This window comes from Kineococcus haloalkalitolerans (assembly GCF_050871905.1).
Classification (GTDB): domain Bacteria; phylum Actinomycetota; class Actinomycetes; order Actinomycetales; family Kineococcaceae; genus Kineococcus.
Genome location: NZ_JBJLSH010000002.1, coordinates 57,672 through 173,014, shown reverse-complemented (window position 1 = coordinate 173,014; position 115,343 = coordinate 57,672). Strand labels below are relative to the sequence as shown.

The 115,343-nt window shown below is 76.6% G+C and carries 108 protein-coding genes (1 of these 108 only partly in view); 54 read left to right on the top strand and 54 right to left on the bottom strand.

What is annotated here, in order from left to right; genetic code table 11:
- A protein-coding gene (locus ACRYMY_RS01770) for a DUF5605 domain-containing protein (protein WP_432545546.1) crosses the window boundary here: on the top strand, window positions 1-1,143 show its 3' portion. It extends 621 nt beyond the left edge of the window; 1,143 of the gene's 1,764 nt are visible here — the last part of the coding sequence; its start codon lies beyond the left edge, outside the window; its stop codon occupies window positions 1,141-1,143.
- Between the two features lie 40 nt (window positions 1,144-1,183).
- On the opposite strand, the gene ACRYMY_RS01765 is transcribed toward ACRYMY_RS01770, so the two are convergent.
- The 6 genes from ACRYMY_RS01765 to ACRYMY_RS01740 form a co-directional block, all read right to left on the bottom strand.
- Window positions 1,184-3,040: a putative bifunctional diguanylate cyclase/phosphodiesterase gene (locus ACRYMY_RS01765; RefSeq protein ID WP_432545545.1), complete on the bottom strand. Its 1,857-nt coding sequence runs from the start codon at window positions 3,038-3,040 to the stop codon at window positions 1,184-1,186.
- A 112-nt stretch (window positions 3,041-3,152) separates the two neighbouring features.
- Entirely contained in the window at window positions 3,153-3,398 is a 246-nt protein-coding gene (locus ACRYMY_RS01760) for a hypothetical protein (RefSeq protein ID WP_432545544.1), read from the bottom strand.
- 71 nt (window positions 3,399-3,469) lie between these two features.
- Window positions 3,470-4,681 (bottom strand): galactokinase, encoded by a 1,212-nt coding sequence (locus tag ACRYMY_RS01755; RefSeq protein ID WP_432545585.1) that lies wholly within the window; start codon window positions 4,679-4,681, stop codon window positions 3,470-3,472.
- Between the two features lie 2 nt (window positions 4,682-4,683).
- A complete protein-coding gene (gene galT, locus ACRYMY_RS01750) occupies window positions 4,684-5,781 on the bottom strand; it encodes a galactose-1-phosphate uridylyltransferase (RefSeq protein WP_432545584.1) in 1,098 nt (365 codons plus the stop codon).
- 77 nt (window positions 5,782-5,858) lie between these two features.
- Window positions 5,859-6,650: a DeoR/GlpR family DNA-binding transcription regulator gene (locus ACRYMY_RS01745; RefSeq protein WP_432545583.1), complete on the bottom strand. Its 792-nt coding sequence runs from the start codon at window positions 6,648-6,650 to the stop codon at window positions 5,859-5,861.
- 5 nt (window positions 6,651-6,655) lie between these two features.
- Window positions 6,656-8,719, bottom strand: coding sequence for a beta-galactosidase (locus ACRYMY_RS01740; protein ID WP_432545543.1), 2,064 nt, complete (start codon window positions 8,717-8,719; stop codon window positions 6,656-6,658).
- Between the two features lie 187 nt (window positions 8,720-8,906).
- On the opposite strand from ACRYMY_RS01740, the gene ACRYMY_RS01735 reads away from it, so the two are divergent.
- The 7 genes from ACRYMY_RS01735 to fdhA all read left to right on the top strand — a co-directional run bounded on the left by ACRYMY_RS01735 (window position 8,907) and on the right by fdhA (window position 17,080).
- Entirely contained in the window at window positions 8,907-11,780 is a 2,874-nt protein-coding gene (locus tag ACRYMY_RS01735; RefSeq protein ID WP_432545582.1) for a glycoside hydrolase family 2 TIM barrel-domain containing protein, read from the top strand.
- A 63-nt stretch (window positions 11,781-11,843) separates the two neighbouring features.
- Complete coding sequence (trpS, locus tag ACRYMY_RS01730) at window positions 11,844-12,878, top strand: tryptophan--tRNA ligase (RefSeq protein WP_432545542.1); 1,035 nt, start codon at window positions 11,844-11,846, stop codon at window positions 12,876-12,878.
- 65 nt (window positions 12,879-12,943) lie between these two features.
- Window positions 12,944-13,447 carry a 2'-5' RNA ligase family protein gene (locus tag ACRYMY_RS01725; protein ID WP_432545581.1) on the top strand — a complete coding sequence of 168 codons (504 nt, stop codon included), beginning with the start codon at window positions 12,944-12,946 and terminating at the stop codon, window positions 13,445-13,447.
- Window positions 13,448-13,506: 59 nt separating this feature from the next.
- Window positions 13,507-14,646 carry a YihY/virulence factor BrkB family protein gene (locus ACRYMY_RS01720; protein ID WP_432545541.1) on the top strand — a complete coding sequence of 380 codons (1,140 nt, stop codon included), beginning with the start codon at window positions 13,507-13,509 and terminating at the stop codon, window positions 14,644-14,646.
- Window positions 14,647-14,650: 4 nt separating this feature from the next.
- Entirely contained in the window at window positions 14,651-14,884 is a 234-nt protein-coding gene (locus ACRYMY_RS01715) for an SCO4848 family membrane protein (protein WP_369051915.1), read from the top strand.
- Window positions 14,885-14,908: 24 nt separating this feature from the next.
- Entirely contained in the window at window positions 14,909-15,658 is a 750-nt protein-coding gene (locus tag ACRYMY_RS01710; RefSeq protein WP_432545540.1) for a DNA-formamidopyrimidine glycosylase family protein, read from the top strand.
- 156 nt (window positions 15,659-15,814) lie between these two features.
- A complete protein-coding gene (fdhA, locus tag ACRYMY_RS01705) occupies window positions 15,815-17,080 on the top strand; it encodes a formaldehyde dehydrogenase, glutathione-independent (RefSeq protein ID WP_432545539.1) in 1,266 nt (421 codons plus the stop codon).
- Between the two features lie 89 nt (window positions 17,081-17,169).
- Here the strand turns inward: fdhA and ACRYMY_RS01700 are convergent, their stop codons facing one another.
- The 9 genes from ACRYMY_RS01700 to sdhC form a co-directional block, all read right to left on the bottom strand.
- Window positions 17,170-18,762 (bottom strand): LGFP repeat-containing protein, encoded by a 1,593-nt coding sequence (locus ACRYMY_RS01700; protein WP_432545538.1) that lies wholly within the window; start codon window positions 18,760-18,762, stop codon window positions 17,170-17,172.
- The gene (locus tag ACRYMY_RS01695) at window positions 18,759-19,313 is read right to left on the bottom strand and encodes a hypothetical protein (protein WP_432545537.1); all 555 of its coding nucleotides are present in this window, start codon (window positions 19,311-19,313) and stop codon (window positions 18,759-18,761) included. The genes ACRYMY_RS01700 and ACRYMY_RS01695 overlap by 4 nt, the downstream gene beginning before the upstream one ends.
- 59 nt (window positions 19,314-19,372) lie before the next feature.
- The gene (locus ACRYMY_RS01690) at window positions 19,373-19,978 is read right to left on the bottom strand and encodes a hypothetical protein (protein ID WP_432545536.1); all 606 of its coding nucleotides are present in this window, start codon (window positions 19,976-19,978) and stop codon (window positions 19,373-19,375) included.
- A gap of 86 nt (window positions 19,979-20,064) precedes the next feature.
- Window positions 20,065-20,892 (bottom strand): hypothetical protein, encoded by an 828-nt coding sequence (locus ACRYMY_RS01685; protein WP_432545535.1) that lies wholly within the window; start codon window positions 20,890-20,892, stop codon window positions 20,065-20,067.
- Window positions 20,889-21,494, bottom strand: coding sequence for a MauE/DoxX family redox-associated membrane protein (locus ACRYMY_RS01680; RefSeq protein ID WP_432545534.1), 606 nt, complete (start codon window positions 21,492-21,494; stop codon window positions 20,889-20,891). The genes ACRYMY_RS01685 and ACRYMY_RS01680 overlap by 4 nt, the downstream gene beginning before the upstream one ends.
- A gap of 200 nt (window positions 21,495-21,694) precedes the next feature.
- Window positions 21,695-22,540: a succinate dehydrogenase iron-sulfur subunit gene (locus ACRYMY_RS01675; RefSeq protein WP_432545533.1), complete on the bottom strand. Its 846-nt coding sequence runs from the start codon at window positions 22,538-22,540 to the stop codon at window positions 21,695-21,697.
- Window positions 22,540-24,375 (bottom strand): FAD-binding protein, encoded by a 1,836-nt coding sequence (locus ACRYMY_RS01670; RefSeq protein ID WP_369051928.1) that lies wholly within the window; start codon window positions 24,373-24,375, stop codon window positions 22,540-22,542. Before ACRYMY_RS01670 ends, ACRYMY_RS01675 begins: the two co-directional genes overlap by 1 nt.
- A 17-nt stretch (window positions 24,376-24,392) precedes the next feature.
- Window positions 24,393-24,893: a succinate dehydrogenase hydrophobic membrane anchor subunit gene (locus ACRYMY_RS01665; RefSeq protein ID WP_432545532.1), complete on the bottom strand. Its 501-nt coding sequence runs from the start codon at window positions 24,891-24,893 to the stop codon at window positions 24,393-24,395.
- 7 nt (window positions 24,894-24,900) lie between these two features.
- Window positions 24,901-25,323, bottom strand: a complete 423-nt coding sequence (gene sdhC / locus ACRYMY_RS01660) for a succinate dehydrogenase, cytochrome b556 subunit (RefSeq protein ID WP_432545531.1) — start codon at window positions 25,321-25,323, stop codon at window positions 24,901-24,903.
- A 313-nt stretch (window positions 25,324-25,636) separates the two neighbouring features.
- Here sdhC and ACRYMY_RS01655 point away from each other — a divergent pair, with 313 nt between their 5' ends.
- From ACRYMY_RS01655 to ACRYMY_RS01620, 8 genes are read left to right on the top strand one after another with little or no spacing between them, the layout of a single operon-like run.
- Window positions 25,637-26,863 (top strand): mannose-1-phosphate guanylyltransferase, encoded by a 1,227-nt coding sequence (locus tag ACRYMY_RS01655; protein WP_432545530.1) that lies wholly within the window; start codon window positions 25,637-25,639, stop codon window positions 26,861-26,863.
- Window positions 26,853-28,112 (top strand): amidohydrolase, encoded by a 1,260-nt coding sequence (locus ACRYMY_RS01650; protein ID WP_432545529.1) that lies wholly within the window; start codon window positions 26,853-26,855, stop codon window positions 28,110-28,112. The genes ACRYMY_RS01655 and ACRYMY_RS01650 overlap by 11 nt, the downstream gene beginning before the upstream one ends.
- A gap of 37 nt (window positions 28,113-28,149) precedes the next feature.
- The gene (locus ACRYMY_RS01645) at window positions 28,150-29,238 is read left to right on the top strand and encodes a BMP family lipoprotein (RefSeq protein ID WP_432545528.1); all 1,089 of its coding nucleotides are present in this window, start codon (window positions 28,150-28,152) and stop codon (window positions 29,236-29,238) included.
- 58 nt (window positions 29,239-29,296) lie between these two features.
- Entirely contained in the window at window positions 29,297-30,874 is a 1,578-nt protein-coding gene (locus ACRYMY_RS01640; protein WP_432545527.1) for an ABC transporter ATP-binding protein, read from the top strand.
- Entirely contained in the window at window positions 30,871-32,088 is a 1,218-nt protein-coding gene (locus ACRYMY_RS01635; RefSeq protein ID WP_432545526.1) for an ABC transporter permease, read from the top strand. Before ACRYMY_RS01640 ends, ACRYMY_RS01635 begins: the two co-directional genes overlap by 4 nt.
- On the top strand, window positions 32,085-33,392 hold the full coding sequence (locus tag ACRYMY_RS01630) for an ABC transporter permease (protein WP_432545525.1): 1,308 nt from the start codon (window positions 32,085-32,087) through the stop codon (window positions 33,390-33,392). Before ACRYMY_RS01635 ends, ACRYMY_RS01630 begins: the two co-directional genes overlap by 4 nt.
- On the top strand, window positions 33,389-33,817 hold the full coding sequence (locus ACRYMY_RS01625; protein ID WP_432545524.1) for a cytidine deaminase: 429 nt from the start codon (window positions 33,389-33,391) through the stop codon (window positions 33,815-33,817). The genes ACRYMY_RS01630 and ACRYMY_RS01625 overlap by 4 nt, the downstream gene beginning before the upstream one ends.
- 6 nt (window positions 33,818-33,823) lie before the next feature.
- Entirely contained in the window at window positions 33,824-35,125 is a 1,302-nt protein-coding gene (locus tag ACRYMY_RS01620) for a thymidine phosphorylase (RefSeq protein ID WP_432545523.1), read from the top strand.
- A gap of 66 nt (window positions 35,126-35,191) precedes the next feature.
- Here ACRYMY_RS01620 and ACRYMY_RS01615 read toward each other — a convergent pair whose 3' ends face one another.
- A complete protein-coding gene (locus tag ACRYMY_RS01615) occupies window positions 35,192-35,767 on the bottom strand; it encodes a hypothetical protein (RefSeq protein WP_432545522.1) in 576 nt (191 codons plus the stop codon).
- Between the two features lie 102 nt (window positions 35,768-35,869).
- Between ACRYMY_RS01615 and ACRYMY_RS01610 the strand changes: the two genes are divergently transcribed.
- The gene (locus ACRYMY_RS01610) at window positions 35,870-36,940 is read left to right on the top strand and encodes an adenosine deaminase (RefSeq protein WP_432545580.1); all 1,071 of its coding nucleotides are present in this window, start codon (window positions 35,870-35,872) and stop codon (window positions 36,938-36,940) included.
- Window positions 36,941-36,973: 33 nt separating this feature from the next.
- Here the strand turns inward: ACRYMY_RS01610 and rsgA are convergent, their stop codons facing one another.
- The 3 genes from rsgA to ACRYMY_RS01595 all read right to left on the bottom strand — a co-directional run bounded on the left by rsgA (window position 36,974) and on the right by ACRYMY_RS01595 (window position 40,318).
- A complete protein-coding gene (gene rsgA, locus ACRYMY_RS01605; protein ID WP_432545521.1) occupies window positions 36,974-37,975 on the bottom strand; it encodes a ribosome small subunit-dependent GTPase A in 1,002 nt (333 codons plus the stop codon).
- A gap of 181 nt (window positions 37,976-38,156) precedes the next feature.
- Window positions 38,157-38,954, bottom strand: a complete 798-nt coding sequence (locus ACRYMY_RS01600) for an aldehyde dehydrogenase family protein (protein ID WP_432545520.1) — start codon at window positions 38,952-38,954, stop codon at window positions 38,157-38,159.
- Window positions 38,951-40,318, bottom strand: a complete 1,368-nt coding sequence (locus ACRYMY_RS01595; RefSeq protein ID WP_432545519.1) for an aldehyde dehydrogenase family protein — start codon at window positions 40,316-40,318, stop codon at window positions 38,951-38,953. Before ACRYMY_RS01595 ends, ACRYMY_RS01600 begins: the two co-directional genes overlap by 4 nt.
- A gap of 75 nt (window positions 40,319-40,393) precedes the next feature.
- On the opposite strand from ACRYMY_RS01595, the gene ACRYMY_RS01590 reads away from it, so the two are divergent.
- The 3 genes from ACRYMY_RS01590 (at window position 40,394) to ACRYMY_RS01580 (ending at window position 44,046) form a co-directional block, all read left to right on the top strand.
- Window positions 40,394-41,962, top strand: a complete 1,569-nt coding sequence (locus ACRYMY_RS01590; RefSeq protein ID WP_432545518.1) for a PHP domain-containing protein — start codon at window positions 40,394-40,396, stop codon at window positions 41,960-41,962.
- Between the two features lie 35 nt (window positions 41,963-41,997).
- Window positions 41,998-42,459, top strand: coding sequence for an anthrone oxygenase family protein (locus ACRYMY_RS01585; RefSeq protein WP_432545517.1), 462 nt, complete (start codon window positions 41,998-42,000; stop codon window positions 42,457-42,459).
- A gap of 105 nt (window positions 42,460-42,564) precedes the next feature.
- A complete protein-coding gene (locus tag ACRYMY_RS01580; RefSeq protein WP_432545516.1) occupies window positions 42,565-44,046 on the top strand; it encodes a hypothetical protein in 1,482 nt (493 codons plus the stop codon).
- A gap of 131 nt (window positions 44,047-44,177) precedes the next feature.
- Here the strand turns inward: ACRYMY_RS01580 and ACRYMY_RS01575 are convergent, their stop codons facing one another.
- Window positions 44,178-45,896, bottom strand: a complete 1,719-nt coding sequence (locus ACRYMY_RS01575) for a phospho-sugar mutase (RefSeq protein WP_432545515.1) — start codon at window positions 45,894-45,896, stop codon at window positions 44,178-44,180.
- A 58-nt stretch (window positions 45,897-45,954) separates the two neighbouring features.
- On the opposite strand from ACRYMY_RS01575, the gene ACRYMY_RS01570 reads away from it, so the two are divergent.
- The 4 genes from ACRYMY_RS01570 (at window position 45,955) to ACRYMY_RS01555 (ending at window position 50,023) form a co-directional block, all read left to right on the top strand.
- Window positions 45,955-46,998, top strand: a complete 1,044-nt coding sequence (locus tag ACRYMY_RS01570) for a CobW family GTP-binding protein (RefSeq protein ID WP_432545514.1) — start codon at window positions 45,955-45,957, stop codon at window positions 46,996-46,998.
- A 152-nt stretch (window positions 46,999-47,150) separates the two neighbouring features.
- Complete coding sequence (locus tag ACRYMY_RS01565; protein ID WP_432545513.1) at window positions 47,151-48,173, top strand: ATP-binding cassette domain-containing protein; 1,023 nt, start codon at window positions 47,151-47,153, stop codon at window positions 48,171-48,173.
- The gene (locus tag ACRYMY_RS01560; protein WP_432545512.1) at window positions 48,170-48,982 is read left to right on the top strand and encodes an ABC transporter permease; all 813 of its coding nucleotides are present in this window, start codon (window positions 48,170-48,172) and stop codon (window positions 48,980-48,982) included. Before ACRYMY_RS01565 ends, ACRYMY_RS01560 begins: the two co-directional genes overlap by 4 nt.
- Window positions 48,983-49,123: 141 nt before the next feature.
- The gene (locus ACRYMY_RS01555; RefSeq protein ID WP_432545511.1) at window positions 49,124-50,023 is read left to right on the top strand and encodes an alpha/beta fold hydrolase; all 900 of its coding nucleotides are present in this window, start codon (window positions 49,124-49,126) and stop codon (window positions 50,021-50,023) included.
- Window positions 50,024-50,069: 46 nt separating this feature from the next.
- Here the strand turns inward: ACRYMY_RS01555 and ACRYMY_RS01550 are convergent, their stop codons facing one another.
- The 4 genes from ACRYMY_RS01550 to ACRYMY_RS01535 all read right to left on the bottom strand — a co-directional run bounded on the left by ACRYMY_RS01550 (window position 50,070) and on the right by ACRYMY_RS01535 (window position 53,510).
- Window positions 50,070-51,536 carry an amidase gene (locus ACRYMY_RS01550; protein ID WP_432545510.1) on the bottom strand — a complete coding sequence of 489 codons (1,467 nt, stop codon included), beginning with the start codon at window positions 51,534-51,536 and terminating at the stop codon, window positions 50,070-50,072.
- The gene (locus ACRYMY_RS01545; RefSeq protein ID WP_432545509.1) at window positions 51,533-51,703 is read right to left on the bottom strand and encodes a hypothetical protein; all 171 of its coding nucleotides are present in this window, start codon (window positions 51,701-51,703) and stop codon (window positions 51,533-51,535) included. Before ACRYMY_RS01545 ends, ACRYMY_RS01550 begins: the two co-directional genes overlap by 4 nt.
- 203 nt (window positions 51,704-51,906) lie before the next feature.
- Window positions 51,907-53,319: an amidase gene (locus tag ACRYMY_RS01540; RefSeq protein ID WP_432545508.1), complete on the bottom strand. Its 1,413-nt coding sequence runs from the start codon at window positions 53,317-53,319 to the stop codon at window positions 51,907-51,909.
- A 2-nt stretch (window positions 53,320-53,321) separates the two neighbouring features.
- Complete coding sequence (locus tag ACRYMY_RS01535) at window positions 53,322-53,510, bottom strand: hypothetical protein (RefSeq protein ID WP_432545507.1); 189 nt, start codon at window positions 53,508-53,510, stop codon at window positions 53,322-53,324.
- A 211-nt stretch (window positions 53,511-53,721) separates the two neighbouring features.
- Here ACRYMY_RS01535 and ACRYMY_RS01530 point away from each other — a divergent pair, with 211 nt between their 5' ends.
- Genes ACRYMY_RS01530 through ACRYMY_RS01480 form a run of 11 tightly spaced genes read left to right on the top strand, consistent with a single transcriptional unit; the run spans window position 53,722 to window position 64,084 of the window.
- Entirely contained in the window at window positions 53,722-55,368 is a 1,647-nt protein-coding gene (locus ACRYMY_RS01530) for an ABC transporter substrate-binding protein (protein ID WP_432545506.1), read from the top strand.
- Complete coding sequence (locus ACRYMY_RS01525; RefSeq protein ID WP_432545505.1) at window positions 55,365-56,321, top strand: ABC transporter permease; 957 nt, start codon at window positions 55,365-55,367, stop codon at window positions 56,319-56,321. The genes ACRYMY_RS01530 and ACRYMY_RS01525 overlap by 4 nt, the downstream gene beginning before the upstream one ends.
- Window positions 56,318-57,277, top strand: coding sequence for an ABC transporter permease (locus ACRYMY_RS01520; RefSeq protein ID WP_432545504.1), 960 nt, complete (start codon window positions 56,318-56,320; stop codon window positions 57,275-57,277). Before ACRYMY_RS01525 ends, ACRYMY_RS01520 begins: the two co-directional genes overlap by 4 nt.
- 10 nt (window positions 57,278-57,287) lie before the next feature.
- Window positions 57,288-58,199 carry an ABC transporter ATP-binding protein gene (locus ACRYMY_RS01515; protein WP_432545503.1) on the top strand — a complete coding sequence of 304 codons (912 nt, stop codon included), beginning with the start codon at window positions 57,288-57,290 and terminating at the stop codon, window positions 58,197-58,199.
- Window positions 58,196-58,999 (top strand): ATP-binding cassette domain-containing protein, encoded by an 804-nt coding sequence (locus ACRYMY_RS01510; protein ID WP_432545502.1) that lies wholly within the window; start codon window positions 58,196-58,198, stop codon window positions 58,997-58,999. The genes ACRYMY_RS01515 and ACRYMY_RS01510 overlap by 4 nt, the downstream gene beginning before the upstream one ends.
- Window positions 58,996-59,472, top strand: coding sequence for an urease accessory protein UreE (locus ACRYMY_RS01505; RefSeq protein ID WP_432545501.1), 477 nt, complete (start codon window positions 58,996-58,998; stop codon window positions 59,470-59,472). The genes ACRYMY_RS01510 and ACRYMY_RS01505 overlap by 4 nt, the downstream gene beginning before the upstream one ends.
- Window positions 59,469-60,149 (top strand): urease accessory protein UreF, encoded by a 681-nt coding sequence (locus ACRYMY_RS01500; protein ID WP_432545500.1) that lies wholly within the window; start codon window positions 59,469-59,471, stop codon window positions 60,147-60,149. Before ACRYMY_RS01505 ends, ACRYMY_RS01500 begins: the two co-directional genes overlap by 4 nt.
- A gap of 23 nt (window positions 60,150-60,172) precedes the next feature.
- Window positions 60,173-60,865: an urease subunit beta gene (gene ureB, locus ACRYMY_RS01495; RefSeq protein ID WP_432545499.1), complete on the top strand. Its 693-nt coding sequence runs from the start codon at window positions 60,173-60,175 to the stop codon at window positions 60,863-60,865.
- A complete protein-coding gene (gene ureC, locus ACRYMY_RS01490) occupies window positions 60,862-62,568 on the top strand; it encodes an urease subunit alpha (protein ID WP_432545498.1) in 1,707 nt (568 codons plus the stop codon). Before ureB ends, ureC begins: the two co-directional genes overlap by 4 nt.
- Window positions 62,565-63,227 carry an urease accessory protein UreG gene (gene ureG, locus ACRYMY_RS01485; protein ID WP_432545497.1) on the top strand — a complete coding sequence of 221 codons (663 nt, stop codon included), beginning with the start codon at window positions 62,565-62,567 and terminating at the stop codon, window positions 63,225-63,227. Before ureC ends, ureG begins: the two co-directional genes overlap by 4 nt.
- The gene (locus ACRYMY_RS01480; protein ID WP_432545496.1) at window positions 63,224-64,084 is read left to right on the top strand and encodes an urease accessory protein UreD; all 861 of its coding nucleotides are present in this window, start codon (window positions 63,224-63,226) and stop codon (window positions 64,082-64,084) included. Before ureG ends, ACRYMY_RS01480 begins: the two co-directional genes overlap by 4 nt.
- On the opposite strand, the gene ACRYMY_RS01475 is transcribed toward ACRYMY_RS01480, so the two are convergent.
- The 9 genes from ACRYMY_RS01475 to ACRYMY_RS01435 form a co-directional block, all read right to left on the bottom strand.
- Complete coding sequence (locus ACRYMY_RS01475) at window positions 64,008-64,991, bottom strand: response regulator transcription factor (protein WP_432545495.1); 984 nt, start codon at window positions 64,989-64,991, stop codon at window positions 64,008-64,010. The two genes, ACRYMY_RS01480 and ACRYMY_RS01475, sit on opposite strands and share 77 nt — an antisense overlap.
- 118 nt (window positions 64,992-65,109) lie before the next feature.
- Complete coding sequence (locus tag ACRYMY_RS01470) at window positions 65,110-65,934, bottom strand: purine-nucleoside phosphorylase (protein ID WP_432545494.1); 825 nt, start codon at window positions 65,932-65,934, stop codon at window positions 65,110-65,112.
- Window positions 65,931-66,341, bottom strand: a complete 411-nt coding sequence (gene mnhG / locus ACRYMY_RS01465; RefSeq protein WP_432545493.1) for a monovalent cation/H(+) antiporter subunit G — start codon at window positions 66,339-66,341, stop codon at window positions 65,931-65,933. The genes ACRYMY_RS01470 and mnhG overlap by 4 nt, the downstream gene beginning before the upstream one ends.
- Entirely contained in the window at window positions 66,338-66,601 is a 264-nt protein-coding gene (locus ACRYMY_RS01460; RefSeq protein ID WP_432545492.1) for a monovalent cation/H+ antiporter complex subunit F, read from the bottom strand. Before ACRYMY_RS01460 ends, mnhG begins: the two co-directional genes overlap by 4 nt.
- Window positions 66,598-67,128: a Na+/H+ antiporter subunit E gene (locus ACRYMY_RS01455; RefSeq protein ID WP_432545491.1), complete on the bottom strand. Its 531-nt coding sequence runs from the start codon at window positions 67,126-67,128 to the stop codon at window positions 66,598-66,600. Before ACRYMY_RS01455 ends, ACRYMY_RS01460 begins: the two co-directional genes overlap by 4 nt.
- Window positions 67,125-68,723, bottom strand: coding sequence for a Na+/H+ antiporter subunit D (locus ACRYMY_RS01450; protein WP_432545490.1), 1,599 nt, complete (start codon window positions 68,721-68,723; stop codon window positions 67,125-67,127). Before ACRYMY_RS01450 ends, ACRYMY_RS01455 begins: the two co-directional genes overlap by 4 nt.
- The gene (locus ACRYMY_RS01445; RefSeq protein ID WP_432545489.1) at window positions 68,720-69,163 is read right to left on the bottom strand and encodes a sodium:proton antiporter; all 444 of its coding nucleotides are present in this window, start codon (window positions 69,161-69,163) and stop codon (window positions 68,720-68,722) included. Before ACRYMY_RS01445 ends, ACRYMY_RS01450 begins: the two co-directional genes overlap by 4 nt.
- Window positions 69,160-72,150 carry a Na+/H+ antiporter subunit A gene (locus ACRYMY_RS01440; RefSeq protein ID WP_432545488.1) on the bottom strand — a complete coding sequence of 997 codons (2,991 nt, stop codon included), beginning with the start codon at window positions 72,148-72,150 and terminating at the stop codon, window positions 69,160-69,162. The genes ACRYMY_RS01445 and ACRYMY_RS01440 overlap by 4 nt, the downstream gene beginning before the upstream one ends.
- A 91-nt stretch (window positions 72,151-72,241) precedes the next feature.
- A complete protein-coding gene (locus tag ACRYMY_RS01435) occupies window positions 72,242-72,706 on the bottom strand; it encodes a gamma-glutamylcyclotransferase (RefSeq protein WP_369051967.1) in 465 nt (154 codons plus the stop codon).
- Between the two features lie 86 nt (window positions 72,707-72,792).
- Between ACRYMY_RS01435 and ACRYMY_RS01430 the strand changes: the two genes are divergently transcribed.
- Together ACRYMY_RS01430 and ACRYMY_RS01425 are read left to right on the top strand one after the other, a co-directional pair.
- Window positions 72,793-74,232, top strand: a complete 1,440-nt coding sequence (locus ACRYMY_RS01430) for an NAD(P)H-quinone dehydrogenase (protein WP_432545487.1) — start codon at window positions 72,793-72,795, stop codon at window positions 74,230-74,232.
- 26 nt (window positions 74,233-74,258) lie between these two features.
- Window positions 74,259-74,717: a YbaK/EbsC family protein gene (locus ACRYMY_RS01425; RefSeq protein ID WP_432545486.1), complete on the top strand. Its 459-nt coding sequence runs from the start codon at window positions 74,259-74,261 to the stop codon at window positions 74,715-74,717.
- Between the two features lie 40 nt (window positions 74,718-74,757).
- Here the strand turns inward: ACRYMY_RS01425 and ACRYMY_RS01420 are convergent, their stop codons facing one another.
- Genes ACRYMY_RS01420 through ACRYMY_RS01405 form a run of 4 tightly spaced genes read right to left on the bottom strand, consistent with a single transcriptional unit; the run spans window position 74,758 to window position 78,965 of the window.
- Entirely contained in the window at window positions 74,758-75,642 is an 885-nt protein-coding gene (locus ACRYMY_RS01420) for an endo alpha-1,4 polygalactosaminidase (protein ID WP_432545485.1), read from the bottom strand.
- Window positions 75,639-76,976: a hypothetical protein gene (locus tag ACRYMY_RS01415; protein ID WP_432545484.1), complete on the bottom strand. Its 1,338-nt coding sequence runs from the start codon at window positions 76,974-76,976 to the stop codon at window positions 75,639-75,641. Before ACRYMY_RS01415 ends, ACRYMY_RS01420 begins: the two co-directional genes overlap by 4 nt.
- Window positions 76,973-78,502 (bottom strand): DUF3492 domain-containing protein, encoded by a 1,530-nt coding sequence (locus tag ACRYMY_RS01410; protein WP_432545483.1) that lies wholly within the window; start codon window positions 78,500-78,502, stop codon window positions 76,973-76,975. Before ACRYMY_RS01410 ends, ACRYMY_RS01415 begins: the two co-directional genes overlap by 4 nt.
- Before the next feature lie 7 nt (window positions 78,503-78,509).
- Window positions 78,510-78,965 carry a hypothetical protein gene (locus ACRYMY_RS01405; protein WP_432545482.1) on the bottom strand — a complete coding sequence of 152 codons (456 nt, stop codon included), beginning with the start codon at window positions 78,963-78,965 and terminating at the stop codon, window positions 78,510-78,512.
- 416 nt (window positions 78,966-79,381) lie between these two features.
- Here ACRYMY_RS01405 and ACRYMY_RS01400 point away from each other — a divergent pair, with 416 nt between their 5' ends.
- Window positions 79,382-82,339 (top strand): fibronectin type III domain-containing protein, encoded by a 2,958-nt coding sequence (locus ACRYMY_RS01400; RefSeq protein ID WP_432545481.1) that lies wholly within the window; start codon window positions 79,382-79,384, stop codon window positions 82,337-82,339.
- Window positions 82,336-82,959 carry a hypothetical protein gene (locus ACRYMY_RS01395; protein WP_432545480.1) on the top strand — a complete coding sequence of 208 codons (624 nt, stop codon included), beginning with the start codon at window positions 82,336-82,338 and terminating at the stop codon, window positions 82,957-82,959. The genes ACRYMY_RS01400 and ACRYMY_RS01395 overlap by 4 nt, the downstream gene beginning before the upstream one ends.
- A gap of 268 nt (window positions 82,960-83,227) precedes the next feature.
- Here the strand turns inward: ACRYMY_RS01395 and ACRYMY_RS01390 are convergent, their stop codons facing one another.
- From ACRYMY_RS01390 to ACRYMY_RS01380, 3 genes are all read right to left on the bottom strand, one after another.
- Window positions 83,228-83,890 carry an HAD family hydrolase gene (locus ACRYMY_RS01390; protein WP_432545479.1) on the bottom strand — a complete coding sequence of 221 codons (663 nt, stop codon included), beginning with the start codon at window positions 83,888-83,890 and terminating at the stop codon, window positions 83,228-83,230.
- Window positions 83,891-83,917: 27 nt separating this feature from the next.
- Window positions 83,918-84,823, bottom strand: coding sequence for an MSMEG_6728 family protein (locus tag ACRYMY_RS01385; protein ID WP_432545478.1), 906 nt, complete (start codon window positions 84,821-84,823; stop codon window positions 83,918-83,920).
- 110 nt (window positions 84,824-84,933) lie between these two features.
- Window positions 84,934-85,851, bottom strand: coding sequence for a D-isomer specific 2-hydroxyacid dehydrogenase family protein (locus tag ACRYMY_RS01380; protein WP_432545477.1), 918 nt, complete (start codon window positions 85,849-85,851; stop codon window positions 84,934-84,936).
- Between the two features lie 169 nt (window positions 85,852-86,020).
- Between ACRYMY_RS01380 and ACRYMY_RS01375 the strand changes: the two genes are divergently transcribed.
- Complete coding sequence (locus ACRYMY_RS01375) at window positions 86,021-88,051, top strand: putative bifunctional diguanylate cyclase/phosphodiesterase (protein ID WP_432545476.1); 2,031 nt, start codon at window positions 86,021-86,023, stop codon at window positions 88,049-88,051.
- A gap of 518 nt (window positions 88,052-88,569) precedes the next feature.
- Here ACRYMY_RS01375 and ACRYMY_RS01370 read toward each other — a convergent pair.
- The gene (locus ACRYMY_RS01370; protein ID WP_432545475.1) at window positions 88,570-88,962 is read right to left on the bottom strand and encodes a hypothetical protein; all 393 of its coding nucleotides are present in this window, start codon (window positions 88,960-88,962) and stop codon (window positions 88,570-88,572) included.
- Window positions 88,963-89,127: 165 nt separating this feature from the next.
- Between ACRYMY_RS01370 and ACRYMY_RS01365 the strand changes: the two genes are divergently transcribed.
- Both ACRYMY_RS01365 and ACRYMY_RS01360 read left to right on the top strand, forming a co-directional pair.
- Window positions 89,128-89,763 carry a TOPRIM nucleotidyl transferase/hydrolase domain-containing protein gene (locus tag ACRYMY_RS01365; protein ID WP_432545474.1) on the top strand — a complete coding sequence of 212 codons (636 nt, stop codon included), beginning with the start codon at window positions 89,128-89,130 and terminating at the stop codon, window positions 89,761-89,763.
- Between the two features lie 66 nt (window positions 89,764-89,829).
- Entirely contained in the window at window positions 89,830-90,645 is an 816-nt protein-coding gene (locus tag ACRYMY_RS01360; RefSeq protein WP_432545473.1) for a hypothetical protein, read from the top strand.
- A gap of 10 nt (window positions 90,646-90,655) precedes the next feature.
- Here ACRYMY_RS01360 and ACRYMY_RS01355 read toward each other — a convergent pair whose 3' ends face one another.
- The gene (locus tag ACRYMY_RS01355; RefSeq protein WP_432545472.1) at window positions 90,656-91,237 is read right to left on the bottom strand and encodes a TetR/AcrR family transcriptional regulator; all 582 of its coding nucleotides are present in this window, start codon (window positions 91,235-91,237) and stop codon (window positions 90,656-90,658) included.
- 104 nt (window positions 91,238-91,341) lie between these two features.
- On the opposite strand from ACRYMY_RS01355, the gene ACRYMY_RS01350 reads away from it, so the two are divergent.
- Window positions 91,342-92,130: an SDR family NAD(P)-dependent oxidoreductase gene (locus tag ACRYMY_RS01350; RefSeq protein WP_432545471.1), complete on the top strand. Its 789-nt coding sequence runs from the start codon at window positions 91,342-91,344 to the stop codon at window positions 92,128-92,130.
- Here the strand turns inward: ACRYMY_RS01350 and ACRYMY_RS01345 are convergent.
- The gene (locus tag ACRYMY_RS01345; RefSeq protein ID WP_432545470.1) at window positions 92,062-92,967 is read right to left on the bottom strand and encodes a cytochrome c oxidase assembly protein; all 906 of its coding nucleotides are present in this window, start codon (window positions 92,965-92,967) and stop codon (window positions 92,062-92,064) included. The genes ACRYMY_RS01350 and ACRYMY_RS01345 overlap by 69 nt on opposite strands.
- Window positions 92,968-92,999: 32 nt before the next feature.
- Window positions 93,000-93,491 (bottom strand): DUF2243 domain-containing protein, encoded by a 492-nt coding sequence (locus ACRYMY_RS01340; RefSeq protein WP_432545469.1) that lies wholly within the window; start codon window positions 93,489-93,491, stop codon window positions 93,000-93,002.
- 189 nt (window positions 93,492-93,680) lie between these two features.
- On the opposite strand from ACRYMY_RS01340, the gene ACRYMY_RS01335 reads away from it, so the two are divergent.
- On the top strand, window positions 93,681-94,367 hold the full coding sequence (locus ACRYMY_RS01335) for a haloacid dehalogenase type II (RefSeq protein WP_432545468.1): 687 nt from the start codon (window positions 93,681-93,683) through the stop codon (window positions 94,365-94,367).
- 6 nt (window positions 94,368-94,373) lie between these two features.
- Here the strand turns inward: ACRYMY_RS01335 and ACRYMY_RS01330 are convergent, their stop codons facing one another.
- On the bottom strand, window positions 94,374-94,835 hold the full coding sequence (locus ACRYMY_RS01330; protein ID WP_432545467.1) for an ATP-binding protein: 462 nt from the start codon (window positions 94,833-94,835) through the stop codon (window positions 94,374-94,376).
- 152 nt (window positions 94,836-94,987) lie between these two features.
- Between ACRYMY_RS01330 and ACRYMY_RS01325 the strand changes: the two genes are divergently transcribed.
- On the top strand, window positions 94,988-96,217 hold the full coding sequence (locus ACRYMY_RS01325; RefSeq protein ID WP_432545466.1) for a saccharopine dehydrogenase family protein: 1,230 nt from the start codon (window positions 94,988-94,990) through the stop codon (window positions 96,215-96,217).
- An 82-nt stretch (window positions 96,218-96,299) separates the two neighbouring features.
- Window positions 96,300-97,619, top strand: coding sequence for a cytochrome P450 (locus ACRYMY_RS01320; RefSeq protein WP_432545465.1), 1,320 nt, complete (start codon window positions 96,300-96,302; stop codon window positions 97,617-97,619).
- A 217-nt stretch (window positions 97,620-97,836) separates the two neighbouring features.
- On the opposite strand, the gene ACRYMY_RS01315 is transcribed toward ACRYMY_RS01320, so the two are convergent.
- From ACRYMY_RS01315 to ACRYMY_RS01295, 5 genes are all read right to left on the bottom strand, one after another.
- Complete coding sequence (locus ACRYMY_RS01315) at window positions 97,837-98,382, bottom strand: GGDEF domain-containing protein (RefSeq protein ID WP_432545464.1); 546 nt, start codon at window positions 98,380-98,382, stop codon at window positions 97,837-97,839.
- A gap of 44 nt (window positions 98,383-98,426) precedes the next feature.
- Window positions 98,427-99,794 carry a diguanylate cyclase domain-containing protein gene (locus ACRYMY_RS01310; RefSeq protein ID WP_432545463.1) on the bottom strand — a complete coding sequence of 456 codons (1,368 nt, stop codon included), beginning with the start codon at window positions 99,792-99,794 and terminating at the stop codon, window positions 98,427-98,429.
- Window positions 99,795-99,960: 166 nt separating this feature from the next.
- Complete coding sequence (locus tag ACRYMY_RS01305; RefSeq protein ID WP_432545462.1) at window positions 99,961-101,238, bottom strand: MFS transporter; 1,278 nt, start codon at window positions 101,236-101,238, stop codon at window positions 99,961-99,963.
- A gap of 278 nt (window positions 101,239-101,516) precedes the next feature.
- Window positions 101,517-102,056: a phospholipase A2 gene (locus ACRYMY_RS01300; RefSeq protein WP_432545461.1), complete on the bottom strand. Its 540-nt coding sequence runs from the start codon at window positions 102,054-102,056 to the stop codon at window positions 101,517-101,519.
- Window positions 102,057-102,141: 85 nt separating this feature from the next.
- Complete coding sequence (locus tag ACRYMY_RS01295; RefSeq protein ID WP_432545460.1) at window positions 102,142-102,549, bottom strand: VOC family protein; 408 nt, start codon at window positions 102,547-102,549, stop codon at window positions 102,142-102,144.
- 104 nt (window positions 102,550-102,653) lie between these two features.
- Between ACRYMY_RS01295 and ACRYMY_RS01290 the strand changes: the two genes are divergently transcribed.
- Both ACRYMY_RS01290 and ACRYMY_RS01285 read left to right on the top strand, forming a co-directional pair.
- A complete protein-coding gene (locus tag ACRYMY_RS01290; RefSeq protein ID WP_432545459.1) occupies window positions 102,654-103,631 on the top strand; it encodes a helix-turn-helix transcriptional regulator in 978 nt (325 codons plus the stop codon).
- A gap of 40 nt (window positions 103,632-103,671) precedes the next feature.
- Window positions 103,672-104,349, top strand: coding sequence for a ThuA domain-containing protein (locus tag ACRYMY_RS01285; RefSeq protein WP_432545458.1), 678 nt, complete (start codon window positions 103,672-103,674; stop codon window positions 104,347-104,349).
- An 18-nt stretch (window positions 104,350-104,367) separates the two neighbouring features.
- Here the strand turns inward: ACRYMY_RS01285 and ACRYMY_RS01280 are convergent, their stop codons facing one another.
- Entirely contained in the window at window positions 104,368-105,975 is a 1,608-nt protein-coding gene (locus ACRYMY_RS01280; RefSeq protein WP_432545457.1) for a methyl-accepting chemotaxis protein, read from the bottom strand.
- A gap of 214 nt (window positions 105,976-106,189) precedes the next feature.
- Here ACRYMY_RS01280 and ACRYMY_RS01275 point away from each other — a divergent pair, with 214 nt between their 5' ends.
- Window positions 106,190-106,612 (top strand): ester cyclase, encoded by a 423-nt coding sequence (locus tag ACRYMY_RS01275; RefSeq protein ID WP_432545456.1) that lies wholly within the window; start codon window positions 106,190-106,192, stop codon window positions 106,610-106,612.
- 24 nt (window positions 106,613-106,636) lie between these two features.
- On the opposite strand, the gene ACRYMY_RS01270 is transcribed toward ACRYMY_RS01275, so the two are convergent.
- The 3 genes from ACRYMY_RS01270 to ACRYMY_RS01260 all read right to left on the bottom strand — a co-directional run bounded on the left by ACRYMY_RS01270 (window position 106,637) and on the right by ACRYMY_RS01260 (window position 109,800).
- Window positions 106,637-106,876 carry a hypothetical protein gene (locus tag ACRYMY_RS01270; protein WP_432545455.1) on the bottom strand — a complete coding sequence of 80 codons (240 nt, stop codon included), beginning with the start codon at window positions 106,874-106,876 and terminating at the stop codon, window positions 106,637-106,639.
- Window positions 106,877-106,964: 88 nt separating this feature from the next.
- Window positions 106,965-107,750, bottom strand: coding sequence for an MIP/aquaporin family protein (locus tag ACRYMY_RS01265; protein WP_432545454.1), 786 nt, complete (start codon window positions 107,748-107,750; stop codon window positions 106,965-106,967).
- Between the two features lie 97 nt (window positions 107,751-107,847).
- Window positions 107,848-109,800: a S8 family serine peptidase gene (locus ACRYMY_RS01260; RefSeq protein ID WP_432545453.1), complete on the bottom strand. Its 1,953-nt coding sequence runs from the start codon at window positions 109,798-109,800 to the stop codon at window positions 107,848-107,850.
- 160 nt (window positions 109,801-109,960) lie between these two features.
- Between ACRYMY_RS01260 and ACRYMY_RS01255 the strand changes: the two genes are divergently transcribed.
- From ACRYMY_RS01255 to ACRYMY_RS01235, 5 genes are read left to right on the top strand one after another with little or no spacing between them, the layout of a single operon-like run.
- Window positions 109,961-110,692: a GntR family transcriptional regulator gene (locus ACRYMY_RS01255; protein WP_432545452.1), complete on the top strand. Its 732-nt coding sequence runs from the start codon at window positions 109,961-109,963 to the stop codon at window positions 110,690-110,692.
- Entirely contained in the window at window positions 110,689-112,431 is a 1,743-nt protein-coding gene (gene atzF, locus ACRYMY_RS01250; protein WP_432545451.1) for an allophanate hydrolase, read from the top strand. The genes ACRYMY_RS01255 and atzF overlap by 4 nt, the downstream gene beginning before the upstream one ends.
- Before the next feature lie 41 nt (window positions 112,432-112,472).
- Window positions 112,473-113,441: an ABC transporter substrate-binding protein gene (locus tag ACRYMY_RS01245; RefSeq protein ID WP_432545450.1), complete on the top strand. Its 969-nt coding sequence runs from the start codon at window positions 112,473-112,475 to the stop codon at window positions 113,439-113,441.
- A gap of 35 nt (window positions 113,442-113,476) precedes the next feature.
- Complete coding sequence (locus ACRYMY_RS01240; RefSeq protein WP_432545449.1) at window positions 113,477-114,373, top strand: ABC transporter permease; 897 nt, start codon at window positions 113,477-113,479, stop codon at window positions 114,371-114,373.
- A gap of 17 nt (window positions 114,374-114,390) precedes the next feature.
- Window positions 114,391-115,233: an ABC transporter ATP-binding protein gene (locus ACRYMY_RS01235; protein WP_432545448.1), complete on the top strand. Its 843-nt coding sequence runs from the start codon at window positions 114,391-114,393 to the stop codon at window positions 115,231-115,233.
- Window positions 115,234-115,343: the final 110 nt, after the last annotated feature.

The window sequence follows — 115,343 nt, the reverse complement described above, 5'->3', positions numbered from 1 at the left end:
CACTTCCGCTACGCCGACGGCAGCCGGTACCTGCCGATCGGCACGACGTGCTACGCGTGGACCCACCAGGACGAGGAGCTGCAGGACCTCACCCTGCAGACCCTGGCGGCCTCGCCGTTCAACAAGATCCGCATGTGCGTGTTCCCCAAGTCCTACACGTTCAACACGAACGAGCCCTCGCGCTACCCGTTCGCCCGCGAGCAGGACGGCGGCTGGGACCCCACCCGGTTCGACCCCGCCTACTGGGCGCACCTGGAGCGGCGGATCGACCAGCTGGACGAGCTGGGGATCGAGGCGGACCTCATCCTGTTCCACGCCTACGACCGCTGGGGCTTCTCCACCATGGACGCGGCCACCGACGACCGCTACGTGCGCTACGCCGTGGCCCGGTTGTCGTCCTTCCGCAACGTGTGGTGGTCCCTGGCGAACGAGTTCGACCTGCTGCACACCAAGACCGAGGACGACTGGGAGCGGTGGGCGGGCATCATCGGCCGCTGGGACGCCAGCGACCACCTGCGCTCCATCCACAACTGCCGCGACGTCTACGACCAGTCCAGGCCCTGGATCACGCACGTGAGCATGCAGCGCACCGACGTCTACCGGACGGCGGAGAACACCACCGGGTGGCGCGCCGCCTGGGGCAAGCCGGTCGTCGTCGACGAGTGCGCCTACGAGGGCGACATCGACCAGGGGTGGGGCAACATCACCGGTGAGGAGATGGTCCGCCGGTTCTGGGAGGGGGCCCTGCGCGGCGGCTACGTCGGGCACGGCGAGACCTACCTGCACCCGGACGAGGTGCTGTGGTGGGCCAAGGGCGGCGAGCTGCACGGCACCAGCCCCGACCGGATCGCCTTCCTGACCTCGATCGTCGAGCAGGTGCCCGGCGGGGTGCTCGAGCCGTTGCCGGGGAGCTGGGACGCCGTCAGCGCCGGCGTGCCGGGGGAGCACCAGCTCGTGTACTTCGGCAACCACCGCCCGCGGTTCCGGCGGTTCTTCCTCGACCCCGACACCACCTGGGACGTCGACGTCATCGACACCTGGAGCATGACCGTGGACACCGTGCCCGGTCCCCGCTCCGGCAGGTTCGTCGTCGACCTGCCCGGTCGCCCGTACACCGCGGTGCGCCTGCGCGCCCGGCGGTAGGCCGCCGCGCCCGGGCGGGGCCGGGCCGGTCCCGCCCGGGTCAGCCCCGCCCGGGCGCCGACCCGCTCCACCGCGTCAGCTGCTCGGCCGTCAGCGGCCGCGCCAGGTGGAACCCCTGCGCGTAGCGGCAGCCCAGGGCGGTGAGCCGCTCCAGCGTGGCGGCGTCCTCGACGCCCTCGACGACGACGTCGCAGCCGAGCTCGTCGCCCAGGCGCAGCACGGAGGCCACGACGGTGGCGGCCTCGCGGTGGGCGACGACGTGCTCGGTGAACGCCCGGTCCACCTTGAGCACGGACACGGGCAGGTGCACGAGGCGGCTGAGGGAGGACCAGCCGGCCCCGAAGTCGTCGATGGCGACGGCGCACCCGCGCCGGCGCAACCGGGTCAGGACGGCGGCGCCGTGCGGGTCGTGCAGGAACGCCGACTCGGTGATCTCCAGGACGAGGCGCTCGGGGGCCAGGCCGGAGGCGTCCAGGGTGCTCGCGACGGCGTGCTCCAGCAGCGGGTCGCCCAGCTCCAGCACGGAGACGTTGACGAACAGGCGGCGGGGCGAGCGCGCGCCCAGCTCCTCGTCCCAGGCGGCCAGCTGCCGGCAGGCGGTGCGCAGCACCCACGCGCCGAGCGCGCGCACGAGGCCGGAGTGCTCGGCGGCGGGCACGAACTCGTCGGCGGCCAGGGTGCCGCGCTCGGGGTGCTCCCAGCGCAGCAGGGCCTCCACGGCGACCGCGCCACCGGTGCGCAGGTCGACGACGGGCTGGTAGCGCAGGTGCAGCTGGCCGTCGGCCAGGGCGCGGCGCAGGGCGGGCACGAGGTCCGCGCGGGAGGTGGCGTCGGCGTAGGCGGCGGGGTCGAACAGCGCCCACCGGCCGCGGCCGCGCTGCTTGGCCAGGTACATGGCGGCGTCGGCGTGGGAGACGAGGGTGTCGGCGGGGACGCGGTCGTCGGGGCCGAGGACGGCGACGCCGATGCTGGCGGAGGGCTGCACGGTGAGGTCGTCGGCGTCGGCGGGCACCGCGAACTCCTCGACGACGCGCTGGGCGACGGCGGTGGCGCGCGCGGGCGAGGCGAGCCCCTGCAGGAGGACGACGAACTCGTCGCCGCCGATGCGGGCGACGAGGTCGTCGGGGCGCAGGGCGCGGCGCAGCCGCTGGGCGCTGACGCGGATGAGCTGGTCGCCGGCGAGGTGGCCGTAGGTGTCGTTGGCGTACTTCAGCCCGTCGAGGTCGACGAAGAGGACGGCGACGCTGCCGGGCCGCGGGCTGGTGGCGACGACCTCGTCGAGGCGCTGCAGGAACGCCCAGCGCACGGGCAGGCCGGTCAGCGGGTCGTGGGCGGCGCGGTGGGCGAGCTCCTGGCGGGCGCGGCGGGCCTCGTCGCGGTCGCGGACGACGGACAGGTAGGAGGCGGCCAGGTCGGCGAGCAGGCCGGCGGTGGCCAGCTCGTGGGGGGTGAAGGGGCGCACCTGCGCGCGGTACACGCTCAGGGCGCCGATCGGGCCCTCGCGCCCGCGCAGCGGCAGGGCGGCGACGGTGCGCACGCCCAGGCCGACGGCTTCGGCCTGGAACTGCGGCCAGTCCCCCTCGACGGCGAGGTCGCCGACGGCGACGACCCGGTCGTGGCGCACGCAGTCGTGGCACGGGCCCTCCTGCAGGAGCTCCTGCAGGTCCTCCAGGCGCCGGGCGCCCTCGTGCAGGGAGTGGGCGAGGACGAGCCGGCCGTCGGGGGCGGGGACGACGACCCCCGCGCCGTCGGCGTGCAGGATGCGCACGGCGGCCTCGGCGAGGCGGCGCAGGAGGTCCTCGGCGGAGAAGTCGCCGGTGACGGTGCGGGTGAAGGTGCGCACGACGTCGACGACCTCGCCGAGCTGGCGGTCGGCGGGGGACGGCTCGACGGGCACGCGCACCCCCTGACCTCGTCGTCCCCCCGCGGCTGGAGGGTGCCGGGCACGCTAGCGCCGCGCCCCCGGTGCGGCGAGCGGTCGCGCACCGCACCGAGGGGCGGTCGGGCGGTCAGCCCCGCAGGGCGTGCTCGTCGGCGCGGCCGTCGTCGTCGAGGGCGTCGAGGGCGACCAGCCGCCACCAGGCGGGGGTGCGCGGGTGGGGGCCGGGGTCGACACCGGCGGCGCGCAGCCAGGCGCGGTCGCGGGCGACGCGGCGGCGCCAGCGGCGGCGGTGCAGCCACCACAGCAGGGCGGCGTGGGCGGCGAGGAGCAGCAGGACGCAGCTCCAGTACGCGCCGGGGGTCAGCAGCGGCACCCGCGCGACGCTACGAGCGGTGGACGACCGATCACCCCCCGCGCAGGAGGCCGGGGGGTGAACGGCAGGTGTCAGGCGTCGCGCCCGGCGCCGGCCGAGGGCAGCGCGGACAGGAACTGCGGAGCCCGCAGCCGCGCGTCCGCGAACGCGCGGGCCACCTCCTGCGCGACGTCGCCGGCCGCGCCGGCCCCGACGAGGGCGATGGCGGAGCCGCCGAACCCGCCGCCGGTCATCCGGGCGGCCAGCGCGCCGGCGGAGCGGGCGGTGTCCACGGCCAGGTCGAGCTCCCGGCAGGAGACCTCGTAGTCGTGGCGCAGCGACTCGTGCGAGGCGTCCAGCAGCGGCGCGACCTCCCGTTCGCGGCCGGCTCGCAGCAGGTCCGCGGTGCGGCGCACCCGGTCGATCTCGGTGACGGCGTGCCGCACCCGCCGGCGCAGGACGGCGACGTCGTCGCCGGGCCCGGCCGCGGCGGCCAGCCGGTCCAGCGCCCCGTCCAGGTCGGCGGGGTCGACCTCGCGCAGCGTCGGCACCCCCAGCAGGCGCGCGGCGCGCTCGACGTCGGCGCGGCGGGCGCCGTACTCCCCGCCGGAGTGCGAGTGCGCGGCGCGGGTGTCGACCACGAGCAGCGCCAGGCCGGCGGCGGCCAGGTCCAGCGGCAGGTGCTCGACGGTGTCGTCGCGGGTGTCCAGCAGGATCCCGCCGCCGGGCCGGGAGCGCAGCGAGGCCGCCTGGTCCATCCCGCCGGTCGCGGCGCCCGCGACGACGTTCTCCGCCTGCACGCACGCCGCGGCCAGCTCGGCGCGGCCGGCGTCGTCGGTGGGCAGGTCGTCCAGGTCGGCCAGGGCGATCGCGACGGCGCACTCCAGCGCGGCCGAGGACGACAGCCCCGAGCCGAGCGGGACGTGCCCGTCGACGACGGCGTCGAAGCCGTGCGCCGTGCCCATCGCCCACGCCACCCCGGCCACGTAGGCGGCCCACCCGTCGGGGGTACCGGGGCCGACCTCGGACAGGGAACCCTCCCAGTCGGCGCCGGCCTCCTGCGCGGAGCGCACGCGCACGACGTCGTCGTGGCGCGGGCTGAGCGCGACGAACGTGCGGTGCGGCAGCGCCAGCGGCAGGCACAGCCCACCGGTGTAGTCGACGTGCTCACCGACGAGGTTCACCCGCCCCGGCGCCGACCACACCCCCTCCGGCGTCTCGCCGAACACGTCGAGGAACGTCGCGGCGACGGCCTCGGCCGCCTCCGCGCGCCCCGGTGCCTCGAAGAACCGCACGTCCGCCACGCTCACGCCACCTCCCGCAGCCGCTGCGCGACCGCCTCGGGCGTGGTGTCGTTGATCCACGCCGCCATCGCCGACTCCGAGCCGGCCAGGTACTTCACCTTCCCCGGCCCGCGCAGCACGCTGAACACCTGCAGGTGCAGCCGGAACTCCTCCCGCCCGGTGCGCACGGGCGCCTGGTGCCACCCGGCGATGTAGGGCAGCGGGTGCTCGTCGGGGTAGTAGCGGTCCAGCCGGCCCAGCAGGTCCAGGTAGGCGGTGACCAGGTCGGCGCGCTCGGCGTCGTCGAGGGCCGGCAGGTCCGGCACGTCGCGGTGCGGGGCGAGGTGGACCTCGACGGGCCAGCGGGCCGCGGCCGGCACGTACGCCGTCCAGTGCTCGGTCTCCAGCACGACGCGGGTGCCGGCGCGGCGCTCGGCGTCCAGCACGTCGCGGAACAGGTTGCGGCCCGTGGCCGCGCGGTGCTCGGCGGCGCGGCGCAGGGTCGTCGCGGTGCGCGGCGTCACGAACGGGTAGCCGTAGATCTGCCCGTGCGGGTGCGGCAGCGTCACGCCGATCTCCTGCCCGCGGTTCTCGAAGCAGAACACCTGCTCGACGCCGGGCACCCGCGCCAGCCCCTCGGTGCGGTCCACCCACGCCTCCACGACGGTGCGCGCGCGGTGCGGCGCCAGGGTGCCGAACGAGCCGGTGGCCTCGCTGGTGAAGCAGATGACCTCGGTGCGCCCGGTGCCCGGCCGCACCGGCCACAGCTCCTCGCCGTCGACGAGACCGGGGTCGCCGCCCACGCGCGTGGAGAAGGAGGGGAACCGGTTCTCGAACACGACGACGTCGTAGGAGTCGTCGGGGATCTCGGTGGGGAACCCGCCGGGGACGGTGGGGGCCAGCGGGTCCTGGTCCGGCGGCGGCATGAGGGTGCGGTCGTTGCGGTGCGAGGCCATCGCGATCCAGTCGCCCGTCAGCGGGTCGTACCGCACCTGCGTGCGGCCGCGCACGACGTCGTCGGCGGGCGGCAGCGGGCGGGTGTCGACGGCGTCGCGCACCCGGGTGCCGGACAGCCACGGCTCGGTGTCGTCGAAGTAGATGAGCTCGCGGCCGTCGGCCATCCGGGTCGACGTGCGCCGGAACGCGTGGGCGCCCTCGCCGGAGGAGGTCCGGTGGGCGTCGGGTTCCTGGGGGCGGTTCACGGGGTCTCCTCCTCGGGAGCGGTGACGAGGTCCCCGACGAGGTCGCGCACGGCGTCGCGCGCGTCGTCGGGGAACTCGGTGTCGGTGACGAGGACGTCGACGGCGTCGAGCCCGGCGATGGTCGCCAGGCCGACGACGCCCCACTTGGTGGCGTCGGCGACGACGACGAGGGAGCGCGCGCACTCCACGAGCGCGCGGTCGGTCTCGGCCTCGGCGAGGTTCGGGGTGGTCAGCCCGGCGCGCACGTCCAGGCCGTGGACGCCGAGGAACAGCTGGTCGACGTGCAGGCCGGCCACGCTGCGCACGGCGACCGGGCCGGTGAGCGCGTCGGAGGGGGTGCGCACGCCGCCGGTGAGCACGACGGTGCGCCCGGCCTCCTCGGCGCCCGGCTCGTGCAGGACGTCGGCCACCCGCGGGGAGTTCGTCACGACGGTCAGGTCCGGCACGCCGCGCAGCGCGCGCGCCAGCTCCACCGTCGTCGTGCCCGCCGACAGCGCCACCGACGCTCCGGGGCGCACGAGAGCGGCTGCGGCGCGGGCGATCGCGCGCTTCTGCGCGGTCTGCAGCTCCGCCTTGGCGGCGAACCCGGGTTCCGCGCTGCTGCGCTCGTCCAGGGAGGCGGCCCCGCCGTGCACGCGGGCGACGAGCCCGCGCCGGTGCAGCTCGCCGATGTCGCGGCGCACCGTCATGTCGGACACGCCGAGGCGCTCGACGAGGTCGGCGACCCGCACCCCGCCGCGCTCGCGGACGGCCTCGAGGATGAGCGCCTGGCGCTGGTGGGCCAGCACGGCGCTCACCGCGCCTCGCGCACCACGGCGCTCGCACCGGGCGCCAGGTGCAGCTCGCCGGCGACGTCGCGGCCGGCGACCTCGTCGAACCCGGTGACGGCGACGGTGGCGGGTTCCGTCCCCGTGGCGAAGGCGAACAGCCAGCTGCGCCCGTCGGCGTGCCGGCGGCGCACGACGTCGACCTCACCGGTGGCGGCGGCGACCGGTTCGACCCCCGCTGCCGCGAGGACGCGCTCCAGCAGCGCGCCCAGGCCCGCGTCGTCCAGCGACGTGCCGCAGTACCAGGCGGTGTCGCGCCGGGTGGTCGCCGGGCTGCCCGCGACGGGACCGGTGTACCGGGCCAGGACCTCGGTGCCCTCCGCGGCGGCGCCGCGCTCGGTCCACGTCGTGACGGCCGAGCCGTCGTCCAGGGCGGCGGTGCGCCCGGGCAGCAGCGGGTGGAACTCCTCCACGCGCACGCCCAGCAGGTCGCGGAACGCGCCGGGGTAGCCGCCCAGGCGCACGCGGGCGCGCTCGTCCACCAAGCCGGAGGCGTACGTGACGAGCACGTGCACCCCGGCCGCGGCGGCGTCGGCGACGGCGCGCGCGGTGGCGTCGTCGGTCAGGTACAGGGTCGGGACGACGACGGCGCGGTAGCCGCGCAGGACGGCGGCCAGGTCCTCGACCTCCTCGCCCGGGTGCGCGGGGCGGAACGAGCCGACGCCCAGGACGTCGACGCCGACCTGCCGGCGGCGCAGCGCGGAGTGCACCCGGTGCGCCTCGCGCAGGTGGTGAAGCTCGCTGCTGGGCAGCGTCTCGCCCTCCAGCGCCCAGGCGTTCTGCCAGTCCACCAGCAGCGCGACGTCGGCCTGCACGTCGCTGCCGGCGACGTCGCCGAGGCGGCCCAGCAGGTCCCCGAGCTCGGCGACCTCGCGGAAGCGGTCGCTGTCCGGCCCGGCGTGCGGGACGAGGGCGGAGTGCCACTGCTCGGCGCCGCCGGCGGAGGCGCGCCACTGGAAGAAGCAGACGCCGTCGGCGCCGCGGGCCACGTGCTGCAGGGAGTCGCGCAGCATGTCGCCGGGGGCCTTGGCGACGTTGACGGGCTGCCAGTTCACCGCGCTGGTGGAGTGCTCCATGAGCAGCCAGGGACCGCGCGCGATCCCGCGGGTGAGGTCCGCGGAGAACGCCAGCTCCGGCCGCGGGTCCAGCGGGTCGCCGGGGGAGCCGGGGCCGACGCCGGGCACGAGGTAGTGGTCGTTGGAGACGACGTCCTGCTCGCGGGCCCAGCGCGCGTAGTCCACCGCCGTCTGCCCCGCGGTGACCATGAAGTTCGTCGTCACGGGCACGTCGGGGGTGCGCCGGCGCAGCACCTCCTTCTCCGCCAGGTGCTGGCCGAGCAGCTCGTCGGAGGAGAACCGCGCGAAGTCCAGCGCGTGGGCGGGGTTGGCGAAGCTGGAGGACAGCGCCGGCACCTGCACCTGCTCCAGGTCGGTGTAGTGCTGGCTCCAGAACGCCGTCGCCCAGGCCTCGTTCAGCTCCTCGACACCGGAGTACCGCGCGGCGAGCCAGCGGCGGAACGACGCCGCGGACACGTCGCAGTAGCAGCGCGCGTTGTGGCAGCCCAGCTCGTTGCTGACGTGCCACAGCCGCAGCGCGGGGTGGTCGCCGTAGCGCGTGGCGAGCGTGTCGACCAGCAGGAGGGAGCGCTCGCGGTAGACGGGGGAGCTGGGGCACCAGCTCTGCCGGCTGCCGAAGGTGGCGCGGCGGCCCTCGTGGTCCACGGGCAGCACCTCGGGCCAGCGCTGCGACATCCAGGCGGGCGGGGAGGCCGTCGCGGTGGCGAGGCTGACGCCGATCCCGCCGGCGTGCAGGTCGTCCAGGACGGCGTCGAACCATCCCAGGTCGAAGCGGTCCGGCTCCGGTTCGAGCAGCCCCCAGGCGAAGATGCCGACGGACACCAGGCTCACGCCGGCGCGCTGCATGAGGCCGACGTCCTCACGGCGCACCTCCGGCGGCCACTGCTCGGGGTTGTAGTCCGCCCCGAAGGCGATCCGGGTCTGCCCGCCGGGTCCCTGGCTCCACTGCCGCACCCCGCCAGCATGGAGCACGCCGCCCCGCGGGTCAAACACGAGCGAACACGAACGGACAGAGGTTGACACGTCCCGGGGCGGCGGCGAGGCTGCCGCGGTGCCCGCCGACGACGCCGCAGCCACCGCCACGACCTCCGCCGCCACCGCCCCGCAGGACCTCCCCACCGCGCCGGAGCAGGGGAGCCCGGTGCGCGCCGCCTGGTTCGAGGACCGGTTCCCGGTGGTCGGGGCGCTGCCCGCGCGCTCGCACCTGCGCTCCGACGCCCCGGCGGTGAGCCTGGACGGGCAGTGGCGCTTCCGGCTGTCCCCGCACGCGCACGCCCCCCGCGAGCAGCTGGCCGCCGACCACGACGACTCCGCGTGGGAGCGGACCGCCGTCCCCGGCCACTGGCAGCTGCAGCACCCGGTCGAGTCCTCCCGCCCGGCGTACACGAACGTCACCTACCCCTTCCCGCTGGACCCGCCGCGCGTGCCGGAGGAGAACCCCACGGGCGACCACCGCCGCCGCTTCACCCTCCCGCCCGGCGAGGGCCGCGTCGTCCTGCGGTTCGAGGGCGTGGACTCCGCGTTCGAGGCGCACGTGGACGGCACGCCCGTCGGGCGCTCGGTGGGCAGCCGCCTGCCGGTGGAGCTCGACGTCACCGACGCCCTCGACCCGCAGCGCGAGGAGCACGTCCTCGCCGTCCGCGTCCACCAGTGGTCCTCGGCCAGCTACCTGGAGGACCAGGACATGTGGTGGCTGTCGGGGATCTTCCGGTCCGTCACCGTCCTGCGCCGGCCCCCGCGCGGGATCGACGACGTGCACGTCCACACCGGCTGGGCGGACGGGACCGGGACGCTGCGCGTGGACGTGGACACCCGCGACGGCGCCGCCGCGCGCGTCCTCGTGCCCGAGCTGGGCCTGGACCTCGCCGCGGGCGAGGAGGTCTCCGTCGCCGCCGAACCCTGGTCGGCGGAGTCGCCGCGCCTGTACGACGCCGAGGTCGTCACCCCCGGCGAGCGGGTCCGGCTGCGGGTGGGGTTCCGCACCGTCGCGATCGTCGACGGCGTGTTCACCGTCAACGGCCGCCCCGTGACCCTGCACGGCGTCAACCGCCACGAGTTCCACCCCGACCGCGGCCGGGCCGTCACCCGCCAGGACATGCTCGACGACGTCCTGCTGATGAAGCGCCACCACGTCGACGCCGTCCGCACCAGCCACTACCCGCCGCACCCGGAGTTCCTGGAGCTGTGCGACGAGCACGGCCTGTACGTCGTCGACGAGTGCGACCTGGAGACGCACGGGTTCGTGGAGGTGGACTGGCGGCAGAACCCCTCCGACGACCCCCGCTGGGAGCGCGCGTACGTGGACCGCGTGACGCGCACGGTGGAGCGGGACAAGAACCACGCGTGCGTCGTCCTGTGGTCGCTGGGCAACGAGAGCGGCACGGGCGTGAACCTCGCGGCGATGGCCCGCTGGGCGGAGGACCGCGACCCCTCGCGCCCGCTGCACTACGAGCACGACTGGGGCTACCCCGACACGGACGTCCACTCCACGATGTACGCCTCCCACGAGCAGGTCGCGGCGATCCTCGCCGGGGACGGCGCGCACGAGGGCAAGCCGTACCTGCAGTGCGAGTACGCGCACGCGATGGGCAACGGGCCGGGCGGGCTGGCCGAGTACCAGGAGCTGTTCGACTCCTCCGACCGCTGCATGGGCGGTTTCGTGTGGGAGTGGATCGACCACGGCCTGCGGCTGCCCGGCGGGGGCTTCGGCTACGGCGGCGACTTCGGCGAGCGCCTGCACGACGGGAACTTCGTCGCCGACGGTCTCGTGCTGCCCGACCGCACCCCCTCGCCCGGCCTGCTCGACTACGCGCACGTCGTCAGCCCGGCCCGCTTCTCCGTCGAGGCCACGCCGTCCGGGGACCTGCTGCGGCTGACGAACCGGTACGCGTTCACGCCCCTGCTCGACGGCGCGTCGCTGCTGCGCCTGGAGGTCGCCGACGACGGTGAGGTCGTGCTGTCCACGACGGCGGAGGCCGGCCCGCTGGCGCCGGGGGAGTCCGTGCTCGTCGAACTGCCCGACGACCTGCCGCCCGGGCGCCCCGACGCCGAGCGCGTCCTGACCGCCACCGTCGTCACGACGGCCGCCTCCCCGCACGCCCCGGCCGGGCACGCGCTCGGCAGCGGTCAGGTCGTGCTCGCCCCGGCCCCCGAGCGCGCCGTGCCCTCGGGCGCGCCGCTGCGGCACCGCGGCGGCGACCTGCTGCTGGGCCCCGCCGCGTTCGACGCCCGCACGGGCGACCTGCTGCGCGTCGGCGACCTGCCGGTCTCCGGGTTCGCCCTGGACCTGTGGCGCGCGCCCACCGACAACGACCGCGGGGTGCACGGCGACCGCGTCGAGCCGGCCTGGCGGGCGCTGCGCCTGGACGACCTGCGCACCCGCACCGCGCTCGTGGAGGAGGGCGAGGACTCCCTGCGCGTCGCCGTGCGCGTGGCCCCGCCCGGCGGCGACACCGGGTTCGCCGCGACCTTCACCTGGACCGCGCAGGAGGACGAGGACGGCGGTGCGCTCGGGCTGCGCGTCGAGGTGGCGCCCGAGCGCGAGCTGGGCGCACCGCTGCCGCGCCTCGGGGTCCGGCTGCGCCTGCCCCGCCACCTCGCGGACGTCGCCTGGTACGGGCGCGGCCCCGGCGAGGCGTACGCCGACACGGGCCTGGCGACCCGCTTGGGCCGCTGGAGCGGCACCGTCGACGGCTGGCAGACGCCGTACGTGCGCCCGCAGGAGAACGGCCGCCGCGCCGGTGTCCGCGTCCTCGACCTCACCGGCGCCGGCCCCGGCCTGCGCGTGGAGGGCGTGCCCGAGATCGGCGTCAGCGCCCGCCGCTGGAGCACCGCGGACCTGGAGCGCACCGCCCACGCCCACGAGCTGCGGGACTCCGGCCACCTCCACCTGCACCTGGACGTCGCCCAGCACGGCATCGGCACCGGCTCCTGCGGGCCGGGCGCCCTGCCGCAGCACCGCCTGGACGCCGCGCCGGCGGCCTTCGCGCTCGTGCTGCGCCCGCTGGCGGGCTGAGGGGCGGTCCTCGCGCCGGTGGGCGCGGCGGGCGGCCCGGGCGGCGGTGGCAGGATGAGGAGCATGGCCGACGCACCACCCCCCGCACCGGGCGCGCGCCCCCGGTTGCTGTCCGGGATGCAGCCCACCTCGGACTCCCTGCACCTCGGCAACTACCTGGGCGCCCTGACCCAGTGGGTGGCCCTGCAGGAGACCCACGAGGCGCTGTACTGCGTCGTCGACCTGCACGCCCTCACCGTCGGTCCCGACCCGGCGGCGCTGCGCGAGCGCACCCGCCGCACCGCCGCCCAGTACCTGGCCGCGGGCGTGGACCCGGAGCGCTCGGCGCTCTTCGTGCAGTCCCACGTGCCCGCCCACGCCCAGCTGGCCTGGGTGCTGTCCTGCCTCACCGGCTTCGGCGAGGCCGGGCGCATGACGCAGTTCAAGGACAAGGCCGCCAAGCAGGGCACCGAGGGCGCCAGCGTGGGCCTGTTCACCTACCCGGTCCTCATGGCCGCCGACATCCTGCTCTACCAGGCCGCGGAGGTGCCGGTCGGCGAGGACCAGCGCCAGCACCTGGAGCTGACCCGCGACCTGGCCCAGCGCTTCAACAGCCGCTACGGCGAGACCTTCGTCGTCCCCGAGCCGTACATCCTCAAGGAGACGGCGAAGATCTACGACCTGCAGGAGCCGGGGGCGAAGATGAGCAAGACCTCCTCCTCGCCCAGCGGCATCGTCGACGTCATGGACGAGCCGCGGGTCACCGCCAAGAAGATCCGCTCCGCCGTCACCGACACCGGCCGCGAGGTGCGCTACGACCCCGTCGAGAAGGCCGGCGTCTCCAACCTGCTGACGATCCACTCGGCCCTGTCCGGCCGCTCGATCGCCGACCTGGAGGCCGACTTCGCCGGCCGCGGCTACGGCGACCTGAAGAAGGAGCTCGCCGAGGTCGTCACCGAGGCCCTCGGGCCCGTGCGCGAGCGCACGCTGGAGCTGCTGGCCGACACCGCCACCCTCGACGACGTCCTGGCCGAGGGCGCCCGGCGGGCGAACGCCGTCGCGGAGGACACCCTGGCGCGGGTGTACGACGCGGTGGGGCTCGTGGGCCGCCGGAGGTGACGACCGCCCCGCGCGGCGGTCCGTCCGGTCCGCCCGGCCCGCCGGCCCCCGGGGACGTCCCCGTCATCGGGGTGTCGATCCCGGTGCCGGAGCCGCACGCCGGTGAGCTGACGGCGTGGCGGCACGCGTTCGGCGACCCGCTCGCCGACCGCGTGCCCCCGCACATCACCCTGCTGCCGCCGCACCCGCTGCCGCCGCGCGAGGCCGACCGGGCGCGCCGCCACCTGGCGGAGACGGCCGGTCGCACCGCGCCCTTCGAGGTGCACCTGCGCGGCACGGCCACCTTCCGGCCCGTCTCGCCGGTGGTGTTCGTGCAGGTCACGCACGGCATCTCCGAGTGCGAGCTGCTGCAGGCCGCCGTGCGCACCGGGCCGCTGGTGCGCGAGCTCGCCTTCCCGTACCACCCGCACGTCACCGTCGCCCACGACGTGCCCGAGGACGACCTCGACCGCGCCGAGACGACCCTGCGCGACTGGGAGGCCGCCTTCCCCGTCACCGGGTTCAGCCTCTACGAGCACGGCACCGACGGCGTGTGGCGCCCGCGGGAGCACTTCGTCTTCGGCGGCTGAGACCCGTGCGGGCGCCCGCCGCCCGTGCGGGCCCGCGGGGCCTCCGCGATGATCGGCGCGTGAGCGGTCTCCAGCAGCAGGCGGCCGGCGCGGTGACCGCGGTCAGGGGCAGCCACCCGCTGCGGGCCTGGCAGCGCTACAGCGAAGCGCGCGGCAACACCCTCGCCGGCGGCATCGCCTACTTCGCCTTCTTCTCGATCTTCCCCGCGCTCGCGGTGGGGCTGACCGTCGTCGGCTTCGTCATGCGCGCCCAGAGCGACGTGCTGGACTCCGTCATCGGCGGGCTGGAGCCTTACCTGCCAGGGCTCATCCACCGCGGCGCCGAGCCCGCCGACCCCGCGGCCCGCGAGCCCGGCATCTACATCGACGCGGTCCTGCAGAGCAGCGCGCTGAACCTGGCGCTGTTCGGCTCCCTGGCCGTGCTGCTGTTCACCGGGCTGGGCTGGATCGACGCCATGCGCCAGGGCATCCGCGCCGTCTTCGGCGAAGAGGCCGGGGGCGCGGCCTTCCCGATCGCCAAGGCGCGCGACCTCGTCGTCCTCCTCGTCATCGGCAGCGGCGTGGTCTTGTCCATCCTGTCCGTCACGGTCACCGCCACCGCGGGGGACTGGCTGCTGCGCCAGGCGGGCGTGGAGGACACCACGGTGGGGGCCTGGCTGCTGCGCCTGGCCGGCCTGCTCGTGGCCCTCGTCGTGGACAGCGCCACCTTCCTGGCCGTCTTCCGCGTCCTGCCCATGGTGAGCGTGCCGCTGCGCCAGCTCGTGCCGGGCGCCCTCATCGGCGGGGTCGGGCTGGGCGTCCTCAAGCAGTTCGGCACCGAGATCGCCTCCCGGTCGGCGTCGAACAACGCCTTCCTCGGCGCCGCCGCCAGCATCGTCGTGCTGCTGGTGCTGATGAACCTGGTGGGCCGGTTGATCCTGCTCGCCGCCGCGTGGGCGGCCACCCAGGCCGAGGACGCCGGCTCGCTGCCCGCGCGCTGGGTCGAGGACCGCTACGTGGTGCCGCTGGGGCCCGTCGAGCCGCCGCAGCTGCGCCGCGGCACCGGTGGGGCGCGGGGCGGTCGGGCCGCCGCCTTCGGGGCGGGGCTGGCCGGCGGGGCGCTCGCCGGCGCCGGGGCGACGCTCGTGCTCGCGGTCCGCGTCCTGGGTGGGCGGCCGCCGTGGTCGCGGCGAGCGCGCCGGAGCCGCTTGAGAGGATGAGGACGTGGTCCTCTCCCAGCGCGCCAGCCTGTTCCTGCTCGCCGTCGGCGTGTGGACGTGGGCGATCTGGCCGAACTTCCTGCGCAACATCTGGGGCGACGAGCGCTCCTGGGACGGCGGGCCGCAGCCGTTCTTCCTCGTCCACCTCGTCCTCGTCGTCGTCAGCCTGGTGATCGGCACGGCGGTGGGGGTCCTGGGGGTCCGGGGGCTGCGCGCGGCCCGCCGCCGCGCGCGCTGACCCGGGCGCGGTGATGATCGGCACGTGCCCGAGGGTCACCTGCTGCACCACTACGCCCGCCGCCTGCACGCCGACCTGGCCGGCCGCGCCGTGGCCGCCTCCAGCCCGCAGGGGCGCTTCGACGCCCGCCCCTTCGACGGCCGCCGCGTCGAGCGCGTCCACGCCCGCGGCAAGCACCTGTTCTGCGAGGTCCAGGACGCCCCCGTCCTGCACGTGCACCTGGGGCACGACGGGCTGCTCCTGCGCACCGACGACCCGTCGCTGCCGCCGCTGCGCGGCACCCGGCTGCGGCTGGCGACCGAGGGGGCCGCGTGGTCGCTCATCGCCCCCAGCCGCTGCGAGCCGCTGACGCCCGCGGCGCGCGACGACGTGCTGGCGTCCCTGGGCCCCGACCCGGTCGTCGACACCGGACCCGCCGCGCGGGAGGAGGCCGTGCGCCGGCTGACCGCCAAGCGCTCACCCGTCGGCACCGCGCTGCTGGACCAGTCCGTGTGGGCGGGCCTGGGCAACGTCTGGCGCGCCGAGCTGCCGCACCTGCTGCGCATCGACCCCGCCCGCCGCGTCGACGCCGAGGAGGCGGGCCGGCTGTGGGACCTGTCGGTGCGGATGCTCGGCGACTGCGTCGAGCCGGGGAAGATCATCACCGTGCCCGACGGCGAGCCGGGGGAGCGGTGGGTCTACAAGAGGGACCGCTGCCGCGGCTGCGGCGCCCCGGTGCGCGTCCAGCAGCTCGGCGGGCGCACCTGCTACACCTGCCCCGCCGAGCAGACCTGACCCCCTCACCCCGCCGTGATCACGGATGTGTGAGAGCTCACGCACCCGAGATCACCGCGGGGAGCACGAGGGGGTTGCCGGGCGCGGGGGCGTGCGGTGGGATGGGCTCCCAGGGCGCGACACGGGAGTCGCGCCCCGTCGGAGGAGGCCCTCACCGTGAGCACGACCGACACCGCCAGCTCCACCACCGCGAACGGCTCGCGACCCGACGGCAACCGCGCCGTCGCCTACCTCGGCCCCGGCCGGGTCGAGGTGCAGACGATCGACTACCCGACCTTCGAGCTGAAGGACGGTCCCGGGGTCAACCCCGCCAACGTCGGCCGCAAGGTCGAGCACGGCGTCATCCTCAAGCTCGTCGCCACCAACATCTGCGGTTCCGACCAGCACATGGTCCGCGGCCGCACCACCGCCCCGCCGAACCTCGTCCTGGGCCACGAGATCACCGGCGAGATCGTCGAGAAGGGTCGCGACGTCGAGTTCCTCGAGGTCGGCGACCTCGTCTCGGTGCCGTTCAACATCGCCTGCGGCCGCTGCCGCAACTGCAAGGAGCGCAAGACCGGCATCTGCCTCAACGTCAACCCCGACCGCCCCGGCTCGGCGTACGGGTACGTCGACATGGGTGGCTGGGTCGGCGGGCAGGCCGAGTACGTCCTCGTCCCGTACGCGGACTTCAACTGCCTGAAGTTCCCGGACAAGGACCAGGCGATGGAGAAGATCCTCGACCTGACGATGCTCTCCGACATCTTCCCGACCGGTTTCCACGGCTGCGTGTCGGCCGGTGTCGGCGTCGGGTCCACGGTCTACATCGCCGGCGCCGGGCCCGTCGGCCTGGCCGCCGCCGCCGGCGCGCAGCTGCTGGGCGCGGCCGTCGTCATCGTCGGCGACCTCAACGCCGAGCGCCTGGAGCGGGCCCGCAGCTTCGGCTGCGAGACCGTCGACGTGTCCAAGGGCGACCCGCGCGACCAGATCGAGCAGATCCTCGGCGTGCCCGAGGTCGACTGCGGTGTCGACGCCGTCGGTTTCGAGGCGCGCGGGCACGGCGAGGGCGCCAAGGGCGAGGCGCCGGCGACGGTGCTGAACTCCCTCATGGAGATCACCACGGCCGGCGGCGCGATGGGCATCCCGGGCCTGTACGTGACCGGCGACCCGGGCGGTGTCGACGAGGCCGCCAAGCGCGGCGCGCTGTCGCTGGACCTGGGCACGGGGTGGGCGAAGTCGCTGTCGTTCACCACCGGTCAGTGCCCGGTGATGAAGTACCACCGCGGCCTGATGATGGCGATCCTGCACGACAAGGTGCAGATCGCGAAGGCCGTCGGCGCGACGCCCATCTCGCTGGACGAGGCCCCCGACGCGTACCAGAAGTTCGACGCCGGAGCGCCGCAGAAGTTCGTCATCGACCCGCACGGGATGATCAAGCGCTGACGCCCCACCTCGCCGTGATCATGGATGCGTCGACCGTGACGCGTCCATGATCACCGCGGGGGTCGGGGAGGGGTAGGACGCGGTCGGGGTCAGGCGGGGCGCAGGACGACCTCGCCGCCGGCGCGGACGACCGCGGTGCCGCGCTGGAACCTCTGCGTCCGCTCACCGGCGCCGGAGTCCTCCAGCTCGCCGGTCGGGAACCCCAGCGGGCCGGCCGCGCCACCGCCGTCCAGCCACGCCCGGCGCACCGGGTCGACGACGAACTGCGCGCCCGTGGCCGGCGACCAGTACACCGACCCGCCCTCGAAGTTCGAGGAGCGCCCGTCGGTGCCGGGCACCGTCGCCTCGTCCGTCACGGGGTACCCCAGCGGGCCCGCCTCCCAGCCGCTGCGGCGCCAGCGGTCCCGCACCGCGCCGAGCACCGCGTGCGCCGACGTGCGCGGGCTCCAGTACACCGACCCGCGCTCGAAGTGGCTGAACCGCCCGCGCCGGTCCGGCGTCTCCTGCTCGCTCGTCACCGGGTACCCCAGCGGCCCCGCCTCCCAGCCCAGCGCCGCCCACGTGTCGCGGATCGCTCCCCGCACCACCTGCGCGCCCGTCGCGGCCGTCCAGTAGATCGACGCCGACCCGGCGAAGTGGTTGTAGCGCCCGCGCCGGTCCGGCGTCTCGCGCTCGCTGGTGACGGGGAACCCCAGCGGCCCGGCCTCCCAGCCGCGCTGCGCCCACGCGTCGCGGACCGCCCCCTGCACCGCGTGCGCGCCGGTCTCCGGCGACCAGTACACCGACCCGCGCTGGAAGTGCTGGAACCGGCCGCGGTCGCCCGGCACCGGCAGCTCGTCGGTCGTGGGGAACCCCAGGCGGGCCTCCCAGCCCAGCCGCGCCCACGTCTCGCGCACGGCGCCCGCGACGGCGTGCGCGCCGGTGGCGCCCGACCAGTAGATCGAGCCGCCGTCGAAGTGCTGGTAGACGCCGGTGTCGCCGGGGGTGCGCTGCTCCGGCGTGCGCTGCTCGCCGAGGAACCCGCCGGGTCCGCCGAGGGCCGTGTACCGGCTGCCGATCGCGGTGCAGTCCTGCAGCGCCGGCGCACTGTGCGCCCCGGTGCGCTGGTCGGTCGCCGACGTGGTCGTGCACCCCCACGCGGGGATCCGCCAGGGCGGGGTGCAGGTGACGACCCGGCACCACACCGGCCCGGTGCACGAGACGTCCTGGCGGCACTGCCCGTAGCGGAACTCGTTGCAGCACACCCGGCGCTGGTCGCACTGCCCGGTCGGCCCGCACCCGCAGGAGCAGTTGCGGCAGCCCTCCCCGCAGAACTTGCGGCCGCCGCCGCACCCGCAGGAGCAGTAGCTGTGGCAGTCGATGTAGTAGCGCGCCGACCCGCAGCAGTACCCGGAACCGTCCGACTTCCACCAGCCGCCGACCAGGCTGCCCGGCGGGCACCGGTTCACCCCGCCGTTGACGGTGGCGCAGAACACCGTGTACCCGGAGCGGCAGGTGGAGTCCGTCCCGCACACCGCCGCGTACGCCGTGCCCGGGCGGGTCAGGAACGACACCGGCCCCACGCTGAGCGCGGAGCCGACGACGGCCGTGCGCGCGAGGAACCCGCGCCGGTCGGTGCGCCGGGCCAGCGCCGTCGTCGCGGCCGACGTCAGGGAGTCGATCCAGCGGTCCAGCACGGTCACCGCGCACCTCCGGCCGTGTCGAGCGGTTCGTCGAGCGGTTCGTCGAGCGGTTCGTCGAGCGGTTCGTCGAGCGTCTCCGCGACGGGGACGTCGAGCGAGGCGTCCAGGGCGAGGGTCGCCAGCAGCGGGCGCACCCGCTCCACGAGCGCGGCCCGGCGGGCGTGGCTGCCCAGCACCACGTACAGGCAGAACGCCCGGCCGCCGACCTGGAAGAACCACTGCGACCCGCTCTGCCCCGGGATCGAGCGCTGCAACCGGTTCGGGGCGAAGTCCGCCGCCGTCGGCCGCGGCAGGCCCCGGTCGGCGAACAGCGGTGTCGCGCACGCCGCCGGGTCGTGCTCGAACAGCGACACGAACACGTCCTCGGTGCCCAGCAGCGCGGTGACGCCGCCGCCGAAGTCGCCGCGCACCGCCGGCAGCGCGACCGTGCTGGCGTGCAGGACGGGCCGCACCCGCGCGCCCGGCGCGTGCTCCTCGTCGCCGCGCAGCGCGATGCGCACCTCCCAGCCGCGCGGGGCGTCCAGCCCGATGCCGTGCGCCTGCAACCTCACCGTCGGCCTCCTCCGTCGTCGCCCACCGCTGGCCCCCTCACCCGCGCCTCACCCGCGCCTCACCCCGTCGGACCCGCCGCCAGCAGCAGCGCCCCGGCCGCGGCCGTCGCCGCGCACGCCAGCGCCGTCACCGCGCGCCCGGTGGGCGCCAGGCGCTCCAGCGCCCGGTGCACCCCCACCAGCCGCGCCGGGGTGGTGACCCCCCGCGCGGCCAGGACGGGCAGCGCCCGCGCCAGCCCGAACAGCAGCCCCAGCGCGGCGCCGCGCGCCGGGTCCCCGGTCAGCGCGACGAGCGCGAACGCCACGTACAGGACGGGGGAGGTCACGATCGTCACCACGCCCAGCCCCAGCTGGACGCCGTACCCGGCGCCGTACACCCAGCCGCGGTAGCGGTGCAGCCAGTCCTCGTCGACCTGCCGGTGCCACGTCGGCGGCGCCGGCAGGCGGCCCGTCTCCACCGCCAGCGCCCACAGCGCCAGCGCGACGACGACGGCCACGGCGACCTGCGCGGCCGCGCTCCCGCCCGGCAGCAGCAGCCCGAGCACGCCCAGGGCGAGGCCGGCGGCGGTGCCCCCGGCGGCGGAGCCGAGCAGGTGGGCCGTGACCGTGACCGGCCAGCGGCTGGCGCGTCCCCGCTCACCGAGCGGGGTGATGCTGGACAGCATCGACTCGCCTCAAGGCGACCACAGCGCGCGCAGCGCCGCGACGACGGTCAGGGGCGCGCCCACGAGCAGCGCCCACAGCGGCAGGGTCACCGGACGCCGGGCGCGGCCCGGTCCCCGGTCTCCTCGGCGGTCAGGTCCGCCGCGGTCAGCTGCAGGCTCGGGTGGCCCGGCAGGATGCCGGCGGCGCGCAGCTCCCGGTCGGCGCGCGCCTCGCGGTGGGCGCCGTCGCCGCGGTCCTCGCCCGCCCCGTGCCCGTGCCCGTGGGCGTGCCCGGCGCGGTCCGCCCGGTCGCCGGTGGCCTGGACGACGAGCCGCTGCACCTGCTCCCAGCTGGTCGCGCTGCCCTCGCCGGCCACGCGGCCCGTGCTCCCGTCGACGAGGACGAAGTACGGGGAGCCGGGCACCTCGTACCCCTCCCAGGCGGCCGTGGACATCACGACGTCCACCCCGTCGGGCGCCAGCTGCCGCAGCGCGGTGACGCTCTCGCGCTCCGGGCCCTGGGTGACGACGACGAGCCGGGTGCCGGCGGGCAGCCCGAGGCCGGGACGGGCGAAGCGCTGCCAGAACCCGTGGCAGGTCAGGCACCCGCTGGACAGGAACGCCACGAGGGTGTCGCGCCCGCCCGCGGTGACGTCGACCTGGACGGCGTCGCCGGTGGGCGTGGTGCCGGCCACGGGCAGTGCGCCGCCGCCGGTCAGCCCGGCCGGGCCGACGACGCCGTCGCCGACGGTGAACGGCACGTCGTCCGGCGTGCGGGGCGCGCCCGCGCCCGGCGCGGTGTCCTCCCGGCCGGCGCCCAGTTCGTGCAGGGAGCGCAGGACCTCGGCGTGGCTGCGCAGCAGGCCGGCGACGAGCAGGCCGAGCAGCGCGACGGCCACCGTGAGCCCGGCGACGAGGACGATCAGGACGGTCACGGAGCGCTCCGGAGGGGGAGGAGGGTGCGGTCGCCGCTGGCGGGCGCGCCGGGGGCGGTGGTGGGGGTGGAGGTCGCGGCGCTCCGCCGCGACGGTGCGGCGGCGCGCAGGCGGGGCAGGGCGGTGAGGACCAGCAGCGACAGCCCGGTGCCGACCGCCGCGGAGACCGCCACGGCGAGGGCGGGCCCGGGGCCCGCCGCCAGGACGGCGCCCAGCCCGGCGCCGCCGGTGAGCGCGACCGCCGCGCCGACGGCGGCCAGGGCGCCGGTGACGGCGACGTGCGCGGCGGTGGGCGGCACGTCGGCCGCGCCGAAGCAGCCGCAGCTGCTCAGCGGCCGCCGGCGCACGAGGGCGAGGACGACGAAGGCGGTGAAGCCCGCGTAGGCGGCGGCCAGCGCCCACGCCCCGGCGGGGGAGCCGCTGAGGGCGAGCGCCACCACGAGCAGCTCGGCCGCGCCGAGCAGGCGCACGAGGGCGGTGCCCGAGGGCAGCGACTGGGTGCGCAAGGCCTGCGCCGTCGAGCGCGGCCGCCGCACCTTCGCGACGCCCGCGACCACCAGCAGCGCGGCCCCCACGAGGAGGGGAACCGTGAGGGGGTTCACATCTTCACCGTGGGTCACGTCCGGTACCCCGGTCAAGCAGTTCGTCCGATCCCACCTCCCCCTCCCTCCGTGATCTTGCAGGGTTTCCCAGCAAGATCACGGAGGGAGGGGAAGGGGGAGGAGGTGGGGGAGGGGCGGGACCTGCGGGGGACGACGAGGGGCCCGGTGGACGGTGTCCACCGGGCCCCTCGTGCGGAGCGTCAGAACTTGCGGGAGATCAGCGCCTGCTTGACCTCGGCGATGGCCTTGGTGACCTGGATGCCGCGCGGGCAGGCCTCCGAGCAGTTGAAGGTCGTGCGGCAGCGCCACACGCCCTCCTTGTCGTTGAGGACCTCCAGGCGCAGGTCCGAGCCCACGTCACGGCTGTCGAAGATGAACCGGTGCGCGTTGACGATCGCGGCCGGGCCGAAGTACTGCCCGTCGTTCCAGAACACCGGGCAGCTCGACGTGCACGCCGCGCACAGGATGCACTTGGTCGTGTCGTCGAAGCGCTCGCGGTCGGCCTGCGACTGCAGGCGCTCGCGCGTCGGCTCGGCACCGGCGGCGATGAGGAACGGCATGACCTCGCGGTAGGAGGCGAAGAACGGCTCCATGTCCACGACGAGGTCCTTCTCCACCGGCAGGCCCTTGATGGGCTCGACGGTGATCGGCTTGGAGATGTCGAGGTCCTTCAGCAGGACCTTGCACGCCAGCCGGTTGCGGCCGTTGATCCGCATGGCGTCCGACCCGCACACGCCGTGGGCGCAGGAGCGGCGGAACGTCAGCGAGCCGTCCTCCTCCCACTTCACCTTGTGCAGCGCGTCCAGCACCCGGTCGGTGCCGTACATGGTGACGCGGTAGTCCTCCCAGTGCGGCTCGCTGTCGCGCTCCGGGTCGTAGCGGCGCACGCGCAGCGTCACGTCGAACGAGGGGATCTCCCCCGTGGGGGACTCGTTGCCGCCCTCGCGGGGCTTCGCGCCGCCCTCGCCGGCGCGGGCGCGGTCGGCGGACTTGGCGGGACCGGCCTCCGCGTTGGTCTCGCTGGGGCCCTGCTCGGTGGTCGACATCAGTACTTGCGCTCCATCGGCTGGTAGCGCGTCTGGACCACGGGCTTGTAGTCCAGGCGCATCGTGTGCTGCCCGTCGGCGCCGGCCTCGCGGTACACCATCGTGTGCCGCATGAAGTTGACGTCGTCGCGGTTGGGGTAGTCCTCGCGGAAGTGCCCGCCCCGGGACTCCTTGCGCTCCAGCGCCCCCAGGACCATGACCTCGGCCAGGTCGAGGAGGAACCCGAGCTCCAGGCCCTCGAGCAGGTCCACGTTGTACCGGCGGCCCTTGTCCTGCACGGCCACCCGGGCGTAGCGCTCCTTGAGCCGCTCGATGTCGGTGAGGGCCTGCTTCAGCGTCGCCTCGGTGCGGAAGACCTGGGCGTTGGCGTCCATCGTCTCCTGCAGCTCCGCCCGGATCGCCGCGACGCGGTCGGTCGTGGCGGGGCGGTCGCGCAGCTCGGTCAGCTGGGCGACGAGGTCGGCCTCGGGGGCCTCCGGCAGCGCCACCCACTGCGCCTTCGTGGCGTACTCCGCGGCGGCGATGCCGGCGCGGCGGCCGAAGACGTTGATGTCGAGCAGGGAGTTGGTGCCCAGGCGGTTGGACCCGTGCACGGACACGCACGCCACCTCGCCCGCGGCGTACAGGCCGGGGACGACGCGGGTGTTGTCCTGCAGGACCTCGGCCTCGACGTTGGTCGGCACGCCGCCCATCGCGTAGTGCGCGGTCGGGTAGACCGGCACCGGCTCGGTGTACGGCTCCACGCCCAGGTAGGTGCGGGCGAACTCGGTGATGTCCGGCAGCTTCGCGTCGATGTGCGCGGGCTCCAGGTGGGTCAGGTCGAGCAGGACGTAGTCCTTGTTCGGCCCGGCGCCGCGGCCCTCGCGCACCTCGTTGGCCATCGAGCGGGCGACGATGTCGCGCGGCGCGAGGTCCTTGATGGTGGGGGCGTAGCGCTCCATGAAGCGCTCGCCGTCGGCGTTGCGCAGGATGCCGCCCTCGCCGCGGGCGGCCTCGGACAGCAGGATGCCCAGGCCCGCCAGGCCCGTCGGGTGGAACTGGAAGAACTCCATGTCCTCCAGCGGGATCCCGCGGCGGTAGGCGATGCCCATGCCGTCACCGGTGAGGGTGTGCGCGTTGGAGGTCGTCTTGAAGACCTTGCCGGCGCCGCCGGTGGCGAGCACGACGGACTTGGCCTGGAAGACGTGCACCTCGCCGGTGGCCAGCTCGTAGGCCACGACGCCCGCGACGCGCTTGTCGCCGGGCACGCCCACCGTCGGCGGGACGGCCATGCCGGGCTGGTCGGCCGCACCCTCGATCTCGTCGCCGGTGCGCGCGTCCGCGGCGTCCACGACGAGCAGGTCCAGGACGTAGAACTCGTTGAAGAACTCCACCTCGTGCTTGACGCACTGCTGGTAGAGGGTCTGCAGGATCATGTGGCCGGTGCGGTCCGCGGCGAAGCACGAGCGGCGCACGGGCGCCTTGCCGTGGTCGCGGGTGTGGCCGCCGAACCGGCGCTGGTCGATCTTGCCGTCGGGCGTGCGGTTGAACGGCAGGCCCATCTTCTCCAGGTCGAGGACCGCGTCGATGGCCTCCTTGCACATCACCTCGGCGGCGTCCTGGTCGACGAGGTAGTCACCGCCCTTGACGGTGTCGAAGGTGTGCCACTCCCAGTTGTCCTCCTCGACGTTGGCCAGGGCGGCGCACATGCCGCCCTGGGCCGCACCGGTGTGCGAGCGCGTCGGGTAGAGCTTGGTGAGCACGGCCGTCCGGGCGCGCTTGCCGGCCTCGAGGGCGGCGCGCATGCCGGCCCCGCCGGCACCGACGATGACGACGTCGAACTGGTGGGTCTGCACAGCTGCCTCCCGCTCGGTCAGTTGGTCACGCTGGGCACGTTCTCGCTCCCCGCGAGGCAGACCTCGAGGGTGGAGTTCGGGTCCGCGCAGGGGTCGAAGGTGAAGATCACGAGGGTGCCGACGACGAGGACGACCACCGTCGCGGTGTAGAGCGCCATCTTCAGCCAGAAGCGCGTGGCGTCGCGCTCGGCGTAGTCGTTGATGATCGTCCGCACGCCGTTGGTGCCGTGCAGCTGCGCCAGCCACAGCATCATCAGGTCCCAGACCTGCCAGAACGGGCTGGCCCACTTGCCGGCCACGAACGCCCAGGTGATCTGGGAGATGCCCTCGCCCATCATCAGGTTGACGAACAGGTGCCCGAAGACGAGCACGACGAGGAGGAGCCCGGACATGCGCTGGAAGAGCCAGCCGTAGAGCTCCCAGTTGGTGCGGGTGGCCCGGCTGCGCCTGTACGGGGCGCGGGGCGCCTCCAGGGCCGGGGCGTACGCCCCGCCGGGGGTCTGCTCGGGTGCGCTCATCGGGTCCTCACTCGCCGAAGACGTGCATCAGGTGGCGGACGGCGAAGGGGACCATCAGGGCGAACCACAGGCCCACGACGCCCCAGAACATCTTCCGGTGGTGGACGGTGCCCTTGCTCCAGAAGTCGACGAGCATGATCCGGATCCCGTTGAGCGCGTGGAACACCACGGCGCCCACGAGCCCGAGCTCGCCGATGCCCATGACCGGGTTCTTGTACTGGGCGATCACCGCGTCGTACACCTCGGGCGAGATCCGCACCGTCGCGGTGTCCAGCACGTGCACGAACAGGAAGAAGAAGATCAGCACCCCGGAGATGCGGTGCATGACCCACGACCACATGCCCTCGCGGCCGCGGTACAGGGTGCCTGCCGGCTTGAGGCCGCCGCTGGGGGCGGCTCCCTGGCCGGGCGGGGTGAGGCTCGTGGCCACCGGCGTCCTCCTCAGGTCCACGGACGTCGGTCCGTGCGCCCAGGAGGCGGCGCGCAGGCTTCGGCGTCCTGCCCTCCATCGTAGGCGCGCGGTGACGGGACGCCCCGTCCCGGGAGGCGTGCGCGGAGGTTTTGTGACGAAGGACTCACGGGCAGGTGAAGGCCTCAGGGAAGCCTACCCTCAGCAGCTCCCGAGCGGTGGTGGCCCGCCCCGTCCGGCGGCGCCCGGACGGGTGGTCGCCGGCCCGTCCGGGCGCCCCCGGTGACGCGGGTGGACGGTGCCGGCGGGCCCCCGGCCGGTAGGTTCGCGCCCCATGGGGGAGACCACCACCGGGACGGGCGGGGCCGCGGGCGCGAGCGCGGGCGGGACGGGCGCGGGGCAGGCCCCCGGGACGCCGTGGACCTGGACGGGCGACGAGGCCGAGGAGGGGCTCGTCGACCTCAGCGACTTCCACGCCGTCGTGCCCGCCGGCGGCGCCGGCACCCGGCTGTGGCCGCTCTCGCGCAGCGACCGCCCCAAGTTCCTGCTCGACCTCACCGGGCGCGGGCGCACCCTGCTGCAGTCCACCTGGGACCGGCTGCTGCCGCTGACCGACGCCTCGCGCACCTGGGTGGTCACCGGCCGCGCCCACGCCGACGCCGTGGCCGCCCAGCTGCCCGACCTGCCGGTCGACCACGTCCTGCGCGAGCCGGCCCAGCGCGACTCCGCCGCCGCGATCGGCCTGGCGGCCGCCGTCCTCGTGCGGCGCGACCCCGACGCCGTCCTCGGCTCCTTCGCCGCCGACCAGATCATCTCCGGCCGCGACGACTTCGAGGGCGCCGTCGAGGAGGCCGTCGTGACGGCCCGGCGCGGCTTCGTCGTCACCATCGGCATCGCCCCCTCCCACCCGGCCACCGGCTTCGGCTACATCCGGCTGGGCAAGCGGCTGCGGCTGCAGGGCGCCCCCAACGCCCGCCGCGTGCTGCAGTTCAAGGAGAAGCCCGACGCCCGCACCGCGGCGGCCTACCTGTCCACCGGCGACTACCGCTGGAACGGCGGCATGTTCGTCGCCCGCGCCGACGTCCTGCTGGAGGTGCTGGCCGAGCAGGTGCCGGCCCTGCACGCCGGCCTGGTGCGCATCGCGGAGGCCTGGGACGGGCCCGAGCGCGACGCCGTGCTGGAGGAGGAGTGGGCGCGGCTGCCCGCCATCGCCATCGACCACGCCGTGGCCGAGCCGGCCGCCGAGGCCGGCCGGGTGGCCGTCGTGCCGGCCACCTTCGGCTGGGACGACGTCGGCGACTTCTCCTCGCTGGCCGAGCTGCTGCCCGCCGACGTCGACCGTCCCCGCGTCCTCGGCGACCCCGACCTGGTCATCACCGAGGGCGTCGCCGGCGGGGTCGTCGTCCCCGGCGGCGACCGCGTCGTGGCCCTGCTGGGCGTGGACGACATCGTCGTGGTCGACACCCCCGACGCGCTGCTGGTCACCACGCGGGCGCGCGCGCAGGAGGTCAAGAAGCTGGTCGCCCGCGCCAAGGAGGCCGGCCGCGCCGATGTCCTCTGACGCCCCACCCGAGCGCGGGGCCGCCCGGCCGCCGCTGGCGGCGCTGGTGGAGCGGCACCTGCCGGCCGTGCGCGCCCTGCGCCGCGACGTGCACGCCCACCCCGAGCTCAGCCGCGCCGAGCACCGCACCACCGACGCGGTCGCGCGGCTGCTGGAGGGCGCCGGGCTGGCGGTGCGCCGGCTGCCCGGCACCGGCCTGGTCGCCGACGTCCTGCCGGGCCCGGGCGGGGTCGACGATCGGGTGGTGGCGCTGCGCGGGGACTGCGACGCCCTGCCGCTGCGGGAGACGACGGGCCTGCCGCACGCCTCCACGGTCGACGGCGTCGCCCACGCGTGCGGGCACGACGTGCACACCGCCGTGCTGGCCGGCTGCGGGCTCGTCCTGGCCGACGTCGCGCGCGCCGGGGCGCTGCGGCACACCGTGCGCCTGGTCCTGCAGCCGGCGGAGGAGGTCATGCCCGGCGGGGCGCTGGACGTCGTCGGCGCGGGCGTGGTCGACGACGTGTCGGCCATCTACGGCCTGCACTGCGACCCCAGCCTCGACGTCGGCACGGTGGGCCTGAAGGCGGGCCCCATCACCTCCGCCTCCGACCACGTCACCGTCCGGCTGTTCGGACCCGGCGGGCACACCTCGCGCCCGCACCTGGCCGGCGACCTCGTGTTCGCCCTCGGGCAGGTCGTCACGCAGCTGCCCGCGGTGCTGGCCCGGCGGGTGGACCCGCGCGCGGGCGTGAACCTCACCTGGGGGTCGGTGCACGCCGGCGGCGCGCCCAACGCCGTGCCCAGCGAGGGACTGGCCGCGGGCACGCTGCGCTGCATGGAGACCGAGGCGTGGCAGCACGCCGGCGAGCTCGTCGAGGACGTCGTCGCCGACCTGGTGCGCCCCTACGCCGTGCGCGCCGAGGTGACCCTGGTGCGCGGGGTGCCGCCGGTGGACAACGACGTGCGCGCCACGGCCGCGCTGGAGCAGGCCGCGCGCGCCGAGCTGGGCGACGACGCGGTGCTGCCCACCCGCCAGTCGCTGGGCGGGGAGGACTTCGCCTGGTACCTGCACCACGTGCCCGGGGCGATGGTCCGGCTGGGCACCCGCACCCCCGGCGGGCCGACGTACGACCTGCACCGCGGCGACTACGCCCCGGACGAGGACTGCCTCGGGCCGGGTGTCCTCGTGATGGCCGCCACTGCCTGCTCGGAGCGGGCTGTGCTGGGCGATGTGACCACTACGATGGCGCAGCGATCGTCGAACTGACGACCGGACGACCAGGACGACCTGGAGGATCCCCCTCATGCGCAAGTTCTCCCGCCTCGCCCCGGCCGCGGCCGTCGGTGTCGCGGCGCTGCTGCTGGCCTCCTGCGGCGAGCGCCCCGACGACACGCAGGGCGCCGGTGAGGCCACCGGCGGCGGCGAGTCGTTCAAGGCCTGCATGGTGCTCGACACCGGCGGCGTCGACGACCGCTCGTTCAACCAGTCGTCCTGGGCCGGGTTCACCGAGGCCCAGCAGCAGAACCCCGACATCGAGATCGACTACACGCCGTCGGCCGACGACACGCAGTACACGCCGAACCTGCAGGCGTACGTCACCGAGGGCTGCGACACGATCGTCGGCGTCGGCGGCCTGATGGCCGACGACATGGCCGAGGTCGCCGCGGCGAACCCCGAGCAGAGCTTCGCCGAGATCGACTCCTCCTCGGGCGCCGACAACGTCTACGGCATCCAGTACAACACCGTCGAGGCCGCCTTCCTGGGCGGCTACCTGGCGGCCGGGATGACGCAGTCCGGTGTCGTCGGCACCTGGGGCGGCCTGCCGATCCCGCCCGTGACGATCTTCATGGACGGTTTCGCCAAGGGCGTGCAGTACCACAACGAGCAGAAGGGCACCGACGTCCGCGTGCTGGGCTGGGACCCGGCCAACGCGAGCGGCGGCACCTTCGCCAACAGCTTCACCGACCAGGCCGCGGGCCGCTCCATCACCGAGACGTTCGCCGCGCAGGGCGCCGACATCGTCATGCCGGTGGCCGGGCAGGCCGGCCTCGGCGCCGGTGCCGCCGCGCAGGCCGCGGGCGGGTCGCTGAACCTCATCTGGGTGGACACCGACGGCTGCGAGAGCGCCGCCGACTACTGCCAGTACTTCATCTCCTCGGTGACGAAGAACCTCACCGGCTCGGTGCGCGACTACGTCCTCGCGGCCGCCGAGGGCGAGCCGCCGACCGGCACGTACGTCGGCACGCTGGAGAACGACGGCGTCGGGCTGGCCCCGTTCAACCAGTTCGACGCCCAGGTGCCCGACGAGCTGAAGACCGAGCTGGACGAGGTCCGCCAGGGCATCGTCGACGGCAGCGTCACCATCGACTCGGAGTTCGCCGTCACCGGCTGAGACCGGCCGGCAGCAGCACCGCACAGCACGAGCACACGACGAGGGGACCGGAGCGCACGTGGAGCTGGAACTCCGGGGGATCACCAAGCGCTTCGGTGCCCTCGTCGCCAACGACGGCATCGACCTCACGGTCCGGGAGGGCGAGATCCACGCCCTCCTGGGCGAGAACGGCGCCGGCAAGAGCACGCTGATGAACGTCCTGTACGGCCTGCACCAGCCCGACGAGGGCGAGGTGCTCGTCGACGGGGTGCCGCAGCGGTTCTCCTCCCCGGGCGACGCGATGGCCGCCGGGATCGGCATGGTGCACCAGCACTTCATGCTCGTGCCCACGTTCACGGCCACCGAGAACATCGTCCTGGGCGCCGAGCTGACCAGCGGCGGCGGTCTCCTGGACCGCCGCCGCGCCCGCCGGCGGGTCGTGGAGACCTCCGAGCGGTTCGGCCTGGCCGTCCCGCCCGACGCGCTGGTGGCCGACCTCGCGGTCGGCGTGCAGCAGCGCGTGGAGATCGTCAAGGCGCTGCTGCGGGACGCGAAGGTCCTCGTCCTCGACGAGCCCACGGCCGTCCTGACGCCCGCCGAGACCGACGACCTCATGCGCGTCATGCGCGAGCTCGCCGACGCGGGGACCTCCATCGTGTTCATCACGCACAAGCTGCGCGAGGTGCGCGCGGTCGCCGACCGCATCACCGTCATCCGCCGCGGCAGGGTGGTCGGCGAGGCGCTGCCCAGCGCCTCCGCCGAGGAGCTGGCCGCCCTCATGGTCGGCCGCGACGTGCGCCTGACCGTCGCCAAGGAACCCGCCCGCCCGGGCGCGCCGGTCCTGGAGGTCAGCGACCTGCGCGTCACCGACGCCGCCGGCACCGTCCTCGTCGACGACGTGTCGCTGCAGGTGCGCGCCGGGGAGGTGCTGGCCGTGGCGGGCGTCGACGGCAACGGCCAGACCGAGCTGACCCGCGCGATCGTCGGCCTGCAGCGGCCCGGGAGCGGCTCGGTGCGCATCGGCGGTCGCGAGACGGCCGGGATGTCGGTGCGCCAGGTCCTCGACCTCGGCGTCGGGTACGTGCCGGAGGACCGCACCCACGACGGGCTCGTCGGCTCCTTCTCCATCGCCGAGAACCTCGTGCTCGACCTCGTCGACTCGCCCGGCTTCTCCTCCGGGCCGTCGGTGGACCGCGCCGCGGTGCGCCGCAACGCCGAGGAGCGCGTGCGCGAGTTCGACATCCGCACCCCGTCGGCCGAGGCGCCCGTCTCGACGCTGTCGGGCGGCAACCAGCAGAAGGTCGTCCTGGCGCGCGAGATGTCCCGCCCGCTGGACCTGCTCGTCGTCGCCCAGCCCACCCGTGGCGTGGACGTCGGCAGCCAGGAGTTCGTCCACCAGCGCATCGTCGCCGAGCGCGACCGCGGCGCCGCCGTCGTCCTGGTCTCCACCGAGCTGGACGAGGTGCGCGCCCTCGCCGACCGCATCGTCGTCCTCTACCGGGGCCGGATCGCCGGCGAGGTCGCCCCCGACGCCAGCCAGGAGGAGATCGGCCTGCTGATGGCCGGCGCCCGCCGCGCCGACGCCACCGACGACACCGCCGGTCCCGCCGGCGTCCCCGGCACCACCGACGCGCCCAGCCAGGGAGGCACCGCGTGAGCACCACCGCACCGGCCGCGCAGCCGGCGCAGGCCCCGCCCGAGCGGCGGCGCCGGCGCACCGGCGGCGGCTGGCTGGTGACGGCCTGCGCCGTCCTGGCCGCCCTCGTCGTCGGCGCCCTGCTCATCGCCGTGGGCGACGAGCGCACCCGCGCCGCCGCCGGGTACTTCTTCTCCTACCCGTGGGACACGTTCACCGAGGCTTGGTACGCCGTCCGCGACGCCTACCTCGCCCTGTTCCAGGGCGCCGTCTACAGCCCGAACCTGTCCGGGCGCGGGGCGCTCGGGCCGATCTCGGAGACCCTCGTCAACGCGACCCCGCTGATCCTGGCCGGGCTCGGTGTCGCGCTGTCGTTCCGGGTCGGGCTGTTCAACATCGGCGCGCAGGGGCAGATCGTGCTCGGCGCGATCGTCGCCGCCTGGGTCGGGTTCACCTGGCAGCTGCCCGTCGGGCTGCACCTGCTGGTCGCGGTGGTCGGCGGCCTGCTCGGCGGGACGCTGTGGGGCGGGATCGTCGGCTGGCTCAAGGCCCGCACCGGCGCCCACGAGGTCATCACGACGATCATGCTGAACTACGTCGCGCTGAACCTGCTGAACTTCCTGCTCACCCAGCGCGGCTTCCAGCGCCCGCCCTACGGGCAGGCCATCTCCGAGGCCGTCGCGGACACGGCCCGGCTGCCGCTGCTGCTCGGCTCCCCGCTGCGCGTGCACCTGGGCCTCTTCCTGGCCCTGCTGGCCGCGGTCGCCGTGTGGTGGCTGTTCAGCCGCTCCCGCCTCGGGTTCCGGCTGCGCGCCGTCGGCGCCAACCCCGACGCCGCCCGCACCGCGGGCATGGACGTCGGACGGCTGCAGGTCGTCGCGATGGGCCTGGCCGGCGGCCTGGCCGGCCTGGCCGGCGCCTCGCAGGTGCTCGGCGTCACCGGCAGCGTCACCGGCAGCGTCGCCGGCACCGTCGGCTTCGACGCCATCACCGTCGCCCTGCTGGGGCGCAACAACCCGTACGGCGTCATCGCCGCCGGCCTGCTGTTCGGCGGCCTGCGCGCGGGAGGGGTGCAGATGCAGGCGTCCACGGGCGTGCCCGTCGACCTGGTCGGGGTCCTGCAGGCGATGATCGTGCTGTTCATCGCCGCGCCCGCGCTGGTCCGCTCGGTGTTCCGGATCCGCGCCGGCGGGTCCGGCGTCGGCAGCGAGCTGGCCGGGGGGTGGACGCGGTGAGCGCCGCCGCGCCCGAGGTGCGCCCCGAGGCCGTCGTCGTCCACGACGTCGTCGAGCCCGTCGTCAGCCTGCGCACCCGCGTCGTCACCGGCGCCGTCCTGGTCGTCGTCGGCCTCGTCGCCGTCCTCGGCTGGGGCCTGGGGTCCGGCAGTGGCGACGCCACGTTCCGCTTCGGCGGCGGCGCGGCGGTCGCCCTGCCCGACCTGACCGTGCCCGGCGTCGTCACCCCCGTCCTGCTGGGGGCCGTCGTCGTCGCGCTGGGCCTGTGGCAGCTGGCCCGCGGGTTCCGCGCCAAGCGCACCCCGGTCCTCATCGCCGTCACCCTGTTCTGCTTCGTCGTGGCGTTCCTGTGCTGGGCGATGAGCGGTGGCGACCGCGGCGGCGGCTCCCTGGACGTCGTGCAGCTGCTGCAGTCCACGGTGTTCCTGGCCACCCCGCTCATCCTCGGGGCGATGGCCGGCGTGCTGGGGGAGCGCAGCGGTGTCGTCAACGTCGCCATCGAGGGGCAGATGCTCACCGGCGCGTTCGCCGGGGCCCTCGTCGGCTCGCTGGCCGGGCTGGCCTCCGGGATCGTCGGCGCCGTCGTGTCCGGCATGGTCGTCGGCGCGCTGCTGGCGGTGTTCGCCATCCGCTACCGCGTCAACCAGGTCATCCTCGGCGTCGTCCTCAACGCGGCCGCCCTCGGGTTCACCGGCTGGGCGTACAAGGCCGTCATGCAGACCGACACCGCCCGGTACAACTCCCCGGGCGTGCTGCAGCGCCTGCCCGTGCCCGTGCTCAGCGACATCCCGGTGATCGGGCCGCTGCTGTTCGACGCCAACGTCGTCGTCTACGTCATGTACGTGCTGATCATCGCGCTGCAGGTGGTGCTGTTCCGCACCCGCTGGGGGCTGCGCACCCGCGCCGTCGGCGAGCACCCCAAGGCCGCCGCCACCCTCGGCATCGGCGTGCAGCGCGTGCGCTACACCAACGTCGTCGTCGCCGGCGGCATGGCCGGCCTGGCCGGGGCGTACCTGTCGATCGGCACCATCGGCCCCTTCACCGAGAACATGTCCGCCGGCAAGGGGTTCATCGCCCTGGCCGCCGTCATCTTCGGGCGCTGGAGCCCCAAGGGCGCCCTCGGCGCCGCCCTGCTGTTCGGGTTCTTCAACGCCCTGCAGACCCTCGTCGGCATCCTGCCCACGCCGGGGCTGGTGCCCTCCAGCTTCCTGGCGATGCTGCCGTACCTGGCGACGATCCTCGCCGTGGCCGGGTTCGTCGGACGGGTCCGACCGCCCGCCGCCAGCGGGGAGCCCTACCCGTGACCGGCGGCACCGGGCCCGCGGGCGCGCCCGACTTCGAGGCGCTGCGCGCGGCGGCCCGCGAGGCCCTCGCCCACGCCTACGTGCCCTACTCGCGCTTCCCCGTCGGCGCGGCCGCGCTCGTCGACGACGGCCGCGTCGTCACCGGGTGCAACGTCGAGAACGCCTCCTACGGCGTCACGCTGTGCGCCGAGTGCACCCTCGTCGGGCAGCTGCGGATGAGCGGCGGCGGGCGCCTCGTCGCGTTCGCCTGCGTCGACGGCGCCGGCGGCGTCCTCATGCCGTGCGGGCGCTGCCGGCAGCTGCTGTGGGAGTTCGGCGGCCCCGACCTGCTCGTCGACACCCCCCGCGGCGTGCGGCCCATGACCGACGTGCTGCCCGACGCCTTCGGCCCGCACGACCTCACCGACCCCTCCCGGAAGGCCTGATCCGCCGTGACGTCCCCGACCCCCGCGCCGCAGCGCTTCGCCGCCGTCGACGTCATCCGCACCAAGCGCGACCGCGGCGAGCTGTCCGGCGAGCAGATCGACTGGGTCGTCGACGCCTACACGCGCGGGGAGGTCGCCGAGGAGCAGATGTCGGCGCTGGCGATGGCCGTCCTGCTCAACGGGATGACCCGCGCCGAGGTCAGCCGGTGGACGTCCGCGATGATCGCCAGCGGCGCGCGCCTCGACTTCACCGACCTGCCCCGCCCCAGCGTCGACAAGCACTCCACCGGCGGCGTGGGGGACAAGACCACCCTGCCGCTGGCGCCCCTCGTGGCCGCCTGCGGCGCGGCCGTCCCGCAGCTGTCCGGCCGCGGCCTCGGGCACACCGGCGGCACCCTGGACAAGCTGGAGGCGGTCCCCGGCTGGCGGGCGTCGCTGAGCCTGGAGGAGGTGCGCCGCCAGCTCGTCGAGGTCGGCGCCGTCATCTGCGCCGCCACCGGCGACCTCGCCCCCGCTGACAAGAAGCTGTACGCGCTGCGCGACGTCACCGGCACCGTCGAGGCCGTCCCCCTCATCGCCAGCTCCATCATGAGCAAGAAGATCGCCGAGGGCACCAGCGCGCTCGTCCTCGACGTCAAGACCGGCTCCGGCGCCTTCATGAAGGACCTGGAGCTCTCGCGCGAGCTGGCCCGGACGATGGTCGACCTGGGCACCGACGCGGGCGTGCGCACCACCGCCGTCATCACCGACATGTCCACCCCGCTGGGCCGCACCGCCGGCAACGCGCTGGAGGTGCGCGAGTCCGTGGAGGTCCTCGCCGGCGGCGGGCCCGCCGACCTGGTGGAGGTCACCCTCGTGCTGGCGCGGGAGATGCTCGCCTCGGTCGGCCTCGACGCCGTCGACCCGGCCGACGCGCTGGCCGACGGGCGTGCCATGGACGCCTGGCGGCGGATGATCGCCGCGCAGGGCGGCGACCCGGACGCGGCCCTGCCCACCGCCCGGCACACCCACGACGTCGTCGCCGACGCCGACGGCTACCTGGACGTCGACGCGATGGCCGTCGGGGTCGCGGCGTGGCGGCTGGGCGCCGGGCGCTCGCGCCGCGAGGAGGCCGTGCAGGCCGGCGCCGGGGTCGAGCTGCACGCGGTGCGCGGGGACAGCGTGCGCGCCGGGCAGCGGCTGCTCACCCTGCACACCGACACCCCGGAGCGCTTCGAGTGGGCGCTGCAGGCGCTGGAGGGCGGGCTGCCCGTCACCGCCGAGGCCCCCGCCGTCCCGCCGCTGGTGCACGAGCGGATCTCGTCCTGACGCAGCACTGCCCGACACAGCAGCGCCGCCCCCGCGGACGGGGGCGGCGGTGCGGACGGGCCGGCGTCAGGGCAGGAGGCGGCCCAGGACGCCCTTGACGGTGGCACCCGCCCGGTAGGACTGGGTCAGCGCCGCGTTGCACACGATGTTGCCGCCGGCCAGGACGGGGATCGCGAACTGCACGACGCGCTGGCGCTCCTGCCAGCGGGCCACCTCCGGCGGCGTCGCCGAGGACGGGCGCGTCGCGTCGTGCACGTCCACCGTCTCCCCGCGCCCGGCGGCCTCCTCCGCGGCCCGCGCGATCCGCGCGCCGGCGTAGGAGGCGTAGGCGGTGGCCGCCGCCCCGGCCAGCACGAAGCCGACCTTCAGCGCGCCGACCGTCCCGTAGCCCTGCTGCAGCGCGATGCGCTGGCTGCTCGACCTCGTCAGCTGCGAGCCGGTCAGCAGCACGGCGCCGATGCCCGCCCACTCCACGGGGGCGAACCGCTTCCACGCCGAGCCCGCGACGCGGACCTTGTCGAGGCCGTCGCGCAGGTCGCTGCCGGACTTGTTCACCCCCGCGATGCCCATGACGGCGCCGCCGAACCACAGCGCGGAGCTGAGGTCGTGCACGGCCTGGGTGAAGGTGCGGTCGTCGCTCACGGTGTCCTCCGGTGATCGGGTGCTCGTCCCCGTCGCCCTACCCCGTGCTGCGCGCCCCACACGCAGGGTTGGCAGGATGGGCCGGTGAGCACGCTCGAGCTGATGCGCCGTCTGCCCAAGGTCTCCCTGCACGACCACCTCGACGGGGGCCTGCGCCCGTCGACGATGGTGGAGATCGCCTCCGCGACCGGTCACACCCTGCCGACCAGCGACCCCGACGAGCTGGGTGCCTGGTTCTACGAGGCCGCCAACTCCGGGTCGCTCGTGCGCTACCTGGAGACCTTCGACCACACCGTCGCCGTCATGCAGGACGCGGAGTCCCTGGCCCGCGTCGCCGAGGAGGCCGTCCTCGACCTGGCCGCCGACGGCGTCGTGCACGCGGAGCTGCGCTACGCCCCCGAGCAGCACCTGGCCGGCGGCCTGACCCTCGACGAGGTCGTCGTCGCGGTGCAGGAGGGCATCGACCGCGGGCGGAGCCGGGCCGCGGAGTCCGGCACCCGCATCAGCGCCGGGCAGCTGGTCACCGCCATGCGGCACGCCGACCGCGGCCTGGAGATCGCCGACCTGGCGCTGCGGCACCGCGACGAGGGCGTCCTCGGCTTCGACATCGCCGGCGCCGAGCTGGGCTTCCCGCCCTCGCGGCACGTGGAGGCCTTCGACCGCCTGCACGCGGCGAACTTCCCCGTCACCATCCACGCCGGCGAGGCCGACGGCCCCGCGAGCATCGCCGACGCCGTCCACACGTGCGGCGCGCAGCGCATCGGGCACGGCGTGCGGATCGTCGAGGACATCCAGGCCGGTGAGGGCACCGACCGCTTCGGCATGCCGAACGCGACCCTCGGCCGGCTGGCCCGCTGGGTGCGCGACCGCGGCGTCCCGCTGGAGCTGGCGCCCTCCAGCAACGTGCAGACCGGCGCCGCGGAGTCCGTCGAGACGCACCCGGTCACGCTGCTGAAGGACCTCGGGTTCAAGGTGACGGTCAACACCGACAACCGGCTGGTCTCGCGCACCTCGCTGTCGCGGGAGTTCGCCCTCCTCGTCGACGGCGCCGGCTGGGGCGTGGACGACGTGCGCCGCGCCACCCTCACCGCGCTGGAGGCCTCGTTCCTGCCCTACGAGGAGCGCCTGGCACTGGCTGCCGACGTGGTGCGCCCCGGCTACGACGCCGTCTGACGCCGTCTGACGCCGCGTCTGACGAGGCGCGGCTCAGGGCCGGGCGCCGCGGGCGCGCTGGGCGCGCGCGACCGCCTTCCAGCGGCGGGCGCGCTCGGCGCGCAGGCGGGCGTCGGTGCGGGATGCGAAGAACTCCCGCTCGCGCTCCAGCCGGCGCAGGCTGACCAGCCGGCGCCCGTCGAGCACGCCGGCGTCCACGGCCGCCGCGACGGCGCACCCCGGCTCGCCGTCGTGGCGGCAGTCGGCGAAGCGGCAGTCCACCGCGAGGTCCTCCACGTCGGAGAACGTCCGCTCCAGGCCCTCGTCCAGGTCGCCGACCCCGACGCCGCGCAGGCCCGGGGTGTCCAGCAGCACCAGACCGCCGCCCAGGGGCACCAGCTCGCGGGTGACGGTGGTGTGCCGCCCGCGCCCGTCGGCCGCCCGCACCGCGTCGGTGGCCATCACCGGCTCCCCGGCCAGGGCGTTGACCAGCGTGGACTTGCCGGCGCCGGAGGAGCCCAGCAGGACGACCGTCCCGGCGAGGGCGGCGCGCAGCTGCTCCAGACCCTGCCCGGTCGCGGCGCTGACGGCGAGGACGTCGACGCCGGGTGCGGCCGCCTCCAGCCCGTCGAGGCGGGCCGCCGGGTCGGCGACGAGGTCCGCCTTGGCGAGCACGAGCAGCGGCCGGGCACCGGAACCCCAGGCGAGCGCGACGAAGCGCTCCACGCGCGCGGTGGTGGTGCGGCTGTCGGGGGCCACGACGACGGCGACGGTGTCGACGTTGGCGGCCAGCGCCTGCTCGTGGGAGGCCCCGCCCACGGCCGCGCGGGCCAGCAGGGTGCGCCGGGGCAGCAGGCGCACCAGGCGGTGCTCGCGCACGACGGCCCAGTCGCCGGTGACGGGGTCGGCGTCGCGCGCGGTCGCCACCCGCGCCGCGCCGTCGGCGGTGGCGACGTCGCAGGCGCCGCGGTGCACGCGGACGACGCGCGCGAGGTCGCCGTCCGGGGGGTCGGGCTCGGCCGCCGTGCGGCCGAGGTCGCTCAGGAGGTCGGGCACGCGCCGACGCTAGGCCGCCCCCCGCGCGCTGCTCCACGCCTTTTCCGGCCCGCACCCGCCTCCCGCCTCCCACCGTGGTCTCGCTGGGAAACCCCCCAAGACCACGGTGGGGGACCACCCGGCGGTGGTCGTGGACGGGCGGAGGTGCGACCGCCCGTGATCACGGCGGGGGAGGGGTGGGTCAGGCGGTGTCGGGCAGGTCGGGGCCGGTGCGGAAGGGGCGCACGCGCTCGGCGTCGGGCAGGTCCTCGGGGCGCCGGCGGTCGGTGGCGTCCGCGGCCGCCGCGTCCCCGGTCTCCTCCGGCAGGCGTTCCTCGGCCGGGTCGTCCTCGTGCAGGGCGGCGACGGGGCAGCCGGCCGCGGCGGCGGCCGTGCGGTAGGCGGCCGCGTCGCCCGGGTCGGCCCAGCGCACGTCGACCAGCTCGACGGCCGCGGCCAGCTCGCGCGGGGCGGCGCGGGCGGCGTCGACGACGCCGAGCAGCCCGGGGGAGACCTCCTCGGCGACGGCCCGCACGAGCGCGTCGGCGGCCGTGCCGGTCCCCGGCGGGCGCACGAGGACGGCGCCGGCGCCCGCGGCCAGCACCGGGGCGACGGCGCGCACGGGGGCGAGCAGGACGTCGCCGCGGGGCACGACGACGCCCACGACGGCGGCCGGGCCGGGACGCCCGACCCCGAGCAGGTGCAGCTTGTCGGCCCAGCCCGCCCAGCGGACCAGCTCGTCCAGCGCCGCGTCGACACCGCCCAGGGCCTCGGACACGCGCGCGCCCTGCTGGCGGCGCACCTCGTCGACGAGCTCGGCGCGCCGCTGCTCCAGCGCGGCGGCCACCGCCAGCAGGGCCCGGCCGCGGCGCACGGGCGCGGTGGCCCGCCACGCGCGCGCGGCCCGCAGCGCCGCCCCGGCGGCCAGCAGCAGCTCCTGCCCGTCGCCGGCCGACGGGCGCACCAGCGGGACGGGGACCCGGCCCCGCGCCCCGCTCACGAGGAGACGGCGCGCAGCAGGCGCAGCGCGTCGGCGGCGTCGTCGTCGGCGGCCGGGCCGCCCAGGCCGACGGCGCGGGGCGCGGCCGCGCCGAGCACGCGCAGCGCGCGCCGGGCGTCGCCGCCCCACACGGCCAGGTGGGTCGTGCCGGCCAGCAGGGGCGCCACGTCGTCGTCACCGGTGACGACCCGCACGCCCAGCACCGGCCCGGCGGGCGGGACGGGGGCGCGCCGGCCCAGCGGCACGAGCGTCGGCAGGACCCACCAGCCGCCGGCGGGCAGGTCGTCGGGCAGCGCGGCGCGGCGCCCGCGCAGGGCGCGCGCCCGGTGGTGCACGTCGGCGGCGGGGCAGGGGCCGACGTCGGTGGCGCGGTCCAGGGGGTGCCCGACGCGCAGGGCGGCCAGGCCCTCCTGCAGCCGCTCGGTGAGCCGGTCGGCGAGGGCGGCGACGACGAGGACCCGCGAGCCGCCGGGACGTGCGGGTGCGCCGCCGCGGACGGTGTCCAGCAGGGCCTCGGCCACGTCCTCCACGTCGGCGCCGTCGAGGACGACGTCGACGCCGGTCGCGTCGGCCCGCTGGTGCAGGGGGCGGCCCAGCTCGGCGAGGGCGACGGCCAGCTCGCGCAGCTCCTCGGCACCGCCGTCGGCGTGGGCGGCGAGGACGTCCTCGTGGGTCAGCAGGGCCTTGTCGGCGCCGGGGGCGGTGCCGGGCACGACGCTGACGAGGTCGGCGGGCAGGCCGGCGGTGCGCACGGCCCCGGCGAGCAGCAGCGCCAGCGGGGCGGCCTCGGGGGTGGGGCGCAGGACGACGCCCAAGCCGACGCCGAGGGCCCCGGTGACGGCGGCGGCCAGCGCGGCGGGCGGGGTGCGCCAGGAGGAGCGCAGGACGACGGCGCCGCCGCGGCGGGCGCCCAGCCCGACGGCGGGCAGCTTGTCGGCCCACCCGGCGGCGGAGAAGGCGGCGTCGACGAGGCGGGCGGCGTCGGCGTGCAGGGCGGCGGCGACGGGGCGGCCGCTGACGAGGGCGCTGGTCAGGCCGACGGGGCGGGCGCGGGCCTCCAGCTCGGCGGCCAGGACGTACAGCCAGCGGGCGCGGTCCTCCTGCGCCAGCCACGCCCAGTCGCCGCGGGCGACGCGGGCGGTGGTGCTCGCGGCGACGGCCGCGGTCTGCGGGCCGGCGTCCTCCACCCGCAGCAGCGGCTCGCCGGTGGCGGGGTCGGGCACGTCGAGCAGCGCCCCGCCGGTGGCGCCGCCGTGGGAGGCGACGGTGGCGTGGCAGACCTCGGGCAGGCCCGCGTCGGAGGCGTCCTCCAGCCGGCGGTGGCGCGGGACACGCCGCACCGCTACCGGTGATGGAGTCGTCACGTTCAGTAGCGTACTGGCTGCGTGCAGGCCCGGACAGGTGAACGGCGCGACGCGGTGGGCTGGCAGGGTGGCGTCGTGCACCCCCACGGCGCCCCCGGCGACACCCACGGAGCCCACACCCACGGGGTCCCGCTCCCGGCGGACGTCCCCGTCACCGACGGCGACGAGCGCGGCTTCGCCTGGTACGCGGGCGACCACCACATCCACACCACGTTCTCCCGCGACGCGATGTACACCGTCGACGACCAGGTGCGCCGCGGGCACCAGCACGGCCTGGACTGGATGGTCATCACCGACCACGGCGGCCCCGACCACTCCAAGCAGTCCGTGGCCCTGCAGACCCCGCTCATCGCCGAGGCCCGCCGGCGCCACCCCGTCCTGGTCTTCCAGGGCATGGAGTGGAACATCCCCGGCGCCGAGCACGCCACGTTCATCGCCCCCGACCACGAGCGCACCCCCGAGCTGCTGCAGGAGTTCGAGCGGCGCTTCGACGGCGACGTCGTCGCCGCCCTGCAGAACCCCGACGGCCCGCGCCTCGTCGAGCACTCCGTCGAGGGCGGCCCCGCCGCCGAGCAGCTCGGCCTCGACGCGGTCGCCTGGCTCGTCGACCAGATCGCCCGCGGCACCGTCGACGAGGCGCTCGTGCTGTCCAACCACCCCATGCGCACCGGCCGCGTCTCCCCCTCGAAGGTCCGCGGCTGGCGCGACGCCGCGCCCGGGGTGTTCGTCGGCTGGGAGGGCGCGCCCGGCCACCAGGCCGCCGCGCTGCCGGCGCCGCTGGGCCGCGGCCGCGGTCGAGGCCAGTACGACGAGCGCCCCGGCCGCTGGTCGTTCCCCGGCTACGACCTGGAGCAGTACCGCACCTGGGGCGGTTTCGACGCCGCGACCGCGCGGATGGGCGGCCTGTGGGACTCCCTGCTCGCCGAGGGCCTGCCCTGGTGGATCACCGCGAACTCCGACAACCACTTCGACCACGGCGACACCGTGCGCGTCGGGCACCTGGACCGCGAGCACTACCTGCGCCACGGCCACCGCGGAGACCCCGTCGACACCGGCGTCGTGCAGCACGGCTATGTCGACTTCGCGCCCGGCGCCTACAGCCGCACGGTCGTCGGGGCCGTGCGCCGCGACTACCGCTCGGTGATGGCCGCGCTGCGCGAGGGCCGCGTGTTCGTCGTGCACGGCGGGCTGGTGGCGGCCGTCGAGGCGCGCGTGCGGCCCGGCGGCGAGGGGCCCGGCGTCACGTTCGGCGCGCGCACCAGCGTCCGCCGCGGCGGCGACGTCGAGGTCGAGCTGCTCGTCGACCCCGCCACCGAGCCGAACGGGTCCGGGCAGGTGCCGCGCTCGGCGCGCTGGGACGTCATCGTGGGCACCGTCACCGGCCGGGTCCGCGACCGCGACCTGTGGGAGGCCCCGGGCACCCGCGTCGTGGAGAGCTTCGAGGTGAGCGCCCGGGCGGTGGGCCGGCAGCGGTTCACCACCACGCTGCGCGGGGTCGCCGACCCGCTGTACGTGCGATTCCGCGGCAGCGACGGCAGGCACGCCCGCCCCGACGGGCACCCCGAGGTGGACCGCATCGGCGACTCCGACCCCTGGGACGACCTGTGGTGCTACACGAACCCGGTGTTCGTCGACGTCGAGTGAGCCGTCGTCCGGGCGCGGTGGGGCAGGATCACCGCGTGGACACCACCCGGGCGCTCGCGCGGGCGCACGCCGCCGCCACCGCCGCCCTGACCGCCGCGATCGTCCCCGAGCCGTTCGGCCGCCGGCGCCGCGCGGCGGGGTTCGCCGAGTACGTGCGCCACCAGCAGCGCGCGGACGCCGTGATGCGCCGACTGGCCCCCGCGCTGTCGGTGGCCGCGGCCGGCACCGGCCTGGCCGCCGCCGCGGCGCAGCTGCGCAGCGACCCGGGGGCGTCGGCGTGGCGCACGGGCTCGGCGCTGGCCGTCGCCGGTGCCGTGGTCCTCACCGTCCGCGTGCACGTCCCGGTCAACCGGCGGCTGCGGTCCTGGTCGCCGGACGCGGAGGTCCCCGGCTGGCGCGGGCAGCGCAGCCGGTGGGAGCGGGCGCACGTCGCCCGGCGCGCCCTCGTCGTCCTCGCGGCGGCGTGCACGGCGGTGGCCGCGACCCGGCGGCGCTGACCTGCCGGGCACCTGCGCGAAAACCCCTGCGCGCGGCGGCCGGGAGTGGGAGCGTCCTGGCGCGGGGCGATGACGTCCCGCGGGGGTCTCCGGGGGGAGAAGCTCGTGCGCAAGCGTTCCGCGTTCGTCCGCGCCACCACCGCGTCCGTCGCGGCGGGGCTGGTCCTGGCCACCGCGCCACCGGCCTCGGCGGCCGTGACCGACCTGACGCTGACGGCCAGCTGCGTCGTCGGCCAGCCGGGGTTCGTCGCCTCGTTCACGCAGGACGGGTCGGCGTCCGCCCTGCAGCGGCAGGGCGACGCGCCCGTCGCCGTCGCGGTCGACGCCCGGCCCGGCCCGGTCCGCGTCCACGTGCCGGCACCGTCGCTGGGCAGGGCGTGGGACCTGCTCGACGGCGGCAGCCGCGTCCTGGCCACCGCGCGCGCCGCCGACCGCGGCTGCGACGGGTGGCCGTCGGCCGGTGCCTACCTGGCCTCCGGCGACGCGTCGCCGGACGCGCCGCAGTCGCTGTCCGGCCTGGCCCAGCGGCCGGTCGTCACGCCCGACGGCACGCAGGTGTTCCGGGCGGCGAACGGCTCGTTCGTCCTGCCGCCGCGGGAGAACGGGCACGTCGTGCGCGGCGCGATCCACGACCGGTGGCTGGCCGAGGGCGGCCCCGCGAGCCGGCTCGGCCTGCCCACGACCAGCGAGTTCGGCGTCACCACCCTCGACGGGTACTACACGCGCTTCCACGGCGGCACCGTCTACTTCAGCGCCGCCGGGGGAGCGCGCGCGGTCCGCGGGGCCATCGCCCAGGGGTACGCCTCCCGCGACTTCGAGCGCGGGACCGGTCTGCCGCTCACCGAGGAGTTCGGGCCGCTGCTGCGCGGCGGTTACGGCCAGCACTTCACCCGCGGCTCGCTGTACTGGAGCCCCGGCAGCGGGGTCTGGCGGGTGCAGGGTGCGATCCGCGACCGCTGGGCGGGGATGGGCTGGGAACGCTCCGTCCTCGGCTACCCCGTCAGCGACGAGCAGCCCGTGCTGCGCGGCGGCTTCGGGCGCGTGCAGCACTTCCAGGGCGGGTCGGTGTACTGGCGCGCCGAGACCGGCGCGCACCCCGTGCGCGGTGCCGTGCGCGACACCTTCGACCGGCTGCGCGGGCCGAACGGCTTCCTCGGGATGCCCGTCGGGGCGGAGTTCGGGCCCCTGGCCGGCGGCGGGTACGGGCAGCACTTCACGGAGGGGTCGGTGTACTGGAGCCCCGCCACGGGCGGGCACTCCGTGCTGGAGACCGGTGACATCCGCGCCCGGTGGGCCGAGCTGGGGTGGGAGCGCGGGATCGGCTACCCGACCTCGGACACGTTCGTGGGCCTGCGCGAGCAGTGGAAGGGCCAGCACTTCGAGCGCGGCTCGCTCTACAGCCGCTCGTTCCTCGGCGACCCGGCGCCGGTCTTCCTCGTGCAGGGGCTGATCCGCGACCTGTGGGGGCAGCTGGGCTGGGAGAACGGCGAGTACGGCTACCCGACCAGCCAGGAGTACGCCGTGCCCGGCGGCCGGCGCCAGGACTTCGAGGGCGGGTCCCTCACCGCCCTGGACCTGCGCCCCTGACCCCGTCCCGCCTCCCTCCGCTCGGCCCCCACCCTCCCTCCGCCTCGCCCCTCCCGCCGTGATCTCGCTGGGAAACCCTGCAAGACCACGGCGAGGAGGGGCGGGGAGTCGGCGACGAGGGGGGGGCCGGGTCAGGCCAGGCCGGTGGCGGCGCGCACGTCGACGCGCACGGCCTCCAGGCGCTCCGCAGCCGCGCTCCGCGCCGCGGCCAGGCCGTCGGCGGTCCCGCCCGGCACGGGCTCGACCACCTCGCAGTACGCCTTGAGCTTCGGCTCCGTCCCGCTGGGGCGCACCACGACGCGGGTGCCGTCGGCCGTGCGCCAGCGCACCCCGTCGGTCGGCGGCAGGCCGTCCACGCTCGCGGTGAGGTCCTCCACGCTCGTCACCGGCGAACCGGCCAGCGACGCCGGGGGCTCGGCCCGCAGCCGCGCCATCGCCCGCCCGATGAGCGAGAGGTCGTCCACCCGCACCGTCACCGGCGCCGTGGCGTGCACGCCGTGCGCGAGCGCCAGCTCGTCCAGCGCGTCGGCCAGCGCGCCGCCGGCGGCCCGGGCGCGCGCGGCCAGCCGGGCCACGACGAGCGCCGTGGAGATCCCGTCCTTGTCGCGCACCACGTCCGGGGCCACGCAGTAGCCGATGGCCTCCTCGTAGCCGAAGTCCAGCCCCGGCACGCGCGCGATCCACTTGAACCCCGTCAGGGCGGGGGAGAACGTCGCGCCGTGCGCGGCGGCGATGCGCGCCAGCATCCCCGAGCTGACCACCGAGCAGGCCAGCACGCCGCCCGGGCGGGCCAGCCGCTCGCCCAGCACCCAGCCCAGCTCGTCGCCGCTGAGCGCGCGCCAGGAACCGCCGTCGGGCACCGCGACGCAGCAGCGGTCCGCGTCCGGGTCGACGGCCAGCACCAGGTCCGCGCCCACGTCGGCGGCCAGCGCCAGCGCGCGGTCCAGCGCGCCGGGCTCCTCGGGGTTGGGGAACGCCACGGTCGGGAACGCCGGGTCGGGCTCGGCCTGCTCGGCGACCTCGTGCACGTCGGTGGTCCCGCTGCGGCGCAGCGCCTCGCGCAGCACCGCCGACCCGACGCCGTGCAGCGCGGTGACGACGACGCGCGGCCCCGGACCGTCGGCGGGCACGTCCGGCACCAGCCGCTCCCCGGCCGCGACGACCGCCGCCAGGTAGTCCTCGACGACGTCCTCGCCCAGCACCCGCCAGCCGCCCGCCGCGCGCGGCACGTCGCGCACGTGCCGGACGGCGGCGATGCGCGCGGCGATCTCCGCGTCGGCCGGCGGGACGATCTGCACGCCGCGGCCCTCCTCGGGCGCGACCCGCCCGCCCAGGTAGACCTTGTAGCCGTTGTCCTGGGGCGGGTTGTGGCTGGCGGTGACCATCACGCCGGCGTCGGCGCCCAGGTGCCGCACCGCGAACGCGAGCACGGGCGTGGGCAGGGGCCGCGGCAGCAGCAGCACCTCGCAGCCGGCGGCGGTCAGCACGGCCGCGGAGTCGTCGGCGAAGTCGCGCGAGCGGTGCCGGGCGTCCAGGCCGACGACCACCCGCGGCCGCTCGGCGCGCTGCACCAGCCACGCCCCCAGCCCCGCGGCGGCGCGCTGCACGACCGCGCGGTTCATCCGGTGCTCGCCGGCGCCCAGGGCCCCGCGCAGCCCCGCGGTGCCGAACTCCAGCGGCGCGGAGAAGCGGTCCGCCAGGTCGGCGACGGCCGCCGCGTCCCCGCGCGCGGCCGCGTCCAGGACGCCCCGCAGCTCGGCGCGGTCGCGCTCGTCGGGGTCGTCGTCGATCCACGCCTCGGCGCGCCGCCGCAGGTCGTCGGGCAGGTCGCGGGCTGCTGCGGTGTCCACGCGCGCGACCCTACGGCCCCCGGGCGCGGGCGGGCCGCGGCTGCTGCACCCTGGGGGCGTGCCCCCCGCCCCGGTCCCCGTCGTCGTGCTCGCGGGCTTCCTCGGCGCGGGGAAGACCACCGTGCTCAACCAGCTGCTGCGCTCGGCCGCCGACGTGCGGCTGGGGGTCCTCGTCAACGACTTCGGGGCCGTCGGCGTGGACGCGCTGCTGGTCGCCGGGCAGGCCGGCAGCACCGTCTCCCTGGAGAACGGCTGCCTGTGCTGCAGCACCGACGACGGCGGCGTGGAGGAGCTGCTGGGGCGGCTGCTGGCGCAGGGGCGGCGCGACGGCGACGGCCTGGACGCCGTCGTCGTCGAGGCCAGCGGCGTCGCCGAGCCGGGGCAGATGGTGCGCCGGGTCCTCACCTGCGGCGTGCCGGGGGTGGAGTACGGCGGCCTGGTCGTCGTGGTCGACGCGGTGGAGTTCGAGGCGGCGCTGGTGCGGCACCCGCGGCTGGCCGACCACGTCGCGGCCGCCGACGTCGTGCTGCTGAGCAAGACCGACCTCGTCGACGCGGCGGCCGCCCGCCGGGTCGCGGCGCGCTGCCGGGAGCTGAACCGGTGGGCGCCCGTCGTGCCCGCCGCCCGCGGCCGCGTCGACCCGCGGCTGCTGTTCGACGAGCGCCCGCCCGTCCAGCGCCAGCTCGCCCTCGGCGAGGTCCTGGACGAGGACCACGACGGCGACCACGACGACGACCACCACGACCACCTGCACGCCCTGTACGAGAGCGTGTCCTTCCGCAGCGAGGCCCCGCTGGACCCGCGGGCGCTCCTCGCCTGGCTGGACGCGCGCCCGCCCGGGGTCTTCCGGGTCAAGGGGGTGCTGCGCTTCGCCGTCCGCGGGCACGAGCAGCGCTTCGTCCTGCACACCGTCGGCGCGGCCGTCCGCTTCGAGCGGACCGCGTGGCCGGACGGCGCGCCGCGGCGCAGCGAGCTGGTGCTCATCGGCGCCGGCCTGGACGCGGGGGCGCTGCTGGAGGGCCTGCGCGCCTGCGCCCACGAGGGGCCGCCGCTGGAGGACGAGCTGGTGATGATGGGCGTCCTGCGCAGCACCGAGGACTGAGCCCGGCCCCCGCGCACCGATGAGTCCGCCCGCCCGCGGCGGTCCACCAGGGCGTGGAGGACACGGCGCAGCAGCGCGAGCGGGAGCAGCGGTCGGGAACGGCGCGGCAATGGGGGAGCGGAGTGTCGGCCCCCGTCCCTAGGGTCGGTGGCATGGCGGAGCGCACGAGGGACCACGCGGTCCTCGCGAGGGGTCTGGTCAAGCGGTACGGGGAGGTCACGGCGGTCGCGGGCGTCGACCTGGAGGTGCCCACCGGCACCGTCCTGGCGCTGCTCGGGCCCAACGGGGCGGGCAAGACGACCACGGTGCGGATGCTGACGACGTTGCTGGTGCCCGACGAGGGCACCGTCGAGGTCGCGGGCGTCGACGTGGTCGCCGACCCGCGCGCGGCCCGGGAGCGGATCGGGCTGTCCGGGCAGTACGCGGCCGTCGACGAGAACCTCACCGGGTTCGAGAACCTCGACATGGTCGGGCGCCTGTACCACCTGGGGCGGCGCCGCTCGCGCGAGCGCGCGTGGGAGCTGCTGGAGCAGTTCCGGCTGACCGACGCGGCCAAGCGGGTCGCCAAGACGTACTCCGGCGGCATGCGCCGCCGCCTCGACCTGGCCGGTGCGCTCGTCGCGCAGCCGCCGGTGCTGTTCCTGGACGAGCCGACCACGGGCCTGGACCCGCGCAGCCGCAACGACATGTGGGACCTGCTGACCGGGATGGTCGCGGGCGGCACGACGCTGCTGCTGACGACGCAGTACCTGGAGGAGGCCGAGCGCCTCGCCGACGACATCGTCGTCATCGACCACGGGCGCGTCATCGCCCGCGGCACGGCCGACGACCTGAAGACCGACGTGGGCGGGCAGCGCGTGGAGGTGGTCGTCGCCACCGACGCCGAGGTCGACGTCGCCGCGGGCGTGCTGCGCGAGGTCGCGGTGGGCGAGCTGCAGGTGGAGCGCCGGGCGCGGCGCCTGACCGCGCCGGTGACCGCCGGCACGCGCGTGCTCGTGGACGTCCTGCGCCGGCTGGAGGAGGTGGGCACGGTCCCGCTGGACGCCGGGCTGCGCCGCCCGACGCTGGACGACGTGTTCCTGACGCTGACGGGCAAGCCCGCGGAGGAGGTGGCCGGCGAGGACGACCAGCCGGCGTCGCAGAAGGCCTCGAAGAAGGAGGGGGTGCGCTCGTGAACGGCCTGGCCACGGTGGTCAACGACAGCTCGGTGATCGCCAAGCGGAACATCCTGAAGATCACGAGGATCCCCGACCTGCTGGTCGGCACCCTCATCTCGCCGATCATGTTCATCCTGCTGTTCGGCTACGTCTTCGGCGGCGCGATCGGCACCCCCGGGGGCGGCTCGGCGGCCGACTACCGCGAGTTCCTGGTCCCGGGCATCTTCGCCCAGACCGTCATCTTCGGCGCCACCGTCACCGGCGCCGGGATCGCCGACGACATGCAGAAGGGCATCATCGAGCGGTTCCGCTCGCTGCCCATGACGCAGTCCGCGGTCCTGGTGGGGCGCACGGCCTCCGACGTCATCCTCAACGTCATCGTCATCGTCATCATGTCGCTGACGGGCCTGGTCATCGGCTGGCGGATCCGCACCTCGTTCCTGGACGCGCTGGTCGGTTTCGCGCTGCTGCTGCTGTTCGCGTACGCGGTCTCGTGGGTGATGGGCTTGCTGGGGCTGCTCATCCGCACGCCCGAGGCGTTCAACAACCTGACGTTCCTCACCATCTTCCCGCTGACGTTCATCACCAACGCGTTCGTGCCGCTGGAGACGTTCCCCGGCCCGCTGAAGGTGGTCGCGCAGTGGAACCCGGTGTCCACGCTGGTGCAGGGCGCGCGCGAGCGGTTCGGCAACGTGCCGCCGGGCACGGAGCTGGGCAGCTGGTCGCTGCAGAACGCCGAGCTGTACACGCTGCTGTGGATCGCGCTGGTCCTCGTGGTGTTCGTGCCGCTCGCCACGCGGCAGTACAAGCGGGCCGCCGCCCGCTGACGGCCCGCTGACCGACCACGACGGCCCCGCACCCGCTCCCCGGGTGCGGGGCCGTCGCACGCCGTCGCCCGGCGCCGGGCACACTGGCGCTCCCACGTCCCCCGGGGCTCGCCGTCGAGCCCCACGCGCACCGGAGGCACCGTGACCGCCGACGCCGTCGTCGAGTCCTTCCCGTCCCCCGCGGACGGGCTCGCCATCACCGTCCACCGCTGGGCCGACGTGCCCGGCGAGCCGCTGGGCGTCGTGCAGGTCGCGCACGGCCTGGCCGAGCACGCCCGCCGCTACGCCCGCGCGGCCGCCGCGCTCAACGCCGCCGGGTTCGTCGTCGTGGCCGCCGACCACCGTGGCCACGGCGCCTCCACCGGGCCCGGCGTCCCGCTCGGCTCCTTCGGCGCCGCCGGGTTCGACGGGTTCACCGCCGACACCGCGCGGCTCGCCGAGCTGCTGCGCGAGCAGCACCCCGGCCTGCCCGTGTTCCTGCTCGCGCACTCCCTGGGTTCGATGGGCGCGCAGAACGTCCTGCTGGAGCGCTCGGACCTGTGGGACGGGGTCGTCCTCAGCGGCTCCACCGCCCTGGACGGCCTCGTCGACGTGGTGCGCTCGCTGCCGCCGGACCAGCCGGGCCTCGCGGCGTTCAACGCCCCGTTCGAGGACCGCACCGGTTTCGAGTGGCTCAGCCGCGACCCGGCCGAGGTGGACGCCTACGTCGCCGACCCGCTGTGCGGGTTCACCACCGACGACGCGATCCTCGCCGGCGCGCTGGCCACCGCGGCCGCCACCGCCGACCCCGCCCGCCTGGCCCGGATCCGCCCCGACCTGCCGGTCCTCGTCGTCAGCGGCACCGAGGACCCCGTCGGCGGAGCCGGCGGGGAGCTGCTGGAGCGCCTGGCCGGGCGCTACCGCGCCGCCGGGTTGCGGGACGTCACGCTGGAGCTGCTTCCCGGCGCCCGGCACGAGGTGCTCAACGAGACGAACCGCGACGAGGTGACCGCGCTGGTCACCGGCTGGCTGCGCGAGCGGGCCGCAGCGACCGCCGGCTGAGCGGGCGCCCGACGAGGCGGACCGGCCCGTCCGGCGCCGACCCCGCTCAGGCCGGCACCGGGACCGCCGCCGGGAGCACCGGTCGGCGCAGGTGGTGGCCGGTGACGGCCTGGAACGCCGCCGCGGTGCGGAACAGGACGTCCTCGCCGCCCGGGCGGGCGATGAGCTGAGCCCCGACCGGCAGGCCGTCCGCGTCGGTCCCGCAGGGCACCGACAGGGCGGGTGCCCCGGTCAGCGAGGGCAGGCCGGTGAAGCGCATGAAGGCCCCGAGGAGCGGTTCGGGGCGGCCCGGCTCGACCTCCACGTGCGTGGCCCCGACGGGGGTGGCGGTGAACGGCAGGGTGGGGGTCACGACGACGTCGACGTCCTCGAAGGCGCGCAGCAGCTGCTCGCGCAGGACCGCGCGGTAGCGCTGGGCCTGCAGGTAGCTGGTGGCCGGCAGGCGCGCGCCGGCCTCCAGCAGCACGCGGACGTCCCGCCCGTAGTCACCGGGCCGCTCCCGCAGCCAGCGGTGGTGGTAGGCGCTGGGCTCGGCCGCCTCCACCGTCAGCTGCGCCGACAGGTTCCCCTCGACGTCCGGCAGCCCCACCGCGCGCACCAGGGCGCCCAGGCCGCGCAGCGCGTCCAGCAACCCGGTGACGCCCGCGGCCACGGGCGCCTGCACGTGCTCCAGCGAGTACCCGTCCACCACCCCCAGGCGCAGCCCGTCGACGCCGTCGTGCAGGCGGGCCGACGGCGCCGAGCCGGTCAGGACCGCCGTCAGCACCGCGCAGTCGCGGGCCGAACGGGCCATCGGGCCGACGGTGTCCATGCTCCACGCCAGCGGCACGACCCCGTCGAGGGCGATGCTGCCGGTGGTGGGGCGCAGCCCGGTGACGCCGTTGACGGCGCTCGGCAGCCGGATCGAGCCGCCCGTGTCGGTGCCCAGCGCCGCCCAGCAGGCGCCCACCGCGACGGCGACGCCCGACCCGCCGCTGGAGCCGGCGGGTGTCCTGGTCAGGTCCCACGGGTTGCGGACGGTGCCGGTGTGCGGGTTGTCCGACGTGCCGCCCCAGGCGAACTCGTGCATGGCGGTGTGACCGACGACCACGGCGCCGGCGGAGCGCAGGGCGCGCACCACCGGCGCGTCCTCGGCGGGCACCTCCCCGGCCAGCACAGCGCTGCCGGCCGCGGTCGGCCGGCCGGCGACCGCGATGTTGTCCTTGACGGCCACCGGTACCCCGTGCAGGGGACCGAGGCGGTGCCCGGCCGCGAGCAGCAGGTCCAGGCCCTCGGCGACGTGCAGCGCGTCCTCGGCGAAGACGTTCGTGAAGGCGCCCGCGCCCGCCCACTCCCGGGCTCGGTCCAGGCACGCCTCGACGACGGCGCGCGACGTCGTGCGGCCCTCTGCGACGTCCGCGGCCACGTCCACCAGGTCCACGGGACCCACCGGGCCGCTCACGCCGTCCGCACCGCCCGCGCCGCCCGCGCCGCTCACGCCGCTCACGCCGCTCACGCCGCTCACGCCGCTCACGCCGGTCCTCCCGCCCGCGGCGGGGCGGGGAAGGCGGTCACCGGCGCGACCGCGCGGAACCGCTCGCCCGCCAGCCGCTCGTCCACCGCGGCGGCCATCGGCAGCCACTGCGCCAGCACCTCGCGCACCTCGGCCTCCAGGTCGTCGTCCGCACCGGTCCCGTCCACCACCCGCTCCTCCCGCGTCGTCCTGCGTCGTCCTGCGTCGTCCTGCGTCGTCCTGCGTCGTCCTGCGTCGTCCTGCGTCGTCCTGCGTCGTCCTGCGTCGTCCTGCGTCGTCCTGCGTCGTCCTGCGTCGTCCTGCGTGGTCCTGCGCCGCCGCTCGCGCGCGCCCGCCGCGGCCCTGGTGGACCGCGGCGGGCGCGCCCGTGTCAGGCCGGGGCCATCTCGCGGTGCAGCGGGGCGAGCTGCCCCGCGAAGCCGGAGACCGCCTCGTAGGCCGCGGCGACACCGCAGACCACGTCCTCCTCGAAGGGGCGGCCCATCACCTGCATGCCGATGGGCAGGCCGGCGGAGTCGAAGCCCGTCGGCACGGTGATGGACGGCAGGCCGGTCACGTTCGCCGGCTGGGAGAAGCGGACGTAGGTGGTGGTGGTGCCCTCGCGCACGCCGTCCGGCCAGACGACCTCCGGCTCGCCGGCCACGGTGGCCGTGCAGGTGAGGGTGGGGGCGGCCAGGACGTCGATCGTGGAGAACAGCTCCTTCCACGCCGCCTGCACGAGGGTCCGCAGCCGCTGCGCCTTGAGGTAGTCGGTGGCCAGCACGAACTCCCCGACCTCCAGCAGCGCCCGCGTCTCCTCCGTGTAGAGCTCCGGCACGGACCGCAGCGACTCCTGGTGGTACGCGGTGGCCTCCGGCAGCATGAGGCCCCACTCCACCGCGCCGATCCGCGAGGCCATCGGCACCTCGACCTCGACCAGCTCGGCGCCCAGCTCGCCGAGGCGGGCGACGGCCGCGGCGACGGACGCCTGGACCTCCGGCTGCAGCCGCTCGGTGAAGTAGTCGGTGGGCACGCCCACCCGCAGCCCGGTGACGTCCCGGCCGATGAGGGCGGTGAAGTCGGGGACGGGCACGTCGGCCGACCCCGGGTCGGCCCGGTCGTACCCGGCGATCGCGTTGAGGGTGATCGCCGCGTCGCGCACGGTGCGGGTCAGCGGGCCGACGTGGTCCAGGCTCCAGGACAGGGACGCCACACCGCGGCGCGAGACCCGCCCGTAGGTGGGCTTGAGGCCGACGACCCCGCACACGGCCGCTGGGATGCGGATGGACCCGCCGGTGTCGCTGCCCATGCCGACCATGCACTCGCCGGCGGCGACGGCTGCCCCGGAACCTCCGGAGGAACCGCCGGGCACGCGCGTCGTGTCCCACGGGTTGCGCGTCGTGGGGGTGGTCGCGCCGTAGGCGAACTCGTGCGTGTGGGTCTTGCCGACCACGACGGCGCCGGCCGCGGCGAAGCGCTCGGCCACCGCGGAGTCGGTGTCCGGGACGTGGTCGGCCCGCACCCGCGAGCTCGACGTCGTCAGGACGCCGGCGGTGTCGTACAGGTCCTTCAGCGCCACCGGGATCCCGTGCAGCGGCCCGCGCGGGCCGCTCGCGGCGATCTCCGCCTCGGCGGCGGCGGCCGCCGCGCGCGCCCGCTCCTCGGTCACCGTGACGAAGGCGGTGATGTCGGCCTCGACGCTGTCGATGCGCGCCAGGACGGAGTCGGTCAGCTCGACGGGGGACAGTTCGCGGGTGGCGATCGCCGCGGCCGCGTCGGACAGGGTCAGCTCGTAGGGTTCCACGCTCACTCCCAGGAGGCGTTGAAGGCGGCGGCGGGCGGGGTGTCGCCGAACGGCACGCCGTCGAGGCCGGCGAGCGTCCCGAGCACCCCGTTGTAGGCGGTCAGGGCCGCGGCGGCCCGCTCGGGCGGCATCCCCAGCCCGGTCAGGGCCTCCAGGCCGCTGAAGGTCGCAGCGTCCAGTGCTCTGCTCATGCTCTCTCCCACGGGTCGGTCCGGGTGGTGCCGGGGACGTTAGGCAGCTCGGCGCGGCAGCGGAATCGGTCACCTGACGTATCCGCGCGCCCGCTGCCGGTGGAACTCGGCCCGGGTCGGGGAAATACGTCAGGCGACGTATTCAGCCCGCCCCGCGCCGCTGCCTACGGTGGCGCCCACCCCGACGGAACCACTCCGAGGAGCGCCCCCCGTGTCGATCTCGACAGCACTCCCCACCACTCCCGTAGGACGCCGGCGCGTCCTGGCCGGCGGTCTCGGCGCTGCGACCGTCTCGGCCCTCGCCGCGTGCGGCGGCGGTGCCTCCGGTCAGCAGGGACCCGGTGCCCAGACCCTCGTCATCGGCATCGAGTCCGAACCCGACGTCCTCGACCCGCAGGTCGCGGGCGGGTGGGTGACCTACCGCATCAACAAGCAGGTGTTCGACCCGCTGGTGGACGAGGACCTCACGACGCCCTCGTCCGAGGCCGCGGTGCCGGAGCTCGTCCCCGGGCTCGCGGAGAGCTGGGAGGTCTCGCCCGACGGGACCGTCTACACGTTCTCGATCCGCCAGGGCGTGACGTTCCACGACGGCACCCCGCTGGACGCGGACGCGGTCGTCTACAACATCCGCCGGATGTGGGACGAGACCGCACCGCAGTACTCGGCCAAGGCCGCCGGCCAGACGAACTTCGTGTGGAGCTTCGTCACCGGCGTCGAGGCGACCGACCCGTCCACGGTGGTCGTCACGATGAGCCAGCCGTTCTCGCCGTTCCTGCGGCTGCTGGCGCAGGGCGGCAACGGCTCGTGCTGCATCATGAGCCCGGCCTCGATCGAGGAGCACGGCGAGGACGTCGCCGACCACCCCGTCGGCACCGGCCCGTTCCGGTTCGTGCAGCGGGTCCGCGGCGAGCGCGTCGAGCTGGCCCGCTACGACGACCACTGGCGCGGTCCGGCCCAGCTCGACGGCGTCGTGTTCCGGCCCCTGCCGGACGCCTCGGCCCGGGTGGCGGCCCTGCGCAGCGGTGACGTCGACATGATCGCCGTGCCGAGCCCGGACAGCGTGGAGGCCCTGCGCGCGGAGGGCTTCCAGGTCTCGGAGGGGACCCCGCCGCACGTCTGGTACCTGTCGTTCAACATGCAGGACCAGTACACGGGCGTGCGCGAGGTGCGGCAGGCCATCAACCTCGCCATCGACCGCGAGGGCATGGCCCGCGACCTGCTGGCCGGCACGGTGAACCCCGCCTACGACGTGCAGGCGCCGGCGAACGACGCGTACGTCGAGCGCCAGGACGCCTACGCCCGCGACGTCGCCCGCGCCCGCGAGCTGCTCGCGACCGCCGGGTTCCCCGACGGTTTCCGGACGACCCTGACCACCTCGGTCGACGGCTCGGGACAGATCGTGCCCGCCCAGATGGCGGAGTTCATCCAGCAGAACCTGGCCGAGATCGGCATCGAGGTGGAGATCGCCACCCAGGAGTGGATCTCCTACCTGGGCACGTGGGCGCAGGGCGCCCAGCCCGGCACCGGGATGATGCAGATGTCCTGGGGGATGACGACGCCGTACTGGCTGTACATCGTCACCTCCAGCACGCTGCAGGCCCCGAACGGCCCGAACGTCGGGTACTACGCCAACCCGGAGCTCGACGAGGTGATGGACCGGGCGATCCGGGCGACGGACGAGGCCGAGGCCAACGAGCTGTGGCGCCAGGCCAACGACATCGTCTCCGAGGACGCGGCCCTCGCGCCCGTCGTCAACGACAAGGCGCCCTACGTCCTGGCCGACTACGTCGAGGGCTTCGTCTCGGCCAGCGAGGAGTGGTACGACCTGCGGTCGGTGCGGCTGGCGGAGACGTCGTGAGGACGGTCCTGCGCAGGGTCGCCTCGACCCTGCTCGTCCTGCTGGGGGTCAGCCTCGTCGTCTTCCTGCTGCTGCAGCTGGTCCCCGGCGACCCTGCCCGCGCGGTGCTGGGCGCCGGCGCCACGGCCGAGTCCGTGGCGGCCGTCCGCGCCGAGCTGGGCCTGGACCGGCCGCTGCCGGTGCAGTTCCTCGACTACCTCGGCGGGCTCGTGCAGGGCGACTTCGGCCGCTCGCTGACCGTCCAGCAGGACGTCTCGACGCTGCTGCTGCCGCGGCTGGAGAACACCCTGGTGCTCACCGGCGCCGCGCTCCTGCTGTGCGTCCTGGTCGGCGTCCCGCTCGGTGTCCTGGCCGCCCGCCACCAGTACGGCGTGTTCGACCGGGTCGCGATGTTCGTGACGCTCGCCGGTGCCAGCGTGCCGGTCTACTGGTTCGGCCTGGTCCTCATCGGGGTGTTCGCCCTGAGCCTGGGCGTGCTGCCGACGTCCGGCATGTACAACACCCGCAACCCGGGTGGCCTGCCGGACCTGCTGGCGCACCTGGTGCTGCCGGCCGTCACCGCGGCCCTCGTCCCGCTGGCCGTCATCGCCCGGATGTCGCGCAGCGTCTTCGTCGACGTCCTGCAGCAGGACTGGGTGCGCACGCTGCGCGCCTCGGGCCTGTCGGAGCGCTCGATCCTGTGGCGGCACGGGCTGCGCAACGCCCTGCCGCCCATCGTCAACGTCGTCGGCCTGCAGGTCGGCTACCTGCTCGGTGGGGTGATCTTCGTGGAAGTGGTCTTCGGGTGGCCGGGGCTCGGCCAGCAGCTGTACACGTCCATCACGCAGCGGGACCTGCCGGTCGTGCAGGCCGGCACGCTGTTCGTGGCGCTGGCGTTCGTGCTGGTGAACCTCCTCGCGGACGTCGTGGTGGGCCTGCTGGACCCGCGCTCGCGCCGGGCGGTGACCGCGTGAACGACACGACCACCGGCGCCGCCGGGACCGCCGCCGCGGCGCCCGCCGCGGGCGGGGAGGACGGGGCGCGCGTGCCCCGCCAGCGGGACCGCCGCAGCCCGCGCCGCCCCTCGCGCGCGCGGCTCGCGGTCCGGGCGTTCTGCCGCGACCGCGTGGCCGTCGCCGCGCTCGCGGTCCTGCTCCTGGTCGCACTGGCGTCCGTGCTGGCCCCGCTGCTCAGCCCGTACAGCCCGACCGAGGGCGACTCCTCCCTGCGGCTGCAGGGCATCGGGACCCCCGGGCACCCCCTCGGCCTGGACGGGCAGGGGCGCGACGTGCTCTCCCGCCTGCTGCACGGCGGCCGCTACTCGCTGCTGGTGGCCGTCGTCCCCGTGCTGGTCGTCTTCCCCCTGGCCCTGGCGACCGGCCTCGTGGCCGGCTACACCCGGGGCCGCACGGGGGAGGTCATCATGCGCCTGCTCGACGTCCTGTTCGCCTTCCCCCTGGTGCTGCTGGCGATCGCGCTGGCCGCCGTCCTGGGCGCCGGCCTGGGCAACGTCATGCTCGCCATCGGCATCACGCTCGTGCCGTACATGGCCCGCGTCGCGTACACGACGACGGTGCAGGAGGTCGGCAAGGACTACGTGGAGGCCGCCCGCGCCTCCGGAGCGCCCACCCGCGACGTGCTGCTGCGCGAGCTCGTCCCGAACGTCGTCTCGGCGCTGCTGGTCTACGCCACGACGCTGTGCGGCCTGATGATCGTGGTGGCCGCCGGCCTGAGCTTCCTCGGCGTCGGCATCGTCCCCCCGGCGCCGGACTGGGGGATCATGACCTCTGACGGCGCTGCTGTCCTCCTGGAGGGCAAGTTCCACGTGGCGACCGTCCCCGGCCTCGCCGTCCTCGTCGTCGCCCTGTCCTTCAACCTCCTCGGTGACGGACTGCGCGACGCCCTCGACCCCCGCAAGCAGACGAGCTGAGGGAGAACCCGTGCGCACCGCGAACGCCACGACGAACGGCACGACGGGGGAGGGTCCCCTCCTGGACGTCCAGGACCTGAGCGTCGACTTCCACACCGACACCGGCGTGGTCCACGCCGTGCGGCACGTCGACCTGACGATCGGCCCCGGCGAGGTGCTGGGCCTGGTCGGGGAGTCCGGATCGGGCAAGAGCGTCACCTCGCTCGCCGTCCTCGGCCTGCTCGGCACCCGCCGCGCCCGCGTCACCTCCGGGCGGATCCTCTTCCGGGGCGAGGACCTGCTGACCCTGTCCCCGAAGCGGCTGCAGGCGCTGCGCGGCAGCCACGTCGGCATGGTCTCGCAGAACGCCCTCAGCGCCCTGGACCCCTCGTGCACCATCGGTGCCCACCTGGTGGAGGTGATCCGCCGGCACCAGCGGCTGGACCGGGCCGCGGCCCGCGCGAAGGCGCTGGAGTCCCTGGAGCTGGTCGCCCTGCCCGACGCGGCCCGGCGCCTGCGCTCCTACCCGCACGAGCTGTCCGGCGGTCAGCGCCAGCGCGTCGTCATCGCCCTCGCGCTGGCCTGCCGCCCCGAGCTGCTGCTCGCCGACGAGCCGACCACGGCGCTGGACGCGACCGTGCAGAAGCAGGTGCTCGACCTGCTGCTGTCCATCAACGCCGAGCTGGGCACCGCGGTCCTGCTGGTCACCCACGACTTCGGCGTCGTCTCGCACGTGTGCGACAGCGTCGCCGTCATGCGGCGCGGGCAGGTCCTCGAGCGCGGCGCGGCGGCGGCGGTGCTGCGCGACCCGCAGCACCCCTACACCCGGGCCCTGGTCGAGGCGGTGCCCCGGTTGCGGTTGTCCGAGGACGAGCGGTCGGTGCCGCGGCAGCGGCGGCGCCTGCCGGAGTTCACCGAGGTGGCGGGAGGGGTGGGGGCGTGAGCGCGACCGGACGGCCCAGGGGCCGGTACGAGGACCTCGTCGTCGTGCGCGACCTGCGCAAGACGTTCGGGAGCACCACCGCGGTCGACGGGGTGTCGTTCGACGTCCGGCGCGGCGAGACGTGGGGCTTGATCGGGGAGTCGGGGTCCGGCAAGACCACGACCGCGCGGATGCTCCTGGGCCTGGAACCGGCCAGCGGCGGGTCGGTGGACTTCGACGGCACCGAGATCGTCCGCGCCCGGCCCAAGACCCTGCTGGCCCTGCGCGCCCGCATGCGGATGGTCTTCCAGGACAACGGCTCGGCGTTCAACCCCCGGCGCACCGTCGGCGACCAGATCGCCTACGGCCTGCACCGCTTCGGCATCGCCGACGGCCGCGAGGCGCGCCGGCGCGTCGTCGACCTCGTCGAGCGGGTCGGTCTGGAGGAGTCGCACCTGGGCCGCTACGTCCACGAGTTCTCCGGCGGTCAGCGCCAGCGCCTGGGCATCGCCCGCGCGCTCGTCACCGACCCCGACTTCCTCGTCCTGGACGAGCCGACCGCGGCCCTGGACGTCTCCGTGCAGGCGCAGGTGCTCAACCTCCTGAAGGACCTGCAGGCCGAGCGGGGGCTGACGATGCTCCTGGTCACCCACAACCTGGCGCTCGTGGAGCACATGTGCGACCACGCCGGGGTGCTGGAGCGCGGCCGTCTCGTGGAGGCCGGACCCGTGGACCGGCTGCTGACCGCGCCGGAGACGGAGACGACCCGGGTGCTGCTCGACGCCGTCCTCGAGCCGGGCGCGGCCGGAGCGCGCGCGTGAGCGCCGCGACGGGGTCCCCGGCGGCGCCGGCGACCCTCACCGCCGTCCTCGGGCACGAGGACGACCCCGGCACCGCCGAGGCCCTGCACGCCCTGCGGCACGCCGGCGCCGTCGAGGAGCTGCACGTCGACGAGGCCGACGCGCCGCGCCGCCGGCTGCGGGTCGTCTCCGACCGCGGCCGCGAGTACGCCCTGGCCCTGCCGCGCGGTGCCGGCCTCGTCGACGGGGCCGTCCTGCACCTGGATGCCGCCGGCGCCGTCGTCGTGCGCACCCGGGCGGCGCAGCGGCTGCGCCTGCGGGCCGCCGACCCCGCGGCCGCCCTGCGGCTCGGGTTCCTCGCCGGGCACCTGCACTGGGTCTGCGAGACCGGCGACGGCGTCCTGGACGTCGTCGTGCAGGGGCGGGCCGAGGACCACCTGGCTCGGGTGGCCGACCTGCTGGACTCCGGGGCCGTCACGCTCGAGGACCCGTGAGCGGTGGGCCCGCGGGCGGGGCGCGGCTGCTGGCCGCGATGGCGCTGGGCGACTCCGCCTTCCCCTCCGGCGCCCTCGCGTTCTCGTCCGGGCTGGAGGCGGCCAGCCGAGCCGGCGCCGTCACCGGGGAGGACGACCTCGCCGACTTCGTCGAGGAGCAGCTGCGCCACCGCTGGCACACCGGCGACCGGGTGCTGCTGGCCCGGTACGCGCGCGACCCGGGGTGGGCGCGGGCGCTGCTCGTGGACGCCGAGGCCGAGCGGCTCGCCGTCGTCGACGTCCTGCGCCGCGGCTCGCGCACGGCGGGGCTGGCCCTCCTGGGCACCTTCGCCGCCCTGGGCAGCGTCCCGGCTGCCCGGCTGCGGGCGGCCGCCCTCGCCGGCCGCTCTCCCGGTCACCTCGTCACCGCTCAGGCGGTGTGCCTGCACGACGCCGGCCTGGAGCCCGCCGAGGCCGAGGCGGTCTGCTGCTGGTCGCTGGTGGCCCAGCTGACCTCCGCGGCCGTGCGCCTGGGCGTCGTCGGTCACCTCGGCGCGCAGCGGGTCGCCCGGCGCGCGGTGGCCGCGGCCGGGCCGCTGCTGGAGGCCGCACCGCCCGCGGAGCCCTGGACGGGCACCGCGCTCGCCGACGTCCTCGTCGGCCTGCCGGTCGGCGACGGCCGGCTCTTCGCCACCTGAACCCCGCCCCACCTGGAGGACGCGTGGATCTCACGCCCACCGAGCTCGAACGCCTCACCGTGTTCACCGCCGCGGAGTTCGCCCGCCGCAACCTGCGGGCCGGCATCCCCCTGAGCCACCCGGAGGCCGTCGCCTACCTGACCGACGAGGTGATGCTCGCCGCCCGGCGCGGCGAGGACCACGCGGCGGTGCGCGACCTCGCCGGACAGCTGCTGCGCGCCGACCAGGTCGAGCCGGGCGTCGCGGAGCTGTGCCAGGTCGTCATGGTGGACGCTCCCTTCGCCGAGGGCACCAAGCTGGTCGCCCTCTTCGACCCCGTGCCCGCCACCGAGGGCGCGGTCGTGCCCGGCGAGGTGGTCGTCGGGTCCGGTCCCGTCCTGCTGCCCGGGCGCGAGGACCGCGTCGCTGTGCGCGTCGAGAACACCGGCGACCGCGACGTGCAGGTGCGCAGCGCCACCCACTTCTTCGAGGTGAACCCGGCGCTGGACTTCGACCGCCGCGCCGCGTGGGGCCGCCGGCTCGACGTGCCCGCCGGGTCCGGCGTGCGGTTCGAACCCGGCATGCCCGTCGAGGTCCACCTCGTCCCCCTGGCGGGCGACCGCGTCGCGCACGGTTTCGCGGGCCTCGTCGACGGTCCCGTGGACGCGCCCGGCGCCTACGAGGCAGCCGCCCGGCGCGCCGCCGAGCTCGGGTTCCGCGGGGTGGTGGCCCCGTGACCGCCGTCGGCCGCGAGCGCTACGCGCGCGTGCACGGCCCCACCACGGGCGACGTGGTGCGCCTGGGCGACACCGAGCTGTTCGTCGAGGTGGAGGCCGACCTGACCGCGCGCGGCCACGAGCTGCTCGCCGGCGCCGGCAAGACCGTCCGCGACGGGGAGGGCTACCGGCCCACGTCGACCAGCTCCTCGGGCGCGCTGGACTTCGTCGTCACCGGCGCGCTCGTCGTCGACGCCGTCGTCGGGATCGTGCGCGCCGACATCGGCGTCCGCGACGGGCGGATCGTCGGCGTCGGGGCCGCGGGCAACCCCGACGTCACCCCCAGGATCCACCCGGACATGGTCGTGGGCCACACGACCACCCCGATCCCCGGCGCCGGCCTCATCGCCACGGCCGGCGGCATCGAGACGCACGCGCACCTCATCTCCCCGCAGCAGGTGGAGCACGCGCTCTCGACCGGCACCACGACCCTCATCGGCGGCAGCCCCGGTCCGGGTTTCGAGGTCGCCTCCGGCAGCACCCGCAACCTGGGGAGGTTCCTGCAGGGAGCGGACGACTCGCCCGTGAACGTGGTGGCGTTCGGGCGGGGGTCGTCCTGGCCCGAGGCCGTCGTGGAGTCCGTGCGCGCCGGGGCGGGGGCGGTGAAGATCCACGAGGACTTCGGCGCGAGCCCCGCCGTCATCGACGCGACCCTGCGCGCCGCCGACGCCCACGACTTCGCCGTGCACCTGCACACCGACTCGATCAACGAGTTCGGGTTCGCCGAGCGCACCCTGGACGTCATCGGGGACCGGACGATCCACATGTACCACGTGGAGGGCGCCGGCGGCGGGCACGCGCCCGACATCATCCGCTGCGTCGGCCTCCCCAACGTCGTCCCCGCCTCCACGAACCCGACGAACCCGTTCACGCCGGCGGCGCTGGAGGAGGGCGTGCCGATGACGATGGTCGCCCACCTCATGGACCCGGCATCCCCGGAGGACGTCGCGTTCGCCGAGGCGCGCATCCGGCCCGGCACGATGGTGGCCGAGGACTTCCTGCACGACTCCGGGGCGATCTCCGTGTTCGGCAGCGACACCCAGGGCATGGGCCGGGTCGCCGACAACATCGCCAACTGCTGGCAGCTGGCCTCCGTCATGAAGGACCGCGTCGGGCGGCTGCCGGAGGAGCGGACGCGCTGGGCGGACAACGAGCGCGTCAAGCGCTACGTCGCCAAGTACACGGTGAACCCGGCCATTCCCATCGGCGCCGGGCACCTCATCGGGTCGCTGCAACCGGGGAGGATGGCCGACCTCGTCCTGTGGCCGTTCGCCTCCTTCGGCGTGAAACCCTCCCTCGTCCTCAAGGGCGGGTACGTCGCGTGGGCCGCGCTCGGCGACGCCAACGGCAGCATCTCCTCCGCCCAGCCGGTCCTGCAGCGCCGCAACTGGGGCGCCATGGGCCGCGCCGCGGCCCGCACCTCCGTCAACCTCGTCTCGCGGCTGGCCGCCGACGACGGCGTGGGGGAGCGCCTCGGCCTGCACAAGCCCTGCGTGCCCATCACGTCGGTGCGCGGGCTGCGCAAGGCCGACATGGTCCGCAACTCCCACCTGCCGGTCGTCGAGGTGGACCCGCGCACGTACGAGGTCCGCGCCGACGGCGTGCTCCTGCACGCACCGCCCGCCACCCGCGTCCCCCTGAACCGGAGGTACCTGCTGCGATGAGCGTCCCCACCGCGACCACCCCCACCGGCCGCGCGACCGCCGTGCCCGTCGTGCCCGGCGCCGCCCGCGTCGGCATCGGTGGGCCCGTCGGCAGCGGCAAGACCGCGCTCGTCGAGCGGCTGCTCGCCGAGTTCGCCGCGCGCGGGACCGTCGTCTCCGTCATCACCAACGACCTGGTGACGACCGAGGACGCCGAGCGCGTCCGCCGCTCCGGGCTGGTGGACCCCGAGCGGGTCGTGGCCGTCGAGGCCGGCGGCTGCCCGCACACGGTCATCCGCGAGGACCCCTCCCTGAACCTCGCCGCCGCCGACCGCCTCGAGCAGCGCTTCCCCGACACCCGCCTGCTGCTGCTGGAGAGCGGCGGGGACAACCTGGCCTCCACGTTCTCCCGCGACCTGGTCGACTACTGGATCTTCGTCATCGACGTCGCGGGCGGCGACGACATCCCCCGCAAGCGCGGGCCCGGTGTGCTGCGCGCGGACCTGCTCGTCGTCAACAAGACCGACCTCGCCCCGCACGTGGGCGCCGACCTGCCCCGCATGCTCGCCGAGGCCGAGCAGGTCCGCGAGGGCCGCCCGGTCCTGCGCACCGACCTTCGCGCCGGGCACGGGGTCGCCGCCGTCGCCGACGCCCTCGAGCGCGACGTCCTGTTCACGTGAGCGGTGACCACCCGCCCGACCCCGGCGTCGACCTGCTGCTCGAGCCCGTCGGGGGCCGGATCCGGCTGCAGCGCAACGTCTCCCGCTGGCCGTCGCTGGTGCAGAAGCTGTTCCGCGACGACACCGACCCGCTGTGCGGGACGGTCGTCGTGCAGCAGTCGGGCGGTGGCCTGCACCCCGGGGACGTGCGCGCGACGCGCGTCGTGGCCGCCGGCGGCGTCCGGGCCCGGGTCGTCGGCCAGGGCGCCACGCTCGTGCACGCCGTCCCGGGGCTGCCCGGGCCGGTGGAGACCGCGCAGCTGACGGCCGCGGGCGGGGCCGTGCTGGTGCACCACCCCGAACCCCGCGTCGTGCTGCCCGGCGCCGTCCACCGCGCCCGGACCGCGCTGGCCGTCGACGCGGCCTCCACCGTCGTGGCCGTCGAGGCGCAGGTCCTGCACCCGGCCTGCCTGGACCCCGCGAGCGCGGCGGACGGCGGGGCAGGGGGAGGTGTCGACACCCGCAGCGTCGTCGAGGTGCGGGTCGGCGGTGAGCTGCGCGCCGTCGACCGGACCGGCGTCCAGGGCCTGCCGGCGTCCGTCCGCCGCTGGCCCGCGCAAGCCGTCGTGCACGTCGTCGGTGCGCTGGCCGTCGCACCGCCCCTGCCCGTGGTGAGCGGGAGCCTGGCCGCGGTCTCGGCGCTGCCGGGCGGGGCCGGGTGGAGCGCGCGGGTCGTCGCCGCGGACGGCCTGGCGCTGCGGCGGTCCCTCGACGCGCTCCTCGCCGCCACCGCCGCAGGGCTCAGGCCGACAGGAGCAGCCCGTCGCGCACGGCCCGCGTCGCCGCCTCCGTCCGGCTGCGCGCGCCCAGCTTCGTGAGGATGTGCTCCACGTGGGTGGAGATCGTGCGCCGGCTGGCGTGCAGGGCCTCGGCGATCTCCTGGTTGGACAGCCCCTCGGCCAGGCCCGCGAGCACCTCCAGCTCCCGGCGCGACAGGCTGCCCGGCACCGGGCCGCGCACGGCCGTGGCCACCGTCGTCGCCACCGTCGTCGCCACCGTCGCCGGCCGGGCCCCGCGCGCAGGCAGCCGCACGTGCCACGGCGCGCGTTCACCGCGTTCCCAGACGAGGAACCCCGTGCTGCCCCGCGCCACCTCCCGCTGCAGGGCCGCCAGCAGCTCGTCCGGTGTCGGTCCGCTGCCCAGGGGGGTGCAGGCCCCGGAGGCGGACACCGCGATCCGCAGGCACCCGGGCTCCGGGGCGTCGCCGTCCGCGGTCAGCGGCGCCGGGTCGGAGACCATCTCGGCCATCCGCGCCGACAGCAGGCCGAGCATCTCCACCGCGGCCGCGTGCGGGTGGGTCGCGGAGTCGGTGTTCAGCGTCAGCATCCCGGCGTAGCTGCCGTCGGCCCGGAAGAACGGAGCCGTCATGCCCTCCCGGTAGCCCGAGGGCTGCAGGCTCTCGCGGATGATCCAGGACTCGTCGGGCCGGAACGGCATGTCGCGCCAGGGGACCGGCGCGCGCCGGGACACCGTCACGTGCCACGTCGGGTCCTGCAGGTAGGCGGCGCCGTTCAGGTGCGTCAGCTGCTCGTCGCGGTACCCCGAGTCCGCGACCACCGCGTGGCTCGACGTCGTCTCGTCCCAGGCCGCGATGGAGGCGCCGACGAACGGCACGAGGGCCCGCAGCTCCTCCAGCGCCTCGGCGGCGCGGACCGAGCGGGGGGCGTCCTGGGTGACCGCACCGGCGATCCGTCCAGCGGCGGTCGCCGCGCTCTGCCAGTCCATGACCGCACGCTAGGTCGGCGCGGCCCGCTGGTGGCCCGCGGAAACCAGGTGGAAACCAGAGTTTGACGACCGGGAAACCGCTCGGCCGCACCCGGTCGCCGGGGGCCGCCCGCGAGGATCAGAGGCGGGGCAGCACCCCGGCCAGCAGGCGCGCGCACCGCGGCGCGGCCTCGCGACCGGCCTCCAGGACCTCCTCGTGCGACAGCGGCTCGTCGCTGACCCCGGCCGCCAGGTTCGTCACCAGGGAGAAGCCGAGGACCTCCAGGCCGGCGTGGCGGGCGGCCACGGCCTCCAGCGCCGTGGACATGCCGACGAGGTCGGCGCCCAGGACGCCGGCCATGCGCACCTCGGCGGGCGTCTCGTACTGCGGGCCGCGGAACTGGGCGTAGACGCCCTCGGGCAGGTCCGGGTCGACCTCGCGCGCCACCCCGCGCAGCCGCGCGGAGTACAGGTCGGTCATGTCGACGAACGTGGCCCCCTCCAGCGGGGAGGCGCCCGTGAGGTTCAGGTGGTCGGAGATGAGGACGGGGGAGCCGGGGCCGACGGTCGGGTCGAGCCCGCCGCAGCCGTTGGTCAGCACGACGGTGCGGCACCCGGCCGCCGCGGCCGTGCGGACGCCGTGGGCAACGGCCCGCACACCGCGACCCTCGTAGAAGTGGGTGCGCGGCAGGACGAGGGCGTGCAGCGGGCCGGAGCCGTCGCGCTCGACGCGCAGGGACTTCGCGGTGCCGCGGTGGCCGACGACGGCGGGGGCGCTGAACCCGGGCAGGTCGGTACCGGGCACCTCGGCGACGAGCTCGCCGAGGGTGTCGGCGGACGCCGCCCACCCCGAGCCCAGGACGAGGGCGACGTCGTGGCGCTCGACGCCGGTCACCTCCGCGAGCCGGGCGGCGGCCGCCGCGGCGAGGTCGAACGGGTCGTCGGCGGGCGCGCTGGTGGTCACCGGCCCAGCCTAGGGTCCTCCCCGCCCGGCGACCCGCCCTCCCCGGGCGGCTCCGGCTCCCCGTCCCCGCCGCGTCCCGCGCTCGCCAGCTCGTCGAGCACGAACTCGTCGCGGGACACGGCCCGCGACCGGTGGGCCGTGCGCGCGAGGACGTGCGCGGAGACGGGGGCGGTGAACACCTGGAACGCCGCGACCAGGCCGAGAGCCACCACCGCGCCGGTGTCGGGCACCACCTGCAGGGCGACGCCGAGCGCGACGAGCACCACGCCGAGCACCTGCGGCTTGGTGCCGGCGTGCATGCGCAGCCACAGGTCGCGGAAGCGCAGCAGCCCGACGCCGGCCGTGACGGCGAAGGCGGCACCGGCCAGGACGAGGACGCTGGAGACGACGTCGAGCACGGCGCTCACCGGTCGTCCCGCCCGACGAAGCGCGCCACGGCGACGGAGCTGGCGAACCCGAGCAGCGCCAGCACCAGCAGCACGGGCACGAAGACCGCGGAACCGTCCCGCACGACGGCGAGGGCGATGCCGCTCAGGAGCGCGGCGATGAACACGTCCACGGCGGCCGTCCGGTCCAGCGCCGTGGGGCCCAGCAGGGCGCGCACCAGGGCGAGCACGGCGGCGAGCACGAGCAGCGCCTGGGCCACGGCGACGACGACGGGACTCACGAGGCCTCCTCCCCGGCGCCGCGCGCGTCCCGGGGCGGCGCCGCGCCCACCGCCCGGACGACGCGCCGCTCCAGGGCGTGGACCTGCCGGCGCACCGCCTCCGGCACCTCCTCGACGGGGCCCGTCACGGGGACGTGCACGTACAGGGTGCCGGTGGGCACGTCCACGTCGACGGTGAGCGTCCCGGGCACCAGGGTCAGCAGCTGGGACACGGTCACGACCACGACGTCGGAGCTGTCGCGCAGGCGCACCGCGACGATCCCCGATCGGGGGGTCGGGCCGGGGCGCACGGACAGCCACGCCATCTGCAGGCTGGAGCGCACCAGGTCGGCCGCCACGTACCCGGCGAGCACCGCGAGACCCACCGGTGACAGCCGCCGGGTGGTGGGCAGGCCCGGCATCGGGAACGCCGCGCGCAGGACCAGGACGACGAGCACCCCGCCGACGGCGTTCAGCACGGTCACGCGCCCCCACAGCGCGAACCACGCCAGGAGCATCGCCACCGCCAGCGGCAACCGCAGCGTCACGGCGCCCCCGTCCCGGCGCCGCCGCCCACGACGCCGCCCACGACGCCGCTGTAGCGGCGGCCGTCGCCGGTGTCCTCGGCCGCGCCCCGGGCCAGCGCGGCCAGGGGGCCGGCGACCACGGTGAGGGCGGTCACGAGGACCACCACGCCGGCGGTCGCGGCGGCCGGGGCCCGCGAGGCCCGCGGCCGCGCCGCGACCGCCGCGCCCCCGCCCGCGCGCTGCGGCGCGTCGTCCGGCACCTCCTCCGGCGCCCGGCCCCCCGCGCCCGTGGCGGACCGGTCGCCGCCGTGCCAGAACGCGGCCGCCCACACGCGGGCGATGGCGTACAGGGTGAGCAGGCTCGTCACCACCGACGCCACGACGAGCGCCCAGGCGTCCCAGCCGCCGTCGTCGACGCCGGCCCGCAGCAGCGCCAGCTTGCCGAGGAACCCCGAGAACGGCGGGATGCCGGCGAGGTTGAGCCCCGGCAGGAGGAACAGCAGCCCGAGGGCGGGCGAGGCGGCGGCCAGCCCGCCGAGGCGGCGCACGTCGGTCGTGCCCGTCCGCTGCTCGACCAGGCCGACGACGAGGAACAGGGCCGTCTGGACGAGGATGTGGTGCACGGCGTAGAAGACCGCCGCCGCCAGGCCCGCGCTCGACCCGAGGCCGACGCCGAACAGCATGTAGCCGATGTGGCTGACGAGGGTGAACGACATCACCCGGCGCAGGTCGTGCTGCACCACCGCCCCGAGGATCCCGAGGAGCATGGTCGCCAGGGCCACCGCCAGGAACAGCTCGCGCAGCGTCCCCTGCCCGAACAGCACCCCGTGGGTGCGCAGGACCGCGTACACGCCGACCTTGGTCAGCAGCCCCGCGAACACCGCGGCGACGGGCGCCGCCGCCGCGGGGTAGCTGTCGGGCAGCCAGCCGGACAGGGGGAAGGCTGCCGCCTTGAGGCCGAAGGCGATGAGCAGCGTCAGCTGCAGCGCCGTGGCCACGCCCGGGTCCAGCGCGGCCAGGCGCGCGGGCAGGTCCGCCATCGCGACCGTGCCGGTCGCCGCGTACACGAGCCCGACGCCCGTCAGCAGGACGAGGGACGACACGAGCGACACGACGACGTAGGTCGTGCCGGCCCGCACCCGCCGCGCCGTCCCGCCCAGCGTGAGCAGCACGTAGCTGGAGGTCAGCAGCACCTCGAAGCCGACGTAGAGGTTGAACAGGTCGCCGGCGAGGAAGGCGATCGCCACGCCGGCCGTCATCGCCAGGTACGTCGGGTGGTAGATCGACACCGGTGTGGAGGCCGGGTCCCCGGTGCGCCCCTGGCCGACGGAGAACACCATCACCGCCAGCGCCACGGTCGCGGACGTCAGCAGCAGCAGCGAGGACAGCCGGTCGGCCACCAGCGCGATGCCCACCCCGTCGGGCCACCCGCCCACGGTCAGGTGCTGCACCCGCCCGCCGGCGCAGCGGGCCAGCAGCGCCGCGGCGGCGGCCACCACCCCCGTCAGGGCGAGGAGGCTGACGGCGCGCTGCGCCCGCGGGCGGTGGCCGAGCAGGAGCGTCAGGGCGGCCCCGGCCAGGGGCAGCAGCACGGGCAGCGGCAGCAGGACCCTCACGGCGCCTCCTCCCTCCCCGCCGGGCCCGCCGGGCCCGTCGGGCTCGCGGCCGGCCCGCCGTCGTCCTCAGCGACACCGGTGGCGCGCCGCGACGGGGCGGCGTCGCGCAGGACGTCGTCGCCGTCCGCGCGGCTGAGCCGGTAGGCCAGCGCCAGGCAGAAGGCCGTGACGGCGAAGGTGATGACGATGGCGGTGAGGACGAACGCCTGGGGGAGGGGGTCGCTGGCCGCGGCGAGGTCGTCCTCGGGCACGGCACCGTCGGGACCGACGACGGGGGCCAGCCCGGCGGGGCCGGCGGCGGCGACGAGCAGCAGGTTCACGCCGTTCCCGGCGAGCACGAACCCCAGCACGACGCGCGTGGCGTGCCGTGAGGTGAGCAGCCAGACGCCGGTGGCGACCAGGCCGGCGACCGCGAGCGTGAGGACGACGGTGGGACTCACGCGCCCACCCCCGCCCCGCGCGCCGGCGCCACCCCGCCGGCCCCGCCGCCGTCGGGGGGCTCGCCGCCGGAGGGTTCGTCCTCGGAGGGTTCGTCGTCGTCCGCGGCGTGCTCGTCGACCCCGGCGCCGAGGCTGCGCAGCACGTCGAGCACCGTGGCCACCACCACCAGGTAGACGCCGACGTCGAAGAACATCGAGGTGGACAGGTGCAGGTCGCCGAGGACGGGCAGGTGCACGTCCACGACCGCGCTCTGCATGACCTGCCCGCCCAGCACCAGCGGCACCGCCCCCGACAGGCTCGCGACGAGCAGACCGGCCCCCAGCAGCGCCCCGGCGTCCACGCGGGCCGCCTCGCCCAGCTCGAAGCGGCCACCGGCCAGGTAGCGCAGGAACAGCGCCAGCCCCGCCACCAGCCCGGCGGCGAAACCGCCGCCGGGCTGCTGGTGACCGACCAGCAGCAGGTGCACCGACAGCACCAGCACGACGCCGAACAGGGCGCGCACGGCCACCTCCAGCACGGCCGAGCGCCGGGCCGGCGGCAGGCCCCGCGCCCCCGTCAGCCACGCCCGCGACGGCGTCGCGTCCGGTCCCGGCAGCAGGTCGTCCTCGCTCGGGCGGGCGCCGGGGGCGTCCGCCCCCTCCGGCAGGCGCGGTGCGCGGCCGGTGCGCCGGCGCAGCCACACCATGCTCGCGACCCCCGTCGCGGCGGCCGTCAGCACGGTGATCTCCCCGAACGTGTCCCAGGCGCGCACGTCGACCAGCACGACGTCCACGACGTTCTCCCCGCCACCGCGGGAGACGGCCAGCTCGGTGAGCAGCTCCTTCAGCGACCCGGCCTGCCGCGCGCCCAGCGCGACCGCGGCGAGCAGCCCCGCCACGGCGCCCGAGCCGACGGCCGCGACCAGCCGCAGCGAGCGCGGCGGCCCCGCCGTCCCCGGTCCGGACGGTTCCGCGAAGCGGGGCGGCAGCCGCCGCAGCACGAGCACCGCGACCGCCAGGGTGACGCTCTCCACCAGCGCCTGCGTCAGCGCCAGGTCCGGCGCCCCCGCGACCACGAACAGCCCGGCGAGCGCGTACCCGGACACCCCCACCAGCAGGAACGCCGAGCGCCGGTCGCGCACGGCGGCGGTGGCGACGGCCGCGGCCAGGCACACGAGGACCAGCGGCAGCTGCAGCGGGGCGTCCCACAGCCGCCAGTCCGCCGGCCAGGCGCCACCGGTCAGCGACAGCACCAGACCCGTGCCGGGCCCGGCGACGAACGCGAGGGCGACGACGAGCACGTACTGCGGCAGCGACCCGCGCTGCAGCAGCAGGGTGGTGCGGGTGCCGGTGCGCTCCAGGGCGCGCAGGGCGACGTCCTGCGTGCGGCCCCGCCACAGGTCGTCGGCCAGGCGGGGGGTGGCGCGCGCCTGCGCGCGGGCCACCGCGCCGCGCGCCGCGAACAGCAGCGCGCCCCCGCCGACCGCCACCGCGGACAGCGCCAGCGCCGGCGTCGGGCCGTGCCAGAGGGCGACGTGGTAGCGGTCGGGGTCCGTGAGGCCGACCGCCCGCGCCGCCAGGGCGTCCACCGCCCCGGGCGCGATCCCCAGCACGGTCCCGCCGACCGCGCCCGCGGCGGCCGGCAGGACCAGCGCCGCCCCGGGCCGGTGCACCTCGGTCGCCGGCGCGCCCGGCCGGTTCCCGAAGGCGCCGTGCACGAAGCGCGCGCTGTAGGCGGCGGTCAGCACGGACCCCGCGACGAGGACGGCGAGGACGACGGCCGCCGACGGGTCGCCGCCCTCCTCCAGGGCGGCGACGTGGGCCTCGAAGGCGGCCTCGTGGGTGACGAACCCCAGGGTCGGCGGCAGCCCGGCCATCGACGCCGCCGAGAGGCAGGACAGGACGAACAGCCCGCGCAGCGGCCGGTGCAGCCCCGACAGCTCCCGCAGGTCCCGGGTCCCGGCCACGTGGTCGACCGCCCCGGCCACCATGAACAGGGACGACTTGAACAGGGCGTGGGCCACCAGCAGCCCCGCCCCCGCCAGCTGCGCGGTCGGCAGGCCGGAACCCAGCAGCGCCACCATGAAGCCCAGCTCGCTCACGGTCCCGTGGGCGAGGACGAGCTTCAGGTCGTGCTGGCGCAGCGCCCGCCACGCGCCGACGACCATCGTCGCCCCGCCGACCGCGACCGCGGCGACGCGCCAGGCCGGGACGTCGGTGAAGACGGGGCTGAAGCGGGCGACCAGGTAGACGCCGGCCTTCACCATGGCCGCCGCGTGCAGGTAGGCGCTGACCGGGGTCGGCGCGACCATCGCCCCGGGCAGCCACGCCGTCACCGGCAGCAGGGCGGACTTGGACACCGCACCGGCCAGGAGCAGCAGCGCGGCCACCGTCACCGCGGGCCCTCCCGGCGGGGGCTCCGCCAGCAGCGCGGAGATGCGCGTCGTGCCCGCCTCGCGGGCCAGCAGCAGGACGCCGACGAGCAGGGCCAACCCGCCCGCGGTCGTCACCAGCAGCGCGTGCAGGGCGGACCGGCGCTCGTCGGCGGACCGGCCGCTCTGCCCGACCAGCAGCCAGCTGAGGACGGTGGTGAGCTCCCAGCAGACGTAGAGCAGGACGACGTCGTCGGCCAGGACCAGGCCCAGCATGGCGCCCGCGAAGGCGACCAGCATCGGGACGGTGCGGCGGCGGGCGGCCGCCTCCCCGGCCCCGGCGAAGTACCCGGCGGAGTAGACGAGGACCAGCACCCCCACCGCGGACACGACGAGGGCCAGCAGCGCGGCCAGGGGGTCGAGGTGCCACGCGAGGTCCAGGCCCAGGGACCCCGCCCACGGGTGCGTCTCGCTGCGGGTGGCGCCCGCCCCGTCGGCGGCCCAGACCGCGCACAACCACACCACGACGGCAGCCGGCGCCACCGCGGTGACCAGGACGCCCGGGCTCCCCCAGCGCCGCACCGCGGGCACGGCCAGCAGCGCGACGAGGAGGTGGAGGAGCACCAGGACTGTCATCGCCGGTCACGCTAGGGCGGTGCGGGGACGCCCGCCCCCCGGGACCTCCGCGGGCGGGGCGGGTCGGGGCGCCGGTCCTGGGGAGGTGGGGTCAGGCGTCGTTGGAGCGGCAGGGCCGCGCGCGCAGCGCCATCACGTAGTCGTGCGGGGCGCCGCCGGCCTCGGCGGCGTCGGCCAGCCGCCCCAGGTAGGTCGCCGTCGGCAGCCCGCCCTCGTAGTCGTCCAGCACGTACGTCCACGCCACGACGTCCCCGTCGAGGGTCGTCACCCGCACCCGCACCTTGCGGAACAGCCCGATGTCCATGCCCTCCAGGGCGTCCATGCGCGCCTCGTCGGCCTCGGTCACGTCGTACAGCGCGACGAACACCTGCTCCTCGCGGTGCTCGCCGTCGCCCTCGACGACGGTGGCCAGCGGCCCCTGCCAGCTGCGGTCCTCCCCGCCGAAGGTCAGCCGCCAGCCGGTCAGCCAGCCGGTGGAGCGCAGCGGCGAGTGCGGGGCCTTCTGCGCCATCGTCTCGGGGTCGAGGTTGGTGGCGTAGGCGGCGTAGGCGGGCACGACGACAGAGGGTAGAGGAGGCGCGTCACACCCCCCGGCGGCCCCACGGGGTGACCGGGACCCCCGGGCTGCGCGACCATGGGGGGGTGAGCACCCGCGCCACGTCCCCCGTCGCCCAGCAGCAGCGCGTCGCCGTCCTCGGCGGCGGCCCGGGCGGGTACGAGGCCGCCCTCGTCGCCGCCCAGCTCGGCGCCGACGTCACCGTCGTCGAGCGCGACGGCCTGGGCGGCTCCACCGTCCTCACCGACGTCGTCCCGTCCAAGACACTCATCGCCACCGCCGAGCTCATGGCCACCGTCGGCGGCGCCACCGAGCTGGGGGTCCGCTTCCCCGGCGGCCCCACCGGCGACACCGAGCCGGCCGGCTCCGTCAGCGTCGACCTCGGCCGCGTCCACCAGCGGGTCAAGTCGCTGGCGTTCGCGCAGTCGATGGACATCCGCGCCCGCCTGGAGAAGGAGGGCGTGAAGGTCCTCAGCGGCTCCGGGCGCCTGGACGGGCCGCAGGCCCTCGTCGTCACCGACGGCGAGGACGCCGGCGCGCGCGTGGACGCCGACGTCGTCCTGCTCAGCACCGGCTCGCGCCCCCGCACGCTGCCCGACGCCCAGCCCGACGGCGAGCGCATCCTCACCTGGAAGCAGGTCTACGACGTCGAGGAGCTGCCCGAGCACCTGGTCGTCGTCGGCTCGGGCGTCACGGGCGCGGAGTTCGCCAGCGCCTACGACGCCCTCGGCGCGCACGTCACCCTCGTCTCCAGCCGCGACCGCGTGCTGCCCGGCGAGGACGCCGACGCCGCCGAGGTGCTCGAGGAGGTCTTCCGCCGCCGCGGGATGAACGTCGTCTCGCGATCGCGGGCCGAGTCCGTCGTCCGGCACGGCGACAGCGTCGTCGTCACCCTGTCCGACGGGCGCACCGTCGAGGGCTCGCACTGCCTCGTCGCGGTCGGCTCGGTGCCCAACACGGAGGGCATCGGGCTGGAGGAGGCCGGCGTGTGGACGTCGGAGTCCGGGCACGTGGACGTCGACAAGGTCTCGCGCACCTCCGCGCGCGGCGTGTACGCGGCCGGCGACTGCACGGGCGTCTTCCCGCTGGCGTCGGTGGCGGCCATGCAGGGGCGCATCGCCATGTGGCACGCCCTGGGCGACACGGTGGCGCCGCTGAAGCTGCGCTCGGTGGCCTCCACGGTCTTCACCTCCCCGGAGATCGCCACCGTCGGGTGGACGCAGGCGCAGATCGACTCCGGCGAGGCGCAGGGCGAGATCGTCAAGCTGCCGCTGTCGACGAACGCGCGCGCGAAGATGCTCGGCATCCACGACGGGTTCGTGAAGCTGTTCTGCCGCACCGGCTCGGGCACCGTCATCGGCGGGGTGGTCGTCGCGCCGCGGGCCAGCGAGCTGATCTTCCCGGTGACGCTGGCGGTGGAGAAGCGGCTCAACGTCGACGACGTCGCGCACGCGTTCTCCGTCTACCCGTCGCTGTCCGGGTCGCTGGCCGAGGCCGCCCGCCAGCTGCACGTCATGGCGGACTGAGCGGAGCGGACGGACGAGCGCGGGGCGTGAGCAGCGAGCGGGTGCAGGCCTTCCTCGACGAGCGCGCCCCGGGTCTGCGCGTCGAGCGCGCGGGGGCGGACACCTCGACCGTCGCCGCGGCCGCCGCCGCGCTGGGGGTGGAACCCGGGCAGATCGCCAAGACGCTCGCGCTGCGCGCGGGTGAGCGCGCGCTGCTGGTGGTCGCCAGCGGCACCGCCCGCCTGGACGGCGCGAAGTTCAAGGCGCGCTTCGGGGCGAAGCCGCGGATGCTGTCCGCGGCCGAGGCGCAGGAGCTCACCGGGCAGCCGGTGGGCGGGATCTCCCCGTTCGGGCACCCGCGGCCGCTCCAGGTGCACTGCGACGAGTCCCTGCGCGCCTTCGACGTCGTGCACCCCGCCGGCGGCAGCCCGGACAGCGCCGTGCGGCTGACCCCGGAGCAGCTGGCGGCGCTGACCGGCGGCGACTGGGTCGACGTCACCCGCTGAACCGCCCGCGCAGCCGCGCAGCCGCGCGGTCGGCGCGGGATCAGCTCCGGGGCAGGACCCGCCAGGCGCTGAGGTCGCCGTCCTTGAGCAGCGAGGAGAACCCCGGCGCGGCGGGCTCGGCGAGGAACTCCTCCTCGGTGACCTCCTCGACGTACTCCACGTGCAGCACGGCCTTGCCGGCGTCCACGAACGGTTGCAGCGCGGCGCACTCGTCGTGGACCCGGCACGACTCGTTGACGGCGAAGTCGAAGTCGCCGACGAGGTCGGCGACCTGGTCCAGGTCGTTCTTCAGGCCCACGGACATCCCGCGCGCGCGCACCTCGGCGGCCACCCACCGGTTGAACCGCAGCTGGTCGTCCGCGGTCAGCGGGAAACCGCTGTCGTTGGCGTAGGCGTCGACGTTGTCGGGTTCCACGGCGTCGAACCCCGCGTCGCGGCAGGCGTCGAACCGCGCCCGCAGCAGCGGGCCGAGGACGTCCAGGCGGCGCACGTCGAGCCAGCGCTCGTCCGGCCAGTCCGGCAGCGCCTCGCCGACGACCTCGGCGGGGAACGCCGCGGCGTCGTCGCGGAACTCCTCGACGGTGCCGACGCTGACGTAGCAGACGACCCGCCGGCCCTGCTCGTGCAGGCGGTCCACGACCGCGCGGGGGGTCTGCCAGTCGACGTCGTACACCTCCGCGTCCACCGTCAGGTCGAGGTCCCCGGTCAGCTGCCACTGCCAGGTGGTGCCGGGCGCGGGCACCCACCGCTGCCCCGCGGCCGGGCCGGTGGCGGGACCGGTGGGGGACGCGGTCGGTCCCGCGGTGGGTCCCGGCGCGGACGCCGGGGGGGTGGGCGCGGTCACGGGACCTCCCGGTGAGCAGGCGGACAGGGCCAGGGGCAGCAGGGCGGCCAGGGCCAGCGCGGCGGGCGCCGGGCGCCTCACAGCGCCGTCGCCAGCGTGCGGTCGGGGTGGCGCACCAGTCGCGCCAGGGGCACCAGCGCCGCCGCCGAGGCGGCCGCCGCGGCCACCAGCAGGCCCGGCACGACGTCCACCAGCCCGGTCAGCGCCGCCGCGCTCGACCCCGCCAGGGCCGCGGCCACGACGAGCACCGCGCCCACGGCCCGCGTGAACGTCTCCAGCAGCCCCGCCAGGAACCCGACGAGGCCGAACGCGGCCAGCCCCGCCAGCAGCGGCACCAGCTCGCGCACCGGCGCGCCCGCTCCCGGCAGCGCCTGCAGCACCGCCAGCAGCAGCGCCGAGCAGACCGCGGCCACCAGCAGCAGCCGGGCGGTGGCCCCGGCGACGATGCGGGCGAACACGCGGGCCAGCCGCGGCCGGGCCGCCGCCCGCTCCTGCACCGTCGTCACCGCCAGCGCCGCCACCAGCACCGTCCACACGCTGTCCAGGCGGCGGCTGGCGGCCAGCCCGCCCAGCAGCGAGGGCAGCAGCGCCACCACGGGGAACGGCTGCTGCCCCGACCACTCCACGGCCGGGTCCAGGACGACCAGCAGCGCCGTGCCGGCGCCCAGCGCCCCGGCCAGCAGGCTGCGGGACCACGGCACCGGTCCCTCCTTGGGCACCGGCAGCGTGCCCACGGCCGCGGTCACGGCGGCCGCGGTCACCAGCACGACCGCCAGCACGTCCAGCACCGCCGGCACGCCCGCCGCGGCGGCCGCGGTCGCCAGCACCAGCGCCCCCGCGTAGGGCAGGCCCCAGCCGCGCACCACGACGACCATGCCGCCGACCCACGTGACGAGCAGGGCGCCCGGCAGGGCCACCTCCGGCGCCACCAGCAGCCCCGGCGGCACGAGCAGCGCCAGCAGCGCGCCCGCCACCACGAGCGGGCGGTCGCGCCGCAGCCGGCCCAGCCCGCCGGGCGTGCTCAGGTGCCGGCGGCGCAGCGCCCACTGCGCCCCCAGGGCCAGCGGCAGCGCCAGCGCCCACGAGCGGGCCGCCACGTCGCGGCCCAGCTCCTCCGACAGGGGGGCGAACCACGCCGTCGTCGCGAGCAGCGTCGCCAGCAGCCCCAGCACCTCGCGGGTGCGGCGCGGGTCGTCGCCGTCGCGCTCGCGCCGGACGGGACGCGCCCGCCGCGGCGGGGCCGCCCCGCCGGCGGCGGGGGCGCCGCGCACCGCGCCGGAGGCCAGCGGCAGCGACGTGCGCGCCGTCAGCCCGCCCCACGCCTCCAGCACGACCGCCGCCTCCAGGGCGTCCTGGGGGTGGCGGCCCAGCCCGGCCAGCACGCGCGCGCCGGCCTGCTCCGCGGTGATCCTCACGACGCGCCGCCCGCCGCACCGGCGCCGACCAGCTCGCGGGGACCGGCCGCCGGGACGCCGGCCGGCGCGGCGGCGCGCGCGCCCACCAGCTCGCCCAGCAGCAGCCGGTAGCCGTCCAGGCAGCGCTGCTGGGGGAAGTTGCGCCGCACGCGGGCGTGCCCGCGCCGGCCCAGGCGCTCGGCCAGCCCGGGGTCGCGCAGCAGCGTCGACACGGCGTCGGCCAGCCCGGCCACGTCACCGGGCGCGGCGGTCACCCCCGCGCCCAGCACGGCCTCCAGGACCCCGCCCACGTGGGTCGTGACGACCGGCCGCGCCTGCGACAGCGCCTCCAGCACCGCCATCGGGAACCCCTCCGAGATGCTCGTCATGAGGACGACGTCCGCGTCGCGGACCACGCCCGTCGGGTCGCTCGTGGAACCGCGGAACTCGAACGCGCCCCCCAGGCCCAGCGCGGCGTGCAGCTCGCGACAGCCGCGCGCGTACCCCTCCTGCCCGGGCGGGACCGGGCCGTAGTGCAGGAACCGCGCCCCCGGCACGCGCCGGCGCACCTCCGCGGCCACCCGCAGCATCGTCGCGACGTCCTTGAGCGGGTCGATCCGCCCCACGCTGACGACCGTCAGGGTGCGCGGCGCGGGCGCCGGCTCGCCCGGCGCGGGCACGCCGTTGGGCACGGGCACGATCCGCCCCGGCGCGGCGCCCAGCCGCTCCTCCCACGCGGCGTTCGCCGCGGTCACGGGGGAGACGACGTCGGCCACCGCGTACGTCAGGCGCGCCAGCCCGCGCGCCAGGCGCGTCGCGGTGAACCGCTGCGCCGGGCCGTCGGAGGAGCGGGCCGCCGCCAGGTACGCCTCGCGCACGTACACGCCGTGCTCGGACAGCAGCACCGGACGGCCCGTCAGCGCCTTGTCGACGACGGCGGGCAGCACCGCCCACCCGGCCGCCGTCACCAGCGACACGTCGGCGTCGGGCACGGCCTCCGCGGCGGTGCGGGCCAGCCACGACGTCGTCGCGTACAGCTCCAGGGCGTGCCGCACGTCCAGCGGCGGCACCTCGCCGGCGTCCGGGTGGCGCTCGGCGGCCAGCTCCTCCAGCGCCGCCAGGAACGCCGTCCACGTCGCCGCGGCGCGGAACGTCGGCACCACCCGCTCGGGGTGCTGCCGGCACCAGACGAGGGCCGGGACGACGTCGAGGGGGTCGACGTCCCAGCCGAGCAGGCCGCGCAGCAGTTCCGCGGCCAGCTGCGGGCGCCGGGCCCGCCGGCGCGCGCGGGGGGCCCTGGGAGCGCCGGGAGCGCGGCGCGGCGCGCGCGGGCCCCACAGCTGCAGGTGGGCGCCGATCCGCGCGTTCGGCGGCAGCCGGAACACCGCCTCCTCCAGCTCGGGGGAGGTGACGGCGACCAGTTCGAAGTCGAACTCCGGCAGGCCGGTGACGATCTGGTGGCACCACGTGCTGACCCCGCCGACGACGAACGGGTAGGTGCCCTCGGTCAGCAGCGCCACCCGCGGCCGCGACGCCCCCGCGCTCACGCCCGCCTCACCGGGAGGCGGTGTCGAGGCGGCGCACCGGGACGGTGCCCGCGCCGCGGCCGTCGCCGACCCGGCCCGGGGACCGGCGGTCCACCACGCGCCGGTCCAGCTCGGCGAGCGGGACGCCCTCGGTCAGCTGCCGCTGCATCTGCCCGGCCGCCACCACCAGGGAGTCCAGGACGTCCAGGACGGCGCGCCGGGCGGTCTCGGCCTGGGCGAGCGCGTGCACGGCCTCGTCGGCGGCCTCGTCGGCGGCCTCGTGCTGCGCCGACGCCCGCTCCGCGGCCTCCCCGCCCGCTGCGGCGTGACGGGCGATCTGGCGCTGCACGTGGTGCAGGCCGGCCGGCCGCTGCTGCTCCAGCCGCAACCGCAGGTTCTCCTGCGTGAGGCGGGCGACCTCCTCCCGCAGACCCTCCAGCTCCTCCGCGGAACCGCCGGAACGCTGCCACCACCGACCGGACACCCAGCACCTCCGTGTCGACCGCGCACTCCGCGCGGAACCCTCGGCGGTCACCCGCCGCGCCGCGGACCCCCCGTCCGCGCCACGTCGACGTTACGTGCGGTGACGAGCAGTTCCCAGCGTCCCGGGGCGGCGTCACACCGATGCACCGCCCCGGTTGCGCTCGGCGGGTGAACCGGTGCGCTGGGTGAGGGACGTTGCGGCGCACCGCGTCCGGACCGGTGAGGGACACGGCGCCGACCGCCACCGCCGTGCCCGGGGACACCGCCGCGGACCCGGTCGTGGCGACCGAGTGCAACCGTTGCGCCGAACGGGGGTGCCGCGAGCGGGCGCAGGGGTGACGGGCTGTGAGGAAACCTACTGTCGGCGACGTCCCCGGCCCGTCCCGACCGCCGGTGCCCGTCCCGAGGAGGAAACCCGTGCAACCCGACACCCGCCCCGCGCGCCGCCGCCGCCGCGCCCGGGCGACCGGCGCGGCCGCGCTCGTCGCGGCCGGCCTGCTCGGCCCCCAGCTGACCGCCCTGCCCGCGCACGCCGCCGGCACCCGCGTCGCGCTGCGGGTCCTCGTCGTCACCACGGGCGACCCGTCGACCCAGGCGATCGCCGACACCCTGAGCCGCGAGGGCGTGCCGTTCACCCTCGTCGACGCGAACGCCACGGACCGCCCCGCCATCGACGACGCGTTCCTGCGCGACGCCGCCACCGGCACCGCGAGGTTCCAGGCCGTCGTCCTGCCCAACGCCGCGCCCGCCGGCGTGAGCGCCACCGAGCTCGACGCCCTGGCCGCCTACGAGAAGGCCCACGGCGTCCGCCAGGTCAACGCCTACGTCTACCCCGGCACCGGCACCGGCGGGACCGCCGTCTACGCCGGCGTCCTCGACGGCGCCGCCGCCCGCGTCACCGACGCCGCGCGCGCCGACGGGTTCTCCGCCCTGTCCGGGCCGCTGACCGTGGAGGACGTCGACCCGGCCGTCACCGAGACCTACGGCTACCTCGCCGACCTGAGCGGCGCGAGCGCCGGCCAGGAGGTCACCCCGATCGTCACCGCCACGAAGGGTTCCACCTCCGGCGCGCTGGCGTGGGAACTGGCCGAGGGCGGGCGCGAGCAGCTCATGGTCGCCGCCGCCTACAACCCCTCCATGCAGTGGTACTCCACGATCTCGCACGGGATCGTCTCCTGGATGACGCGCGGCATCCACCTCGGCCACCAGCGCGCCTACCTCGACGTCCAGGTCGACGACGTCTTCCTCGCCGACAGCCGCTGGAGCGTCGCCGGCAACTGCACCCCGGGCGACGACTGCGTCGACCCGTCGACCACCACCACCGACATCCGCATGACGGCCGCGGACGTCGACCGCCTGGTGCGCTGGCAGCGCGAGACCGGCCTGCAGCTGACGATGGTCTACAACGGTTTCGGCAGCGAGCAGGCCGGGGGCGACGCCGACCCGCTGACCACCGCGCTCCTCGCCGCCAAGGACGAGTTCCCCTGGGTGAACCACACGTGGTCGCACCCCTACCTGGGCTGCCTGCAGATCGCGCCCACCGTCAGCGGCCAGACCTGGACGTGCGCCACCTCGCCCACCCAGGAACCCCGCCAGGACGCCGAGATCGTCGGGCAGGAGAGCGGCGGGACGTACTGGGCGTCGGAGGACTTCATCGTCGACCAGCTGCAGCGCAACCTCGACTGGGGCCGCGCCAAGGGCCTGCCCGTCGACGGTTCCGAGCTCGTCACCGGTGAGCACTCCGGCCTGCGCACCGCGCCGCAGCAGCCGCAGGACAACCCGTTCCTCGCCGCCGCGCTGGCCCGCGTCGGCGTCACGAGCATCGCCTCCGACGCCTCCCGCGAGGCGCAGCAGCGCGCCGTCGGCACCGCCACCACCGTGCCGCGGTACCCGATGAACGTCTACTACAACGCCGGCACGTACCAGGACCAGATCGACGAGTACAACTGGTACTACACCTCCCGCGCCGACGGCGGTTCCGGGATCTGCGAGGACAACCCTCTCACCACCACCTGCATCGCGCCGCTCGACGCGTCCACGCCCGCCGCGGCGAAGGCCAGCTTCGAGAACTACCTGGCGCCGCTGGAGGTCCGCAACGCCCTGCGCCGCGTCCTGACCAACGACCCGCGCTCCTTCTACGCGCACCAGTCGAACCTCGCCGAGGACGGCCTGCTGTACCCGGTCGTGCAGGGCATCGCCGAGCAGTACCGCGCCAGCCACACCGCCGACGCGCCGCTCGTGCGGCTGTCCCTGACCGGCCAGCGCGACACCCTCGCCCGCCAGAGCGCCTGGGCCGCCGTCCAGCAGGGCGTCACCGCCTACCTCGACGACGACGGCGTCCACGTCAGCGGCCCCGCCGGCACGCAGGTCCCGCTGACCGTGCCCGGCAGTGCCACCTCGTCCGTCGCCCTCGAGAACTACGGCGGCCAGCGCTCGGGCTGGTTCAGCGCCCCCGCCACCGACACCGTCGTCGCCGTGCCCGCCACCGCCCGCGGCGGCTACGTCGGCACTCCGGTGACGCCCGTGCCGACGGAGACGCCGACGGCCACGCCGACGGCCACGCCGACGGTCACGCCGACCGAGACGCCGACCGCCACGCCGACGGTCACGCCCACTGCGACGCCGACGGCCACGCCGACGGTGACGCCGACCGTGACGCCGACGGTCACGCCGACGGTCACGCCGACGGTCACGCCGACCGTGACGCCGACGGTGACGCCGACGGTGACGCCGACGGTGACGCCCACCGCGACGCCCACGGCCCCGGCCCTGCCGGGCGCCCCGGTCGTCACCGGTGCCCGGGGCGGTGACCGCTTCGCCACCGTCACCTGGGACGCGCCGGCGCAGCCCGGCACGGCGGCGATCACCGGGTACCGCGTGCGCCGCTACGACGCCGGCACCACGACGCTGCAGGCCACCACGACCGTCGCGGCCACGGCCCGCAGCCTGACCGCGACGGGCCTGACCAACGGGCGCTCGTACAGCTTCGACGTCACGGCCCTCACCGCCGCCGGCGCCGGCGCCGTCTCGGCGCGCTCCGCGGTGGTCACCGCGGCGACCGCGCCGAGCGCCCCCGCCATCGGGTTCGCCTCCTCCGGCAGCCTCGGGGGTGCCGTCACCGCGACGGCCCGCTGGTCGGCGCCCACCAGCACGGGCGGCTCGCCCGTCACCGGCTACCGGGTCACCGCGCACCGCGTCGACCTGCTCGGCCGCGTCCTGGAGACCGTCGTGCACCCGGCGCTCGTGCCGGCGACCGCGCGCTCCCTGGACGTCCCGCTGCCGCGCACCGGCACCTACCGGTTCTCCGTCCAGGCGGTCAACGCGGCGGGCACGTCGCCGGCCTCCGCCCGCTCGAACCTGGTGATCGGCCAGTGACCGGGCTGCGCCGCAGCACCGCCGCCGTCGTCGTGGCCCTGGCCGCGGCGACGACGGCGGCCTGCAGCGCCGGCTCGCCCGCCGGGCCGGCCACCGCTGACACCACCGCCGCGGCGACCGCCCCGGTCACCACGGCCCCGGCGGGTGCTCCCGGTGCCGCGGCGACGGTCCCCGCCCCGGCGGCGGCGACCGCTGCCGCCCCGGCGGACCCGGCGACGACCGCGGCCCCCGGGTCGCCCGCCGGCGGTGATGCCCCGGCCGCGCCGGCGCCCCCCGCGGCGGACGCGGCGGCGGACGTCGTGCCCGCCGCGGCCACCGCACCGCTGGACACCACGGCCGACCTGGACACGGCCGTGCGCTGGCGCTCGGACGCGGTGCTGGCCGGCGACGCCGCCACGGCCCTCGCGCTCGTGTCGGCGCGCTGCGCGCCCCTCGTGGACGCCGACGACGTGCGGACCCGCGCCGCCGAGGTCGGCGGTGTCTCGCAGGTCGTCGCCCTCGACGCCCGCGTCGACGGCGCCAGCGCCCGCGTCGACTACGGCTACGCCGTCCCCGGCCACGACGTGGCGGGGGAGCGGTGGACGCTGGAGTCCGGCCAGTGGCGTTGGGACGCCTGCTGACGCCACCCGCTCCCACCCGCCACCCCGCCGTGATCTCGCTGGGACTCCCAGCGAGATCACGACGGGGTGGTGGCGCGCTGGGGAGCTGACCCCACCCGCTCACCCCCCGTGGGGGGGGGGGGGGGGGGGGGGGCGGGGGGGGCCGCCCCGGCCGCGACCCCGTCGGGGCGGCCGCGCGCCCCCCCCCCCCCCCCCCCCCCCCCCCCCCCCCCCCCCCCCCCCCCCCCCCCCCCCCCCCCCCCCCCCCCCCCCCGGGAGGGGGCGGGGGTCAGCGGGAGGGGCGGGCGAAGGGGGTGGCGTCCAGGCCGTCGACGAGCTCGCGCAGGGAGTCCAGGACGACGACGGCGCCCGCACCGGTCAGCTCCTCCTCGGCGTACCCGCCGGTGCGCACCGCCACCGACGTCATGTCCGCGTTGCGCGCGGCCTCGCAGTCCCAGCGCGAGTCCCCGAGCACGACGCCCGCCGAACCGCCGACGCTGCGCAGGGCGTTGCGCAGCAGGTCGGGGGCCGGCTTGGTCGCCTCGGCGTCCTGCGAGGACGTCCACCCGTGGCACAGCTCGCGCGCGTCGAGCAGGTCGAGGAACGCCTCGACGTGCTGCGGCTTGCCGGAGGAGGCCAGCACCACCGTCCAGTCGCGGCGGCGCAGCTCCTGCAGCAGGTCGCGCGCGCCGTCGAAGGGCCGCACCTCCGGCAGCAGCGGGTCGAACTCCTCCGTCCACGCCTCGCGGGCCTCGTCGCCGTGCTCGCGCTCGAAGTCCTCGCCGGCGACGGCGGGCACGAGCTGGTCGCCGCCCATGCCGACGGCGCGGTGGATGCGCCACACGGGCAGCGTCACGTCCCAGCGGCGGAACGCCCGGAACCAGGCCAGGGCGTGGTGGTAGTTGGTGTCGACGAGCGTGCCGTCGACGTCCAGGACCGCGGTGTCGGCCACGGGTCTCCTCCAGGGGTTTCGGGGTGGTCACGCCGCGACGTCGACGCAGAACAGCCGTCGGGGGTCCTGCAGCAGGGCGGGGGGCCGCACGTCGGCGCGCTCGGCGCGCCCGCTCCAGCGCACGCGCCGCCGGTGCCGCACGGCCACCCCCTTGCGCCCGTCGAACTCGTACCCGCCCAGCACCTCGCCGAGCAGGACGGCCTCCTCGCGCTCGACGGGCAGGCCCACCTCGTCGCCGGGCGCGAGCTCGTGCACGAAGGTCTCCAGCACGCGCAGGTCCTTGCCGGGGCGCTTGCCCGGGCTGACCTCCTTGAGCAGGGCGCGCAGCGACTGCCCCTCCTCGCGCACGCGCACGTCGACGTCCACGCCGGACTCGGTGCCGAGGCCGACGACCCCGTCGGTGAGGAACTCCGCGAGCGCCTCGGGCGAGGACGGGCGCACGATCCACACCAGCCGCCCGGCACCGCGCGCGGGCGGTTCCAGCGACGGCGGGTCCGGCCACACGTAGGGCAGGTCGTCGGGGTCGTCGTCGCCGAACACCGGCCGGTAGAAGCCGGGGTCCTTGCGCAGCAGGGCGGAGCGGTGGCTGCGGTGCAGCGCCTCGTCGCCCAGCCAGTACGGCAGCAGGCCGTCGGCGGCCAGCTCGTCCTGGGTGCGCCCGGCCACCTCGGGGGCGAACTCGGCGATGAGCCGGCGCGTGGAGTCGGCCCGCCCGGGCCGCGTCCACGCGTCCACGCACGCCAGCCCGTACGCGACGAGGGCGGGCGTGCAGCCGCGCCACATGCGCACCGCGGGGTGGTTGACCCAGCCGTAGTCGGGCAGTTCGAGGGCGCGCAGCACCTGCAGCGTCTCGACGCGCTGCTTGCCCAGGCGGGGCGCGTCGAGGACGGCGGCCGAACGCGCGAAGTCCGCGTACGGCAGGAAGGTCTGCACGTCCTCCACCCTGTCGCGGGCGCCCCCGGCCCGCGACCCGGCCCGCGACCCGGCCCGCCGCGGGGGGCCGGGCCGGGGCCGGGCCGGGACCCGAGCGGGGGCCCGAGCCGTCAGTACCCGGCGTCGACGTCCACGACGCCGAGCAGGTCCTCGCCCGCGGCGAAGCGGCGCACGTTCTCGGCCACGCGCTCGGCCAGCGCGCCGGCCTGCAGCTGCGGCGGGTTGGCCACGTGCGGGGTGACGAGGGCCCGCTCGTGCGTCCACAGCGGGTGCCCGTCGGGCAGCGGCTCGGGGTCGGTGACGTCGAGGGCGGCACCGGCGATCGTGCCCGCGTCCAGGGCGGCGACGAGGGCGTCGGTGTCGACGAGGGAACCGCGGGCGATGTTGACGACCCACCCCTGCGGCCCGAGGGCGGCGAGCTCGTCGGCACCGACGAGGGCCTGCGTGTCGGCGGTGGCGGGGGCGGCGAGCACGACGTGGTCGGCGCGCTCCCACACCTCGCCGAGGCGGTCGGCGGGCAGGGTCTCCACGGCGCCGTCCACGGGGCGGCCGCGGCGGGTGACGGCCAGGACGCGCGCGCCGAGGCCGTTCAGCGCGGGGATCATCGCCGTGCCGATGCCGCCGGCGCCGACGATCGCGACGGTCGCCCCGGCCAGGCTGGTCTGCGGGCTCCCGACGCCGTCCTCGTCCCACGTGGTGCGCCGGGCCGCGAGCCCGAGCCCGCGCACCCCGGCCAGCAGCAGCGCGACGGCGTGCTCGGCGACCTGCGTGGAGTAGGCGCCGACGGCGGAGGTCCACGTGCGGCCGCCGTCGACGAGACCGGAGGACAGCCAGCTCTCGATGCCCGCCGAGGGCAGCTGCACCCAGCGCACGCCGTCCGGCAGCGAGGCGGGGAACGTGCCGGCGCCCGCCCCCCACACGACGGCCTCGGCCTCCTCGAGGCCCACGAGCCGGCCGCCGCCGCGGCGCACCGCGTCGGCGAGGTGGTCGGGCTGGTCGGGTCCGAGGTGCACGGCGACGTCGGCCATCGGGGCGGTTCCTCTCCGCTGCGGCGGGCGCGCCGGTCGGCGGCGCCCGGTCGCCCCACCCTCCCAGAGCCGGTCGGCGGCGCACCCCGGTGGGCCGGACGGGTGCGACCGCGCCCGGCGCGACACTCCCCGTCTCCAGCCCGGTGCGGCGCGTGTCGAGACTGGGCGCATGAGCCTGCTGTCCGGTGCCCGGCCCCCGCACCGGCCCTCCGCGCCGTCGTCGGCGGCGCCCGCCCCGGCCGCCGCGCGCCGGGGACCGCTGCGCTGGCTGCCGCGCGGTCACGCCCTGCCCGAGCGGGAGTGGCGCCGGCGGCACCGCTGGGTGTGCGCCGTGCTGCTCGTGCACGTGGTCGCCGTCCCCCTGTACGCGCTGCTGTGGCGGATGCCGGTGCTGGACTCCCTGGCGTTCGGCGCGGTGCTGGCCCTCCTGCTGGGCGTCGCGCAGCTGGACGAGCTGCGACGGCACGCCGCCGGCGACGAGGACCTGGCGCCGCGGCTGCCGAACCGGGTGCGCTCGTGCGCCTCCAGCCTGGGCCTGGTGGTGGCCTCCGGGTTCGTCGTGCAGATCTCCCAGGGGTGGACGGAGGCGCACTTCCACTTCTTCGTCATGGTGCCCGTCGTCGCCCTGTACGAGGCGTGGGCGCCGTTCACGGTCGCCGTGGGGTACGTGCTGTTCCAGCACGGCATCGTCGGTGCGGTCTTCCCGCGGGTGGTGTTCCACAACGCCCTCGCGCACGAGCACCCCTGGTGGTTCGCCGGTGTGCACGCCGTCCTGTTCGCCGCCGCCTGCGCGGGCGCGCTGACGACGTGGCGGCTGGCGGAGGCGTCGCGGCTGCGCCAGGAGGGGTTGCTGGCGCAGATGCAGCACCGCGCCACGCACGACACCCTCACCGGCCTGCCCAACCGGGCGGCGCTGCGCGCCCGGCTGGAGGAGGCGCTGGGCGCCGACCCGCACGCCGAGGTGTCGGTGCTGATGATCGACCTCGACCGGTTCAAGGAGGTCAACGACACCCTCGGGCACGCCTGCGGCGACGACCTGCTGCGGCAGGTGGCGGCGCGCCTGGCCGGAGTGATCCGCGGCCACGACCTGCTGACCCGGCTGGGCGGGGACGAGTTCGCCGTGGTGCTGCCCGGCAGCGGCGGCGCCGACGCCCACCGGGTCGCCGAACGGCTGCGGCACGCCCTGACCGGCGACCTGCAGGTCGCCGGCACCTCGGTCGACGTGGACGCCAGCGTGGGCGTCGCCACCCGCCGCTGCGCGCCCGCCGCCGACCGCGGGGACGTGGCGGAGGAGATCGAGAACCTGCTGCGGCGCGCGGACATCGCCATGTACACCGCCAAGGAGCGCGGTGCGGGCGTGGCCGTGTACGACCCCGCCGACGACGAGCACTCCTCGCAGCGGCTGTCCACCCTCGCCGACCTGCGCACGGCGCTGCAGGTCGACGACCAGCTGTTCCTGCACTACCAGACGAAGGTCGACGCGGGCAGCGGCGCGGTGCACGGCGTGGAGGCGCTGGTGCGCTGGGACCACCCGCACCGCGGGCTGCTCGCGCCGTTCGCGTTCGTGCCCGTCGCCGAGAGCACGGCGCTGGCCGAACCGCTGACGTGGAAGGTGCTGTCGCTGGCGCTGCGGCAGGTGTCGGCGTGGAACGCGCTGGGCCACGAGGTCCAGGTGGCGGTGAACGTCCCGCCGCGCTGCGTGCAGCGGCGGGGTTTCGTGGAGACGGTGCTGGACCACCTGGCCGCGGCCGGGGTCCCCTCCCGCCAGCTGCGGCTGGAGATCACCGAGGGGACGCTGCTGACGGACCCGGCCGGCACCGCGGAGGTCCTGGGCCGGTTGCGGCAGGCGGGCGTGAGCATCTCCGTCGACGACTTCGGCACGGGGTTCTCGTCGCTGTCGTACCTGCGCTCGCTGCCCATCGACGAGCTGAAGATCGACAAGAGCTTCGTCATGGGGCTGGACTCCCCCGACCCGCTGGCCCGCACCGCGGACGAGGTGCTGGTCCGCTCGATCGTCGACCTCGCGCACGGGCTGTCGCTGCAGGTGGTCGCCGAGGGCATCGAGAACGCCGACGTGCACCGCACGGTGCTGGACGCCGGCTGCGACCTGGCGCAGGGGTACCACTTCTCGCGCCCGGCCTCGGCGGAGGACGTCACCGCGCTGCTGCGGGGGCGCTCGCGGGCCGCCCTGCCGGACTGACCCGCGCCCGCCTCCTCCTCTTGCCGTGGTCTCGCAGGGTTTCCCAGCGAGATCACGGCAGCAGGAGGGTTCGAGGACGTCCGTGCGGGCCTGGTCCCGGAGCCCGGGGTCGAGCGCGCAGGCGCGGCGGTCAGCCGGAGCCGGTGCCCCGCGCGCGGGTGCGGCTGGCGGGTGGGACGGGGACGGCGCGGGGCAGGCGCATCCCCACGCCCCGGGCGCGCCGCCGCGCCGCGGCGGCCTCCCGCTCGCGGATCAGGATCGCCCTCCGCAACGCCCTCGAGGGGACGCCCTCACCGCCGGCCACCGTGCTGCTCCTCGTCCGTGCTGCGCTCGCGTCCCGGCGCGTGCGGGGACTGGGAGGGACACCGTGCCAGCCGCGCGGCGCGTCGGCGCGCTGGAGAGCCCCCGTCGTCCGATCGGTCCCCGTTCCGCGACGCACAGCGCTGAACCGTTCACGCTCCGCCTCGAACCCACCGTGATCTTGCTGGGAACCCCAGCAAGATCACGGCGGGAGGGGATCAGCCGCGGCCGAGGAGCTTGTCGACCAGGCGGGCGAAGAAGCCCTTGCGCGGCTCCTCCGGCGCGGGCTCCGCGGCGGGCGCGGGCACCGGAGGGGCGACGGGCGCCGGAGCGGGAGCCGCGACGGGCGCCGGGGCGGGCGCCGGAGCAGCGGCGGGGGCGGCGACCGGAGCGGGGGCGGCGACCGGAGCGGGGGCGGGCGGCTCGGCGTGGGCGCCGCGGCCGGGCGCGTCGAGCGTCCCGCGCAGCTGCGCCTCCGGCGTGTAGCCGCCCTCGCCGAGGATCGACGCCGCGAACTGCAGCGCCGAGGCCTGCACGGGCGCGACGGTCCGCGCGCCGCGGGGGGCCGACGGGTCGTGGACGCCGTCGAGGTCGCCGTCGCGCGTGCTCATGTCTCTCCCACGGTCTCCGGTGGCCCGCTCCGTCCAGGACCACGTCGTCCTCCCCCTGTCGGCCGTCGGCGGCCGCGGCTGCAGCCCCGGCGCCCGTCCGGTGCGCGACGACCACCCGGACGGGCGCACTGGCAGGCTGCGGCGGGACCGCGGGAGGGGGTGCGCGTGCAGGTGGACTGGGCGCTGGTCGCGGCCGGCGCCGGCACGTCGGCGAACCGGGCGCGCGCCGCGGCCGCGCACCTGCCGCCGGACGTGCGCGCGGTGGCCGGGGCGCCGCGCGCGGTCCTGGTCGAGGGGGCGACGGACCGGGCGGTGCTCGGCGTCCTCCTGCAGCGCACCGGCTCCGGCGTCCCGGTGGTCGCGGCCGGCGGCAAGCAGCCGCTGCGCCTGGCGCACGCGCTGCTGCGCGCGGCCGGCACCGCCTGCCACGTCGTCGTCGACGGCGACGCGCGGGGCTGGACGCGGGCGGGCAACCGCTCGCGCGCGCGGGCGGTGCACCGGCGGCAGACGGCGGCGGTGCTGGCGTGGCTGCCGGGGGCGGCGGGCCTGGCGCCGGGCGCCCCGACGACGACGACCGCGACGTGCACGGTGTGGCACGACGACCTGGAGGGCGAGCTGGAGGAGTGGCCGTCGTTCACGGCGGCGCTGCTGGCCGCCGGCGGCGAGCCGCGCTGCAAGGACGCCGCCCGCTACGCCGCGGCCGCCGCGGCCGCGGCGCCGCAGGACCTGCCCGCGGGGCTGCGCGCCCTGCTCGCCGCCGTCACCGCGCCGCCCGCGGACGGTCCCGGCCCGGCCGGCTGACCGGCGCGCTCGGGCGGGACGACGGCCGGCCGCTGCAGCCGCGCCCCGTCCTGCCGATGGGGGGAGGTGCTCGCACCCGACGCCGGCGAGCTGCGGCCCGGCGACTTCGTCAAGGTCCGCGGCACCGGGCACCCCGCGCACACGGGCGGCCGGGCCGTGGTCGTCGGCGTGCACCGCGACGCCCGTCCCCCGCACCGCGTGCGCTCGGTGGACGTGCGCTACTCCGCGCGCGGGAAGCTGCTGAGCCTGGACCTGGCCGGGGAGGGCGAGCTGGCCCGCTGGGAGTCGGCGTGGGCGCCCGTCGCACCCGCGGACCCGCCGGCGCCACCGCCGGTCCCGCTCGCGGTGGCGGACGTGTCCGCGGACGTGCCGCGCGGGCGCGTCCTGCTGGTGGGGGCGGCGGCGCTGGCGGTGCTGGCGGTGCTGGTCAGCGGCCTGGTCGCGCACGAGCGCCGGGCCGAGCGGGCCGCCGGCGCCGACGCGGTGGTCACCGTGGTCACCGGCTCGCGCGGCACCGAGGGCGGCACCGGCCCGATCGCCACCCGCGCCCCGGCCGTCGTCGCCCCGTCCCTGCCGCCGCTGAACGCGACGGTGACCGCGTGGTCGGCGACCGCGGACGGGCCGGTGCCCGTGGTGGTCGTGGACGGCGGGGAGCCGGCCGCGGTGCCCGTGGCGGGCGTCGAGGTGCCGGCGGGCTGCCGCGACGGCTACGTGCGCGAGCTGCTGGACCTGCTGCCGACGGGCGGGCGGGTCGCCGCGGACGGCGCGGGCGGGCTGACGACCGCGCGCGGGGTCGACGTGGCCGACGAGCTGGTGCGCCGCGGGGTGGCGGTGCGCGAGGGCGAGGACGCGGGCGACGCGTCGGCGGACGCCTGCGGCTGATCCCGTCGCGTCAGGGCTCGCGGGGGCCGAGCGCCCCGAGCAGGGTGCGGGTGAACAGCGCAGCCCGGGCGCGCACCTCCTCGGGGCCGCCGGGCGCCGGAGCGCCGAGCTCCGGAGAGGTCGCGGGCAGGCCGTGCACCTGCTCCAGCAGGGCCAGGCACACCGCCCGGCACCAGGCGCGGTCAGTGGCGGTGACGGCCCCGGCCCCGCGCAGGCGGTCGAGGAGCTCGTCGAGCCGCCCGATGACCTCCTCGCCAGGCGTGCCGGGCAGGCCGATCGCGAACCGGTGGCCGACCTTGAGCTCGAAGACGCGCTCCGCCAGGCGCCCCAGGGCAGCGCGCGGCTCGTCGGTGAGGGCCTCGGCGTCCTCGAACGCCTGCCGGTAGCGGTCCTCGAGACGGGCGCCGAGCGCCTCCAGGAGGGCGCCGCGGGTGGCGAAGCGGCGGTGGACGGTGGCGCGCGTCAGCCCGGCGGCGTCGGCGATGCGCTCCAGGGGGGCGCCGGGCTCGTCGGCGAGGACGGTCTCGGCGGCCTCGAGGATGCGCGCCGTGTTGCGCTCGGCGTCGGCCCGTAGCCGCTTCGTGCCCGTCACAGCGCCAGCCTAACGAGACAAACGAGACACCACTGTCACGGTTGACAGAAACGCGACAACGGTGTTGCAGTTGATGCTCCACCACTCGATCGAGGAGCAGAGACATGGACCTGCAGCTCACCGGCCGCCGCGTGCTCGTCACCGGCGCCAGCCGCGGCATCGGCCTCGAGGTCGTCCGCGCCTTCAGCGCGGAGGGCGCGCACGTCGTCGCCACGGCGCGTCGCCCCACCCCGGAGCTCGAGGCCACCGGGGCCGCCTTCGTCGCCGCCGACCTCGCCACCGGCGACGGCCCGCGACGGCTCCTGGACGCCGTGCTCGGGCAGGACCCGCGCCTGGACGTCCTGGTCAACAACGCCGGCGGCGGGGACGCGGCCCCGGAGTCCTTCGCCGACCCCGTCGACGGCGACGACGCGGCCTGGGCGGGCGCCCTCGCCCTCAACCTCCTCGCGGCCGTGCGCACGACCCGCGCCGCCCTGCCGGCGCTGCTGGCCGCGCGCGGGGCGGTCGTCAGCGTCAGCTCCGACACCGCGCGCCGCTCGATGGCCGCCCCGCTGCCCTACACCGCCGCGAAGGCCGCGCTCAACGCGTTCTCCCGCGGGCTGGCCGAGAAGGTCGGCCCCGAGGGCGTGCGCGTCAACGTCGTCAGCCCGGGCGGCACCCGCACCCCGCTGCTGGTGGGTCCCGACGGGTTCGGCGCGCAGCTGGCGGGTGCGCTCGGCGTGGCGCAGGACGCCCTGGTGGCGGACCTGCCGCGGCGCAGCGGGATGCTCACCGGCGAGCTCGCCCACCCCGCCGAGATCGCGCGCGCGGTGCTGCTGCTGGCCTCACCGCTCATGCCCAGCGCGCTCGGGCAGAACTGGGGCGTGGACGCGGGGTCGGTCAAGGTGGCCTGAGACCGCGGCGGCCGCCCGGCGGCGCTCGCGCTCCAGGCCGCGGCCGGCGGCCCGGTACCAGCCGGCGAACAGCAGGACGGCCAGCGCCAGCTCGACGACGTCCCCGCCGTAGCGCAGCAGCTGCCCGCCGGCGCGCACGTCGGCGGTGGCGCCGCCCGCCCCGGGCAGGCCGTGGGCGTGGACGGACGTGGCGACGACGGCGTGCCCGGCGGCCACCGCCACGAGCAGGAGCGCGCGGCCGGTGACGCCCGGGCGCCCGGGCACGGGGTCGGGGCCGACGAGGACGGCCGCGAGCAGGTACCCGGCGGCGGCCATGTGGACGTGGACGGCGACGTCCAGCGCGGGGTGCTGGTGGGCGGCGGTGTGCAGGGGGGTCAGGTAGTAGGCGGCCAGGCCGCCGACCTCCAGGACGGCGACGACGGGGGCGCGGGTGACCAGCCGCGCCCACCGGCCGTGCAGCAGCCGCACGAGCGCGGCGCGGGAGGCGCCGGACCCGGTGGGCGTGGTGCGCAGCAGCAGGGTGACGGGGGCGGCGAGCGCCAGCAGCGCCGGTGCGGCCATGACGAGCAGGAGGTGCCCGGCGACGTGGGTGGTGAACGGCCGCGGCGCCTGGGCCGCGCCGGCGGACACGGCGACGCCGACGGCGGCCAGCGCGCTGCCGGCGGTCCAGGCGGCGGTGCGGGCGGCCGGCCACTCGTCGCCGCGCCGGTGCAGCTGCGCGACGGCCAGGCCGTACCCGGCGAGCAGGACGGCCGCGCCGAGGGCGGCGGTGACGGCGGTGACGGTGACGGGGTCCAGCGCGCCGCCCCCAGCGCCGCCGCCGACGAGGGTGGTCACGGGGCCGCCGCCGGGCGCGTGCCCGTGCCCGCTCACCGGTCGGCGCGCCGGGCCCGCAGGAGCAGCAGCGCCCCGACGGCGATCCCTGCGACGGCCGCGCCGTTCCAGGCCAGGTCGTAGGGCAGCGGGTCGACGTCGTAGCGGACCTGGTGGATGCGCAGGAGCTTGTGCTGGACGAGCCCGTCGTACAGCTGGAAGGTGCCCCAGCCGAGCAGGCCGCCGCCGGTGACGCGCCGCACCGACGCGGTGCCCAGGCGGCGCAGGTGCGCGAAGAGGAACAGCCCGGCGACCACGGCGGTCCAGCCGACGGCGTGGAAGAGCCCGTCGGAGAAGATGCCGACCTCGCGGGTGGACAGGTCGTAGAAGTGGTGCCACTGCAGGAGCTGGTGGAAGACGACCTCGTCGATGAACGCGGCCACGCCGATCCCGACGAGGACGCCGGCCAGGACGGAGCGGCGGACGTCGGGGCGCTGCACGACGAGCCGGTCGTCGGCGGTGGTGCGGGACGGTCCGGGGTCGGTCACGGGGTCTCCCTGCTCGGGCCGGTGGGCGCGGCCCGCTGCTGGACCCCGGTGCCGGTCTCGCGCCGGCCGCCCCAGCGCACCGCCGCGCCCGCCGCCCCGCAACCGGGGCGGCGCCCCGGGTGGCCGGTGCGCCCGCGGGCCGGGACGCTGGCCGTCGCCCAGCACCCGCGAGCAGCCCCGGGAGTCACCGTGCCCCAGCCCGCCGTCGTGGTCCTCGACGTCAACGAGACCCTGTCGGACCTGTCACCCCTGGAGGGCGCCTTCAGCGACGTGGGCCTGTCCGCGGCCGACGTGCCGCGGTGGTTCACCGCGGTGCTGCGCGACGGGTTCGCGCTGTCGACGGCGGGTGCCGCGCCGCGCTTCGGCGCGGTCGCCGAGGGGGTGCTGCGGACGCTGCTGCCCGCTCCGGAGGGGCCCGGGCACGAGGAGGCCGTGCACCACGTCCTGGACGCCGTCGCCGCGCTGCCGCCGCACCCGGACGTGGCCGAGGGGGTGCGGGCGCTGCGCGCGGCCGGGCACCGGCTGCTGACGCTGTCGAACGGGCCGGCCTCGACCGCCGAGCGGCTGCTGGCGGAGGCGGGGGTGGGCGAGCTGGTCGAGGCGACGCTGAGCGTGGAGGACGTCGGGCCGTGGAAACCGGCGCCGGCGACGTACCGGTACGCCGCGGAGCGGGCCGGGGTGCCGCCGTCGGAGCTGGTGCTGGTGGCGGTGCACCCGTGGGACACCGACGGCGCGCAGCGGGCGGGGGCCTCGGGGGCGTGGGTGGACCGCGCGGGGCGGCGCTGGCCGGCGCACCTGCGCGCGCCGGACGCGCGGGTGACGGGTCTGCCGGAGCTGCCGGAGGCCCTGGCGGCGCTGCGCGGGCACCGGGGCTGAGGGCCCTCAGCCGCCCGCGGCGTCGACGGTGAACCAGGTGGTCTTGCCGCCGGTGGCGCCCTCGAGACCCGCGGCGGTCAGCGGTGGGGACGGGTGGCAGGTGCCGGGGGCGGCGTGCGGGGTGACGCCCCAGGCGCGCGCGAGGGCGTCGACGAGGTGCAGGCCGCGGCCGTCGGTGGCGTCGGCGGGGGCGGGCCGGGTGCGGGGGCGGCCGGCGCCGCTGTCGGCGACGGTGACGAGCACCTGGTGCGGGTCCGGCGGGGCGAGCGCGGCCGGGGCCCCGTCGGTGATGGAGACGACGATCCGTCCGCTGCCGTGGCGCAGGGCGTTGCCGACGAGCTCGCTGGTGAGCAGCTCGGTGGTGTCGGTGACGTCGCCGCGGAAGCCGTGCGCGGTGCACCAGGCGGTGACGAAGTGCCGGGCGGCCGCGGCGACGGACGGGTGGGCGTGCAGGAGCAGGTGGTCCACGGTTCCTCGAGGTGCGGCGCGGTCTCGACCGGCGTCGGGGATGATCGGTGTCCCCGTACAACACCACAGCGTCATCACATCTCACAACCAGTGACCGCGACTGTGATCGGACGGAGACCTCCGCCTGGCAGCCCCGGCGCCGCGCCCGCAGGATGGCGGCCGTGACCCGTGACCTGGACGTCGTCGTCTTCGGGGCCTCCGGGTTCGTGGGCCGGCTGGTCGCCGCCCACCTGGCCCGGCACGCCCCGCCCGGCACCCGCGTCGGGCTGGCCGGGCGCTCGCCCGAGCGCGTGCGCCGCGTCCACGGCGACCTCGGCCCCGCCGCGGCCGGCTGGCCGGTGCTGACCGCCGACGCCGACGACGAGGCGTCCCTGGCGGCGCTCGCCGGGCGCGCGCGAGTGGTCGTCTCGACCGTCGGCCCGTACCTGCGGCACGGGCTGCCGCTGGTGCGCACCTGCGCGCGCGCGGGCACCCACTACGCCGACCTGACCGGCGAGGTCCTCTTCGCCCGCCGCAGCGCCGAGGTCGCCCACGCCGACGCGGTCGCCTCCGGCGCGCGGATCGTCCACTCGTGCGGGTTCGACTCGGTGCCCAGCGACCTGGCGGTGCTGCTGGCCGCGCGGCGCGCCCGCGAGGACGGCGCCGGCCCGCTGCGCGAGGCGGTGCTGCACCTGGTCTCCGCGCGCGGCGGCGTCAGCGGCGGCACGGTCGACTCGCTGCGCCTGCAGCTGGACACCGCCCGCCGCGACCCGGCCGCGCGCCGGCTGCTGGCCGACCTGTACGCCCTCAGCCCCGACCGCGCGGCCGAACCCGACCTCGGCCCGCAGCCGGACGTCTTCCGCCCGCGGCCCGGCCCGGAGCGCGGCGAGTGGAGCGCCCCGTTCGTCATGGCCCCGCACAACACGCGCGTGGTGCGGCGCAGCAACGCGCTGCTCGGCCACGGCCCGCGGCTGCGCTACGCCGAGGACGTCGTGTTCCGCGGCCCGGCGGCGCCCGCGGCCGCGTGGGCGCTGACGGGCGCGCTGGGGGCGCTGACGGGGTTGCTGCGGGTGCGCCCGCTGCGCCCCGCGCTGGACCGGCTGCTGCCCGCGCCCGGTTCCGGCCCGGACGAGCGCACCCGCGAGGGCGGGCGGTTCCGGGTGCGGCTGGACGCGGTGACGGAGTCCGGGCGCCGCTACCGGGTCGTCGTGGCCGCGCAGGGCGACCCCGGGTACGCGGCGACGTCGGTGATGCTCGGCGAGAGCGCGCTGGCCCTGGCGCTGGACGGCGACCGGCTGCCGCCGGCGGCGGGTGTGCTGACCCCCGCCGCCGGGATCGGTGAGCGGCTCGTGGAGCGGCTGCGGGACAACGGGTTCACGCTCGAGGTCGAACCCGTCGGCTGAACCCCGGGGGTGTTCCCGACCTGCGGCCGGGCCGGGTCCGGGCGAGGATGGGACCTCGACGACCCCCGAGGAGGACCCCGTGGTGGCCCGAGCGACCGTCGCCGAGACCGTCGGAGTCGTGGCAGGGATCGTCGTCCCGCTGGTGGCGCGGGGCCTGATCGTCCGGCGTCCCCGGGTGACGGCCCTGCAGCAGCGCCTGGACGTCGACGCCCGCGCCGTCAAGCGCCTGCAGCGGCTGCGCCGCCGGTACGGGCCCGGGCCGCTGCGCCTGCGGATCCCCGGCCGCTCGCTGGCCGTGGTGCTCGACGCCCGCGACGCGCGCCGCGTGCTGGAGGAGAGCCCCGTGCCGTTCTCCCCCGCCACGCGGGAGAAGACCGCTGCGCTGCGGCACTTCCAGCCGCACGCCGTCCTCATCACCGATCCGCCGGAACGCCCCGGTCGGCGCGCGCTGAACGAGCGGGTGCTCGAACCCGGCCGCTGCCACCACCTGGGCGAGCACTTCGCGCGCGTGGCCGGCGAGGAGGTCGACGCCCTGCTCGCGGACGCCGGCGAGGGCGCGGTGGTCGGGTACGACGAACTCGTCCCGGCCTACTGGCGCACGGTGCGCCGGGTCGTCCTGGGCGACGGCGCCCGCGACGACACGCTCGTCACGGACCTGCTGAAGTCGCTGCGCCAGGACGCGAACTGGGCGTACCTCAAGCCCCGCCGCGACCGGGTGCGCGCCCGGTTCGACGCCGAACTGGCCCGCCACCTGGCGCGGGCCGAACCGCGCAGCCTGGCGACGCTGCTGCCCTCGGACGAGGTGGCGCGCGGGCAGGTGCCGCACTGGCTGTTCGCCTTCGACGCCGCCGCGATCGCGCTCGTGCGCGCCACCGCGCTGCTGGCCGCCCACCCCGCCGAACTGGCTGCGGTGCAGCGGGAGGCGGACGGCGGCGAGCGCGAGGACGGCGTCCCGCAGCACGCCCGCGCCGCCGTGCTGGAGGCCTTGCGGCTGTGGCCGACGACCCCCGCGGTGCTGCGCGAGGCGAGCGAGCAGACCCGCTGGGCCACCGGGACGCTGCCGGCCGGGACGAGCTTCTTCACGTACGCGCCGTTCCTGCACCGCGACGACGAGCGGCTGGCCTCGGCGAACTCCTACGACCCGTCGCTGTGGTCCGGCAGGCCCGCGGTCGGGAACTGGCCGTTCGTGCCGTTCAGCGCCGGGCCCGCCGGCTGCCCGGGTCGGGAGCTGGTGCTGCTGGTCACGGGCGAGTTCCTGTCCCGCCTCGTGGCCGCCCGCGGCCTGGAACCGGTCGCCGTGGCGGGGGTGCGCGAGGGCGCCGACCTGCCCGGCACGCTGGACCCGTTCGGCCTGCGGGTGCGGCTGACCGCCCCGCGCAGCGCACCGCTCGCCGCGGTCTGACGCCCGCCGCGGCCCGGCGACCACGCGGGAGCGGTGCTGGCGGCGGGGCTGTCGCGGCTGCTGCGCCTGCGCGGGGAGGCGGCCGTCGTCGGCCTGGTGGCCCCGCCCCCCTCACCACTTCCCCTCACCGTGATCTTGCTGGGATTCCCAGCAAGATCATGTTGATCACGGATAGGTGAGGCCTCACCCATCCGTGATCACGGCGGGAAGAAGGGGGTCAGGTGCCCGCGGTGCGCGGGCCGGTGCGTTCGCGCTTGGCCCGGTACATCGCCTCGTCGGCCGCGCGCAGCAGCCCGGTGACGTCGCGGGCGTGCCCGGGAGCGGCGGCCACCCCGATGCTGGCGCCGGTCAGCACGCTCGCGCCGTCCACGTCGTACGGCTCGCCCAGCCGCTCGTGCAGCGCCCGCGCCACCACCAGCGCCTCACCCGCACCGGCGCCGGGCAGCACGAGCGCCAGCTCGTCACCGCCGAGGCGCGCCGGGGTCGCGCCGGGCGGGGCGGTGACGAGGACGCCGGCGTGGCTCAGGGGCTCCTCGAGGGCCCGGCCCGCGGTCGACCCGGCGGCGGCCGCCGGGACCCCGGAGGTCAGCACCACCGCGCCGCAGTCGGGCCCGGCGGTGACCGCGAGGTGGACGACCACCGCGTCCAGCAGCGGCTGCAGCGGCTCGGGGCGGGTCTCGGCGATCCGCGTCAGGGCGCGCAGGAGCCCGGCGCCGGCGTCGTGGCCGCGCACCGGCCCGCCCACCGCGACCGTGGCCCGCACCCGTGGTGCGTCGACCGGACCGGTCCCGTCCTGGAGAGGACCGGTCAGCACCGCGCCACGGGGGCGGTGCGCGGCCCGGTGCGCTCGCGCTTGGCCCGGTACATCGCCTCGTCGGCCGCGCGCAGCAGGTCCGGGACGCCACCGGCGTCGGCGGGGGCGGCGGCCACCCCGATGCTGGCGCCGGTGCGCACGGTCGCGCCGTCCACGTCGTACGGCTCCAGCAGCCGCTCGTGCAGCCGGCGGGCGAGCACCACCCCGGCCGCCAGGGTCGCCCCGGGCACGGCGAGCGCCAGCTCGTCCCCGCCCAGCCGGGCCGGGGTCGCCCCGGCGGGCGCGGTGGCGCGCAGGCGGCCGGCGACCTGGCGCAGCAGCTCGTCGCCGGCGGCGTGGCCGAGGGTGTCGTTGACGCGCTTGAACCCGTCCAGGTCCACCAGCAGCAGCGCCACCCCCGCCGGGGCGGTGTCCTCCAGCGCCCGCAGCAGCGCCGTGCGGTTGGGCAGGCCTGTCAGGGGGTCGTGGAAGGCGCGGTGCTCCAGCTCGCGCACGTGGTCGGCCTCGGTGGCGCGCAGCCGGGCCAGCTCGACGATGCCGGGGCCCTGCACGGCCAGGCGCCGCGCCAGCGCGCGGTGGTGCTCGCTCCACGTGCGGGTGCGGGTGACGTCCCCGCAGACCACGGCGCCCAGCAGCCCGTCGTGGGCGAGGAGCGGGACGGAGGCGAAGCAGCGCAGCCCGAGGGTCTGGATGAACCCGCCGGGGCGCAGGGGGACGTCGCGGGCGTCGTCGACGAGGTCCGGCTCGCGGGTGGCCGTCAGCCGGCGCCAGGCCGGGGAGTCCGCGGCGGTGGTGCCCACGACCCGGCGCTCCAGCGCCTCCTGCACGTCGGCCGGCAGGCCCACCCCGAGCACGTGGGTGGCGCGGGTGCCCGCGTCGACGAGGTGGACGGCGCTGCGCTCGGTGGCGAAGACCGCGCTCGTGACCTCGGCGAGGACGCGCGCTGCCGCCTCGACGCCCACGGCGCGCGCCGCCCGCTCGAACAGCTGGGTGCCGGCGGTGGCGGTGCGCTGCGCCCACTGGCGCGCGGTGCGGTCGTCGACGGCGGCGGCGAGGTGGTGCTCGAGCGCGCGCACGGCGCGGGCGTCGAGCAGGCGGGGGGTGCCGCCGTGCCAGCGCAGGCGTCCGACGGGGCGACCGGCGCGGCGCAGGGGGCGCTCGCGGACACCACCGGGCGGCCCGCCGCCCGCGGCGGCGAGGACGACCGCCCGCCCGGCGGGGTCGGCGCCGACGACGTCCACGCGCCGCACCCCGGCGGCGGCGGCCGCGTACCGGGCGACGGCGTCCAGCGCGTGCGGCAGGGGGTCGGGCTCCTCGGCGGCCGTGCGGGCCAGCTCGTCGAGCAGGTCCTCGCGCAGCACGCCCAGGGGGTCGCCCGAAGGCTCGCCGCCCGTCCCGGGGCGTGCGGCCGGCGTCCCCCGCCGGGTCTGCGCAGCTCGCACCCCTGAGAGGTCGGGACGCCGGCGCGGCGACTGGATGGTCCGTCCGGCGGACGCCCGGCCGGGGGTGCGTGCGCGATCGCGACCGTCATCCGCCGACACGCCGTGACGAGGACGCCCCCGGACGGCGTGCCGCGCGATGACGGTCGCGATCCCGTACGCCCGCGGCCGAGCGCGCGGCCACGGCGGCCACACCGGCGACGGCGGCCAGCACGAGGAAACCGCCGGTCAGCGAGGTGGCGGCGGCCACGGCGCCAAGGACGACGGGGCTGACGGCGGACCCGAGGCCCTTGGTGACGGAGTCGGCGGCGGTGACGCTGCCGCGCAGGTCGGGGTGGCGGCCGACGAGCACCGCGGGGCTCAGCGGCATGAGCACCCCGAGCACCACGCCGAGCAGGGCGAGGACCACCAGCAGCGCCGCCGCGGCCCACGCCCCGCTCGCGCCGACGACGAGGCCGAGCACCGCGCAGGCCACGGGCAGCGCGGGGTACGTGCGGGCGAACAGCGTCCCGGCGCCGGTGCGGGCGAGCAGCCGCTGGTTGAGCAGCGACCCGGCGAACACGCCGGCGGGGATCATCACCGACAGCAGGACCCGCTGCCACAGCGGCGGGCTCAGCTCCTCGCTGAGCAGGCTGACGGCGTAGTGGGCCGCCTGGATCGCCCAGCCGACCCCGCCGGCGGCGGCCAGGACGAGCGCCGTGCGGGGCACCCGCAGGGCCGCGCCCGCGTCGGTGAGCACGACCCGCAGGCGGGTGCCGGCCGTGCCGGTGGTCGCGGGGGCGGGCGGCAGCCGGCGGGCGATGGCCGGCGCGAGGAGGAGCACGAGCAGGCCGTAGCCGACGACGGTCCACGACCACAGCCGCGGCTGCCCGAGGCCCGCGGCGGCGGCGCCCACGCCGAGGCCGACGACGGCTCCGACGCTGGTGAACGTCTGCAGGCGGGAGAACCCGCGCTCGCGGGCGGTGCCGTGGCCGCGGTTGGCGTCGGCGACGGCGACGGCCGCGCACAGCAGCAGGGCGCTGTTGGCGAAGCCGGTCAGCACGCGGGCGACGACCAGCCCGGTGAACCCGGGGGCCAGCAGCAGCGAGGCGGACAGGACGACGTTGGCGGCCACGGCGACGGGCAGGACCCGGCGCGCGGGCACGAGGTCGAACAGCGGGCCGAGGACGACGGTGGCGAGCGCCGCAGCCGCCGGGTAGACGCCGACGGTGACGCCGACCTGCCCGGTGCTGAGGCCGAGCTGGTCGCCGAGGACGACGGAGACGGGGGTGAAGCCGAGCTGGGAGACCGGTGACAGCAGGACGAGGAACCCGGGCAGGACCCCCAGCCGCGGCCGTCCGGGGTCGTCCGCGGTCCGGTGGGGCACGTCCCGACCCTACGGAGGTCGCTCCCCCACCGCCCCCCAGCGCTCCGCACCCCCACCGCCCACCTCCGCCGTGATCACGGACGGCTGAACGCTCACCCGTCCGTGATCACGGCGAGGACCCGGCCGCTCCTCCGCCACCCGCGCCCGCCCCCCTCCGCGGTGATCATGGATGTTTGAACGCTCACCCATCCATGATCACCGTGATCTCGCTGGGTTTCCCAGCAAGATCACAGCAGGAAGGAGCGGGGCGGGAGGACCGGGCGAGGGCGGGGCGGGGGTCAGGCGGGGTCGCCCGCGGCGCGGTACCAGGGGCGGGAGACCGTGCGCACGGCGCGGTGGTAGACGACGGCCGCGGCCCGGCAGGCCAGCGCGAGCGCCCCAGCCGGGCCGAAGGCGACGGCGCAGGCCGCCCGCAGGTCGACGAGGAACGCCTCGTCGCAGACCAGCCGGGCGGTGCTGCCGGCCGGGGAGTAGCAGGCGTCGTGCCCCGCGCAGGCGGGCCGGAAGTCGGCGCCGAGGAAGCTGTCGGGCGAGGACGTGCAGTAGTCGGTGGTCGGCACCGCGGGGGCGCCGAGGAACCGGACGCCGGGCGCCGCGGCGGAGCCGGCCGCGGCGGGCACGGGCGTGTCCGGCGCGCCGGGAGCGGCGCGGACCGACATGTCCGAGCCGTCCGGCGCGGTCCAGGTGTAGGTCAGCCCGTCCACCGTGAAGGACACCGCCGCGGGCGGCGGGGCCACGGCTGCGGCGGGCGCCGCGAGGCCCACCCCCGTCAGCGCGCACGCCGCCACCACCGCTGCCGCCACCGGTCCGCTGCGCACCGCGCCCCCTCGCCACGTCTCCCCGGACGCTCGTGACTGTGCCACCGCGGAGCGTGGACGACCCGGTGGCGCGCGGCGCGGCTCCTCAGCCGGCTGCCACGTCGAGGACCCAGGTGACGCCGAAGCGGTCGGTGAGCATCCCGTACAGGGGCGCCCACGCCGACGGCGCGAGCGGCACCACGACCACCGCCCCCTCGCCCAGCGCCTCCCACAGCCGCTGCACCTCGGCGGGGTCGTCCCCGCGCAGGGAGACGAAGAACGGGTCGGTGCCGCGCTCCAGCGGCCGGGCGGGCGGCACGTCGTAGGCCATGACGCGGAACCCGCTGGGGGCGGACACCTGCCCCCACACGACCTGCTCGGCCGGGGCGGCGTCGGAGCCGAGGTCGCCGTAGGTGGCGACGGTCAGCTCCCCCCCGGTGGCCGACCGGTAGAACTCCAGGGCCTCGCGCGCCCGGCCGCGGAAGTTCAGGTGGGTGGTGGTGGCGACGCTCATCGTGGTCCTCCCGTCGTCCGGCGGGACCTCCCCACCGGCACGGCACGACGTTCGCAGCGGTGGCGGTCAGGTCCTGTCCTGCACTCCGCGCCACACTCGGCGAGGTGAGCGCCCCCTCCTCCCGCCTGCTGACGCTGCTGTCGCTGCTGCAGGCGCGCCGCGACTGGCCGGGGGACGCGCTGGCTGACCGGCTGGGCGTCAGCCCCCGCACGGTGCGCCGCGACGTGGACCGGTTGCGGGAGCTGGGCTACCCGGTGCGGGCGGTGATGGGCCCGGCCGGCGGGTACCGCCTGGAGGCGGGCGCGGACCTGCCGCCGCTGCTGTTCGACGACGAGCAGGCCGTGGCGCTGGCGGTGGCGCTGCAGGCGGCGGCGACGGGCGGGTCCGGGGTCGCGGAGGGCGCGGCGCGGGCGCTGACGACGCTGCGGCAGGTGATGCCGGCGCGGCTGCGCGGGCGCCTGGACGCGGTGCGGGTCGAGGCGGTCGCCGCGCCGGGCGCCGGGGACGTGGACCCCGCGGTGCTCGTGGCGGTCTCGACGGCCGTGCGGGCGCGGGAGGTGCTGCGCTTCGACCACGAGCGCCCGGGCGCCCCGGCGGACCCGACAGCGGCGCCGCGGCGGGTGGAACCGCACCGCGTGGTGGCGCGCGCGGGGCGCTGGTACCTGCTGGCGTGGGACCTGGACCGCGACGACTGGCGCACGTTCCGCCTGGACCGGGTGCGCCCGCGGGTGCCGACGGGCCCGCGGTTCGCACCGCGGGAGGTGCCCGGCGGGGACGCGGCGGCGTTCGTGGACGCGCGCCTGCGCGGCAGCACGGGGACCGGCTGGCCGTGCACGGGCCGCGTCCTGCTGGACCTGCCGGCCGCGCGGGTCGCCGCTCTCGTGCCGGACGGGTCGGTGGAACCGGTCGCCGAGCACCGCTGCCGCGTCGTGCTGGGCTCGTGGTCGTGGACGGGGCTGGCGGCGCGGCTGGCGGCGTTCGACGCCGACGTGGTCGTGGAGGACCCGCCGGCGCTGCGCGGAGCGCTGACGCGGGTGGCCCGCCGCCTGGCCGCCGCGGGCGGGGAGGACGGCCTCCCGTAGCGTCGGCGCGAGGACCACCGCGACGACGAGGGGGACGACGATGGCGGCACGGGCGCTGGTGCTCGTGGGACGTGGCCGGTACCAGGACCGCTGGCACGACGACGCGGCGACGGGGTTCCGGGTGGCGCAGGTGCTGGCGGGCAGCGGGCTGGAGGTGGACGTGCGCGGCACGTCGCCGGGCGCGCTGGAGGGCGTGGACGGCGTGGACCTGCTCGCGGTGGTCGCCGGCACGGGCCGCACGGACCCGCAGCACGACGGCGACGACGCGGCGTGGGCGGGTTTCCACGCGCGGCTGGCGCAGCTGGTCGTGGAGGAGGGGACTCCCCTGCTGGCGCTGCACCAGGCCGCGAACACGTTCCGCGACGCGCCCGGCTGGGTGCCGCTCGTGGGCGGTCAGTGGATCGACGGCCTCTCGATGCACCCGCCGATCGGCCAGGCGGTGTTCGAGCCCGTCCCGGGCGAGGACCACCCGGTCCTGGACGGGCCGGTCACGGCGTTCGACGAGCGGTACTGCCTGCTGCAGCTGGAACCGGGCGCGCAGGTGCTGATGACGACGCGGCACGAGGACGTCGACCACCCGGTGGTGTGGGTGTCCGGCGGGCCGGGCCGGGTGCTCTACGACGCGCTGGGCCACGACCCGCGCTCGTACGACAGCCCGTCGCGGCGGGAACTGCTGCGCCGCGAGGCGGACTGGCTGCGGGGTCGCGCGGACGGCTGAACCGCGCCGCCCAGGACCTCAGACGCGGAACGTCCCGACGGCCTCGCGCAACCGGCTCGCGGTGTCCTGCAGCGCTTCCACGGACGAGCGCACCCGCACCAGGTCGGCGCGGTCGGTGGCGCTCGCGCCGGCGACCCCGGCGAGGACCCCGGCGATCTCCTGGGCGCCGCCGGCCGCGCCGGCGACGGTGCGGGCCAGTTCACCCGTCGTGGCGGTCTGCTCCTCCACGGCGGCCGCGATGGTGGCCTGGTGGTCGTCGATGCGGGCGATGACCTCGGCGATGCGGCCGATGGTGCTGGCCGCGTCGTCGCTGCCGCGCTCAATGGCGGCGACCTTGCGGGTGATGTCCTCGGTGGCGGCGGCGGTCTGCTGCGCCAGCTCCTTCACCTCGCCGGCGACGACGGCGAAGCCCTTGCCCATCTCCCCGGCGCGCGCGGCCTCGATGGTGGCGTTCAGCGCGAGGAGGTTCGTCTGCTCGGCGATGGCGGTGATGGTGCCGACGACGCTGGCGATGGCGCGGGTGGCCTCGCCGAGCTCGGCGACGGTGGCGCGGGTGGCCTCGGCCGCCTCGACGGCCTCGCGGGCCACGGACGCCGACTGCGCCATGCCGGAGGAGATCTCGTTGATCGCGGAACCCAGCTCGTCGGCGCCGGCGGCGATGGTGGCGACGTCGGAGGAGACCGCTCCGGCGGAGCGGGCGGCGCGCTCGGCCTCGCCGGCGGTGCGCTCGTTGGCCTCGGCCAGCCCGCGGGCGCGGCCGGTGAGGTCGTCGGCCATGGCGGCCACCTCGCGGGCGCCGGCGGCCACGTCGGCGACGGTGCGCCGGGTGGCGGTCACGGCCGCCTCCAGGGCCTGCGACATCTCGCGGAACTCGTCGCGGCCGTCGACGACCGGCGCGACGGTGAGGTCGCCGCCGGCGACGCGGCGCAGGTCGTCGCGGGTGCGGCGCAGCGGCCCGACGACGCTGCGGGTGAGCACCACCAGCAGGAGGACGGTGAGCGCGGCGGCCAGCGCCAGGGTGGCGACGACGAGGGCGCGGCTGCGGGCGGCGGCGTCCTCGGCGGCCGCGGCGGCGGTGTCGGCGCGGGCGGTGACGGAGGCGGTCAGCTCGTCGGTCAGCTCGAGCAGCTCGCCGTAGATCGCGTACCCGGTGCCGATGATCTCCGTCTCGGCACCGGTGAGGTCACCGGCGCGGTAGCGGGCGACGGCGCGCTCGTCGGAGGCGAAGTAGTCGCCCCACAGCGCCTCGACCCGCCCGGCGAGGGCGCGTTCCGCCTCGGTCATGAGACCGGTGGGCGCGGCCGCCAGCGACTCCTCCAGCCCGGCGCGGGCCTGGAGGAAACCGGCGCGGTTGTCGCTGGTGGCCTCGACGGCCTCGGCGGGTCCGGCGCGGTAGGAGTCCCACGCGTAGGCGGTCTGCCAGCCGGTGACGTCGGCGTTCCAGAACCGCTGCTCCTGCACGTACCCCACGACGCGCTGCAGGTCGCGCTGCTCGTCCAGCGACGCCGACTGCCGGGCGATGCCGACCAGGGCGGTCGCGCCGGTCGCGCCGAGCAGGGCGAGGACGACGCCGAAGGCGAGCGCGAGGCGCGCGCCGACGCGCAGGCGGCGCAGCGTGGACGACATGGGCGGTGTCCTCCTGGGACCCGGTGCGGGAGCGGTCCCGTCCCCATCGGCACCCGCCGCCCGGTGCTGAGGCGGGCCTTGACGCGGGCTCGCGCCAGGAGGACCGTTCCGGTGCGCGTGAGGGCCGGGTGGTCGACGACGACGAGCCCGGCTGAGGCCGGACGCCTCCCGTTCCACCGCGGCGGTGGCAGGTGCCACCAGGCAGGAGGACGACATGTCCGTCGACACCAGCACTGGACTGTTGCAGGAGTACGTGGACGCGCTGCTGAACGGCGGCGACTTCGCGAGGTTCTTCACCGACGACGTCGTGTGGACGACGGTGGACACCGGTGAGCGGATCACGGGCCGGCGGGCCGTGGCCGACCACATCACCACCCTGCACACGCGGGTCTTCGACGCCCGGCCCGAGGTGCGGGCGATGGGCGCCGTCGGCGACCACGCGTTCCTCGAGGCCGACTTCGTGGGCACCCACACGGGCCGCTTCGGCGACCTCGAACCGGCGGGCGCGCGGGTGCGCGTGCCGTACTGCGTCGTCTACGACCTGACCGGCAGCGGGATCTCGGCGCTGCGGTTGCACATGTCGATGGCGACGCTCGTCGGCCAGCTGCAGGCCGGCTCGGGGACGCCGACCGGGTAGGACGGGGGCGCGAGGACGGCGGCGTCAGGCCGGCGGCTCGGTCCCCGCGCCGCCGTCCGCTGCGCCGCCGTCCTGGGCGCCGTCCTGGGCGCCGTCCTGGGCGTCGGGCTCGGCGTCGGGGTCGTCGTCCACGCCGAGGACGGGGTTGTCGTCCTCCTGGAGCACCTTCTGCTCCAGGCCGTCGACCAGCTCCTCCAGCCGCTCGGACCGCGTGCCGGCGTCGGCGGGGTCCTGGCCGTCGGGTCCTGCGGTGGGCTCGCTCACGTGCTCCTCCTGGTGCGGGGCGTCGGTGGTGCTGCCCCCCGAGCCTGCCGGTGGACCCGCGGTCGCGCGCGGTGGGGCGGGCCGGCGGTCAGGAACCGCCCTCTGGGGACGGTGCCTCCGCCGGCGCGAGCAGCCGCGCGTAGACGACAGCGGCGAGGACACCGCCGACGACGGGCGCCAGCAGGTACAGCCAGAGGCTGTCGAACTGCCCGGAGACCACGGCGGGGCCGAGGGCGCGCGCCGGGTTGACCGCTCCCCCGGTGACGGGGGCGCCGACGACGACGCACACGGCGAGGGCGGCACCGACGGCCACCGGCGCGACGGCGGCGTGGACCCGCTCGTCGGTGGCCACGGAGATCACCACGAGGACGAGGACGAAGGTGATGAGGGCCTCGACGAAGAACGCCCGTCCGTCGGAGACGCCGTCGGCGGGGACGGTCGTGGACGGTGCGACGACGTCCGGGCCGGTGCCGCTGTGGGCGGCCCACACGGCGAGGGCGGCGAGCACGCCGCCGGCGAGCTGGGCGACGAGGTAGGCGGGGACGGCCCGCCAGGGGAAGCGGCCGGTGGCGGCCAGCCCGAGGGTGACGGCGGGGTTGAGGTGGCACCCGGAGACGTGGCCGAGGGCGGCGACGAGGGCGGTCAGGGCGAGGCCGAAGGCGAGGACGATCGCGAGCAGGTCGTAGACCGGCGGGTCGCTGAGCGCGGCCGCGACGGCCGCCGCGGTCCCGGCCAGGACGAGGACGAACGTGCCGGCGAGCTCGGCCGCGCCCGAGCGCAGCAGGTCCTCCCCGGGGCGGCTGCCGTACAGGCCGTGGCCGCGCTCGGGCCGGGCGGTGGTGCCGGTGCTGCCGTCACCGGTGGGCGTGCTCATGCGGGCTCCTCGCGAGGGGTTCTGCGGACTGCAGACCCGTGCCCGCGGAGAGCGCGGGTGAAACGTGCGGACGGGGCCGGGTGCCGCTCGGCCCCGGTCAGCGCCAGGTGGTGGTGACCGCCCGGGTGGCCCACGAGTACGTCATCGACCCGCCCTGGAAGTCCTGCCGCACCCCGCCCGGCACGGGGTACTCCCCGCTGCGCGGGTACCCGAGCCGGCCGTTCTCCCAGCCGGTGGCACCCCACGCCCGGCGGATCTCCCCCTGCACCACGTGCGCGCCCGTCGCGGGCGACCAGTACACCGACCCGCCCTGGAACGCGGTGAACGCCCCGCCGCGCAACGGGACCTCACCGGTGGTGGGGAAGCCCAGCGGGCCCTGGACGCCACCGCTGGCGTTCAGGCGGTCCAGGATCGCCCCGCGCACCTCGCGGGCACCCGTGGCCGGGGACCAGGCGAGGATCCCGCGCTGGAACGCCTGCACGACCCCGCCGCGCACGGCCCGCTCCTCCCCCACGGGGAACCCGACCGGGGAGGTGTGCGCGCCCAGCCGCTGCCACTGCGCGAGGACGTCGCCCACGACGACCTGCGCGCCGCCGGCCGGGGTCCACCACACCTGCCCGCGCTCGAACGTCGTGAACGCGCCGCCGGGGACGGCGACCTCCGAGCTGGTGGGCCAGCCCAGCGGGCCGGTGTGGCCGCCGGCGGCGCGGTAGCGGGCCAGGATCGCGCCCTTGACGTTCACGGTGCGGCCGTCGCGGGTGTAGTCCGCGGACCCGTCCGCGCGCGGGGTGACCGACGGCGTGGACGGCTTCGGCGTGGGCGTGGGCGTCGGCGTCGGCGTCGGCGTCGGCGTCGGGCGCGCGGCGGTCGCGGCGGCCGTGACCGCGGCGGCGGCGTCGAGGGTCCCGCTGCCGTACCCGGCGCCGGCGACCCAGCCGGCGGGCCGGCGGGCGGTGCGCACGAGGACGTCGCGCACCTGCGCCGGCGTCGCGGCGGGCCACACCTGCTTGACGAGGGCGGCCGCGCCGGCGACCTGCGGGGCGCTGAACGAGGTGCCCGTCCCCAGGACGTAGGCGGAGTCGGAGTCCACGCCCGCCCCGAGGACCCCGTTCCCGAACGCGGACAGGGCCACCTGCGGGTTGTGCGTCGCCCACCACGACGCGCTCTCGTCGGCCTCGGTGGCCGACACGGACACGACGCCCGGCAGGGCCGCCGGGTACTGCACGGCGTTGTCCTGGTTGGCGGACCCGCTGGGGTTCTCGCGCGGGTCGGTGCGGCTGGCGCCGCCGTTGCCCGCGGAGGCGACGACGACGATGCCGCGGGCGAGGGCGGTGTCGACGGCGGAGGCGATGACGGAGCTGTACCCGCCGCCGAGGGACATGCTGACGACCGCGACGTCGTTGCCGGGCACGCCGTCGTCGAGGGTGGCGACGGCGCGCAGGACCCCGTTGGCGATGGCAGCGCTGGGGCAGCCCTCCACCACGCACACCCGCACGGGCAGGACGCTGGCACCCGGGGCGACGCCGGCGGCGCCGCGGCCGTTGCCGGCGCGGGCGGCGACGACGGAGCTGACGAGCGTGCCGTGGAACTCCGACGGGTCGGCGGGCAGGCCGGTGGTGTCGATCGCGGGCAGCAGCGCGCCGCGCAGCTCCTCGTGGCTGGCGCGCACCCCGGTGTCGAGGACGGCGACGACGGTCCCCGTCCCGGTGGCGGTGCTCCACGCGGCCTGGGCGCGGTTGAAGCGCAGGGGGTTGACGGTGGGGTCGGCCAGGCCGGGGTCGAGCGCGGCGAGCCGGTACGTGGTGGCGGGGGCGGTCTCGACGACCTCCGCGGCACCGGCGGCGTCGACGGCGTCCTGGACGGCGCCGTCGACGGCGGCCGCGCTGGGGGCGGTGACCTCCTCGACGGTCAGGGTGCCGTCGGCGTGCTCGAGGAGGACGTCGACCGTGACGGGCGCACCCGCGGCCGAAGCGGCACCGGCCGGTGCGGCCAGCGCCACCACGGGCGCCAGGGCGAGAGCCCACGCCAGCGTCCTGCCCCTGCGCACCACGTGCCACCCCTGTCCTCGTCCGAGCCTGCCGGGTGAGCATCGGGCCGCGCGAGGCCCGCGGTGAGCACTGTTCACCCGTTCGGCGAGAGCGGGTGAGACGTAACACGAGCGACACGGCACGTCACGTGGAGGAAACCTGGATACGTGAATGTATCCAGCCATGGACACAGCGATGCCGGAGCAGCTCGCGGACGAGGGCCGCCGGGTGCCGGCCCGGGAGCGCGTGTACCGGCGGCTCCGGGACGAGGTCATGTCGGGTCTGGTGTCGCCGTTCGAGCCGCTGACCGAGGAGCGGGTCGCCGATCGGTTCGCCGTCTCGCGCACCCCCGTCCGGGACGCGCTGACCCGGTTGCAGGCGGACGGTCTGCTCGTGAAGCACGGCAGCACGCTGTTCGTCTACACGCCCAACCACGTGGAGCTGACGGACCTGTACGAGCTGCGCGTCACCCTGGAGCGGCGCGGGGTCGAGCGGGCGATCGAGGACCCGACGGTCCGGCACGACCCGGCGGTCCTGGAGCCGGAGCTCGAGCGCTGGTACGCGATGCGGGAGGCACCCCCGGAGCCGGACGCCGGCTTCGTCGCCCACGACGAGCAGTTCCACCTGACGCTGCTGCGCAGCTCGGGCAACGCCCAGCTCGTCCAGGTCCTGGCAGGGGTGAACAGCCGCATCCGCTCCGTCCGGATGCACGACTACCTCACCGCGGACCGGATGGAGGCGACGATCCGCGAGCACGTCGAGATCGCCGAACTCGTCCTCTCCAGTCGCCTCCCCGCCGCCCTGGACGCGCTGCGGCAGCACGTCGGCGCGTCGCAGCAGGTCGTGATGTCACGCGCGGCGCAGTCCCTCGCCATGACCCGGATGGCCCACCAGAACCAGGAGATCCGCCCGTGAGCACCCCCCGCCCCACGCCCGTCGAGGCCGTGCGCGCCGCGTACCGCCGCCTCGCCGCCGACGAGGACCCGCAGGTCTGGATCACCCTGCGAGCCGAGGAGGCGGCGCTCGCGGACGCGCGCGAGGTCGAGGCCGCGCTCGCAGCCGGTGGCGCACGCCCGCTCGCCGGGCTCGTGTTCGCGGTCAAGGACAACATCGACGTCGCCGGCCTGCCCACGACAGCCGCGCACCCGGCGTTCTCGCGCACCCCGCAGCGGACCGCCACCGCGGTCCAGCGCCTCTTGGACGCGGGCGCGGTCGTCCTCGGCAAGACGAACCTCGACCAGTTCGCCACCGGCCTCGTGGGCACCCGCAGCCCCTACGGCGTGGTGCGCAGCGCCGTCGACCCGGACCGGGTGTCCGGCGGCTCGAGCGCCGGTTCCGGTGCCGCGGTGGGGCTGGGCCTCGTGGACTTCTCCATCGGCACGGACACCGCCGGTTCCGGGCGCGTCCCCGCCGCCTTCAACGGCGTCGTCGGCCTCAAACCCACCCTCGGCCTCGTCCCGGCGGACGGCGTCCTGCCCGCGTGCCCGTCCTACGACACCGCCACCGTGTTCGCCCGCGACCTCGTCCTGGCGACCACCGTGCTGCGCACCATGGCGGGCCCCTCGGACCTGGACCCCCGCAGCCGCTCGTGGCCGGACACCGCACCGCTGGCCGCACCGGGACGGCCCGTGGTCGCCGTCCCCCGTCCCGACGACCTGGCGGTCCTCTCACCCGCGGCGCGCGCCGCGTTCGACGCCGCCGCCGCACGGCTCGCCGCCACCGGCGCAGTGCTCCGCGAGGTCGACCTCACCGTCTTCACCGACGCGGCGAAGCTGCTCTACGACGGCGGTCTGGTCGCCGAGCGGGCGTACTCGTTCGGCGCCTTCCTCGCCGACCACCCGGACGGCGCCGACCCCAGCGTCGCCACCATCGCGGAGCGGGCCGGCCGGGTCGACGGAGTGGCCGTCGTCGCCGACCAGCAACGGCTCGTCGCGCTCACCGCGCAGGCGCACCGGGTCCTCGAGGGCTGCACCGCCCTGCTGGTCCCGACCGCACCGGAGCACCCCCTCGTCGAGGACGTCCTCGCACAGCCCCTCACCGTGAACTCCCGGCTGGGCACGTGGACGAACTTCGTCAACCTCATGGACATGACCGCGGTCGCCGTCCCGGCGGCCCACCTGCCCGGAGAGGGTGCGTTCGGGGTCAGCGTCGTGGCGCGGGCCTTCGAGGACCAGGTCGTCCTCGACCTCGCCGGGCGTCTGCTCGACGTGCCCGTCACCGAAGTCTTCGACGACGCCGTCCCGGTCGCCGTCTTCGGCGCCCACCTCACCGGACAGCCGCTCAACCACCGCCTGCAGGAGCTCGGAGCCCGGTTCGCCGGACCCGTCCGCACCAGCGACGCCTACCGCATGCACGCCCTGCCCGGCGAACCAGCGCGCCCGGTCGTCTCCCGGGTGGGGGCGGGTGCGGGCCGCCCCCTGGACGGTGAGCTCTGGCTCCTCGGCCGGACCGCGCTCGGCCACCTCCTCACCGAGGTTCCCCAGCCCCTCGCCCTCGGCCGCGTCGAGCTGGCCGACGGCCGCTCCGTCGTCGGGTTCACCGGCACCCCCACCCCGACCGCCACCGACATCACCGACCACGGCGGCTGGCGGCAGCACCTCGCCACCCTCGGGCAGCACGCCCAGCGGGACCGCTCCACCCTCCAGCCCGCCTGACACACCTCCTCCCGCCCATCCCCAGGACCCCGGAGGTCCCCGTGCGCACCACTCGCCGCTCCCTGCTCGCCGCCGTCGGCCTCACCGCCCTGATGAGCGCCTGCGCCGCCCCCACCAGCGTCACCGGGTCCGCCGAGACCGACGGCACCGTCAGCGTCGGCACCCTGCGCGGCCAGCCGCACCTGTACACGCCGTACTTCTACGAGCGGTTCGTCCCCGAGGGGACCGAGGTGGAGATCGTCCTCTTCGACAGCTCCACCGACATCAAGAACGCGGTCGTCTCCGGTGCCGTCGACTTCGGCGTGGCCGGTGCGCCGTCCGCCCTCGCCGGTGTCGCCGCCGGCCAGGACGTCCGCATCGTCGCCTCCTCCGCGGACGGTGGCACCGGCATCGTCGCCACCCCGGAGGTCCAGGCCCCCGGTGATCTCGTCGGCAAGCGCATCGGCTACCCCCGCGGGGCCTCGCAGGAGATCCTGCTCAAGCTCGCACTCGACGCGCAGGGCATCGACCCGGACGCCGACGTCGAGCTGGTGAACCTCCCGTTCTCCGACATGGCCGACGCCATGGCGACGGGTCAGATCGACGCCTTCTCCAGCGCGGAGCTCGGGCCCTCGATCGCCCGGCTCGCCGGCGCCCACGACGTCCTCGACCCCTACGGGTCCCCGGTCGGCAGGGTGAACATCGTGCTCATGACAACCGCTGCCACCATCGAGGAGTCGCCGGCGATCGTGCAGGACGTCGTGGACGCCCACGTGCGGGCCACCGACCTCATGGTCGAGGACCCGCAGGAGTGGGTGGACGGGGTCGTCGACACCTTCGGCATCGACCGCGCGGTCGTGGAGACCTCGGTGCGGAACATCTGGCCGCGCTCCGACCTCTCGCAGGAGTACCGCGACCAGGTGTCGGCGCTCGCCGACGAGATGGTCGCCTTCGACCAGCTGCCGTCGCTGCCCGACCGCGAGGCGGTCTTCGACACGACCTTCGTCGAGGCCAGCGGGTCCTCGGCCTGACGCCGCGCGACAGCCGAACCAGATCCGGAGGAGACATGTCGACCAGCACGTCCGCCCCCGCCGTCCGCTCGACGGCCGACGCCGGTTCCCCGCGCTCCCGCTCGTCACGGACCACCGCCGCGCGACGCCGGCCCCCGTGGCGGACGTGGCTGCTCGCCGTCCCGGTGCCGCTCCTGCTGCTCCTGCTGTGGGACCGCGGTGTCGCCGGCGCGTGGACGCTGCCCCTCGGCGTCCAGATGGGCTTCCTGCCAGAGCCCCTGGACGTCGCGCGGCGCCTCGCGGACCTCGCGTTCGGCGGCCTCGTCGAAGACAGCTACAGCCGCACCCTGTGGATCCACCTGTACGCGAGCACGTTGCGCGTGGTGCAGGGTTTCCTCCTCGCGGCCGTGCTGGCGGTGCCGCTCGGGGTCGTCATGGGCCGGTCGTCGGTGCTGTTCCGCATGCTGGAACCGACGGTCAACCTCGTCCGGCCGATCCCGGTGACGGCGTGGGCGCCGCTGTCCCTGCTCATCATCGGGTTCGGTGACCGCTCGACCATCTTCCTGGTGTTCCTGGCGGCGTTCTTCCCGATCCTGCTCAACACCATCACCGGTGTGCGCCAGGTGCCCGCCCGGCTGCTGGAGGCGGCCGCGATGCTCGGGACCCCGGCCGTGCAGGCGCTGTACAAGGTGGTCCTCCCGGCCGCTGTGCCGAGCATCGTCGGCGGGCTGCGGATCGCTCTCGGTCTCGCGTGGGTGATCCTCGTGGTCGGGGAGACGGTCGGCATCAGCGTCGGCCTGGGCGCGATGATCACCCAGGCGCGCGACCAGTCCCGGACCGACCTCATCATCTGCGGGATGGTCGTCATCGGTCTGGCGGGCTTCCTCGCGGACCGGCTGCTGGTGCTCCTCGTCCGCGTCCTCGCGGGCCGCCGCCCGCTCGTCAACCCCTGACCCCGCAGGAGAACACCGTGGTGAAGATCGGTTCCCCCCGCCCCGTCCGCCCCGCCGACATCAGCGTCCGCGGTCTGGGCAAGCAGTACCCGGGGGCGTCCGCCCCGGCGATGGCCGACGTCGACCTGGAGGTCGGTGCCGGCGAGTTCGTCTGCGTCGTGGGCGCCAGCGGCTGCGGCAAGTCGACGCTCCTGCGGATCCTCGCCGGGTTCGAGAGCGCGTCCGTCGGTTCGGTGTCCGTGGGCGCGGAGCCGGTGCGCGGTCCCGGCCCGGAGCGGGGCGTCGTCTTCCAGGACTACGGCCTCTTCCCGTGGCTGACCGTCCAGGAGAACGTCGCCTACGGCCCGAAGCAGACCCGGCTGCCGAAGGCGGAGGTCACCGGACGGACGGAGCGGGCGCTGGAGACGGTCGGCCTGCAGCGGCTGGCCAGGTCGTTCCCGCAGCAGCTGTCGGGCGGCATGCAGCAGCGCGTCGCCATCGCGCGGGTCCTCGCCAACCAGCCGTCGGTCCTGCTGATGGACGAGCCGTTCGGCGCGCTGGACGCCCTCACCCGCTCGGCGCTGCAGGCGGAGCTCAAGCGCATCCACCGCGAGACGGGGACCACCGTCGTCTTCGTCACCCACAGCATCGAGGAAGCCGTCTTCCTCGCCGACCGCGTCGTCGTCATGGCCGGCGGGACCTCGCACGGCAACTCGGGGCACGTGCGGGAGGTCGTCGCGATCGACCTCCCCGAACCGCGCGACGTCACGAGCGCACCGTTCAACGAGCTGAAGCGCCGCGTCGACGCGCTGGTCCACCAGTCGAACGCAACCCCGCCCGCGCCGCGCGCACCGGCCGGCGCGGGACCCGCCCCCGCCTGACCAGCCCGGCGGACCTCCCGCAGCGGGGTGCGGGGCGTCACCCGGCGGGCCCGTGGCCGCGGCGGGGACGTCCGTGGCACCGGGCCGGGCCCGGGCACGACCGCCGAGCT

Coding starts and splice junctions, on each gene's coding strand:
- ACRYMY_RS01350 (WP_432545471.1), top strand. CDS start 91,342: ATGGACCTGCAGCTCACCGGCCGCCGCGTGCTCGTCACCGGCGCCAGC.
- ACRYMY_RS01295 (WP_432545460.1), bottom strand. CDS start 102,549: ATGAGCGTCGCCACCACCACCCACCTGAACTTCCGCGGCCGGGCGCGC.
- ACRYMY_RS01665 (WP_432545532.1), bottom strand. CDS start 24,893: ATGAGCGCACCCGAGCAGACCCCCGGCGGGGCGTACGCCCCGGCCCTG.
- ACRYMY_RS01265 (WP_432545454.1), bottom strand. CDS start 107,750: ATGAGCACGCCCACCGGTGACGGCAGCACCGGCACCACCGCCCGGCCC.
- ACRYMY_RS01380 (WP_432545477.1), bottom strand. CDS start 85,851: ATGGCCGACGTCGCCGTGCACCTCGGACCCGACCAGCCCGACCACCTC.
- ACRYMY_RS01280 (WP_432545457.1), bottom strand. CDS start 105,975: ATGTCGTCCACGCTGCGCCGCCTGCGCGTCGGCGCGCGCCTCGCGCTC.
- trpS (WP_432545542.1), top strand. CDS start 11,844: ATGGCCGACGCACCACCCCCCGCACCGGGCGCGCGCCCCCGGTTGCTG.
- ACRYMY_RS01375 (WP_432545476.1), top strand. CDS start 86,021: ATGAGCCTGCTGTCCGGTGCCCGGCCCCCGCACCGGCCCTCCGCGCCG.
- ACRYMY_RS01285 (WP_432545458.1), top strand. CDS start 103,672: ATGGCGGCACGGGCGCTGGTGCTCGTGGGACGTGGCCGGTACCAGGAC.
- ACRYMY_RS01370 (WP_432545475.1), bottom strand. CDS start 88,962: ATGAGCACGCGCGACGGCGACCTCGACGGCGTCCACGACCCGTCGGCC.
- ACRYMY_RS01240 (WP_432545449.1), top strand. CDS start 113,477: ATGTCGACCAGCACGTCCGCCCCCGCCGTCCGCTCGACGGCCGACGCC.
- ACRYMY_RS01650 (WP_432545529.1), top strand. CDS start 26,853: ATGTCCTCTGACGCCCCACCCGAGCGCGGGGCCGCCCGGCCGCCGCTG.
- ACRYMY_RS01440 (WP_432545488.1), bottom strand. CDS start 72,150: ATGACAGTCCTGGTGCTCCTCCACCTCCTCGTCGCGCTGCTGGCCGTG.
- ACRYMY_RS01645 (WP_432545528.1), top strand. CDS start 28,150: ATGCGCAAGTTCTCCCGCCTCGCCCCGGCCGCGGCCGTCGGTGTCGCG.
- ACRYMY_RS01690 (WP_432545536.1), bottom strand. CDS start 19,978: ATGCTGTCCAGCATCACCCCGCTCGGTGAGCGGGGACGCGCCAGCCGC.
- ACRYMY_RS01655 (WP_432545530.1), top strand. CDS start 25,637: ATGGGGGAGACCACCACCGGGACGGGCGGGGCCGCGGGCGCGAGCGCG.
- ACRYMY_RS01565 (WP_432545513.1), top strand. CDS start 47,151: ATGGCGGAGCGCACGAGGGACCACGCGGTCCTCGCGAGGGGTCTGGTC.
- ACRYMY_RS01275 (WP_432545456.1), top strand. CDS start 106,190: ATGTCCGTCGACACCAGCACTGGACTGTTGCAGGAGTACGTGGACGCG.
- ACRYMY_RS01325 (WP_432545466.1), top strand. CDS start 94,988: ATGGCGGCCGTGACCCGTGACCTGGACGTCGTCGTCTTCGGGGCCTCC.
- ACRYMY_RS01610 (WP_432545580.1), top strand. CDS start 35,870: ATGCGCCGTCTGCCCAAGGTCTCCCTGCACGACCACCTCGACGGGGGC.
- ACRYMY_RS01255 (WP_432545452.1), top strand. CDS start 109,961: ATGGACACAGCGATGCCGGAGCAGCTCGCGGACGAGGGCCGCCGGGTG.
- ACRYMY_RS01475 (WP_432545495.1), bottom strand. CDS start 64,991: ATGGACTGGCAGAGCGCGGCGACCGCCGCTGGACGGATCGCCGGTGCG.
- galT (WP_432545584.1), bottom strand. CDS start 5,781: ATGGCCGACGGCCGCGAGCTCATCTACTTCGACGACACCGAGCCGTGG.
- ACRYMY_RS01535 (WP_432545507.1), bottom strand. CDS start 53,510: ATGAGCAGAGCACTGGACGCTGCGACCTTCAGCGGCCTGGAGGCCCTG.
- ACRYMY_RS01675 (WP_432545533.1), bottom strand. CDS start 22,540: ATGTCGACCACCGAGCAGGGCCCCAGCGAGACCAACGCGGAGGCCGGT.
- ureG (WP_432545497.1), top strand. CDS start 62,565: ATGAGCGTCCCCACCGCGACCACCCCCACCGGCCGCGCGACCGCCGTG.